The organism is Streptomyces sp. NPDC004539, assembly GCF_040610055.1.
Taxonomy (GTDB): Bacteria; Actinomycetota; Actinomycetes; order Streptomycetales; family Streptomycetaceae; genus Streptomyces.
Map to the genome: position 1 here is coordinate 1 of NZ_JBEXLS010000008.1, position 113,350 is coordinate 113,350.

Here is a 113,350-nt window from a genome sequence, read left to right on the forward strand (position 1 = left end):
GCCGGACGAACTCCCACTCCGCATCGGACAGCTCATGACGACGAATCACCCCACCATGATCCACCAAGCAAGATCAATTGAAGACACGCCCTAGGCCGTGTCTTTCGGATCAGTCCTGGGCGCGGGGCGTGGCACGCACATCTGCGGCGTTGTCGTCGGTCGCCGACGCGCCGCGTCGACTCCCTCCTCCGCCTTGCAGCTGCACGCACCACGCCCCGCTCACCGGCGTCGCGAAGTCGCCGCCTCTTGAGGCGGACTGATCCGAAAGACACGGCCTAGGGGTACTACGGGTACTACGGGGCCGCCGCTGCCCTGAACTGCGGGGGAGTACCTTTGGGGAAGCTGTCGTACGAAAGGTGGAGGCATGGACGTCGGGCTCAAGCGCGAGCTGGAGGAGAAGGTCCGCTCCGGCGAGCGGCTGACCCGCGAGGACGGCATCGCGCTGTACGACTCGGACGACCTGGCCTGGCTCGGCGGCCTGGCGCACGAGGTGCGCACCCGTAAGAACGGCGACGTCGTCCACTTCAACGTCAACCGCCACCTCAACATGACCAACGTGTGCACGGCGTCGTGCGCGTACTGCTCGTTCCAGCGCAAGCCGGGCGAGAAGGACGCGTACACGATGCGCATCGAGGAGGCCGTCCGGCTGGCGACGGAGATGGAGTCGGAGAACCTCACCGAGCTCCACATCGTCAACGGCCTGCACCCCAACCTCCCCTGGAGGTACTACCCCCGCTCCCTGCGCGAGCTGAAGGCGGCCCTGCCGAACGTCTCCCTGAAGGCGTTCACGGCGACGGAGATCCACCACTTCGAGACGATCTCCGGCCTGTCCGCCTCCGAGATCCTCGACGAACTCATCGACGCCGGACTGGAGTCGCTGACCGGCGGCGGCGCCGAGATCTTCGACTGGGAGGTCCGGCAGCACATCGTCGACCACCGCACCCACTGGGAGGACTGGTCGCGCATCCACCGGCTGGCGCACGAGAAGGGCCTCAAGACCCCGTGCACCATGCTGTACGGCCACATCGAGGAGCCCCGCCACCGCGTGGACCACGTGCTGCGGCTGCGTGAACTCCAGGACGAGACCGGCGGGTTCCAGGTCTTCATCCCGCTGCGCTACCAGCACGACTTCGTCGACCTGAAGGACGGCAAGGTCCGCAACCGCCTCCAGGAACGCACCCGGATGGCGACCGGCGCCGAGTCCCTGAAGACGTTCGCGGTCTCCCGCCTCCTCTTCGACAACGTCCCGCACGTCAAGGTCTTCTGGGTGATGCACGGCGTGCAGACCGCCCAACTCGCCCTCCAGCACGGCGCGGACGACATGGACGGTTCGGTCGTCGAGTACAAGATCACCCACGACGCCGACAACTACGGCACCCCGAACAAGCTGACCCGCGAGGACCTCCTCGACCTGATCCGCGACGCCGGCTTCCGCCCGGTCGAGCGCAACACCCGCTACGAGATCATCCGCGAGTACGACGGCAACGACCCGCTGCGCCGCGAGTCGCCCCAGCCGATGCGGGTCTGACCCCGACGGCCCGCACCCCGGCCGTACCCCTCGGGTCGTACGGGTCGTACGGGGTTCGTACGGGTACGACGCCCCGGCGTCCGGTGTGACCCAGTAGTCACCCGGACGCCGCCCAAGGGCCACGCGGTAAGGCTTACGATCGCGGAGTGTCCCTTACCTTCACGCTGGACCCCGCCGTCACCCCCGCCCTGCGTGACGGCGTCCTCGACCTCTGGACGGACGTCTCCAACGAGGGCGGCGCCGTCGGCTTCGTCGCCCCCGTTGACCGGGAGGCCGTCCGCCCCGCCCTGCTCAAGCACCTCGCGGAGATGGCGGCGGGCAGGGTCAGACTGCTGGTCGGGCACGACGAGGCGGGCGAGGTCGCCGCGACCGCCTTCCTGAGCCTCAACACCCACCACCTGATGACGCACTGGCTGTGGCTCTACACGGTGATGGTCCACCCCCGTCACCAGGGCAAGGGGTACGGCCACGACCTGCTCGCCGCCGCCGAGTCCGCCGCCCGCTCCCTCGACGGCATCGAGGCGATCCGCCTCACCTGCCGGGGCGGCCTCGGCCTGGAGCGGTTCTACGGGTCGTACGGGTACAAGGAGGTCGGCCGGGTGCCGTACGCGATCCGGGTCGCCCCGGGGGACGACCGCGACGACGTCATCATGCTGCTGCCCCTCCTCTGACCCCCGTCCAAGATCGCCCGCCCGGCGTGGTTGACTGGACGACGGACCTTTTCGAACCGGAAGAGTGGATTGCCATGCTCCGCTACACGCTGATGCGCCTCGGGATCTTCGTGGGCTGCCTCGGGGTCGTCTGGGCGCTCGTCTACTCCGGGATCGTCCCGCGCGGCCTCGGCGACTCCAACGGCATGTGGGTCGTGCTGCTCGCGCTGGTGCTCTCCGCGCCGATCAGCTTCGTGGCGCTCCGGAGGGAGCGGGACCGCGCCTCCGAGAACGTCGTCGCGCGCGTGGACCGGATGAAGGCGAACCTGGAGGCCAACCGCACCCAGGAGGACGGCCAGGCCGAGGAGGCCGCGCCGCGCGTCCAGGGGCAGACCTCCTGATCCTGTTTTCGGCCAAGGGTGCTCCTCGCCAGGGGAGTTGAACCCTGAACAGGCCCTAACCTTGGCTTCATGGGTGCCGTGAAGACCAAGCGGATGCCGCGCGCGGTCCGTGAGCAGCAGATGCTGGACGCCGCAGTGCGGACTTTCGGACGGCGCGGCTACATGGCCGCCTCGATGGACGAGATAGCCGAACTCGCCGGTGTCTCCAAGCCGTTGGTGTATCTGTACCTCAACTCGAAGGACGACCTCTTCACCGCGTGCATCCGGCGGGAGGCCGCCGCCCTCGTCGCCGCGATCCGCTCCTCGGTCGACCCCGAGCTGCCCGCCGACCGCCAACTCTGGGACGGGCTGCGGGCGTTCTTCGCGCACACCGCCGAGCACCAGGACGCCTGGTCCATCCTCCACCTCCAGGCCCGTACCCACGGCGAGCGCTTCGCCCACGAGGTCGCCGCGATGCGCGAGGAGATCGTGGCCTTCGTGACGGGCCTCATCGTCGCCGCCGCCCGCGCCGCCCACCGTGACCCCGACCTCCCCGAACGCGAGGTCGCCGGCCTCGCCGTGGCCCTCGTCGGCGCCGCCGAGTCCCTCGCGGACTGGGCCAACGCCACCCAGGGCGTCACCGCCCGCGAGGCCGCCACCACCCTCATGAACTTCACCTGGTCGGGCCTGTCCAACCTGATGGCGGGCAACCGCACCTGGTCGGCGCCGGAGTAACCCCCGCCTCACGGGCGCCCGGTCACGGCGCCCTCCCGTCTTACGGCCGTCCGGTCAGCGCGTCCACCCGCCCGCTCACATGCACCCGGCCCGCCTCCCCGTCCCGTCCCCGCGCCCGCAGCTCGAAGCGCGACCCGTCGGACGCGAACACGACGGCGGACGGCAGCAGCACCGGCGCCCGGAACTCCGCCCGCACCCGCACCGCCGGTGGAGTGCCCTGGGCGGCGAGGGAGCGGGCGGCGGTCCACATGCCGTGGGCGATGGCCCGGGGGAACCCGAACAGCCGCGCGGTGAGCGGGTGGAGATGGATCGGGTTGCGGTCCCCGGAGGCCGCCGCGTACCGCCGCCCGACGTCCCCGGCGAGCCGCCACTCGTCGAGCACCGGCAGTGGCACGGATTCTGACGTGACGTCAGCGGCCTTGCCAGGGGCGTCCGTTGTCCGGTGCCGCGCGAGATACGTGCTCCGCGACTCCCACACGAGGCCGCCGTCGCGCCGCAGCTCCGTGACGACCGACGCCTCGGTCCCCCTGCGATGCGCCGCCAACCCCTCGACGTGCACGCCGAGTTCGTACACGCCCGTCGCCGCCAGGGTCTCGTACCTGCTGATCTCGATGGACGTGTGGACCAGCCCGAGCAGCGGCAGCGGGAAGCTCCGCGCGCTCATCAGCCGCATGGCGAGCGGGAATCCGAGGACATGCGGGTAGGTCACCGGCAACGAGTCGTCCCCGGTGGCGAACCCGCAGACCCGTTCGTACGCGGACAGCCGCGCGAGATCGACCCGCAGCCCGGGAACGACGAGCCGCTCCCGCGCGAACTCGGCTTCGGGGCGCGGCCGTTTGGCGGGGGAGAGGAGCGCGCCCCGCACGAAGAGCGGCACGAGCGACGGTACGGCGCCCAGCGTCGTCGTCGCCATCAGGCCCCCAGCAGACTCTGGCCGCACACCCGCACGACCTGCCTGTTGACGGCCCCGGACGCCGGATGCGCGAGCCACGCGGTCGTCTCGGCGACGTCCGCCGGAACCCCGCCCTGGGCGAGGGAGTTCATCCGCCGCCCGGCCTCCCGGATGAACAGCGGCACGGCGGCGGTCATCTTCGTCTCGATGAATCCGGGCGCGACGGCGTTCACGGTCACCCCGTGCCCGGCGAGCGCGCGCGGCCCCAACGCCCTGACGAGACCGGCGATCCCGGCCTTGCTCGCCCCGTAGTTGGTCTGCCCCGCGTTCCCCGCGAGCCCGGCGATGGAGGCGGTCGCCACGATCCGCCCGCCCGGCCGCAGGGTCCCCTTCCCGAGGAGTGCGTCGGTGGTCCGCAGGACGCTCGCGAGGTTGACGTCCAGCACCGAACTCCACCGCTCGGCAGGCATGTTGACCAGCCGCCGGTCCCGGGTGATACCGGCGTTGTGGATCAACACGTCCAGTCCGTCCGGGAGTTCGGCGGCGATCCGCTCCCCGGCGTCGGCCGCCGTGATGTCCAGCGCGAGCGCGCGTCCCCCGAGCCGCTCGGCGAGCCGCCGCGCGTCCTCCTCGGCCTGCGGCACGTCGAGGAAGACGACCTCGGCGCCGTCCCTGGCCAGCGTCTCGGCGACGGCCGCGCCGATCCCCCGCGCGGCCCCGGTGACCAGGGCGGTCCGGCCCGCGAGGGGCCGCTCCCAGTCCCCGGTGTACGCCTCGCCCGCCCCCACCTCGATCACCTGTCCGCTGACGTACGCGGACTTCGGCGAGAGCAGGAACCGCAGCGTCGACTCGGCGGCCCCGGCGTCGGCGACCCGGACCAGGTTCACCGTCCGCCCCCGTCCGATCTCCTTGCCGAGCGAGCGGGTGAACCCCTCCAACGCCTGCTGGACGGCGGCCTGTTGATGGTCGGCCGGGTCAAGTGGCGCGCCCAGCACGACGATCCGTCCGCTCGCGGCGACGGACCGGACGACGGGGTGCAGGGCGGCGTGCACCTCGGCGAGCGTCTCGACGTCCCGCACCCCGCTCGCGTCGAGGACGACCGCCGCCGGATCGCCGGGGCCGGTGCCAAGTCCCGTACGGGCGAGGACGGGTGGCAGGTCCAGCGTGGAGGTACCGGCCGTAAGGTGAACCAAGGTGCCGGTGAGGGACGGGTGTTCGGGCGAGAAGCGCAGGAGCGCGGCGGGCTGCGGCAGACCGAGCCGACGGGTCAGGAAACGGCCGGGTGCGGTGGCGGTGAAGCTCAGATAGCGGTCGGCCATGTACGTCTCCCCAAGTCTTTCCAGTCTCTCCACCGGCCCGGCGGAATTACTTACTCCGGAGTAAGGTTACCTGGGGTAAGTCTAGGTCAAGGCTGAGGAGCAGGTCGAGATGAGTCCCCTGGAGCTGGTGCGCGACGGCGAGTCCAAGCCCCCGGTCGAGCCCCCGCGCGCCCGCCGGGTCGCGGTGATCGGCGGCGCCCGCACCCCCTTCGCCCGCTCCGACGGCCCCTACGCCACCGCCTCCAACCAGGAGATGCTGACGGCCGCCCTGAACGGCCTCGCCCTGCGCCACGGCCTCGATGTCCCGGGCGTGGTAGGTGAGTTCGTCGCCGGTGCGGTCCTCAAGCACAGCCGCGACTTCAACCTCGCCCGCGAGACGCTCCTCGGCTCGAAGCTGGACCCGCGCACCCCCGCGTACGACATCCAGCAGGCGTGCGGCACCGGGCTCCAGGCGATCATCGCCGCCGCGAACAAGATCGCCCTCGGCCAGACCGACTCGGCCGTCGCGGGCGGCGTCGACACCGCGAGCGACGCTCCGCTCGGCGTCAACGACGACCTGCGTCGCATCCTGCTGGAGGTCCGCCGCGCCAGGTCGGCGGGCGCCCGCCTCAAGGCCCTCGCGAAGATCCGCCCCGGCCACCTCGTCCCCGACATCCCGCGCAACGCCGAACCCCGCACCGGCCTCTCGATGGGCGAGCACGCGGCGGTGACGGCCCGCACCTGGGACATCTCCCGTGAGGCACAGGACGAGTTGGCGGCGGCGAGCCACCAACGCCTCGCGGAAGCCTACGAGAGCGGCTTCTTCGACGACCTCGTCGTCCCCTTCCGGGGCCTGAAGCGGGACCAGAACCTGCGCCCCGACTCCACTGCCGAGAAACTCGCCGCGCTGAAGCCGGTGTTCGGCACCGACGGCCCCAACCCCACGATGACGGCGGGCAATTCGACCCCGCTCACCGACGGCGCCGCCGTCGTGCTCCTCGCCTCCGAGGAGTGGGCGGAGACACGGGGGTTGGAGCCGCTGGCCCACCTCGTGGCGTACGAGACGGCGGCCGTCGACTTCGTACGCGGTGACGTCGCCGGAGGGGAGGACGGCCTGCTGATGGCGCCCGCCTACGCCGTCCCCCGCATGCTGGAGCGAACCGGCCTGGAGATGGGGGACTTCGACTTCGTCGAGATCCACGAGGCGTTCGCCTCGCAGGTGCTCGCGACGCTGGCCGCCTGGGAGAAGCAGGGGCTCGCGCCGGTCGACCGCGAGCGGCTCAACGTCACCGGCTCGTCCCTGGCGACCGGCCACCCCTTCGCGGCGACGGGCGCCCGGATCGTCGCGACCCTGGCCAAGCTGCTCGCCGAACGGGGCACCCCCGGGCGGGGGTTGATCTCGATCTGCGCGGCGGGTGGGCAGGGGGTGACCGCGATCCTGGAGCGAACATGACACTTCCTCATATAACCTCGATACTGCACAGCCCCACCCCCGGACCACCTCCCGACCCTCACAGGCCCCCCACGTCGGCACCGTACGATCGCCTTGCCTAACCGCTGGTAACCGCTTTCTCCGAGGCCCAGGACTGAACGCCTCGGTGCACGAGGCCCGTATGTCCTGCAAGCAAGCGTTTTTTCCGCTGCGCGCCCAGGGAGCCGCCTGTGTCCACCTCGTACCCCACGTCGGCCGACTACGCCGACGGCACTCCCCCGGCCCTCGTCGAGCCGGAGGTGCGGCGGCTCGACGGAGTCGTCCGCGAGGCGGCCGTACCGGCGCTCGCGCCGCCCGTCACCCACGGCTCCCTCGCGGAACTCCCGTACGACAACGCGGCGGTGGCACCCGACCAGGTGGTCCTCAGCAGGCGGGACGCCGAGGGCCGGTGGAGCGACGTGACGGCGGCGGAGTTCGCCGCCCAGGTGCACGCCGTCGCCAAGGGGTTCATCGCCGAGGGGCTGGTGCCGGGGGACCGGGTCGCGATCATGGCCCGTACGACGTACGAGTGGACGCTCCTCGACTTCGGCGCCTGGGCCGCCGGCCTCGTGACCGTCCCCGTCTACCCGACCTCCTCCGTCTTCCAGGTCCGCTGGATACTCCAGGACTCCGGCGCCGTCGCCCTCGTCACCGAGACCGTCGGCCAGGCCGCCGCGATCGGCCCCGAGCGCGACCGGCTGCCCGACCTGCGGCACATCTGGGTCATGGAGAAGGGCCACGTCGACCGGCTCGCGGAGGCCGGCGCGCACGTCCCGGACGCCGAGGTGGAGATCCGCAGGGGGATGCTCATCCCGGACACCCTGTGCACCCTGGTCTACACCTCGGGTACTACGGGGAGACCCAAGGGCTGCGCCATCACCCACGGCAATTTCTTCGCCGAGGTGGACAACGCGATCGAGCTTCTCCACCCCGTCTTCAAGGCGCAGGGCATCGAGGTCTCCGTCCTCCTCTTCCTGCCCATGTCCCACGTCTTCGGCCGGATGGTCGCCATCGCCGCCGTCCGCGCCCGGGTCCGCCTCGGCCACGCGCCGAGCATCAAGTCCGAACACCTCCTGCCCGACCTCGCCGCGTTCCGGCCGACCTGCCTGCTCGCGATCCCCTACATGCTGGAGAAGGTCTTCAACGTGGCGCGGGCCCGCGCCGAGGCGGGCGGCCGGGTCACCTCCTTCGACCGGGCCGTGTCGGTCGCCCGCCGCTACGGCGAGGCCGTCGAGGCGCAGAAGACCGGCACCGGCTCCGGCCCCGGGGCGGCCCTGCGCACCGCCCGCACCTTCTACGACCCGCTCGTCTACCGCCGTATCCGCAACGCCATGGGCGGCAGGGTCCGGCACGCCATCTGCGGCGGCTCCCCGCTCGGCCGCCGGCTGTCCTCCTTCTACCTCGGCGCGGGCATCGAGATCTACGAGGGCTACGGCCTCACCGAGACGACGGGCGCGACGACCGTGACGCCACCCCTCAAACCCCGGCTGGGGACGGTCGGTTGGCCCATGCCGGGCACCCGTATCCGGATCGCGGCGGACGGCGAGATCCTCATCGCCGGCGACCACGTCCTGCGCGGCTACTGGGACCCGTCCGCCGGAGGCGTCGTCCCGGCCGCGCCCGACGGCTGGCTCGCGACCGGCGACATAGGGGAGCTGGACGACGAGGGCTACCTCACGATCACCGGCCGCAAGAAGGAGATGATCATCACGGCGGGCGGAAAGAGCGTCGCCCCGGCGCCACTTGAGGACTGGCTGCGCTCCCACCCGCTGATCTCCCAGTGCATGGTCCTCGGCGACGGCCGCCCCTACGTCTGCGCCCTCATCACCCTCGACCCGGAAGGCGTCACCCACTGGCGCCGGATGAACGGCAAACACCCCGTCCCCGCCGAACTCCTCATGGGCGACGAGGAGTTGGAGTCCGTCATGCAGCGTGCCGTCGACGAGGCCAACAAGCTCGTCTCCCGCCCGGAATCCATCCGCAAGTTCGCCGTCCTGCCGGTCGACTTCACCGAGACGGCAGGGCACCTGACGCCGTCGATGAAACTCCGCCGGGCGGCGATCCTGCGGGACTTCGCCGAGGTCGTCGAGGGGCTGTACGAGCCGCGCTGAGCCGTCCTACGACGCGAACCCGCCGTTGCTCAGGATGAGTTGGCCGTTGATCCACTGGCCCTGGGGCGAGCAGAGGAAGTCGACCAGGTGCGCGGTGTCCCGCGGAGTCCCCATGCGGTTCAGGGGAGTTCGGGCCAGGGCCATGGCGCGTACCTCGTCGTCCATCCAACCCGTGTCCACCGGGCCCGGGTTGACGACGTTCGCGGTGATCCCGAGATGCGCCAGCTCGTGCGCGGCGGCCTGCGTGATGCGGTCCAGGGCGCCCTTGCTCGCCCCGTAGGGCAGGTTGTGCACGGTGTGGTCGCTGGTCAGGGCGACGATCCGGCCCGTGCCGTACGGGGCGTCGAACCGGCGCCCGAACTCACGGATCAGCAGCCAACTCGCCCGCGTGTTCACGGCGAAGTGCCGGTCGAAGCTCTCGACGCTCGTGTCGAGGATGCCCGAGTCGACGCTCTCGCAGTGGCACATCACCAGCGCCGTGACCGTACCGAGCCGCTCCACGGCCTCGTCGAAGATCCGCGCCGGGGACTCGGGGTCGGAGAGGTCCGCCTCGACCGCGTGCACGGCCGCGCCGCGCTCCACGAGCCCGGCGGCGATCGCCTCGGTGGCGCCGGACTCCCGGCCCCAGGACATGCGGTCGTCGTACGGCGTCCAGTGCGTGAACGCGATGTCCCAGCCGGAGGAGGCGAGCCGGGCGGCGATCCCGGCGCCGATGCCGACGGTCCGGCCGACTCCGGTGAGCAGGGCGAGGGGGCGGGCGGGTGTGGTCGTCACAGCGGTCGATGGTCGGGCAGTTCCCGCCCCGCCGCAAACGCTTTTCCGTCGGTCAGCAGCTCCGCCAACTCCTCGGCGAACACGGTGATCCGGTCCAGCTCCGGCCCGCCCCGCGCCACCCGGAACCCGTGCCGCCGCGCCCAGAACGCGGCCTGTACGGCGTGCAGTTGGGCCCAGCGCCGCAGCCTCTCCCGCTCGATCCCGGCGGCCTCCCCGAAGACGTCCACCACCCGCAGCGCCGCCGCCCGCAGATCCGGCGCCGCCAGCAGCGAGAACGCCCGCGTCTTCAGGAAGTTCGCGCCGTCGTACCCCGGGTCCCCCACGTACCCCTTCGGGTCCACCGCGAGCCACGGCTCCCGCCCGGCCCGCAGGATGTTCCTGGCGTGCAGATCTCCGTGTACGAGGGTGTCGGGCTGCCGGCGACCGAGGTCCCGGATCGTCTCGCGGGCGGCGTCGAGAACACGGGCGGCCATGCCGTGCGCCAACTCCTCCGCATCCACGTCGAGTTGGCCCGCCCACTCGTCGGCCCGGTCGCTGAGCCGAGGCAACCGGACGGGCGCCGGTACGGCGAGCCGCCGACTGAGGTCCCCGGCGACCGACGCGATGACGTCCTCGTCGCCCTCCGTCTCGCCCAGCGTCGCCGCCTCCACCCGCTCCAGCAGCATCCCGAACCGCGCGTCGTCCCGCTCGTACAGCAACACGGCCCCCCGCCCCGCCCAGACGGCGAAGGCGTCGGGCTCATGGACGTTGCCCGGATGCGGAAAAGACACCTTGAGAACCGCCGACATCCGGCCCTCCCGTACTACGGGTACGACAACCCCCACCCCGCCGAACATCACCCCACCGTCCTGAACACATCCCCACCGCCCGAGCAACTCGGCGACGATCCCGGGCAGTTCAGCGAGCCAGCGGCCACCGGCAACGCCCTCCCGCTCGACGGTGGTCCGGGCGAAGACTTCGGGCACCTCGATCATCCGGGCACTCTAGTCCGACACCCCTCGCCCGAACGCCGTACCTGTCCACGCCCGCGTGTCCACGGCTACCGTCACCACAGCCCCGTACTCGACCCGCTTCCAGCCCCACCAGTTGGCCCCGGCAAGGAAGGTCCCCGATGAGCAGAGCCGAACTGACCGCCGCGCTGACCGAGTTGGGCGCGGCCACCACCCCGCACCCCGGAGGCACTCTCCTCACCCACCTCCACCGCGTCCACGACCTCCTCGCCTCCTGGAACGCCCGCGAGACTCTCCAACTCGCCGGTCTGGCCCACGCGTTCTACGGCACCGACGGTTTCCCCCACCCGCTCCTCCCGCCGGACCGCCGTACCGAACTCGTCGACCTGGCCGGCGCCGAGGCGGAAGCCGTCGTCCACCTGTACGCGAGCTGCGACCGTAGGGCCACCTATCCGCACCTCACCGGACCAGGGGCCCCGTTCCGTGACCGTTTCACCGGCCGGACCCTGCACCCCGACCGCCAACGCCTCTGTGACTTCGCGGAGTTGACGGTCGCCAACGAACTCGACCTGGCGATGCACGACCCGGCGTTCCGGGAGAAGTGGGGGCCGGAGCTGCTGGTGCTCTTCACCCGCTTCAAGGCGCTGCTCAGCGAGGAGTGCTGGGGCGCGGTGCGCTCGGTGCTGTGATCACTCGGCGGACTCCGTGTCTTCCGCGTCCTCCGAGGCTTCCGCGCGTTCCGCGATCAGGAAAGCGTGCGGTGTCTTCTCCTCGCCCGTCGCCTCGCGGACCGTGCGGGACAGCATCGTGAAGCCGGATCGTTTCAGGAGGTCCTCCATGAACTCCGGGCGGCGGCGCAGGAAGTCGATGGCGACGGGGTGTCCCCAGGGCTGGTCGTAGTGGCGGGGTTCGTCGCCGACCTGGAAGGCGAGGAGGAGGTGGCCGCCGGGGGCGAGGGCGTCGCGGAAGCCGGTGAAGAGGCGGGGGAGTTCGGCGGCGGGCGTGTGGATCGAGGAGTACCAGCACAGGACGCCGTCCAGGGAGCCGTCCGCGAAGGGGAGGTCGAACATCGAGCCCTGGTGGAAGGGGACGGCGGGGTTCTCGCGGCGGGCCACCGCGAGCATCGACTCCGAAAGGTCGAGCCCGGCGATGTCCAGCCCGAGCCGGGAGAGATGCCCTGTGGACCGGCCCGGCCCGCACCCGAGATCGGCCACCTTCCCACCGGCGCCGACGAGTTCGGCGTACAGCCCGAGCACGGCCCGCTCCAGCGGCCGGTCGGCGAGTTCGTTCCGGAACCGCTCCGAGTAGTCCTCGGCGATCGCGTCGTAGAAGGTACGGGTGGTGGAGAGGAAGTCAGTCATGGTCGGGGACCCTAACGGGGGCCACTGACAGCCCCCTCGGTACGAGGGGACGGTGACTTCGGGCGAGGGGTCTCAGCCGACCCCTGCTCCCCGTAGTACCGCGGTGGTACCCGCCGCCCCCAGCACCACCACGACGAACGGCGCCCGCCGCCACGCCAGCCCGACCCCGACCAGTACCCCCGCGGGACGGGCCCAGCCGGGGAACCCGCCGGTCTCGGTCAGCGCCCCCGTGGCCAGCATCGCCACCAGCAGGACGATCGCCCCGGCGGACAGCATCCCCCGCACCCGCTCGGGAAGCGTCACCCGGCCGTGCAGCAGCGGCCCCGTCAGCCGGAAGGCGTACGTCCCGAGAGCCAGGACGAGAATGGCGGTGACGGTCGGACTCATGGGGTCACCTCAGGGTCGTACGGGGTGGACGCGGTGGGGGTGGTGGGAGGAGTGGTGGCGGCGGGGTCGTAGAGGAAGAGCCCCAGGAGGGCTACCAGGACGGGTACGCCCGTGGGCAGGAGCGGGGTCGCGGCGAGCGCGAGTGCCGCGCCGAGCGCGGCCGGCCCGCGGACCCGGCGGTCCTCGCGGAGGGCGGGCAGCACGAGGGCGGCCAGGATCGCGGGGAACGCGGCGTCGAGGCCGAACCGGGAGGTGTCCCCGAGGGCCTGCCCCGCGAGCGCGCCGACGAGGACGGCGGTGTTCCACACGGCGAACAGGGCGAGACCGGACGTCCAGAACGCGGCGCGGCGCCGGGCCGGACCGGACTGCGCGAGGGTGAAGGCGACCGTCTCGTCCGTGACCAGATGCGCACCGAGCAGCCGGGTGAACGGACGCCGTCCGATGTCCTCGGCGACGGCCAGACTGTAGGCGGCGATACGGGTGTTGAGGACCAGCCCGGTCGCGGCGGCGGCCAGCGGCCCACCCCCGGCGATCAGCACGCCGACCGCGCTGAACTGCGCCGATCCCGCGTAGACGAGCAGCGACATGACCACCGGCACCCACACCGGCAGCCCGCCCGACACCGCGATCGCCCCGAAGGAGACCCCGACGACCCCGCTGGCCAGGCAGACGAGGAGGACGTCACGGAGGACGTCGCCGAGGAGGCCGGACCCCCTAGGGGTCGTTCGGCGTGGCAAACGCATGTTCTCTAAAATGAACGCGAGGAGTGCTGTTCGTCAAGCCGAACGATCGTACTGGTGCAGCGAACGCGGCGAGCACATCGAACACGGCGAGCACAGTGAACGGAGCGAAAGTGGACGAACCTGGAGTAGGCGGCCCCCTGGAATGGCTCGCGATCTCGCTGAAGCGCGAGCGCGCCCGGACCGGCCTGTCCCTGTCCGAGCTGGCCAAACGCGCCGGCATCGCGAAATCCACGCTGTCCCAGCTGGAGTCGGCCGCCGGAAACCCGGGGATGGAGACGATCTGGGCGCTCGCGGTCGCGCTCGGCGTACCGTTCAGCGCGCTGGTCGAACCGCCGACGCCGCCCGTCCAGGTCATCCGCGCGGGGGACGGCCCCAAGGTGCACTCGGAACAGTCCAGTTATCTCGCGACGCTGTTGTCCGCGAGTCCGCCCGGAGCGCGCCGGGACATTTACTACGTATGGCTGGAACCCGGCACCGTTCGAGAATCCGAACCGCATATTCCGGGAACCGTGGAACACCTCGTGGTGACCGAGGGGAGAGTGAAAGCGGGACCTCGTGGAGAGACCGTGGAGGTCGGTCCGGGGGATTACCTGTCGTATCGCGGAGATGTCCCGCACACGTACGAGGCGACGGCCGCCGGAACGAAGTTCGTGCTCGTCATGCAGCACATGTGAACGGGAAATGAATTCGGCTCGGCGGTCGCCGAACGGAGGAAAAGGCAGGAGCCCCGTCGCCGGAAGGCTCGGGGCTCCTTGGGTGGTGCTCTCAGACTGCGATCACGCTGCCGGTTCCGGCAGTCGCCCGGCGATCAGACCGGGGTGACGTTCTCCGCCTGCGGACCCTTCGGGCCCTGGGTCACGTCGAAGGAGACCTGCTGGTTCTCCTCCAGGGAACGGAAACCCGAGGCGTTGATCGCGGAGTAGTGGACGAAGACGTCGGGGCCGCCGCCTTCCTGGGCGATGAAACCAAAGCCCTTTTCGGCGTTGAACCACTTCACGGTTCCGGTAGCCATAAGCCCTCCTTGGGCCCAAAGGGTCGCCCTGCTCCAGAACCTGCAAGTGTGAAAACAGTGCTGCACAACTGCAAACTTCCGAAAACGTCGAGAGCCCGCGGTCACATGCTCCGCAGGCTCTGTACTGCAAGGGAAACCAAACTGCAACTTGCGGCGAGCCTAGCACGCAGGCAGCCGAAAGCGATAGAGGTCAAGATCACGTCACTCGGATGTTTGAAACGCCCGAGTAAGGGTTGACGCCGGGGTCGGGCGTGGACGGATCTGAGAGCCCCCTGATACCCGTAAGACCCTGGGGGGATGATGGGGGGTGACTCCGCAGCCTACCCGACTGGGGTCTAGCCTCGCGATGTGGACAATTCTCGCACCCGGCCGCGCGTCGGCCACATCCAGTTCCTGAACTGCCTGCCCCTCTACTGGGGGCTCGCGAGAACGGGCACGCTGCTCGATCTTGAACTGACCAAGGACACCCCGGAGAAGCTCAGCGAGCGGCTCGTGCAGGGAGACCTCGACATCGGTCCGGTCACCCTCGTCGAGTTCCTGCGCAACGCCGACGACCTGGTCGCCTTCCCGGACATCGCGGTCGGCTGCGACGGGCCCGTCATGTCCTGCGTGATCGTCTCGCAGGTCCCCCTCGACCGGCTGGACGGCGCCCGCGTCGCCCTCGGCTCGACCTCCCGCACCTCGGTCCGGCTCGCCCAGCTCCTGCTCGCCGACCGGTTCGGCGTCACTCCCGAGTACTACACCTGCCCCCCCGACCTGAGTCTGATGATGCAGGAGGCCGACGCCGCCGTCCTCATCGGTGACGCCGCCCTGCGGGCGAACCTCCTGGACGGGCCGCGCTACGGACTCCAGGTCCACGACCTCGGCGCCCTCTGGAAGGAGTGGACGGGGCTCCCCTTCGTCTTCGCCGTCTGGGCCGCCCGCCGCGACTACCTCGACCGCGAGCCCGAGCTGACCCGCGAGGTCCACCGCGCCTTCCTCGCCTCCCGCAACCTCTCCCTCGACGAGGTCGGCAAGGTCGCCGAACAGGCCGCCCGCTGGGAGGAGTTCGACGAGCGGACCCTGGAGCAGTACTTCACGACCCTCGACTTCAGCCTCGGCGCTCCCCAGTTGACGGCGGTCGCGGAGTTCGCACGGCGCGTGGGGCCGACGACCGGCTTCCCGGCGGACGTGAAGGTGGAACTGCTGAAGCCTTGAGGTGAGGGGCCTGGGCCAACGAGCTTGAGGACCCGGGCCGGTGAGCTTGAGGACCTGTGTCGTGAGGCTTGGGGGGCCGGGCCGATGAACCCTGAGGGGGCGGGCCGGTTCGCCGTGAGGGACTCGGGCATCGGACAAGGCGGGCCGGCGAGGGCCGTGGGAGACGCGGGCCGGTGAGCCGTGGGGGCCCGGGTCTAACGCCGCCCGAGCCACTGCTCCTCGTCCAGCAACTTTCGCAGCCGCGGCGAGAGTTCGGGTACGACGGCACCCGCCGCCTGCGCCCTCGCGACCGCCTCGACATAGGCCAGCGCCTCCTTCCGGAGCCGCTCCTTCTCCTTGCCCTGCCTGCTCCCGGCCAGCCAGATCCAGACCGCGAGGGGGACGAGGGCCAGCCCCAGGTAGCCGAGGGTCACCCCCTGCCACCAGCCGTAGCCCGCGCCGATCAGCCCGGCGACGACGAGGAGACACCCGGCCTCGTCGTGCCAGCCGCCCTGGTCGGCGATCTCCTCGTACGCGGCGACGGAGGCCGGCACAGGAGGGACGGCGCCGGCATAGGGGTTCGGGACGCCGGGCGCTCCGGGCGGCCGATGACCGTAAGGACCGGCGGCACCCGGGGACTGGTACCCGTAGGGGCCCGCCGCGGCACCACCCGGAGTACCAGGCGCACCCGGAGTACTAGGGGTATCACCGGCCGTCGTCCGGTACACCGGCACCGGGACCGCCGGCTTCGTACCCCCGTACCCCGAGCGCCCCTCCAGCCAGGCCGGGACATGCGTCACCGGCAGTCCGCGTGAGCGGGCCACCCCGAGGACATGCCGGTAGCCGATCAGCACCGGGTGCTCCAGCTCCCGCTTCCAGCGGGCGTGGACGGATATCAGGAGACCGATCCCGACGGCCAGGACGGGGACGGCGGGCCCGTAGGCGAGTACGGGCTTCCCGGCGAACGCCGGAACCTCGGGACCGATGAACGGCCACACCGCGCCGACCAGCAGCGCGAGCCCGCCGAGCCAGACGAGCGGGCCCCGCTGGCTCCAGTGCAGCGCCTCCCGCCGCTCGTCGAACATCGCGGCCACGGTCCGGTCGTCCAGGTAGTCCACGCCGTACTGCGCGCTGATCGTCCGCACGGACGCGAGCACCGTCGGCTCGGAGGCCAGCGTCGCCCCGCTGATCGGAAGAAGGTCCATTTCGGGATCATGACACGGGAGTTGGCGCACTCTCATGGGGGAACCGTGGGGGAGTCACGACCGGGCGGTGGGGCAGTATCGCTCCGTGACGACCGAGCTGTGGGCGAGCGCCGCCGGGGCCGCGGCCTGGGGCGCCCTGACGGGTGCGCTGCTGCCCCGGGCCGTGTACCGGTTCTCCGTACCTCTGGAGGACGATGCGGGGGACGACCCTGAGGGCTGGCGTCGGGAGTGCCCCGAGGGGCATCCCCTGGGCGGCTGGCTCGGCCCGGCCCGCTGCGAGCCCTGCGGAACCGGGAACATCCCCTACGGTCACCCCCGTACCCCCTACGCGGTACTCACCGCCCTCCTCGCCACCGCCCTCGCCCTGACCACCGGCCCCCACCCCGAACTCGTCGTCTGGCTGCTGCTCCTGCCCGCATGGGTGGTACTCGCGGCGGTGGACGTACAGGTACGACGGCTCCCGGACCCGCTGACGCTCGGACTCGGGGCGACCGCCCCCCTCCTGCTGGGAGCAGCCGCGCTGATCCCGGGACACACGGGCGACTGGACGACCGCGCTCCTCGGCGCCGCGGCCCTCGGCGCCGCCCTGCTGGCGCTCCACCTCCTCAACCCCGAGGGCATGGGCTACGGCGACGCGAAACTCGCCGTCGGACTCGGGGCCGTCCTCGGCTGGTACGGCTGGGACACCCTCCTGTTCGGCGCCTTCGCCGGATTCGCGCTCGGCGCGGTGTACGGCGGCGTGCTGGCCGTCGTCCGCAGATCCCGGTCGACGACGATCGCGTTCGGCCCGTTCCTGATCGCCGGGGCGGTACTAGGGGTACTGGCAGGGGCGTGGACGGCCTGAGAGGAGTCCCGTAATACCTCTGGCGTAGGCTGGAGCGGTCCGTCCACAACCCTTACGAAAGGGACGCCGGTGACCGAGAAGGCCGACCTCCAGCCCGTCCTCGACCGTGCCGCAGCCGGTGGGCGGATCACCCCGGAGGAGGCGCTCGACCTCTACCGGGACGCCCCGCTGCACGCGCTCGGCGCCGCCGCCGACGCCGTACGCCGCAAGAGGTACGCGGGGACCGAGCACATCGCGACGTACATCATCGAGCGGAACATCAACTACACGAACGTGTGCGTCACGGCGTGCAAGTTCTGTGCGTTCTACGCCCCGCCGAAGGCCAAGGACAAGGGGTGGACCCGCGATCTGGACGACATCCTGCGCCGGTGCGCGGAGACCGTCGAACTCGGCGGGACGCAGATCATGTTCCAGGGCGGGCACCACCCGGACTACGGGGTGGAGTACTACGAGGAGCACTTCGCCGCGATCAAGAAGGAGTTCCCGCAGCTGGTCATCCACTCCCTCGGGGCCTCCGAGGTCGAGCACATGGCCAGGATCTCGAAGGTGAGCGTCGAGGAGGCGATCCGGCGGATCAACGCGGCCGGACTCGACTCCTTCGCGGGCGCCGGCGCCGAACTGCTCCCCGAGCGGCCCCGCAAGGCGATCGCACCGCTCAAGGAGTCCGGCGAGCGCTGGCTGGAGATCATGGAGACGGCGCACAACCTGGGCGTCGAGTCCACCTCCACGATGCTCATGGGCACCGGCGAGACCAACGCCGAGCGCATCGAGCACCTGCGGATGATCCGCGACGTCCAGGACCGCACGGGCGGCTTCCGCGCGTTCATCCCGTACCTCTACCAGCCGCAGAACAACCACCTGAAGGGCCGTACGCAGGCCACGATCTTCGAGTACCTGCGGATGATCGCGATCTCGCGCCTCTTCATGGACAACATCGCCCACATCCAGGGCTCCTGGCTCACCACCGGCCAGGACGCGGGCCAACTCACCCTGCACTACGGGGCGGACGACCTCGGCTCGGTCATGCTGGAGGAGAACGTCGTCTCGGCGGCCGGTGCCAAGCACCGCTCCAACCTCCAGGAAATGATCGACATGATCCGCACGGCGGGCCGTGTCCCGGCCCAACGCGCCACCACGTACGAGCACTTGGTCGTCCACGACGACCCGGCGAACGACCCCGTCGACGCCCGGGTCATGTCCCACATCTCCTCCACGGCGATCGAAGGCGGCACGGCCCACCCGGAGTTGACGATCCTGGCGACCAACTAGGCGTCTCATGCTGACGATCCACACCGCGCCCCTGCTGCTTCCGGCCGGGGCGCCCCCGGTCGAGAACGGCGCGGTCGCGGTGCACGGCGACCGCGTCACGGCCTTCGGCACCTACGACGACGTCGTGGCCGCCGCTCCGGCCGCGCGGGTGCGCCGCTGGCCCGGCACCATCACCCCCGGCCTGCGCCAGTGGCACCCCCTGTGGCTGCTGCGCCGCTGCTACCACCCCGACCCGCGCGAGTCCGGCGAACTGGGTGAACTACCCCTCTGGGGCGAGGAGTTGGCCGCCCTGGAGCTCTCGGAGTCCCGTTGGTCCGGCAGTGTGCGGCGCGGCATCCAGCGGATGCTGGCGCACGGCACGACGGCCGTCGCGGCACCCGGCGCCCGCTTCACCGACCCCCTCGTCGCCCCGGCGATCGCCCGCTCGGGCCTGGCGGTCGTCACCGTCGAGGGGGCGCCCGGCACGCTGCTCGGCGACCGTCCCGACCTGGACCCGTTCGCCGAGGGCTACGACCTGCCCGGCACCGTCCACGCCCCGCTGACCGTCGGCGGGCGGGCCGACCTCGCGGTCTTCGACGTCCCCGACGAGGCCGCCCTCGTCGCGAAGGGCGCCGCCACCTGCGTGGCCACCGTTCTCAACGGCCGTCTCGTGTACCGGAGTCGGTGAACGGCCCACCGCACGGCCCGTGTCGACGGCTCAGCCCGCGAGCGCCTTCCCGAACGCGCCCGAACTCTGCGTCACCCCGCTGCAATTGGTCGCCGCGTCGTCCTGGTCGGAGACGTCCGACTCGCACTGCTGGTCGCGGAACGTCGACCACATCGACACCCAGGCGACCCCCTTCTGCTCGGCGAACGAGCGGAGTTGGGCCGCGTCGGAGAGGGAGAACGTCTCGTTCGCGATGTCGTTGACGCCGATCATCGAGGTGAGGGCCATGGCGTGCCAGGCGGTCTCGTCGCTGGTGCCGAAGACGGACTTCAGCTGGGTGTGCGTGGCCGTCGCGGAGGTGATCGCGTAGTCGCCCATGTCCCCGGTGTAGGTCTCGCCGTAGTTCATGGTCATGATGTTGACCGTGGCGACCTGGACGTCGTACTTGTTCGCGGAGGCCAGCAGGGCGAGGCCGTCGGCGTCGAGGCCGGAGGGCATCACCGGGAGGGTGAAGGAGACCTCCAACTCGGGGCGTGACTTCTGGAGTTCGGCGATCGCCTGGGAGCGCAGGGCGACCGAGGCGCTGTCCGTGAGCGTGGTGCCCTCGATGTCGAAGTCGGCCTTCGTGGACCCGGCCGCGTCCAGCGCGGCCCCGTAGGCGGCGGCCAGCTCCGAGGCGCTGGAGCAGACCGTCGCCAGCTCCTTGCCGGAGGCCCCGCCGAAGGAGACCCGCACGCTCGACCCGGAGGCCGTCAGCTTCGATATCCGGGATTTCACGGCCGCGTTCCCGATCGCCGTCGTCCCGTTCCACTTCGCCGTGCAGGTGCTGCCGTCGGAGATCACGAACGCCAGGTTGTACGTGGCCGGGGAGCCTGCTGAGTCGTTGGCCGACGCCTCCGTGGCGCTCACGTAGGGGGCGTACCCGGTCGTGACGGTGGTGGTCGTAGGGGACGGTGATACCGAAGTACCAGGGGAGGGGGACACCGGTTCCGCCGGTCCGGCCGCCGCGTCCGACGTCGTACCGGAATCGGCGGAACAGCCCGCCGCGGCCAGTGCGAACAGACAGGTCAGCCCGGTCAGCGGCACCAGGAAACTCCGCATTGCGTAAGCACCCACTTTCGTGATTCCTGTCTCAGCGAGGAGATCGGCGCCGAAACAAATGGTGTTTCCGAAGGGAAATGTCTCACACGGGGGACGAGCCCGCGGGAACAGTCACCACACAGGAAAACCACGGTCAGAGCCGAGCAGAAACGGACAACTTCCCGTCCTGGGTGGGCAATCGAGCCTGCCGGGCCGGACGGGCGCCGCGCAGGCGTTTCCCCGTTCTCTCAGGCTAAGGACAGGTTCAGACGTTTCTCATGGGTCTCTCACATGGAAGACAGAGTTTACGCCACATAAACGCTCCCTAATATCCGGGGAATGCAATCCGAGCCTGCCATCGAAAGCCGCGCAGCCACTCGCGGCCGGCGACGCAAACGCGGCGCCGGCTCCGGCGAGGGGCCCGTGTTCGTTGACAACTCCGGACGCAGATCCAAGGCGCTGCGCCGGATCGGCCTCCTCGTCGGCGTCGGCTGCCTCGCCTACGCCGTCGTCCTGGGCGCCGCCTTCATGGGCTGGGGCTCCTCGCTGACCCCGTCCTCCCTGCTGCCCTTCGGCCGCGGCGGCCAGGGCCAGGGCCCCGGCGGCGTCGGCCCCGAGGGCGGCCGGGGGAACCAGATCGGCGGCGCCCCCACCGGCGTGCCCACCGGCATCCCCACCGCCGCCCCGACCGGCTCCCCGCCCGCCCTCCCCGCGGGCACCACCCCGACGTCGATCCCGTCCCCGTCCGCCTCCGCGTCGGCCGGCTGACCGGACCCGGTCGCCCCCAACTCCGCTCGGGCGACCAGAAGTTGGCGAACTGGCCGAAGAACCCCGGAAGTTCGGGCCGCAGCGCCGGAACGGACCGGAACCGAACGGAACGCAGAGGCACCACCATGGCTACGACGACGTCCCCACGAGGCCGCCGCCGCGCCCCCTCCCGGATCGGCCGGGCGGCGGGCAAGGCGTCGGCACTCCAGAAACCGAGGGTCATCCTCGCGCTCCTGCTCCTGCTCGCGCTGACCAGCGTGATGCTCCTCGACGGCTATCTGCGCGCCGAGGTCGGCGGCGACGAGCGGGTGCGGACCGGCGCCAGCTCCGACAAGGTGCCCGACAAGGTCCTCGACGGCGGGCCGATCCTCACCTTCCGCGGCGGCCAGGCCACCACGGTCTCCGTCCCCGCCAAGACGATCGCGCTGACCTTCGACGACGGCCCGAACCCGACCTGGACCCCGCAGGTCCTGGAGATCCTCCAGAAGTACGACATACCCGCGACGTTCTTCCTCGTAGGCTCGATGGTGTCGCGTTATCCCGGCATCGTGAAGGACATGGTGGACGACGGGAACGAGGTCGGAATCCACACCTTCACCCACGTCGACCTCTCGTACCAGTCCGACGCCCGCGTCAACCGCGAGATGCAGCAGACCCAGTTGGCGCTGGCCGGTGCCGCGGGGATCACCACCACCCTTTTCCGGGCGCCCTATTCCTCCGAGACCGACGCCATCGACAACTACAGCTGGCCCGTCTACCAGAAACTCGGAGAAGACGGTTACACCAGCGTTTTCGTCGACACCGACTCCGACGACTGGAAGAGGCCGGGCGTCTCGAAGATCATCCAGTGGGCCACCCCGGAGGACGGGAAGGGCGCCTCGGTCCTTTTCCACGACGCGGGCGGCGAACGCTCCCAGACCATCGCCGCACTGCCCAAGTACATCGAGCAGATGCAGGCCAAGGGGTACACGTTCACCACGATCAGCGGGGTGCTGGAGAAGGAGAACGGGGGTGGGGGAGGGGCCGCGAGCGCTACGGGTACTACGGGGACCACGGCGCCCTCGGGTACCGCCCCCGCCGGTGAGCAGCAGCCCGGCAGCGCCCCCGACGGCACCGGCGCAGGCGCGGGCACCGGAAACGCCCCCGGCACCGCCACCACCGCCAACCCCCTCCAGGCCGCCCACCGCGAGGCGACCGGCGTCACCCTCTACGAGGGCAAGGCGCTCATCGCCGCCGTCACGCTCGCCGAATGGACGGTGCCCACGCTCTCCATCGGCCTCATGGTCGTAGGCATCGCGGTGATGGGCCGGTTCGGGATGATGCTCGTGCTCGCGCGGCGGCACTACCGCAAGCGCAACAAGCGCCGGTTCAGCTGGGGGCCCGAGGTCACCCGGCGGGTCAGTGTGATCGTCCCCGCGTACAACGAGAAGGAGTGCATCGCCAACACCCTGGAGTCGCTGGCGCGCAGCACGCATCCGATCGAGATCATCGTCGTCGACGACGGCTCCACCGACGGCACCTCCGAGATCTCCCGCGAGGCGGCGGCGCGGCTCGGCATGCACAACGTCCGTGTCATCCGGCAGGAGAACGCCGGCAAGCCCGCCGCCCTCAACAACGGGGTGCGCAGCGCGAGTTGCGACATCGTCATCATGATGGACGGCGACACCGTCTTCGAACCGGACGCCGTGCACCAGCTCGTCCAGCCGTTCGCCGACCCCGGCGTCGGCGCGGTCGCGGGCAACGCCAAGGTCGGCAACCGCAACACGGTCATCGGGGCCTGGCAGCACATCGAGTACGTGATGGGCTTCAACCTCGACCGGCGCATGTACGACCTGCTGCGCTGCATGCCGACGATCCCCGGCGCGATCGGCGCGTTCCGGCGGGACGCGGTGCTCCAGGTCGGCGGGATGAGCGAGGACACCCTCGCCGAGGACACCGACATCACCATCGCCATGCACCGGGCCGGCTGGCAGGTCGTCTACCAGGAGCACGCAAGGGCCTGGACCGAGGCGCCCGGCTCGCTCAAGCAGCTCTGGTCGCAGCGCTACCGGTGGTCGTACGGGACCATGCAGGCGCTCTGGAAGCACCGCAAGTCCCTGACGGACAAGGGGCCTTCGGGTCGCTTCGGGCGGGTCGGAATGCCGCTGGTGGTGCTCTTCCAGATCGTCACGCCGGTCTTCGCGCCGCTCATCGACGTCTTCACCGTCTACTCGATGATCTTCGTCGACTTCCAGGCCGCGCTGCTCGCCTGGTTCGCCGTCCTCGGGGTCCAACTCCTGTGCGCGGCCTACGCGTTCCGGCTCGACCGGGAGCAGTACCGGTACCTGTGGATGATGCCGCTCCAGCAACTCGCCTACCGGCAGATGATGTACCTCGTCCTCATCCACTCCTGCATCACCGCGCTGACCGGCGGCCGGCTGCGCTGGCAGAAGCTGAAGCGGACCGGCGAGGTCGGCACCCCGGCGGGGGCGAGCTGATGGGGTCGCACCGCAAGGGCGGTTCCGCCGCCGCGGAGAGGCCGACGGCCGTCGGCGTCGCGTCGCCGAGTCCGCGCGCCGGTACGGCGGATGGGGCGGACAGTGCGGACGCGGCGGCACCGGACGACGGGGCGAGACCCCAACGCCCGCCCAGGGACCGGTACTTCGACACCCTGAGGGCCGTCGCGCTCGTCCGGGTCGTCGCGTACCACACCTTCGGCTGGGCCTGGGCCGGGATGGTGTTCCCCTCGATGGGGATCATGTTCGGGCTGGCCGGGACGCTCATGGCGAAGTCTCTGGAGCGGCCCGCGCTGAAGGTCGTGAAGAGCCGGATGCGGCGACTGCTGCCGCCGTTCTGGTTCTGGGGCGTCTTCGTGGTCCTCGCGATGCTGGTCCACGACTGGATGCCGGGCTGGCAGATCGTCTTCTGGGTGGTCCCCCTGGGGGACCCGCCGGGCAACGCCTGGGGCCAGCAGGCGTGGGAGATCCTCTGGTACCTGCGGACCTACCTGTGGTTCGTCCTGCTCTCGCCGGTCCTCCTCAGGGTGTTCCGGCTGGCCCCCGTCGCCGTCCTGCTCTCCACCCTCGCGCCGATCCTGGTCTTCCACTTCCTGTGGGAGCCGCCGGACAACCGCTTCGGCAACGCGCTGACCGACCTCGCGACGTTCCTGTTCTGCTGGGTGCTCGGGTTCGCGCACCGGGACGGGGTGCTGCAACGGCTGAAACCGTTTGCCGTGATCCTGCTGTCGCTGGCCGCGATCGGGTTCGGCGGCTGGTACGCCCTCACCCATCAGGGGGAGACCGGGTCGTACGACCTCGACGACATCCCCCTCGCGCAGGCGTTCTGGTCCGCCGGGTACGTCACTCTCCTGATGTACGCCAAGTCGTACTTCGGGGTGGACTTCGCGGGGCTCGCGAAGCACCGGCGGCTGGACCGGATCGTCACCGTCTTCAACGCCCGCGCGGTCACGATCTACCTGTGGCACGAGATTGCGCTCATCCTCGCGGTGCCGCTGATCGACCGGTTCTGGGACATCCCGGCGTTCGAGAAGTGGCTCCCGCTGGACAGCCAGTGGTTCATGTTCGGCGTCGGGTGGCTGCTGATCGTCGTGTTCGTGCTGCTGTGCGGGTGGATGGAGGACGTGGCGGGGAGGAAGAGACCCCGGCTGCTGCCCTGAGGCCGGCCCTGTCGTACCCGTAGCCCTCAGGTCCCTCCCGGAGATCCCGTAGGGGTGCCTGCAAGAATGGCCGGGTGACCCGCGCATCCCTGGACAAGCAGCCGCACGAAGTCGCCTCGATGTTCGACAACGTGGCGGAACGGTACGACCTGACCAACGACGTGCTGTCCCTCGGGCAGGACCGGCGCTGGCGCAAGGAGGTCGCGCGGGCCGTGGACGCCCGCCCGGCGCAGAAGATCCTGGATCTCGCGGCCGGAACGGCGACCTCCTCGCTGCCGTTCGCGCAGGCCGGGGCGTATGTCGTGCCGTGCGACTTCTCGCTCGGGATGCTTCAGGTGGGCAAGCGGCGGAACGCGTGGCTGCCGTTCACCGCGGGGGACGCGACGCGGCTGCCGTTCAAGGACGACACGTTCGACGCGGTGACGATCTCGTTCGGGCTGCGGAACGTGCAGGACTTCGACGCGGGGCTGCGGGAGATGTACCGGGTGACGCGGCCCGGGGGGCGGGTCGTGATCTGCGAGTTCTCGCATCCGACGTGGGCGCCGTTCCGGACGGTCTACACGGAGTACCTGATGCGGGCGCTGCCGCCGGTGGCCCGTGCGGTGTCGTCCAACCCGGACGCGTACGTCTATCTCGCCGAGTCCATCAGGGCGTGGCCCGATCAGCCCGCGCTGGCCTCCCGGCTCCGGGAGGCGGGCTGGGCGAAGGTGGCCTGGCGGAACCTGACCGGTGGGGTTGTGACGTTGCACCGGGGGTTCAAGGACTGACGCTCCGGTGAGAGGGGCCCGCGGTCCCTCATGGCTCGCTCGCTAGCCCAGAGTCATGGGTGCTCCTCGCCCCCCGTACCCCACCGCCGCGTACGGCTCCCCCGGCTCGTCCAGCTCGCGCTGCATCCCGCCGCCTCCCGGGCGCGGTATCCGGGGCTCGTGGACCCCCGCTCCGCCCCCGCCCTCTCCCTCGCCGAAGTCGAACCAGACCGAGACGACGGCCCCGCGGGGGACCTCGGCGCCGGGTGGGGGGTACTGGCGTACTACGTAGTCGACGACCGTGCGGAGGAAGTCGGGGCGGTCGGGGGCGGCCAGGAGTACGCCGTGGGCCTGGGCCGTCTCGCGGGCGTCCATGGCCATCAGGCCGACCAGACGCGGTACGTGCACTTCGGGTGTTTTGGGTGGTATGAGCACAGATGTCACCCCCAGCGGTACTGGAAGGGTAACCGCCGGAGGGGGCCGTCCGGAAGCGCTGTGCGACAATTTCGCGGCGCTTGGCTACTGAGAGTTACCACTTTCGAGGGTGAGGCGGTAGCAGTGACCCTCGTGACGGGAGTCGGGCGTGGTGAAGACCTCCGCGAGCCGCATCCCCAGCCGCTTGGTCACGGCGATCGAGCGGGCGTTCCGCGCGTCGACCATCGCGACGACCCCCGGCGTACCCGCCGATCTCACCCGTTCCAGCGTCATCTGGGCCGCCGCCGTGACGTACCCCTTGCCCCAGTGCTCCCGCCCGAGCCGCCAGCCGATCTCGATCTCGCCCCGCGGCCCCCACTCACGGGGCCACGGCTGCGCCCCCGTGAAGCCGATCACCCGGCCCTCCCGGTCGAGCATGGTCCACAGGCAGAAGCCGTACTCCGCGTCGTGCCGCCGCTGGCGGGCCGTCAGCTCCTCGTAGACCGAGATCTCCGCCGTTTCGCCGCCCTGGAACTCCATGACCTCCGGGTCGTCGAAGAGCCGGTGCCAGGCGAGCGCGTCCTCGTCGGTGGGCACACGCAGCCGTACTACGGGAAGAGCCAGGTTCACGGGGGCAACCCTTCAGCCGGGTGATCAATTCTGCTGAATAGACTGCCCATGTCCAGTGCCGGTCGGCACGCATATTCCGAACCTGGGGAGATCCCGCCGTGACCGTCGTGACTGATCCTCACTCCGAAAACACCGCGTCTCTCTCCGGGAACACCGCCGATGTGATCGTCGTCGGCGCGGGGCCGGCCGGTTCGACGACCGCGTACTACCTCGCCAAGGCCGGACTCGACGTCCTCCTGCTGGAGAAGACCGAGTTCCCGCGCGAGAAGGTGTGCGGCGACGGCCTCACGCCGCGCGCCACGAAACAGCTCGTCGCCATGGGCATCGACATCTCCGAGGAGGCCGGCTGGCTGCGCAACAAGGGACTCAGGATCATCGGCGGCGGCGTCCGGCTCCAGCTCGACTGGCCCGAGCTGGCCTCGTACCCGGACTACGGACTCGTCCGCAAGCGCGACGACTTCGACGAGCAGCTCGCCCGGCAGGCGCAGAAGGCGGGGGCACGGCTGTACGAGCGGTGCAACGTGGGGGCGCCGATCCGGGACGACCGGACCGGCCGGATCACCGGTGTGCACGCGAAGTTGGGCGAGGAGAAGCGCGAAGTCACCTTCCACGCGCCCCTCGTGGTCGCCGCCGACGGCAACTCCACGCGGCTGTCGCTCGCGATGGGGCTGCACCGGCGCGAGGACCGGCCGATGGGCGTCGCCGTCCGGACGTACTTCGAGAGCCCCCGGCACGAGGACGACTACCTGGAGTCCTGGCTGGAGCTGTGGGACCGGCGCGGCGCCGAGGACCGGCTGCTGCCCGGGTACGGATGGATCTTCGGGATGGGCGACGGGACGTCCAACGTCGGGCTCGGAGTCCTCAACACCTCCGACTCCTTCAAGGAGTTGGACTGGCGCGAGGTGCTGAAGGCGTGGTGCGCGTCGATGCCGGAGGAGTGGGGGTACACGCCGGAGAACATGACCGGGCCCATCCGCGGGGCCGCGCTGCCCATGGCCTTCAACCGTCAACCCCACTACACCAAGGGGCTGTTGCTCGTCGGTGACGCGGGCGGGCTGGTCAACCCCTTCAACGGCGAGGGCATCGCGTACGCCATGGAGTCCGGGCAGATCGCCGCGGACGTCATCGTCCAGGCGCACGCGCGCGCGACGCCGGCGCAGCGGGAGATCGCGCTCCAGCGGTACCCGCAGGTGCTCAAGGACACGTACGGGGGGTACTACACGCTGGGCCGCGCCTTCGTGAAGCTCATCGGGAACCCGAAGGTCATGAAGATCGCGGCCCAACGCGGGCTGACTCACCCGGTGTTGATGAAGTTCACGCTGAAGATGCTGGCGAACCTGACGGACCCCACCGGGGGGGACGCGATGGACCGGATCATCAACGGGCTGAGCAAGGTGGCGCCGAAGGCGTAGTCGGTCGGGTGCGGTTGGGCGGGGGGCTGCTCGCGCCCACGCGGCGGTAGCCGCACATCGGATACAGCCCCGCGCCCCTTCACCGGCGCTTCTTCAACGCCTCTTCGTTCGCTGCCCTTTGTGCGAACACCGCTTCCCTCCCGTCCGTCATCTGCCGCATGGCTTCCTTCCGCTCCCGCTTCGACAGCCGGTCCAGATACACGTGCCCGTTCACATGGTCCGTCTCATGTGCCAGGCACCGCGCGAAGTACCCGGTGCCCTCGATCGTGACGGGGGCGCCGGTCTTGTCCAGGCCCTGGATCGTCGCCACGTCCGGGCGCGGTACGTCCATGACGGCACCCGGCACGGAGAGGCAGCCCTCGGAGTCGTCGAGGAGGTGGCGGGCGGGGGCGGGCAGCGGTGCGAGGACCGGGTTGACGATGTGGCCGACGTGGCGGACGCCGTCGTCGTCCGGGCAGTCGTACACGAACAGGCGCAGGTCCACGCCGACTTGGTTCGCCGCGAGGCCCGCGCCGTGCGCGAGGTACATCGTCAGGAACATGTCGTCGATGAGGGCGGCGAGGTCGGGGCCGAACTCGGTGACGTCGCGGCAGGGCTTGTGCAGGATCTCCTCGCCGACCTCGGTGATCCGCCGGACGCGGCCCTGCCGGGCCTCGGGGGCGTGACGCGGATACGTGTCCACGGGGCGGCCCTGGACGAAAACGCTGGGCATGTCGGTGTCTCCCTCTGAGCATCGATCGCCGGTCGATCGGTACGAGGGAGGAAACGGACCGGCCGTGGCCGGAGTTCCGCACGAGGAAGGGCCGCTGCCCCCGAGCGGCTGCGGCCCTACACCTCAAGTACTACACGCCTCAGGTACTACACGCCTGAAGTACTACGGGTCAGAGCACCCGCACCGCACCGCTCGCCGGATACCCCGACAGCTCCTGGATGACGACACCCTTCGACGGGTTCGCCGCGTCGAGGTACTTGCCCCCGCCGATGTAGACCCCGACGTGGTACGCCGACCCCTTGGCACCCCAGTACAGGATGTCCCCGACCTGGAGGTTGGAGAGGGAGACGTCGGTGCCGTAGTTCGACTGGTCCTCGGAGACGCGCGGCAGGTCGACGCCGACCTGCTTGAACGCGGCCTGGACGAGCCCGGAGCAGTCCCAGGAGTTGGGGCCGGTGCCGCCGAGGACGTACGAGTCGCCGACCTGGGCCTTGAGGAAGGCGATAACGGTCGCGACGCTGCCGCTGGCGGGCGCGGAGACGCTGTCCGAGTCCGAACCGCCGCTCAGGCTCGCGCGGGTCTCGGAGCGGGACACAGCGGCCTCGGCGGCGGCCTTGCGGGCCTCCTCGTCGGCCTTCTTCTTCGCCTCGGCCTTCTTGGCCGCGTCGAGGTCCTTGGCGGCCTCCTTCGCGGCGGCAGCGGCGGCCGAGTCGCGCTCGGCCTGCAACTGGTAGTTGGCCGCGGCCTGCTGGGTGAACTGTGCCGCCTGCTCGACCTGCGCGGACAGGTCCGCGGTGAGCGTGGGCAGTTCCAGCGTCTGCGTCACGGTCGCGTCGGCTGCGTTGGCCGAACCCGCCGCGGCGGCGACGGCCAGCGTGCCGATGACACCACTGGCGACTCCGGCACGCACGGCGATCGAAGGCGCGGTGCGGCGGGGTTTCCGGTGGCTGCGTATGTGAGCGGTGTGGGACATGGGTACTAGCGGTACCAGTAGCTCCTCCATACCTACAAGGAACGTGTCCTGCGCCACACTTGTTCAATCGGCGCCCCAACTTTGTTGGCCGGGTTTCCTTATTGACGCCGTAACGGACATTGCGGACCTGTGCGATCAAGGCCGTGATCACTGCCTTTCGCTGTTACGCCCGAATTGCCCGCTGCCTACCATTCGTTGAGGTCGTTGGCCAAGCCTGGCTTCGGAGGGGTTCGTTCCGATGTGGCGCAGGTCACGGAACGGTTACCGGAACGACGGCGTCCGGCGCTCGTGAATGTGTGCACGCGTCCACACCCCGCCGCGGTGTCCCCCTGACGTGTGAACGGGGTCCTCTATCAACCCCCTTCGTCCAGGGCCAATTTGGATGCAAGGGAACTCTCTTGATATAGAGACGCCTCCTCCGGACCGTCACTGACGAGCGAAAATGTCACTTCGTGTGATCACTTCGCAGCCTCGCGTGCCAAGATCGGCACCGATATGACTTCATGATCCTTCGTCAGGTGGTGGAGATCACAAAGCTTGTGCAATACCCCGTGTCGCAAGTCACAGAGCGACGGGCATAGGATGCGGGGCAGTTGGGCTTGTGACCTGCTTCACATGTTCGCGATCTTGGCGATAGACCCAACGTTTTTCCTAGCAACCCGCCAACAGTCAGTGCCGACTGAGAGGAGCGAGGAGCGGTGAACGCCTATGCGCCCATCCTCGTACTGGGAGCCCTCGGGGCAGGCTTTGCGATCTTCTCCGTGGTGATGGCCGCGCTCATCGGGCCTAAGCGCTACAACCGCGCGAAGCTCGAAGCCTACGAGTGCGGAATCGAGCCGACCCCCACGCCGGCCGGCGGCGGGCGTTTCCCCATCAAGTACTACCTGACGGCGATGCTCTTCATCGTCTTCGACATCGAGATCGTCTTCCTCTACCCCTGGGCCGTCACCTTCGACGCCCTGGGTGTCTTCGGGCTCGTGGAGATGCTGCTCTTCGTGCTCACCGTCTTCGTCGCCTACGCGTACGTCTGGCGGCGCGGCGGCCTGGAATGGGACTGAGGGGCCTTTAGACCATGGGACTCGAAGAAAAGCTGCCGAGCGGCTTCCTGCTGACCACCGTCGAACAGGCCGCGGGCTGGGTGCGCAAGGCGTCCGTCTTCCCCGCCACCTTCGGCCTCGCGTGCTGCGCCATCGAGATGATGACCACCGGGGCGGGGCGCTACGACCTCGCCCGCTTCGGCATGGAGGTCTTCCGGGGCTCGCCCCGCCAGGCCGACCTGATGATCGTCGCCGGCCGGGTGAGCCAGAAGATGGCGCCCGTCCTGCGGCAGGTCTACGACCAGATGCCGAACCCCAAGTGGGTCATCTCCATGGGCGTGTGCGCGTCCTCGGGCGGCATGTTCAACAACTACGCGATCGTCCAGGGCGTCGACCACATCGTCCCCGTGGACATCTACCTCCCCGGCTGCCCGCCGCGCCCCGAGATGCTGATGGACGCGATCCTCAAGCTCCACCACAAGATCCAGCACTCCAAGCTCGGCGTGAACGCCGAGGAAGCGGCCCGCGAGGCGGAGGAGGCGGCCCTCAAGGCGCTCCCCACCATCGAGATGAAGGGGCTGCTGCGATGAGCGACACCACCCCCGACGGCGCCACCCCGGAAGGTGCCTCCGGCCTTCCCGCCCAGCGCGGCGACCAGGGCGAGGAGATCCGCGTCCAGCGCGGCATGTTCGGCGCGAACAACGGCGGCGACACCTCCGGTTACGGCGGCCTCGTCCGCTCCGTCCGCCTCCCGGGCGCCTCCACGCGCCCGTACGGCGGCTGGTTCGACGAGGTCGCCGACGAACTCGAAGGCGCCCTGGAGGAACAGGGCCTCCTCCCGGACAACGCGATCGAGAAGACGGTCGTCGACCGGGACGAACTCACCTTCCACGTCGAGCGGGAGCACCTCGTCCGCGTCGCCCGCACCCTGCGCGACGACCCGGCGCTGCGCTTCGAGCTGTGCACCGGCGTCAGCGGCGTGCACTACCCGCACGACAAGGGCCGCGAGCTGCACGCCGTCTACCACCTGCGCTCGATCACCCACAACCGGCTGATCCGCCTCGAAGTCAGCGCCCCCGACGCCGACCCGCACATCCCGTCCCTGGTCCCCGTCTACCCGACGAACGACTGGCACGAGCGCGAGACGTACGACTTCTTCGGGATCGTCTTCGACGGCCACCCGGCCCTGACGCGGATCATGATGCCGGACGACTGGCAGGGCCACCCGCAGCGCAAGGACTACCCCCTCGGCGGCATCGCCGTCGAGTACAAGGGCGCCCAGATCCCGGCTCCGGACCAGCGGAGGTCGTACTCGTGAGCACGTCGCACGCAAGTCCCCGTGAGACCACGGAAGGCTCCGTCTACACGGTCACCGGAGGCGACTGGGACGAGATCGTCCAGTCCGCGGCCCGCGCCGACGACGAGCGCATCGTCGTCAACATGGGCCCCCAGCACCCGTCCACCCACGGCGTGCTCCGGCTGATTCTGGAGATCGACGGCGAGACGGTGACCGAGGCCCGCTGCGGCATCGGCTACCTGCACACCGGCATCGAGAAGAACCTCGAATTCCGTACGTGGACGCAGGGGACGACCTTCGTCACGCGCATGGACTACCTGACGTCCTTCTTCAACGAGACCGCCTACTGTCTCGCCGTCGAGAAGCTCCTCGGCATCGAGGACCAGATCCCCGAGCGCGCCGAGATCATCCGGGTCCTCCTGATGGAGCTGAACCGGCTCTCCTCGCACCTGGTGTGCATCGCCACCGGCGGCATGGAGCTCGGCGCCACCACGATCATGATCTACGGATTCCGCGATCGTGAAATGATTCTCGACATCTACGAGCTGGTCACCGGCCTGCGCATGAACCACGCGTACATCCGGCCCGGCGGACTCGCCCAGGACCTGCCGCCCGGCGCGGTGGACCAGATCCGCGAGTTCGTGAAGAAGATGAAGAAGAACCTCCCGGAGTACGACAAGCTCGCCACCGGGAACCCCATCTTCAAGGCCCGGATGCAGGACGTCGGCCACCTCGACCTGGCCGGCTGCATGGCCCTCGGCGCCACCGGCCCGATCCTGCGCTCCACCGGCCTCCCGCACGACCTGCGCAAGGCCCAGCCCTACTGCGGCTACGAGACGTACGACTTCGACATCCCGACCGCCGACACCTGCGACTCCTACGGGCGCTTCCTGATCCGCCTGGAGGAGATGCGCCAGTCGCTGCGCATCGTCGAGCAGTGCCTGGACCGGCTCCAGCCGGGCCCGGTCATGGTCGCCGACAAGAAGATCGCCTGGCCCGCCCAACTGGCCCTCGGGCCCGACGGGCTGGGCAACTCCCTCGACCACATCAAGAAGATCATGGGCACCTCCATGGAGGCCCTGATCCACCACTTCAAGCTGGTCACCGAGGGCTTCCGGGTCCCGCCCGGCCAGGCGTACGCGGCCGTCGAGTCCCCCAAGGGCGAACTCGGCGTCCACGCCGTCTCCGACGGCGGCACCCGCCCCTTCCGGGTCCACTTCCGCGACCCGTCCTTCACCAACCTGCAAGCCATGGCGGCGATGTGCGAGGGCGGCCAGGTCGCCGACGTGATCGTCGCCGTCGCGTCCATCGACCCCGTGATGGGAGGCGTCGACCGGTGACCACCTCTTCCCCCCGACGGGGTGTCGGGCTGGGCATGCCCGAACTGCCCGCGCCCGCTTACCCGGACGACGTACGGGCCCGCCTGGAGGCGGACGCGCGCGAGGTGATCGCCCGCTACCCCGACTCCCGCTCGGCACTCCTGCCGCTGCTGCACCTCGTGCAGTCCGAGGAGGGCCATGTCACGCGCACCGGGATGCGGTTCTGCGCGGAGGTGCTGGGCCTGACCACCGCCGAGGTCACCGCCGTCGCGACCTTCTACACGATGTACCGGCGCGGCCCGAGCGGCGACTACCAGGTCGGCGTCTGCACCAACACGCTCTGCGCGGTGATGGGCGGCGACGCGATCTTCGACTCGCTCCAGGAGTACCTGGGGGTCGGGAACGGAGAGACCACCGACGACGGCAAGGTCACGCTGGAGCACATCGAGTGCAACGCGGCCTGCGACTTCGCGCCGGTCGTGATGGTCAACTGGGAGTTCTTCGACAACCAGACCGTCGAGAGCGCCAAACGCCTCGTCGACGACCTGCGCGCCGGCCGCGACGTGTCGCCCACGCGCGGGGCGCCGCTGTGCACCTTCAAGGACACCGCCCGCATCCTGGCGGGCTTCCCCGACGAGCGTGAGGGGGCCGTCGAGGCGAGCGGCGGCGCCGGACCCGCCTCGCTGGTGGGCCTGCGCCTGGCCAGGGGAGAGACCGCACCCGCGCGCGTGGTCCATCCGCGTGAGGAACCCGACGACCGGCCCGCCGCCGAGGAGGGGGAGGGATGACATTGGCACCCGAACTGAAGGGCAGCAGTCCCGAGAAGCTGCTCGCACCCGTGCTGTCGGCCTTCTGGGACGAGGAGCGGTCCTGGTCGCTCGACGTCTACCGGAGGCACGAGGGGTACGAGGGACTCCGCAAGGCCCTCGCCATGTCGCCGGACGACCTGATCGCCTACGTCAAGGACTCCGGGCTGAGGGGGCGCGGCGGTGCCGGGTTCCCGACGGGGATGAAATGGCAGTTCATTCCCCAGGGAGACGGAAAACCGCACTATCTAGTTGTCAACGCCGACGAATCGGAGCCGGGGACCTGCAAGGACATCCCGCTCCTCTTCGCGAACCCGCACAGCCTCATCGAGGGCATCGTCATCGCGTGTTACGCCATCCGGTCGTCGCATGCCTTCATCTATCTGCGGGGTGAAGTCGTCCCCGTCCTGCGGCGGTTGCACGAGGCCGTACGCGAGGCGTACGCGGCGGGCTATCTCGGCGAGAACATCCTGGGCAGCGGGCTCGATCTCCAGCTCACCGTCCACGCCGGGGCCGGCGCGTACATCTGCGGTGAGGAGACCGCGCTGCTCGACTCGCTCGAAGGCCGCCGGGGCCAACCGCGGCTGCGTCCCCCTTTCCCTGCCGTCGCGGGCCTCTACGCGTGCCCGACTGTAGTGAACAACGTCGAGTCCATCGCGTCGGTTCCCGCGATCCTGAATCGCGGAAAAGAATGGTTCCGCTCGATGGGCAGCGAGAAGTCCCCGGGCTTCACGCTGTACTCCCTCTCCGGGCACGTCACGAGCCCCGGCCAGTACGAGGCGCCCCTCGGCATCACCCTGCGCCAACTCCTGGAGATGAGCGGCGGGATGCGCCCCGGGCACCGGCTGAAGTTCTGGACGCCGGGCGGCTCCTCCACGCCGATGTTCACCGACGAGCACCTCGACGTCCCCCTCGACTACGAGGGCGTCGGCGCGGCCGGCTCGATGCTCGGCACGAAGGCCCTCCAGTGCTTCGACGAGACGACCTGCGTGGTGCGGGCGGTGACCCGGTGGACCGAGTTCTACGCCCACGAGTCCTGCGGGAAGTGCACGCCCTGCCGTGAAGGCACCTACTGGCTCGTGCAGTTGCTGCGCGACATCGAGGCCGGCAAGGGCGTCATGAGCGACCTCGACAAGCTGAACGACATCGCCGACAACATCAACGGCAAGTCGTTCTGCGCCCTCGGCGACGGCGCCGCCTCGCCGATCTTCTCCTCGCTCCAGTACTTCCGCGAGGAGTACGAGCAGCACATCACCGGCCGGGGCTGCCCCTTCGACCCGGCCAAGTCGACGGCCTGGGCGGACCGCCCGGAGGTGAACGCATGACGGTGACCACAAGTGCCCCCTCCGGAGGCGGGGAGGCGGCGGTGCCGCGGGAAGATCTCGTGACGCTGACGATCGACGGCGCCGAGATCAGCGTGCCCAAGGGCACCCTCGTGATCCGCGCCGCCGAGCAGCTCGGCATCGAGATCCCCCGGTTCTGCGACCACCCCCTCCTCGACCCGGCCGGCGCCTGCCGGCAGTGCATCGTCGAGGTCGAGGGCCAGCGCAAGCCGATGGCGTCCTGCACGATCAGCTGCACCGACGGCATGGTCGTCAAGACCCACCTCACCTCCCCGGCCGCCGAGAAGGCCCAGCACGGCGTGATGGAGCTGCTGCTCATCAACCACCCGCTGGACTGCCCGGTGTGCGACAAGGGCGGTGAGTGCCCCCTCCAGAACCAGGCCATGTCGCACGGCCAGTCGGAGTCCCGCTTCGAGGGCCGCAAGCGGACCTACGAGAAGCCGGTGCCGATCTCGGCGCAGGTCCTCCTGGACCGCGAGCGGTGCGTGCTGTGTGCGCGCTGCACCCGCTTCTCCAACCAGGTCGCGGGCGACCCGATGATCGAGCTGATCGAAAGAGGCGCCCTCCAGCAGGTCGGAACGGGCGAAGGCGATCCGTTCGAGTCGTACTTCTCCGGGAACACGATCCAGATCTGTCCCGTCGGCGCGCTCACCTCGGCCGCCTACCGGTTCCGCTCCCGCCCCTTCGACCTGGTGTCGTCGCCGTCCGTCTGCGAGCACTGCGCGGGCGGCTGCGCGACGCGTACGGACCACCGGCGCGGCAAGGTCATGCGGCGGCTCGCCCAGAACGACCCCGAGGTCAACGAGGAGTGGATCTGCGACAAGGGGCGCTTCGGGTTCCGGTACGCGCAGCAGCGCGACCGCCTGGAGACGCCTCTCGTCCGCAACGCCGAGGGCGACCTGGTGCCCGCCTCCTGGCCGGAGGCCCTCCAGATCGCGGCTCAGGGGCTGCTCGCCTCGCGCGGGCGCACGGGCGTGCTGACCGGCGGCCGGCTCACCGTCGAGGACGCGTACGCGTACAGCAAGTTCGCGCGCGTGGCCCTCGACACGCACGACATCGACTTCCGCGCGCGCGTGCACAGCGGCGAGGAGGCCGACTTCCTGGCCTCCCGGGTCGCCGGACGCGGCCGGGACCTCGACGGCACGGGCGTCACGTACGCCGCCCTGGAGGCGGCCCCGGCCGTCCTCCTGGTGGGCTTCGAGTCCGAGGAGGAGGCCCCCGGCGTCTTCCTGCGGCTGCGCAAGGCGTGGCGCAAGAGCGGGCTGAAGGTGTTCTCGCTGGCCACGCACGCCACCCGGGGCCTGGAGAAGGCGGGCGGCACGCTGCTGCCGGCCGCTCCCGGCACCGAGACCGAGTGGCTGGACGCCCTCGCGGCCGGCAGCGGCCTGGAGACGCCCGGCGAGGTGGCCGCCGAGGCGCTGCGGGCCGACGGCGCCGTCATCGTCGTAGGCGAGCGGCTGGCGGGTGTCGCGGGGGGTCTCACGGCCGCCGTGCGGGTCGCCTCGGCGACCGGGGCGCGGCTCGTGTGGATTCCGCGCCGGGCCGGCGAGCGGGGCGCGCTGGAGGCGGGGGCGCTGCCCGCGCTGCTGCCCGGCGGCCGTCCTGCGACCGACCCGCGCGCGCGGGAGGAGGTCGCCGCCGTCTGGGGGCTCGCCGAACTCCCGCACGGGTACGGCCGTGACACCGGCCAGATCGTCGAGGCCGCCGTCGCCGGGGAGCTCCAGGCGCTGCTGGTGGCCGGGGTCGAGGTCGCCGACCTGCCCGACCCCGCACGCGCGCGTACGGCGCTCGAAGAGGTGGGCTTCCTGGTCTCGCTGGAGCTGCGGCCCAGCGAGGTCACCGAGCGCGCCGACGTCGTCCTCCCGGTGGCCGCGGTCGCCGAGAAGCCGGGCGCGTTCCTCAACTGGGAGGGCAGGGTGCGGTTCTTCGAGGCCGCCCTCAAGCCGGACCAGATGACGCGCCGGCTGCCCCCGGGCGACCTGCGTGTCCTCCAGATGCTCGCGGACGCGATGGACGTCCACCTCGGACTGCCCGATCTGCGCACCACGCGCGCGGAGATCGACCGGCTCGGCGCCTGGGACGGGCAGCGGGCCGCGGAACCGAACGAGACCGGGGGAGCGCTGCCGAGGCCCGCCGCCGGGGAGGCCGTCCTCGCGGGGCACCGGCTCCTGCTCGACCAGGGCCGCCTCCAGGAGGGCGACTCGGCGCTCGCGGCGACGCGGCACGCGTCCCACGCGCGCGTGTCGGCCGCGACGGCCGCCGAGGCGGGCGTGAAGGACGGCGACGTCCTCGCGGTCACCGGCGCCGACGGGACGGTCGAACTGCCGCTGGCGGTCACCGAGATGCCCGACCGGGTGGTGTGGCTCCCGCTGAACTCGACGGGCGGGGGCGTCGCCTCGGACACCGGGGCCCGGCCCGGAACCCTCGTCCGCATCGGCCCGGCGACGCCCGCCGACGCCCCCAAGGAGGTGGAGGCATGAGCCCGTACCTCGCGGCGGAAGACCTCTCGATGTTCGGCCGTGACCCCTGGTGGCTGGTCGTCGTCAAGGCGGTGTTCTGTTTCGCGTTCCTGATGGTGACCGTGCTGTTCTCCATCGTCTGGGAGCGCAAGGTCGTCGCCTGGATGCAGCTGCGCGTCGGACCCAACCGGCACGGCCCCTGGGGCATGCTCCAGTCGCTCGCCGACGGCATCAAGCTGATGCTGAAGGAGGACGTCGTCGTCAAGCGCGCGGACAAGGTCGTCTACGTCCTCGCGCCGATCGTCGCCGCCATCCCCGCGTTCATGGCGATCGCGGTGATCCCCTTCGGCCCGGCCGGCAACGAGGTGTCGATCTTCGGGCACCGGACGACGATGCAGCTCACCGACCTGCCGATCGCGATGCTGTACATCCTCGCGGTCGCCTCGGTCGGCATCTACGGCATCGTCCTCGCGGGCTGGAGCTCCGGGTCGACGTACCCGCTGCTCGGCGGGCTGCGGTCGGCGGCGCAGATGATCTCGTACGAGATCGCGATGGGCGCCGCGTTCGCCTCGGTGTTCCTGTACTCGGGGTCGATGTCGACGTCGACGATCGTCGAACAGCAGAGCGACCGCTGGTACATCCTGCTGCTGCCGGTCTCGTTCATCCTGTACGTCGTCACGATGGTCGGCGAGACCAACCGCGCCCCCTTCGACATGCCGGAGTCCGAGGGCGACCTCGTGGGCGGCTTCAACACCGAGTACTCGTCGATCAAGTTCGCGCTGTTCATGCTCGCCGAGTACGTCAACATGGTGACCGTCTCGGCCGTCGCGACCACGCTGTTCCTGGGCGGCTGGCGGGCTCCCTGGCCGATCAGCGGCTTCTGGGAGGGCGCGAACCACGGCTGGTGGCCGATGCTCTGGTTCGTCGTCAAGGTGCAGCTCCTGCTGTTCTTCTTCATCTGGCTGCGCGGCACGCTGCCGCGCGTGCGCTACGACCAGCTGATGAAGCTCGGCTGGAAGGTGCTGCTGCCGGTCTCGATGGTCTGGCTGATGCTCGTCGCGACCATGCGGACCCTGCGCAACGAGAACTACGGCTTCACCGACATCGCCCTGTACGTCGCCGGCGGGCTGATCGCGGTCCTGCTGATCTCCTTCGTCGTGGACGTCTTCCGCGACAAGGCGAAGAAGGGTGCCGAACTCCCCGCCGAGCCGGTCGGGTTCGACCCGATGGCGGGCGGGTTCCCGGTGCCGCCGCTGCCCGGACAGGAGCTGCCGCCGGTGCCCCGGCGCCGGTCCCGCCAGGAGCGGGAGCTGATTGTCAGTGGTGGGGTCGATACTCAGAGTGACGGACCTCGTGACGGAAAGGAGGCGTCCGATGGCTGAGGAGCCCAAGGAGACCGCACCCGGTTTCCAGAACCCCGTCGCCGGCTTCGGCGTGACCTTCAAGGCCATGTTCAAGAAGCGGCTCACCGAGCAGTACCCGGAGCAGCAGAAGACCACCGCACCCCGGTTCCACGGACGGCATCAGCTCAACCGCCATCCGGACGGCCTGGAGAAGTGCGTCGGCTGCGAACTGTGCGCTTGGGCCTGCCCCGCCGACGCGATCTACGTCGAGGGCGCGGACAACACCGACGAGGAGCGCTACTCCCCGGGCGAGCGCTACGGCCGCGTCTACCAGATCAACTACGCCCGCTGCATCCTGTGCGGCCTGTGCATCGAGGCGTGTCCCACGCGCGCGCTGACGATGACCAACGAGTTCGAACTGGCCGACTCCAGCCGCGCGAACCTCATCTACACCAAGGAACAGCTCCTCGCGGGCCTCGACGACAACATGGTCGACACGCCGCACGCGATCTACCCCGGGACCGACGAACAGGACTACTACCGGGGTCTCGTGACCGAGGCCGCTCCCGGTACGGAACGCCAGGTCGCCGTCTCCAAGGGAGAGAAGCCCGAGGAAGAGGGGGTGGAGGCGTGAGCGCGCTAGCCGCCTACTCCACGTCCACCGGTGAGGCGTTCCAGTTCTGGACGCTCGGTACGGTCGCGGTGATCGGCGCCCTGTGCACCGTCTTCATGAAGCGGGCCGTCCACAGCGCGCTGTGCCTCGCCGGGACCATGATCATCCTCGCGGTGTTCTACCTCGCCAACGGCGCCTACTTCCTCGGCATCGTCCAGATCGTCGTCTACACCGGCGCGATCATGATGCTGTTCCTGTTCGTCGTCATGCTCGTCGGCGTCACCGCCGCCGACTCGCTGAAGGAGACCATCAAGGGGCAGCGCTGGCTCGCCCTGCTCAGCGGCCTCGGCTTCGGCATCCTGCTCGTCGGCGGCATCGGCAACGCCTCCCTGAGCGAGTTCAACGGCCTCGGCCAGGCGAACGCGAACGGCAACGTGGAGGGCCTCGCGACCCTCATCTTCACCAAGTACGTCTTCGCCTTCGAGATCACCGGCGCCCTGCTCATCACGGCCGCCGTCGGCGCCATGGTCCTCACCCACCGCGAGCGCACCGAACGCGCCATGACCCAGCGCGAGCTGGCCGAGAAGCGCGTCCGCGACGGCAAGCACCTCCCGCCGCTGCCCGCCCCCGGCGTGTACGCGCGGCACAACGCCGTCGACATCGCGGGCCTGCTCCCCGACGGCACGCCGTCCGAGCTGACCGTCAGCAAGACCCTGCGCGACCGCGGCCAGATCCGGGACGTGTCGACGGAGGCGATCGCCGACCTCAAGGCCCTCCAGCAGCGCTCCGAGGAACGCCTGGAGCGCGACGAGATCGAGCCGCCGCACTTCACGCGCAAGACCGAGCGCGAGGCAGAGGAGGCGTCGCAGTGAACCCGGTCAACTACCTGTACCTCGCCGCCCTGTTGTTCACGATCGGCGCGACGGGCGTCCTGATCCGGCGCAACGCCATCGTGGTCTTCATGTGCATCGAGCTGATGCTGAACGCCTGCAACCTCGCGTTCGTCGCCTTCTCCCGGATGCACGGCAACCTCGACGGCCAGATCATCGCCTTCTTCACGATGGTCGTCGCCGCGGCGGAGGTCGTGGTCGGACTCGCGATCATCGTGTCGCTGTTCCGCTCCCGCCACTCGGCCTCGGTCGACGACGCCAGCCTGATGAAGCTGTAAGGGGTCGGAAGAAACGTGGAGAACCTCATCGCGCTGCTGATCGCGGCGCCCCTGCTCGGAGCGGCCGTGCTGCTCACCGGAGGCCGCCGGCTCGACGCCGTCGGCCACTGGATCGGCACGCTCCTGTCGGCCGTCTCCTTCGTGTTCGGCCTGATCCTCTTCGCGGACCTGCTCGGCAAGGACGCCGAGCACCGCACGCTCCACCAGCACCTGTTCAGCTGGATTCCCGTCGAGGGCTTCCAGGCGGACGTCGCGTTCCGCCTCGACCAGCTGTCCATGACGTTCGTCCTGCTGATCACGGGCGTCGGCTCGCTGATCCACCTGTACTCGATCGGGTACATGGAGCACGACGACCGGCGCCGCCGCTTCTTCGGCTACCTGAACCTGTTCCTCGCGGCGATGCTGATCCTGGTCCTCGCCGACAACTACCTCCTGCTGTACGTCGGCTGGGAGGGCGTGGGCCTCGCCTCGTTCCTGCTCATCGGGTTCTGGCAGCACAAGCCCAGCGCCGCGACCGCAGCGAAGAAGGCGTTCCTGGTCAACCGGGTCGGCGACATGGGCCTGTCGATCGCGATCATGCTGATGTTCACGACGTTCGGCACGTTCGCCTTCGGCCCGCTCCTCGGCACGCACACCGAACCGGGTGTCGCGGCCGACGCGAGCGAGGGCAAGCTCACCGCGATCGCCCTGATGCTGCTGCTCGCGGCCTGCGGCAAGTCCGCGCAGGTCCCGCTCCAGTCCTGGCTCGGGGACGCCATGGAGGGCCCGACGCCCGTGTCGGCGCTCATCCACGCGGCGACGATGGTCACCGCCGGCGTGTACCTGATCGTCCGCTCGGCGGCGGTCTTCGACGCCGCTCCGAACGCGCAGCTCGTCGTCACCATCGTCGGCGCGGTCACGCTGCTGTTCGGTGCGATCGTCGGTTGCGCGAAGGACGACATCAAGAAGGCCCTCGCCGGGTCGACGATGTCGCAGATCGGGTACATGATCCTGGCGGCCGGCCTCGGCCCCATCGGGTACGTCTACGCGATCATGCACCTCGTGACGCACGGCTTCTTCAAGGCCGGGCTCTTCCTCGGCGCCGGTTCGGTCATGCACGGCATGAACGACGAGGTCGACATGAGGAAGTACGGCGGCCTCAGGAAGTACATGCCGGTCACGTTCATCACGTTCGGCCTCGGCTACCTCGCGATCATCGGCTTCCCCGGCCTGTCCGGCTTCTTCTCCAAGGACAAGATCATCGAGGCGGCGTTCGCCAAGGGCGGCACCGAGGGCTGGATTCTCGGCGGCGCGGCCCTGCTGGGCGCCGCGATCACCGCGTACTACATGACGCGCGTGATGCTGATGACGTTCTTCGGCGAGAAGCGCTGGCAGCCCGACGCCGACGGCAACGAGCCGCACCCGCACGAGTCCCCGAGGTCCATGACGATCCCCATGATCGTGCTGGCCTTCGGCTCGGTCTTCGCGGGCGGCCTGTTCAGCGTCGGCGACCGCTTCCTGCACTGGCTGGAGCCGATCACCGGACACGACCACGGCGACGCCCCGATCAGCGCCGCGACGGTCACCTCGGCGACGGTCGCCGTCATGGTCGTCGGCGTCGCGGTCGCCTGGCTCCAGTACGGCCGCCGCCCGGTCCCGGCTGTCGCCCCGCGCGGGTCGCTGCTCACCCGGGCCGCCCGCCGCGACCTCCTCCAGGACGACTTCAACCACGTCGTCCTGGTCCGCGGCGGCGAGCACCTCACGCGCTCGCTGGTGTACGTCGACCACACCCTGGTGGACGGCGTCGTCAACGGCACCGCGGCCGGCTTCGGGGGGCTGTCCGGACGGCTGCGCCGCCTCCAGAACGGCTTCGCGCGCTCCTACGCGGTCTCGATGTTCGGCGGCGCGGCGGTCATCGTCGCCGCGACGCTGCTGATGAGGGCGGTCTGATACCGATGTCCTTTCCCCTGCTGACAGCGACGGCGGTGCTCCCCGCCGTCGGCGCGATCGCCACGGCGGCCGTACCGGCGGCGCGGCGCAACGCGGCGAAAGCGCTCGCGCTGCTGGTCTCGCTCGGCACGCTCGCCCTCGCGATCGCGATCCTGGTCCGCTTCGACCCCGACGGCGACCGCTACCAGCTCACCGAGTCCCACTCCTGGATCAAGGAGTTCGGCGTCCGGTACGAACTGGGCGTCGACGGCATCGCGGTGGCCCTCATCGCGCTCACCGCGCTCCTCATCCCGTTCATCATCCTGGCCGGCTGGAACGACGCCGACCCGCTGGAGACCGGCAGCAAGCGCTGGCGGCCCACCCAGGGCTTCTTCGCGCTGATCCTGGCCGTCGAGGCGATGGTGATCATCTCCTTCGAGGCCACCGACGTCTTCCTCTTCTACATCTTCTTCGAAGCGATGCTCATCCCGATGTACTTCCTCATCGGGGGCTTCGGGGACCGGGCGCACGAGCACGGCGAAGAGGCGGCGTCCACGCAACGGTCGTACGCGGCCGTCAAGTTCCTCCTCTACAACCTGGTCGGCGGCCTGATCATGCTGGCCGCCGTGATCGGCCTGTACGTCGTCGCCGGGAACTTCAGCCTCCAGGAGATCGCCGCCGCGCGGGCCAGCGGCTCGCTCGACATGGCGACCAACACGGAGCGCTGGCTGTTCCTCGGCTTCTTCTTCGCGTTCGCGGTCAAGGCCCCGCTGTGGCCGCTGCACACCTGGCTGCCGAACGCGATGGGCGAGGCCACGGCCCCGGTCGCGGTCCTCATCACGGCCGTCGTCGACAAGGTCGGCACGTTCGCGATGCTCCGCTTCTGTCTGCAACTCTTCCCGGAGGCGTCGAAATGGGCGACTCCGGTCATTCTCGTACTCGCCCTGATCAGCATCATCTACGGCGCCCTGCTCGCCGTCGGCCAGCGTGACATCAAGCGGCTGGTCGCGTACGCGTCGATCTCGCACTTCGGGTTCATCGTGCTCGGCATCTTCGCGATGACCAGCCAGGGCCAGTCCGGGGCGACGCTTTACATGGTCAACCACGGCATCTCGACGGCCGCCCTGATGCTCGTCGCCGGCTTCCTGATCTCCCGGCGCGGCTCGCGGCTCATCGCCGACTACGGCGGCGTCCAGAAGGTCGCCCCGGTGCTCGCCGGGACGTTCCTGATCGGCGGTCTCGCCACCCTGTCGCTGCCGGGCCTCGCGCCCTTCGTGAGCGAGTTCCTCGTGCTGGTCGGCGCGTTCGCGCGCTACCCGGTCGTCGGGATCATCGCCACCTTCGGGATCGTGCTCGCCGCGCTGTACACCCTCGTCCTCTACCAGCGGACGATGACCGGCCCGGTGAAGCCCGAGGTCGCGTCGATGCCCGACCTGAAGATGCGGGAGATCGCGGTCGTCACGCCGCTGATCGTCCTGCTGGTCGTGCTCGGCGTCTATCCCAAGCCGATCGCGGACGTCGTCAACCCGGCGGTCAAGCAGACCTTGTCCGACGTGCACAAGAAGGACCCCCAGCCCGAGGTGGAGGCGGCCAGGTGAGCGCAACTGTCGTCCACAGCCTGTGGACAACGGCGGCCGATCCGATCTCGAAGATCGACGCGCCGAAGATCGAATACGGGCAATTGTCGCCCACCCTGATCGTCGTGGGCGCGGCGGTCGTCGGGATTCTCGTCGAGGCGTTCGTGCCTCGGAAATCCCGCTACTACGCCCAGGTGTTCGTCTCCGTCGTCGCCCTGTGCGCCGCCTTCGCGGCGGTCGTCGCGCTCGCGGCGAAGGGGTACGGCACCACCCGCGCGGGGATCGTCGCCATGGGCGCCGTCGCCGTCGACGGACCGGCCCTCTTCCTCCAGGGCACGATCCTGCTGGCCGCCCTGGTCGGCCTGTTCACCTTCGCGGAGCGCCGCCTCGACCCCGAGGCGCACGGCAGCCCCGTCGACTCCTTCGCCGCGCAGGGCGCCTCCGTGCCCGGCAGCGACGGCGAGAAGGCCGCGGTCAAGGCCGGGTTCACGACCACCGAGGTCTTCCCGCTGCTGCTGTTCGCGGTCGCCGGGATGCTGGTCTTCCCGGCCGCCAACGACCTGCTGACGCTCTTCATCGCGCTGGAGGTCTTCTCCCTCCCGCTGTACCTGCTGTGCGCGCTCGCCCGGCGCAACCGGCTCATGTCGCAGGAAGCGGCCGTCAAGTACTTCCTGCTCGGCGCGTTCGCCTCCGCGTTCACCCTGTTCGGCATCGCCCTGCTCTACGGGTACGCCGGTTCGGTCTCCTACGGGACGATCGCGCAGGTCGTCGACGGCACCGTCAAGTCCGTCGACCCCGCGCTCGCCGACACCATGGGCAACGACGCGCTGCTCCTCATCGGCGCCGCGCTGCTGATCATGGGCCTGCTGTTCAAGGTCGGCGCCGTGCCGTTCCACATGTGGACGCCGGACGTCTACCAGGGCGCCCCGACGCCGGTCACCGGGTTCATGGCCGCCGCCACCAAGGTCGCCGCGTTCGGCGCGCTGCTGCGCATCCTGTACGTCGTCCTGCCGGGGCTGCGCTGGGACTGGCGGCCGGTCATGTGGGGGGTCGCGATCGTGACGATGCTGGGGGGCGCGATCGTCGCGATCACCCAGACCGACATCAAGCGGCTCCTCGCGTACTCGTCCATCGCGCACGCGGGGTTCATCCTCGCGGGTGTCATCGCGACCACGCCCGACGGGGTCTCGTCGGTGCTGTTCTACCTGGCCGCGTACTCCTTCGTGACGATCGGCGCGTTCGCGGTGGTGACGCTGGTGCGGGACGCCGGCGGCGAGGCCACGCACCTCTCCAAGTGGGCCGGGCTGGGGCGCCGTTCACCGCTGGTGGCGGCCGTCTTCGCCGTCTTCCTCCTCGCCTTCGCGGGCATCCCGCTGACCTCCGGGTTCGCCGGGAAGTTCGCGGTCTTCAAGGCGGCGGCCGAGGGGGGCGCCGCGCCGCTCGTCGTGGTCGGTGTGATCTCGTCGGCCATCGCCGCGTTCTTCTACATCCGGGTCATCGTCCTGATGTTCTTCAGCGAGCCGCGTCCGGACGGGCCGACGGTGGCCGTGCCGTCGCCGCTGACCATGGCCGCGATCGGGGTGGGGGTGGCGGTGACGCTCGTTCTGGGTGTCGCACCGCAGTACTTCCTGGACCTCGCCGGTCAGGCGGGGGTGTTCGTGCGCTGAGAGGCGTTCCGTACGGACGACGGCCCGGGGCCCCTTCCGAGGGGGTGCCGGGCCGTCGGTGTTCGCCGGGGGCGCGGGGGGTGTTCGCCGTGGGGGTTCGTGAAGCGGCCTGTGGATAACTCCGTGGCTGTCGGTGCGGGGCCCTATCGTGGAGGGCACGTGGAGGCAGTGGTTCAAGGGACGACGGGCGGGATCGGCGCGATGGCGGAGGCGGCAGAGGTGGCGGAAGCGGTGGCAGGGGCAGAGGCAGGGGAGAACGAGGCGCTCGCGACGCTGCACCGGGTGTTCGGGTACGACAGCTTCCGGGGCGAGCAGGCGGCGATCGTCGACCAGGTGATCGGCGGCGGTGACGCGGTCGTGCTGATGCCGACCGGCGGCGGGAAGTCGCTGTGCTACCAGATCCCCGCGCTGGTCAGACCGGGCACCGGGATCGTCGTCTCACCGCTCATCGCGCTCATGCAGGACCAGGTGGACGCGCTGCGCGCGGTCGGCGTGCGGGCCGGGTTCGTCAACTCCACCCAGGACTTCGACGAACGCCGCCTGGTCGAGGCGGAGTACGCCGCCGGCGAGCTGGACCTGCTCTACCTCGCCCCCGAGCGGCTGCGCCTGGAGAGCACGCTGGAGCTGCTCTCGCGCGGCAAGATCGCCCTCTTCGCGATCGACGAGGCGCACTGCGTCTCCCAGTGGGGCCACGACTTCCGCCCCGACTACCTGGCCCTCTCCCTCCTCGGCGAACGCTGGCCGGACGTCCCGCGCATCGCCCTGACGGCGACGGCCACGGACGCGACGCACCGGGAGATCGTCGAGCGCCTCGGCATGCCGGCCGCCCGGCACTTCGTCGCCAGCTTCGACCGCCCCAACATCCAGTACCGGATCGTCCCCAAGGCCGACCCCAAGAAGCAGCTCCTGTCCTTCCTGCGCGAGGAGCACGCGGGAGACGCCGGCATCGTCTACTGCCTCTCGCGCAACTCGGTCGAGAAGACCGCCGAGTTCCTCACGGCCAACGGCATCGCGGCCGTCCCGTACCACGCGGGCCTCGACGCGGGCACCCGCGCCAGGCACCAGTCCCGCTTCCTGCGCGAGGAGGGGCTGACGGTCGTCGCGACGATCGCCTTCGGCATGGGCATCGACAAGCCGGACGTCCGCTTCGTCGCCCACCTCGACCTGCCGAAGTCCGTCGAGGGGTACTACCAGGAGACGGGCCGCGCGGGGCGCGACGGCCAGCCGTCCACGGCCTGGATGGCGTACGGCCTGAACGACGTCATCCAGCAGCGCAAGCTGATCCAGTCCGGCGAGGGGGACGAGGCGTTCCGGCGCCGCGCGCAGTCCCATCTCGACGCGATGCTCGCGCTCTGCGAGACCGCCCAGTGCCGGCGCGGCCAGCTCCTCACCTACTTCGGGCAGACGCCCGACGCGGCGGGCTGCGGCAACTGCGACACGTGCCTGACCCCGCCGGAGACGTGGGACGGCACGGTCGCCGCGCAGAAGGCCCTCTCCACCGTCGTCCGCCTCCAGCGCGAGCGGGGGCAGAAGTTCGGGGCCGTCCAGATCATCGACATCCTCCTCGGCAAGCGCAGCGCCAAGGTCATCCAGTTCGACCACGACCAGCTCTCCGTCTTCGGCATCGGCCAGGACCTCTCCGACGGCGAATGGCGAGGCGTCATCCGCCAGTTGCTCGCGCAGGGGCTGCTCGCGGTCGAGGGGGAGTACGGGACGCTGGTGCTGACCGAGGCCAGCGGGACCGTGCTGCGGCGCGAGCGGGACGTGCCGCTGCGCAAGGAGCCGAAGCGGGCGCCCACGGCGAAGACCTCGTCCCCGTCCGGCAGGAGCGGCAAGTCCAAGGCGCCCGTCGTGGAACTTTCCGCCCAGCTCCAGCCCGCGTTCGAGGCGCTGCGCGCGTGGCGGGCCGAGCAGGCGCGGGAGCAGGGCGTTCCGGCGTACGTCATCTTCCACGACGCGACGCTGCGGGAGATCGTCTCCGTGTGGCCGTCGTCCGTGCGGGATCTGGCGGGGATCAGCGGGGTGGGGGAGAAGAAGCTCGCGACCTATGGGGAAGGGGTGGTGGCGGCTCTGGCGGAGCTGGGGGAGGCGCCGGAGGGTGCGGGGGGAGCGGGGGCTTCGGCGGGCGGTGCCGGGGGTGGTGGCCTGAGTGGTGCCGGGGGTGGTTCCGGCACCGGTGGCGGGTTCGGCGGCGGGTCCACTTCGGGCGGCGGCTCGGGGAGGAGCGCGGCTTCGAGGGGCGGTTCGGGGTCGCGAGGCGGTTCGGGGTCGGCGGCGGGAGCTGGGAGCGCGGGCGCGGGGAGTGCCGGGGCCACTGGGGGCGACGACCTCTGGGGCGAGGTGGAGGAGGAGCCGGACTGGACGTAGGGCGGGGGGAGTTCGGGGGCCGCGCCATACCGGTGCCCTCGGCTCTCGGCCCCGCCGACGTCCTGGGCTCCCGGTCACATCAACGTCCGCGACTTCCAGCTCACGCCGATGCCCTCGGCTCCCGGCCCACGTGAACGCTCGCGACCCCGCTCCACGCCGACGCCCTCGGCTCCCAGCTACGCCGATGCCCTCGCCCCGTGCTCAGGCCGATGCCCTCGCCCCGTGCTCACGTCAACGCCCGCGACCCCGTTCCAGGCCAACGCCCGCGACCCCGCTCCCCGCCAACGCCCGTGCCCCCGGCTCAGGCCAACGCCCTCAACCCCGGTGCGAACAGGATCAGCAGCGGCAGCAACGGCACCAGCGCCGCCACCGTCGTCGTCAGGGCCCGGTGCCGGCGCAGGAGGCGTGGGGGCGGCTGGAGGAGGCGGTCGACGCGTTCGCCGAGGAGGCGGTTGCTGGAGGCGCAGGACAGGACGCCCCGGTGCTGGTTCAGTTCGATCAGGGCCAGCGCGGTGGTGAGGTGGCCGCAGCGGCGGGACGCGGCGTCGTCGGCGGCGAGTTCGACCAGGCGGTGGGTCTGGTCGCAGAAGTGGGAGAAGAGGGGGACGCGCGGGAAGCCGGTCGCGAGCGCCGTCGAGAGGTGCAGCAGCCAGTCGTGGCGCGCGCGGGCGTGCCCCTTCTCGTGGGCGAGGACGGCGTCGAGCTGATGCGCGGTGAGCCGGTTCAGCGCGCCGGTCGTGACGATCAGCTGAGGCGGGCTGCCGGGCAGCCACCAGGCGTCCGGGTACTCGTCCTCAAGGACCAGCAGGGGCCCGCGCGCCGACGGCAGCCCCGCCGGCAGATCCGGCGCCCGCTCCCGCAGCAGCGCCCGCTCCCGCACCCGGCGCCGCCGCGCCTCGACCACCTCGCGCCCCAGCATCGCCGTCGTCCAGGCGGCCCCGCACGCCAGCAGCAGCGTCAGGACGACCGTCCACACCGGCGCGGCCGACAGGTCGTACGCCTCCGTCACCTCCCGGGGCGCGGGCGCGAAGAGCTGCGTACGGACCGTGTGGAAGACGGCCGCGACGCCCAGCGTCAGCGCCGTCACGCAGCACAGCAGCACCGTCGCCACCAGGCACTGCCACACCCACAGCCCCACCACCGGCTCCCGCTCCGGCCACCGCGCCCGCGTCAGCGCGCGCGGCACCGGCAGGGCGGCCGTCAGTCCGACGGCACTCAGGAGCAGCAGACAGAAGGTCATCCCACGGTTTCCGGATTCTGCTCGGGCGACGAAGCGGCGGGGCGTGCACGACGGGCCGACGGGAGCCGTCCCGGCCTGCGGTGCGTGGAGCCTGTGGTGCGTGCGGCTGTGGTGCGTGAGGCTGTGTGGTGCGTGGAGCGCGCGGGCGGTGTCGGCGGCCGGCGTCCCCCACCGGCCCGGCCGGTCCCCGGCCGTACCACCCCTCCGCCGCAAGTATGACCGCGCACCCCCGGCACCGTCAGCCCTTCGGCCGGCCATCCCGGCCCTGAGGACGGCCGCCACCGCGCGCGGGCGCCCCACCCCGGACGGCGGGGCCCGCGCCCACATGGTCCACAACCGCCCAGTCGGCGCACCAGGGTAGTTTCGGTGGGATACGGGAAGTTATCCACAGGCTGGGACGCAATCTTGACGGAGCGGTGCGAACGGGGAGACTCTGGGCGGGTGCTGGAGGGCCTCGGGGAGGGGGCTCTCGCCGGGCGCATCTGGGGGGCGGATGGCCGAAGGGGAGGCCGGCCTGGGGTCGGCGCGTCGTGGCGTACGGCCGAGCGGGACCGGGGAGACGGACCGGCTCGCGCGGCTGGAAGCCACGATGCGCGGCAGACTCGGCCGGGAATGCGTGTACGTCCCGTCGTGCCGGTTCGGGCTGTACGTGGCGCTGCGCCACTGGTGCCCGCCCGGCGGACGGGTCCTGATGTCGCCGGTCAACGACGACGTGATCTTCTTCGTGGTGCTCGCGGCGGGCCTGAGACCCGTCCAGGCCCCGTTACGGCCGCTGGACGCCGCGATCGACGTCGACGCCGTCCCGGACACCACCTGGGGCACCCTGTCCGCCGTCCTCACGACGAACCTGTACGGCAACCCGGACGACAGCCCGCGCCTGCGCGCGAAGTGCGACGCCCTGGGCATCCCGCTCTTCGAGGACGGGGCGCACGCGATCGGCAGCGAGACCGGCGGCAGGCCGGTCGGCGCGTGGGGCGACGCCTCGGTGTTCAGCCTGTCCAAGCACGTCGGCGCGAAGGCGGGCGGCTTCCTCGCCTGCGCGGATTCCGGTCTGCGCGACGCCCTGGAGAAGGCCCGCGAGGACCTGCTGCTCCCCGCGCGGACCACGGCCGAACTGGCGTACACCGTACGGCCGTACGCCGAGGCCGCCGTCCGCGGGCTGGGCCTGCGGAAGGCTGCCTGGGCGACCCTCAGGCTCCTCGGGAGGATGGAGCGCGAGGAGATCCGGATGCCGCTGCGCGCGGCGGAACTCGCCCGTGCCGTCCAGGGCCTCGACGCGTACGACCCCTGGGTCCGCGTCGACATGCACGACTACCGCCTGCGCGCCGGCACCCGCCGCCTCGCGCGCGTGGGCCGCAAGCTGGACCGGCTGGACGGCGTCCTGACGGCCTGCCGGGAAGGCACCGAACGCCTTCTCGCGACGCCCTGGGCCCGCGCGCACGGCGACGGGCCGCCGCAACCCCTGTTCCGCGTCCCCCTGTTCGTCGAGGACCGGGACGCCGCACGGGAGGCGCTCGCGCGCCGGGGGATCGTCGTCGGCTACCTGTACGACCCGCCGCTGGACGACTACGCGGGCGCCGACTTCACCGACGTCTCCCCGGACCCCACCGGCGCCCGCTGGTTCGCCCGGCACGCCCTGCCGGTCGACCCGCTCCGCGCGCGCGAGGTGATCGAGGCGCTGGGGGCGGCGGGGGTACGGCCGGCGGACGGGCCGGGCGCGGGGCCGGCGGGCGGAGAGGGTCCACGGCCAGAGGGTCCACGGCCGGTGGACGGGCCGGGGCCGTGGCCGGCGGGCGGGCTTCCCGGAGGCGGCCGGCCGTGACGGACACGCAGGAACGCGAGGCGGTCGCCGCGCGGCGGGAGCCGGACGGCGAACCCGCGCGCGGGGGCCCCGACTCGCTCTTCAGGAACGCCTACTTCCTGATGCTCAGCACCGGCGTCTCCGCCGTCCTCGGGCTCGGGTTCTGGCTGGTCGCCGCCCGCTACTACTCCGAGGAGGCCGTCGGACAGGGCTCCGCCGCCATCGCCGCGATGCGGCTGCTCGCCAGCATCACCGCGACGACGATGATCGGCGCCGTCGTCCGGTTCGTCCCGCGTGCCGGACGCGCGACCGGCTCGCTCGTGTGGCGCGCGTACGCGGCGAGTTCGGTGGTCGTCGCGATCGCCGCCGTCGTCTTCCTGCTGACGCTCGACCTGTGGGGCGACTCGTACGCGCCGCTCGGGACGCCCGCCGCGGGCGCCGCGTTCGTCGTCGCGTGCGTGGCGTGGGCGCTGCTGACGCTCCAGGACGGGGTGCTGACGGGGCTGCGCAAGGCGCTGTGGGTGCCGGTCGGTAACGCCGTGTTCTCCGTCGGCAAGCTCATCCTGCTCGCCGCGTTCGCGACCGCGCTGCCCGCGCTCGGCATCTTCGTCTCCTGGGCCGCCGCCATCGCCTTCTCCACGCTGCCGCTCGGCTGGCTGATCTTCCGCCGACTGATCCCGCGCCAGCAGGCCGCCGACCGGCACGTCGAGCCGCCCCGGCTGCGGGAGATGGGCCGCTTCCTCGCGGGCGACTCGCTGGGCGCGCTGTTCAGCCTCGCGATGATCAACCTGCTGCCGGTGATGGTCGCGGTGCGGTTCAGCGCCGCGGAGAACGGTTACTTCTACGTCGCCTACACCGTCGGCGGGACGATGGAGTTCATGGCCATCAACATGGCCTCCTCCCTCACCGCCCACGCCTCCCACGACCCCCGCCATCTCGCCGACGGGGTCCGGGGCGCGCTGCGCCGGATGACGCTGCTTCTCGTACCCGTAGTACTCGTGCTGGTCGCGTTCGCCCCGCAGATCCTCACGCCGTTCGACGAGGACTACGCCGAGCACGGGACCACGGTGCTCCGGCTGCTGGCCCTCGGTGCGCTGCCGCGGGTCGTCGTCGAGCTGTACATCGGGGTACTACGGGTACAGGGGCGCACGGGGATGCTGGCCGCGCTCCAGGGGGCGATGTGCACGCTGGTGCTGGGGAGCGCGGCCGTGCTCTTCGGGAGTGCGGGGATCGCGGGGGCCGGGTGGGCGGTGCTGCTCGGGATGACGCTGATCGCGGTGTTCTCGGTGGTGGGGCTGCGGTCCGCGTTGCGGCCGGGGGCGGCGGGGGGTGAGCGGGCCGGGGCCTCGGAGGGGGGCGGGCTCGCGGGCCCGGGTGCGCGCGCCGGCCGGGGCGGGCTCGCCGGCCGGGGTGGGCTCGCGGGGGGCGGTTCCTCGGATGCGGGGCGGTCCTCGGGGGCCGGCGGTGCCCCGGTTCCGGTTCCGGGGGGTTCCGCGGTGGCCGACGGGCCCGCGCATCGGCTGGGTGCCGCGGCCGGGTACGGGGCGAGCGCCGGGTACGGGCCGAGCTGGGCGCGGCGGGCCGCCGTCGCGGACGAGGACACCGTGCCGTTGTTCATCGGGCGGCCGGGGTTCGAGCGGGAGGCGCTGGAGGCGGACACGCTGGCCGTGATCGTCCGGCCTCGGGGGGCACGGGCGGGCGAGGGGGCCGGGGCCGGTGACGGGGGGTACGGGGTCTCCGGGGGGTCTCCGGGTTCGTTCTCCGAGCTGTCGTCGGGGGCGTCCTCCGAGTCCTCCTCGGGGCCGGTGGGGGGTGTGCCTCTCAAGGGGGACGGCGAAGGGGACGGCCAAGGGGGTGGCGTAGGGGGCGCCGTGAGGGGCGGGGCCGAACCGGCGTACGCGGCGCGGGGGTTGTGGTCGGAGGCCGGGCAGCGGTGGTTGCGGGGCGGGGTGTGGGCGGGGCTGGTGGCCGCCGTCGTGGGGTTCGTGGTGGGGGTGTGGGAGCTGCCGTGGCTGCGGTACTTGAGTACTACGGGTATGACGGGGTCTACGGGTATGACGGGGACGATTCCGTCGTCCGGGTCCGTCACCGGGCGGGCGATGCTCGACGCGCTGCCGGTGACGGCCCTCGTCGCGGGGCTCGTACTCCTTCTGCTGTACGTCGTCTCGGTGACGCTCTGTCTGCGGCGTGACCCGTGGCTGCCGGGGACGGTGCTCGGCGCGGTGGTGCTCGCGCTGTACGCCGTACCGGTCTCGCTGGGACGGGAACCGGAGGCGGTCGGCGGGACGTTCTATACGGAAACGGCGCGATTCCTCGCGGAGGCGATGGGGCTCGCCGGCCCCGAGCCGCTGCTCAGATGGGCGCCGCCGGTCTGCCAACTCCTGTGTCTCGTCGCGCTGTCGCAGGTCCTCGCCCGGCTGGGGGAGCGGCTGCGACTGCCGTGGACGGCGCGCTGGGGGCTCCTGTATCTCGCCGCCCTGGGGGGCTGGGCGTGGCGAGAGCCGCTCGCGCCCGTGGCGCCGCCGTCCCTCGCCGCCGTCTTCCTCCTCGCCCTGCTCCTCTCGCTCCACCGGGCACCACCGTCCACCGACACCGACCACACCTGACCAACGCCGAACGCCAGGGGGGAACCGTCGTGCGTCCGCCGATCCACAGAACCGAACCAGAACCCGACCGGGGCTCCCAGAGCGCCGAGTCGTCATCACCGAGGACCGACTCGTCCCCGGCGCCGGGATCGGGCCCCGAGGAGCGGGGGGCCGGCGTGCCCGAGGGGACGCGGAGGCTCTGGGGTGCCGGGAGCGGGCGGGGCGGCGGGGTGCCGGGGGGCGCCGGGGAGCCGGTCGCGCAGGCGGCCGTGGAGGGCGGGCGGGCGCGGGTCGTCCGGTGGCCCGAGGCCGCGGGGCAGTCGGGGGCGGGGGAGCGGTCCGGGACGGGGGAACGGTCCGGGGTGGAGGGGCAGTTGGCGGCGGGGGCCGTGGGGCGGTGGGTCGCGGGGGGTTCCGGGGGCGTGGACGGCGGGGGCGTGGGACTTGCGGGGGAGCCGGTGTCGTCCGAGGGGGGACCCGTAGGTCCCTCGGGGGATACGGCGTCGTACCCCGTAAGTCCCTCAGGGGGTACGACACCCCCCGCGCCGAACCCCGGAGGTCCCCTAGGGGTGGCCGCCCCCGGCACCGCCCTCGCCGACCCTCCCGCCCCCCTCGCCGAGGACCCGGTGACCGATCTCGCCGACCTCCCGCCCGCGCGCCCCTGGTACCACTCGGCGCTGTGGCCGGCGGCGGGGCTGGTGGGGGCGCTGGGGCTGTGGGCGTACGCCGTGCGGCACACGGACGTCAGCGGGCTGGACGACTTCGGGCTGGTCACGGCGCTGCATCCGACGTTCTGGGCCGGACTCGTCGTGCTGACCGCGGGGTTCTGGTCCACGCTGGTCAACTCCGGCCGCAGGCACCCGGCCTGGGCGCCCGCCTATGTCGTCGGCCTCCTCGTGATGGAGCGGGCGACGCAGGCGGTGCTGTACCCGACCCCCCTGTACGCGTGGGCGTGGAAACACGACGCGGTGATCGACCACCTCCTCACCGCCGGCCGCCTCCAGGGCTCGGACGCCCTCGGGGACATGGCCGTCTACGACCAGTGGCCCGGCTTCTTCGCCGCGCAGGCCACCCTCGTACGCCTCCTCGGCGTCGACTCGGCCGCCCAGTTCATGGCGTGGTGGCCCCTCGTCTCCAGCCTGCTCCTCCTGCTCCCCCTGCTGCTGATCTTCCGCACGTTCACCGAGGACAGGCGGCTGGTCTGGACGGCGGTATGGCTCTTCTGCATAGCCAACTGGGTGGGCCAGGACTACTTCTCCCCCCAGTCCGTCGCCTTCGCGCTCCACCTGGGGGTCCTCGCCGTAGTACTCCGGAGGTACGCCACCCCCCGTACCCCCGACGACCACCCCCGCGCCGCCGTGTGGACCGTCGTCCTCACCCTCCTCGTCGTCGCGATCGTCATCTCCCACCAGCTCACCCCGGGCATGCTGGTGATCTCCCTGGCGGTCCTCTTCTTCGCCCGCCGCTACCGCGACAAGATGCCGCTCGTCACCACGGTCGTCATCTTCCTCGCCTGGTGCCTCACCGCCGCCCTGCCCTTCCTCTCCGCGACGATGCCCGACATGCTCCGCTCGGTCGGCGACATCGGCGGCAACGTCGAGACGGGCTACGGCGCCACCCCCACCGGCACCGGCGCGATCGCGACCTCCTGGGCCGCCCGCCTCCTGTCGGCGTCGGTCATCCTGCTCGCCGCGTTCGGCGCCTGGCGCCAACCGGTCCTGCGCCACCGGGCGTTCCCGCTCCTCCTGCTCGCCGTCGCCCCGCTCCCGATGTTCGCGGCGAGCAGCTACGGCAGCGAGATGATCTTCCGCGTCCTGATGTTCATGCTCCCCGGCGCCGCGTTCTTCGCGGCGGCGGCCCTCATGCCCCAGGTCCGCACCCTCACCGCCACGGAACTCAACCCCCGTGCGACACAACGCCGTTACACCTGGCTCCCGCTCGCGGCCCTGCTCGCCGGCACCCTCGCGTTCGTCCCGAGCTACTCCGGCAAGGACCGCATCAGCTACTTCCCGCCCGCCGAGGTCCACCTCCTCCAGCAGGTCTTCGACCGCGCCCCGGACGGCTCCCTCGTCGTCGCCGCCGACCGCAACTACCCGCTGGCGTACGAGGATTACTGGCGCGTCGACCACTACTGGTTCCTCGACGACTCCCGCGCCCACGTCCAGAAGATCCTCGCGGACCCCGCCGCGACGCTCGCGAGCGACATGTCCGCCGTGGACTCCCCGGCCCGCGCCTATCTGGTCCTCACCCAGGGCCAGTACGCCGACTCGGAGATGAACGGCCTCCTCACGAAAGCCCAGTTGGACCGCATCCGCACCTCCGTCGCCGCGTCACCTCTCTTCGAACGGGTGGCCGCCAACGACGCGGGGGTCGCGTACGTGCTGAAGGAGACGGCCCGATGACCCCGCAGGAACTCGCCGTCCGCTCGGCGGCCCCGCTCGCCGGCTGGCTCGCCGTCAGCTCCCTCGCGCTGCCCGGCGGTTCGCCCCTCAGAGGCGCCGCCGTCGTGCTGTTCCTGGCGGCGGGGCCGGGCGCGGCCCTGGTCAGAATCTGCGGGCCCGCGCTCGCGGCGCGGCCCGCCGAGGGCCCCGTCGAACGCCGGGACCCGGCCTTCGAACGCCACTCCGACCTGCTGGAGCGGCTGATGCTGACCGTCTTCGTGAGCGTGTCCGCCGCCCTGATCGTCGGGACGGTGTTCATCGCCACACACGCCTTCAGCGCGCAGCGCGTCCTGCTCACGCTCACGCTGCTGACCACCGTCGCGGCGTTCTGCCCGCGTCTGCGCGCCTCCCCGCCGAGGACTGCGAAAGGTACTGCCCTGTGAGGTGGCTCCACCGTTTACGACATCCCCTCCGACGCCACGAGTACCGCCCGGGTATCACGGGACAGCGCACCCCCGGCTCCCGTACGCCCGCACCCCGCGACACCCGTAGTACCCGTAGTACCTCGGCCCCTCACGGACGCCACCGGGGACGGCGCAACCCCCGCCCCCGGCGCCTCGCGCTCACCGCCGCCCTCACCGCCTGCGTCAGCCTCACCGCCGTACTCCTCCTGCGGGACCACTCCTCCGACGACAAGGACTGGGGCGGCTCCCGCCCCTCCACGCAGGGCGGCCGGTGCGCTCCGACGGCCCTGCTGGAACCGCCCTGCGGCGCCTGGTTCGGGGCGTTCGTGCCGCACGCGAAGGACGACCTGCCCGAGAAGGTGAAGGCGTACGAGAGGCAGATCGGCCGCCCCCTCGACATCGTCTACACCTACCACGACATGTCCCTGCCCCAAGGGGAGCGCAGGGAAGGGCAGTTGCTCACCGACGAGGAACGCCGGGTCGGCAAGGACCGCCTCCTGCTGCTCTCCTGGGAGAGCAAGGTGTGGGGCGGTACGGCGGCCCAGCAGCCCACGTGGAAACAGATCGCGGCGGGCGACCTCGACGAGTCCGTCATCGACGTCCAGGCCGAACGCCTCAAGTCGTACGGGAAGAAGGTCTTCCTCTCCTTCGACCTGGAGATGGACACCCGTACCCCGGCCAGCGGAACTCCCGAGGACTACGTACGGGCCTACCGGCACATCCACGACCGGTTCCGGGAACTCGGCGTCACCAACGTCGTGTGGACCTGGATCACCACCGGGTACCTCGGCCACGCCGACCTCATCAAGCGGATGTACCCGGGCGACGACTACGTCGACTGGGTCGCCTACAACCAGTACAACTACTACCAGTGCCACAAGGCCGGCTGGCTCTCCTTCGCCCAGACCCAGCAGGCCACGCACGACTGGGTGCGCGCGAACATCTCCGACGAGAAACCGCTGATGCTCTCCGAGTTCGGCACCGCGAACGACCCGACCCGCCCCGGCCGCCAGGCCGACTGGTACGCCCAGGTCCCCTCGGTCCTCAAGAAGCTGACCGGCGTCAAGGCGGCCCTCCAGTGGAACTACCGTGACCCCGGCCCGCACTGCGACCTCGCCGTGGCCAACTCCCGGGCATGGTCGAGCCTGCGCAAGGCCGTCTCGGACCCGTACCTGAACCAGCCCCTGAAGTGAGCCGAGGCAAGCGGTACGGGGGGGAGCGGCACGGGGGGAGCGGTACGGGAGGGGTACGGGACATCCCCTGGTACCTGAGAGGTACGGGAGGTCCCTTGATACCTGAGGGGTACGGGATCTCCCGTACCCCTCCTCACCACCCCCGCGCACTCACCCCGCGAACACAGGCCCCCGCACCGCCGCCCGCCCCCTCCGGTACCACCGCCACGCCACCGTCCGGGGCGCGTCCCGGTACGGAGCGACTCGCGCCCCCCTGCCCGAGAGCCAGTCCCGGACGTCCCCGACGGTATGGGTCCGCCGCACGATCAGCCGCGCGATGCGGTGCGTCTCGTCCCGCTCCGAACTGAGCGCGTGCCGTACGGCGGTCGCGGTCTCGTACCCCGCCGCCGCGGCCATCCGCCGCACCCGGCGGTCGTTGTAGCCGTGGGGGTACGCCAGATGGCGGACGTGATGCCCGAGGGTGTCCTCCAACACCGCCCGGGAGTGCCGCAGTTCGTGCGCGAGGTCCCGGGGCGCGAGCGTGTCGAGCTGCGCGTGCGTGACGGTGTGGCTGCCGATCTCCATGCCGGCCCGCTCCAGCTCCACGACCCCGCCCAGCGGCATCATCGGCGCGGGCGGCAACAGGCTGCGCTCTCCCGGGGTGATGGCCCCGGTCGTGAGGTACGCGGTCGCGGTGAGCCCTCGCGAGAACACCGCCTCGGCGGTCGGCCCCGGCAGGTCCGCGAACCCGTCGTCGAACGTCAGCAGCACCGGTCTCGGCGGCAACTCCGCCCGCCCGGCCAGGAATTCGGCGAGGGCACTGATCGTGACCGGGGTCCGGCCGCTGTCGACGACCGCGTCGAGATGCGCCCCGAACAGCTTCGGCGACACCGTGAACTCCGCGATCCAGTCCGGGGGTTCGTCCATCACGGCGTGATACAGGAACACGGGTATGACACCCTCGCCGCCGCTCACCGCGCCCCTCCCCGAGCCCCGCGCAGCGCCCACCGCGCCCGCAGATAACCGACCGGACCGTAGAGCATCCCGCGCCGCTGGAGCCGCGAGAGCCGACGCGGCCACGGATGGTCCCGAACCCCGTGCTTCCCGGGCCCGACAGGAACCGGCCGCGCCCCCGAGAGCGCCCCTGAGGGCACCCCCGACAACGCTCCCGGCGCCCCTGCCAACGCCTCCGGCACCGCCCCTGACGACACCCCCGAGGACCCCCCGGAGCGCACCCCCGAGCCATCCCCGGGAGACGCCCCCGCCCCGCCGCCCTCGACCGGCACCCCCCGCCCCGACGCCCGCTCCACCGCGGCCACTTCCCCCGCCCCTTCCGGCTCCCGCCGAGCCGTCAACTCCCGTGCGTAGGCGACTCCTTTGGGCAGCCGTGCGAGGAACGCCGGCAGCAGACCGGGGCTGTTGACCAGGACCGCCGTCAGATACGCGCCCAGCCCCGCCCCGTACCCGTACGCCTGTGTCTCCAGGTCCCGCCAGGTCTCCCGGTGGTGGTGCCAGACGACGGCGTACGGCGTGTAGTGCAGCCGGTACCCGAGAGCCAGGACCCTGACGAAGCCGTACAGGTCGTCGCCCCCGCGCGCCAGGGTCCCGGCCCCGGTCGCCGGGTCGAACCCGCCTGCCTCCCGTAGTACTCCGGTACGGAACGCCATGCTGGCCCCCGACCCGAACCGCCCGGCGGTGAAGGGGAACAGGGGCTGGTCGGCGGGCGGTTCGGCGGGGTCGTACGTCCTCGGCGCGAACCCCTTCGAGAAGCCGCCGTGGCTCTCCAGGAGGACCTGGGCCGGGGTGCCCAGCCGGGCCGGGAGGATCAGCCCCGTCGCGCAGCCGAGCCCCGGGTCCGAGGCGAACGGCGAGGTCAGCTCGGTGAGCCAGCGAGGATCGGCGACGACGTCGTCGTCCGTGAACGCGACGACCTCCCCGCGTGCCACGGCCACCCCCCGGTTGTGCGCGACCGCGAGCCCCGGCACCGGCTCGCACACGTACCTCACCCGCTCGGCGTACTTCTCCCGTATCAGCTCCCGCGTCGCCTCCGTCACCGGCGCGTTGTCCACCACCACGATCTCGAACCGCGGATGATCCTGCGCCAGCATCGAATCGAGCGCGTGCACCAGCTTCCCGGCCCGCTCACGGGTGGCGATGACGACGGTGGTGTACGGCGGCGGGGCGGGCGGGGAGCCGTACGGCGGTGAACCGGCGTACGGAGAGGGGGAGTCGGCGACGAGCCGCTCCGCCAGTTCCGTGAGCACCGCCTTCGGGTCCGCCCCCTCCGGGATCTCCCCGAGGACCGTGCCCACCGGGCGCCCCTCCCGGCGGACCAGGGCGAACACCGGCCCCGAGGCCACGGGCGGACTGCCCGGCCCCGGTCTCAGGGTCACCCCTGAACCGGCCCCTGAAGCGGCTCCTGAGGCGACCCCCGGTCCGGCCCCCGCCCCGGCCTCCGTGCCGGTCAGGTCCACCTCGGCGATCTGGACGGGCCGCACGGCGAGGAACCGCCGTATCTCGGCCCGTACCTGAGACGTACGGGTCGTACGGGACATGAACCCCCCTGATGTTCGGAGACACCTGCCAGGCGTCCCTGTCAGGCACCCTTCTTGTCGAACCCCCCGGCTGATCCCTCGGCCGATCCCCCGGTCGCCCCTCCGGCAGACCCCCCGGCCGACCCTCCACCGGCCCCGCCCCGCAGCCGCCCGGCACCCTTCAGCACCCGCGCGGCGGTGCTCGCGAGCCGTGGGCGCCCGCGCACGAAGTGGTGTGCCCGGCGCGAGGGTTCCCGGCTCAGCCAGTACAGCGCCGACCCCATCCCCGGCCGCGTCCACGCCCCCTCGTACACGGGGATCTCCCCGGTCCTCAGCGCGTCCTTGTACTCGGCGGCGCCCCGCCCGAGGTCGAGCGTGCCGATCCCCTCGGCCGCCGCCGCCTCGGCCATCCGCAGATGCAGCACGAGCCCCGGCGAGAACTTCGCGAACTCCGTGTCGTACGACGGGAACCAGCAGGCCAGCACGGTCGACGAGCGCAGCCCGAAATGCGCGGCGACGGGGCGCTCACCGGCGTACAGGACCGAGAGCGTGCCGGCGCACTCCGGGGCGCGCGTCTGCGCGAGCAGCCCGACCAGGCGGGTGATCCACTCCTGCGCGAACCGGTCGCGGCGGCCGGTGCGGCGGTACTGCGCGGACTTCCAGGCCATGAGCGCGCGCAGCGCGGCCGGGTCCCGCTCGTCGAACACGAACCTCAACTCGCCCGCCTGGCGGCCCAGTTTGCGTTCCTTCGCCAGTGTCGTCCGCAGGAACTTCGGCGACTGGCCGTGCAGCACCGACTCGTAGGTCTCGTAGCCCTTCTCGACGTCGATGACATAGGCCGGGTACTCGGCGGCGGCGTGCGGGACGAACAGGGCCTGTTCCGCCTCCAGGTTGTCGAAGGCGAAGCTCGACAGGGCGCAGGCCCGCATCAACTCGGCGGTGTCCAGGCCGAGTCCGGGCGCCAGGATCGCGCCCTGGGCGTCCGAGACGCCGTGCGCGAGGGCCTGGCCCATACCGAGCGGACCGCGCTCGTGGGGGAGGAACCCGACGGGTTCACGCCCCTCGTACACCACCGCGACCCGCGCACGCGCCCGTACGCGCCCCACGGCCTCGACGAACTCCGGTTCCATGAACGGATTGCGCGGGGCCGGCGACACGGCGCGCAGCGCACGCCAGCGCTCCCGCTCCCCCTCGCCCAACTCCTGCGCGCGCAGCACACGAATGCGCCCACTGTTCAACCTGACCCCCCGATCAAGTCCCCCCTGGACACCTGGACCGTACCCCTCCAGACAGGGCCCGCGGTAGATAGCGGCTCATGTTGTTGCCAACCGGTGCAGTCTTCGCAGAAGCGTTGGGAATTCGATGGCAGTTCGATGACGAACGTCACCCCGGAGGGCCACCGGGCCGCCGGAAGGACGCCGCCGTCGCCCCGCGCGGGAGGGCGGTTTCGCGAACCGGCCCTCCTGCGCGTGCGCGCGCCAGGTGAACCGGTCTCTCCGCGCGGGTGCCCGTTCCCCTGCCGGGCGACCGGTTTCCGGCCCTCCCGCGCGGGGCGACGTGTGGCCGATTCGCGGGTGCTCCCGGAGGTCGTGGGCCTGTGGCGGGCGCGGGCCGGGGCGAGCCGGTCGGTCGGGCCTCCCGGGGCCGGTGCGGTCCGTATTCTCTGATCATGGCCGCACCCACCACCCCCGCTTCCGGCACGCGCGCGTACGCCCTCGTCGCCACCGACCTGGACGGCACGCTGCTCCGCGCCGACGACACCTTCTCCGACCGCTCGCTGAACGCCCTCCAGCGGGTCGTGGAGGCCGGCGCGCGGCACCTGGTGGTGACCGGCCGCCCGGCCCCCCGGGTGCGCCCCCTGCTGGAGATCCTGCGCGGCAGAGGGCTCGCGGTGTGCGGCCAGGGAGCGCAGGTGTACGACGCCGGCGCGGACCGCCTGCTGTGGTCCGTCACGCTCGACCGCGAACTCGCGGAGACCGCGCTCGGCAAGATCGAGGCGGAGGTCGGCCAGGTGTACGCCGCCGTCGACCAGGACGGCGTGGACGGGCTGACGCTGATCGAACCGGGCTACCTGATGCCGCACCCGACGCTCCCGGCGCTGCGCGTGGGCCGTCGCGAGGATCTCTGGTGCGAGCCGATCAGCAAGGTGCTCCTGCGCCACCCGGCGCTCACGGACGACGAACTGGCGGCCACCGCGCGCGCGGCGGTCGGTTCGCTCGCCACCGTCACGATGTCGGGGCCCGGCACGGTCGAGCTCCAGCCGAGCGGTGTCACGAAGGCGACGGGTCTCGCGCTGGCCGCCGAGCGCCTCGGGGTCGCCCCGGAGGACACGGTCGCCTTCGGGGACATGCCGAACGACATCCCGATGTTCGAGTGGTCGGCCTACGGGGTCGCGATGGCGAACGCGCACCCGGAGCTCAAGGCGGTGGCCGACGAGGTCACCGGTTCGAACGAGGAGGACGGTGTGGCGACCGTTCTTGAACGGATGTTTCCGTAACGCGAGCCCTTGGAGGGCCGGTACGGACGCCGAGGGAGCCCCGATCCGAAACCGGGGCTCCCACAGGGACGGTCAGTACGCGCCGAACACGTTGTCGATCGACCCGTACACCGCCGCCGCGTAGTTGCACGCGGCGGTGATGTTCGCGACCGGGTCGTACGGGTCGTACGCGGTCCCGGAGACGTGGTACGCCTGGAAGGTCGGGTCGATGACCTGGAGGAGGCCCTTGGAGGGCGTCCCGGCGGCGGCGTTGGAGTCCCAGTTGTTGATGGCCCAGGGATTGCCGGAGGACTCGCGGATGATGTTGCGGTAGATGCCGTCGTAGCTGCCCGGGATGCCCTTCTGGGCCATGATCGCGAGGGACTCGCGAATCCAGCCGTCCAGGGTGTTCGGGTACCCGGCGACCGTGGTCGACGAGGTGCCGCCGGCGGCGGACGCGCTGGTCGCGCCGACGATCGGGAGGGCGAGCAGGGCCGTGCCGGTGGCGGCGACGGCGAGGGCTCGGGCGAGACGCTTCTTGCGGATTGCAGGCATGGCGGTGTTCCTCTCCGGCGCCTGCGAGGTGAGCTGTCGGGTTCGGGCGGGGAGGTGCCCGGCCGGTCCACCGGGGAGGTGGCACGGCTTCACCCCTAGCCGTCCCGGAGCGTGTCCGGTGCGGCGTACTACCTGGGTCCCCCGCTCCTGCCGTACGCGAGTGGTTCGTCGATGGGGTGGTGAAGGGCGGCGGCAGGATTAGGCGTCCGCCCGACCCGGCGGAACGTATGCGAGAGCACATGTCCGGAACAAGTGCCGGATTCACATCTCGTCCCTATTGACCTCTGCCTGAGGCGTATGGGGTGCTTGATCCTTTGCGATCGCCAAGCGTCAACTGGCCAACGGGGGAACGGCGGAGGAGGGGTGCGGGGGAGGGTGGGTGAAGAAAGTGCCCGTGACTCAACTCACGAAATAGCAATAACGGCAAAATGGACACAAGGTATTTATGTCTGAATATGACGTGTCTTATTGGTCGATCGGATGCATAACGGGCGTGATCCGATAGCGCCCGTGCTGTAACCGTGGGGGCTATCGGTGATCGAAACGTGACCGGATACGCTGACTTGAGTGAGGGCAGCGACCTATCGACAAACCGTGTAATCGCCAACATTCGCCCGTGGGCAACAGCAGACAGGAGATCCCTCGTGACCGTCGTCGGGCCGTTCGGGCTGAGCGTGCGGGACCAGGCACTGGAAGCCGATGTCCAGGCCGGATTGGCGGCCGTCGAGGAGGGCCTGCTCGAAGCCACCAAGAGCGAGGTCCCCTTCATCACGGAGGCCGCGCAGCACCTCGTGCGCGCCGGGGGCAAACGATTCCGGCCACTGCTGGTGATGCTCTCCGCGCAGTTCGGCGACCCGTACGCGCCCGGTGTCGTGCCGTCGGCGGTCGGCGTCGAACTCACCCACCTCGCCACGCTGTACCACGACGACGTCATGGACGAGGCCGAGGTCCGGCGCGGGGTGGCCAGCCCCAACGCCCGCTGGGGAAACTCCGTCGCCGTCCTCACCGGTGACTTCCTCTTCGCGCGCGCGTCCCAGATCCTCGCCGACCTCGGGCCCGAGGTCGTCCGCATCCAGGCCGAGGCGTTCGAACGGCTCGTCACCGGCCAGATCCTGGAGACCGCGGGGCCCACCGACGGCCGCGACCCGGTCGACCACTACCTCGACGTCCTCGCCGGCAAGACCGGCTCCCTGGTCGCCGTCTCCTGCCGCTTCGGCGCGATGACCTCCGGCGCGGACGAGACCGTCGTCGACGTCCTCACGCAGTACGGCGAACGCCTCGGCGTCGCCTTCCAGCTCGCGGACGACGTCCTCGACATCGCCTCCGACTCCCACGAGTCCGGCAAGACCCCCGGCACGGACCTGCGCGAGGGCATCCCCACGCTCCCGGTCCTGCGCCTGCGCGAGCGCGCCGCCCGGCTCGGCCTCGCCGAGGACGTCGCCCTGTGCGAACTCCTCGACTCCGACCTCACCGACGACACCCGTCACGCCGAGGCCCTCGCCGCCCTGCGCGCCCACCCCGCCCTCGAACAGGCCCGCCGCGACACGGTCCGCTACGCCGAGGAAGCCCGTTCCGCCCTGTCCCCCCTCCCCGACTGCGACGCGAAACTCGCCCTCGTGGAGATGTGCGACGCGGTGGTCCACCGGGCCGGCTAGGGCTCCGTATATCCGCAGGTCAAACCCCTGATCCGGCTTGCGTTCCGCCCGCCCTCACCACCAGGTACGACGACGCGACCCCCTAGGGGACTACGGGACGCCGGAGTGCCGTGTCATACCCCAGGAGTACGCGGAGTTGACTCTGCGGGGTGACGCCGGGGACTGGTCCGGTTTGGTGTGATGGATGCGGAACACAGGACCACGACTCACCGATTCGGGTGAGAATGGCGGTCAGGGGTGGGGCGCGCGGAGGTGCCCACCGGCCGCCGAACTCGACGGAGGTAAGGCAGACATGGCACCGAACGCAACCGACGACCACGAGACCCCGACCCCCGTCACCGACGCCGACGAGGCGAGGTCCCGCCGCCGCAGGACGGCCGCGCGGTACGTCGTTCCGGTGACGGTCGTGGGCGTGGCCGCCGCCACCATCGGCCTCGTCCCCGCCCTCGCCGACTCCGGCGACCCCGACCTGCCGCGGATAACGGCCCAGCAGCTCCTGGACAAGGTCGCCGCGTCGGACGTCCAGCAGCTCTCCGGCACCGTCAAGATCACCACCGACCTGGGCCTGCCCGACCTCGGCGGCCTGGAGAGCGGCCTCCTCGCCGGCGCGACCCAGTCCTCGGACGGCTCCTCCGCCGACCCCTCCACCAAGCTCATGGAGCTGGCCTCCGGCACGCACACGCTGCGCGTGGCCACCGACGGCCCCGAGAAGCAGAAGCTCTCCCTCCTGGAGAACGCCGCGGAGTACAGCCTCGTCCACAACGGCAAGGACGTCTGGGGCTACGACAGCAAGTCGAACGAGGTCTACCACTCCACGCTCTCCGAGGCGGCCCGCAAGCAGTCGCAGGCCCCGGCGACCCCCAAGGACCTCACGGAAGAGACCCTGAAGTCCCTCGACCCCACGACCTCGGTGAAGGTCGACGGCACGGTCCACGTCGCGGGCCGCGACGCCTACAAACTGCTGGTGACGCCCAAGCAGTCCGGTACGACGGTCGGCGCGATCAGCATCGCCGTCGACGCCGAGACGGGCCTGCCCCTGAAGTTCACGCTCACCCCGAGGAGCGGCGGCGCGGCCGTCGTCGACGCCGGCTTCACCCAGGTCAGCTTCGCCAAGCCGGCCGCCTCCACCTTCGACTTCACCCCGCCCAAGGGCGCCAAGGTCACCCAGGGCGAGGAGCTGCGCGGCGACGAGGGCAAGGACGCCCCCGACACGGAGAACGGCAAGCAGGGCCTCGGCGAGGACCTCACGGGCCTGAACGTCCTGGGCAAGGGCTGGACGTCGATCGCCACGTACGACACGGGCACGGAAGGCGTCCCCGCCGCCGACCACCCGGACGCCGGCGCCTTCGGCGGTTTCATCGACTCCTTCGGCGACAAGGTCTCCGGCGACTTCGGCAAGGGCACCGTCTTCTCCACCCGCCTGGTCAACGCCCTGATCACCGACAACGGCAAGGTCTACGTCGGCGCGGTCACGAAGGACGCCCTGGTGAAGGCCGCCGAGGGCAACTGAGTACGGTTACGGGGAGACGGCCACCGCGTCGTCACCGGATCGGGGGAGCCATGCCACACCCGCCGACAGCGCGGACACCGGCCGCGGAGCCGGGACCGGAGAAGGGCCCGGGCCTCGAAGAGGGCCCGGACCGACTCCCGGCGGCCCACTCCGGCCCCGCCCCGCAGTCGGCGGACCCCGGCGGCCCCGTCCCGCAGCCGGCGGACCGCCTCGGTCCCGGCCCCCTCCCCGCCCCCGACGCCTCGGTGATCCACACCCACGGCCTCACGAAGCGCTTCCGGGGAGGTCAGCTCGCCGTCGACTCCCTCGACCTGACGGTCCCCGGGGGCAGCGTCTTCGGCTTCCTCGGCCCGAACGGCTCGGGGAAGACGACGACCATCAGGATGCTGATGGGCCTGATCGCCCCGACCTCGGGGACCGCGAGGGTGCTCGGCAGGCCGATGCCGGGCGCGGCCCGCGAGGTCCTCCCGGAGGTGGGCGCGCTGATCGAGGGGCCCGCGCTGTACGGCTTCCTGTCCGGCCGGGACAACCTCCTCCGGTACGACGCGGCGGACCCGACGGCCGATCCCCGCACCCGGGCCGCGCGCGTCGGGGCGGCGCTGGAGCGGGTCGGGCTGACGGCCGCCGCCGGCAAGAAGGCGAAGGCGTACTCCCTCGGCATGAAACAGCGCCTCGGCCTCGCGTCGGCGCTGCTGAAACCCAGACGCCTCCTGGTGCTCGACGAGCCGACGAACGGCCTGGACCCGCAGGGCATGCGGGAGATCCGCGCCCTGATCAGAGAACTCGCGGCGGACGGGACGACGGTGTTCCTCTCCTCCCACCTCCTGGACGAGATCGAGCAGGTCTGCACGCACGCGGCGGTGATGGCGCGCGGCCGGCTGATCGTGCAGGGCGAGGTGCGGGAGCTGGCGGCGCGGACGCGCGGCCGGCTGGTGGTGACGACACCGGACCCGGCGGAGGCCGCGCGCGTGCTGAAGGAGGAGGGCCTCGCCGAGGTCACCGCGGAGGGCGAGCGGGTCACGGCCGAGCCCCCGGAGCGGGACCTCGCGGAGGTGAACGCCGCGCTGGTGGCCGCCGGCGTCCGGGTGCGCGGCTTCACCCTGCGGCGGGCCTCCCTGGAGGACGCGTTCGTGGAGCTGACCGGAGAGGGATTCGATGTCGCGGGCTGAGACGGCTCCGGTGCTGCGGGCACCGAACCCGCTGTGGACGCTGGGCCTGCTGCGCGGCGAGCTGGTGACCACGCTGCGCCGCTGGCGCACCCTGGCCCTGCTGGGCGTGCTCGCGGCGGTCCCGGTGCTGGTCGGCATCGCGGTGCGGATCGAGACGGGCGACGGCTCGACGGGGCCCGGCCCCGGCGGTGGGGGCGGGGGAGAGGGCCCGGCGTTCATCTCGCAGGTCACGAACAACGGCCTGTTCCTGGTGTTCACGGCCCTCGCGGCGACCCTGCCGTTCTTCCTGCCGATGGCGGTGGGCGTGATAGCCGGGGACGCGATCGCGGGCGAGGCGAACGCGGGGACGCTGCGCTACCTCCTGGTCGCCCCGGCCGGCCGTACCCGCCTGCTGCTCACCAAATACCTGACGACGATGACGTTCTGCCTGATCGCGACCCTGGTCGTGGCGCTCTCCGCGCTGGCGGTCGGCGCGCTGCTCTTCCCGCTGGGCGATCTGACGACGATCTCGGGCACCCGCATCACCTTCTCCGAGGGCCTGTGGCGGGCGTTCCTGATAGCGCTCGTGGTGGCCGCGTCCCTGATGGGCGTGGCGGCGCTCGGCCTGTTCGTGTCGACCCTGACCAACAGCGGCATCGCGGCGATGGCGACCACGGTCGGCCTGCTGATCACGGTCCAGATCGTCGACCAGATCCCCCAGCTCCACGCCGTCCACCCGTACCTGTTCTCCCACTACTGGCTGTCCTTCGCCGACCTCATGCGCGAGCCGGTCTACTGGGACGACCTCCAGAAGAACCTGGGCCTCCAGGCCCTGTACGCGGCGGTGTTCGGCTCGGCGGCCTGGGCCCGCTTCACGACGAAGGACATCACGGCCTGACGCCGCGTCCCCGGCACTCCGTCCCCGTCACCCCGCCTCGTGCGGGAAGCGGGCGAGCGGTGCCTCCTCCGCGAAGAAGCCCTTGGCCCGCCCCAGCGCCTCGGTGTCCTTGAGGACGTCCTCGCGGTCGGTCCCGTTGCCGAGCAGCACCCCGCCGAACCGCATCCGCATGAACGCCGCGGTGTGGTGGAGGGTCCCGGTGAGCGGTTCGGCGCGCGAGGCGTCACCGGCGTAGGCGGAGACGCCCCAGAGGGTGCGCCCGGCCATCACCTCCCGGAAGTCGATCCCGGGCACCCGCAGCCATCCCGACCAGTGGTCGAGGTACCGCTTGGTGAGCGCGGAGACGGAGTACCAGTACAGCGGCGAGGCGATGACGAGGTCGGTGGCCCGGAGGGTGGCGTCCAGCAGGAGGCGGGAGTTCGGGTCGGTGGGGGCGGTGTAGCCCTCGTCGTGACGCAGGTCGGGGAAGTCGGGCAGCGGATGGTCGGCGAGCCGGACCCACTCCTGCCCGACCCTCTCGGGCAACTGCTCGGCGGCCCGGCGCGCGAGGAGTTCGGTGTTGCCGCCCAGCCGGCCGCTGCCGAGCAGGAACAGGAAACGACGGTCCGTCATGAGTCCCCCAGAAATAGGCGAGGAGTGATTATATGCGCGCGCAAGCATTGCCGGGAGGGGGATCATTTCGGGCGGGGCGGGGAGGTGGCCAGGGCGCGGCGGGTGGGGGGATCACCAGGGTGTGACAGGGGGATCGCCGAGCGCGGCAGAAGGGTTGCCCTGCACGGCAGGAGGATCGCCCGGCGTGGCAGGAGGATCACCCAGGCTCCAGGGCAGCGCCGAGGCCACGGCCAGCAGCAACCCCTCGCCACCGGGAGGCGCGACGATCTGGAGCCCCACGGGACACCCGTCCGCCCCCACCCCCGCCGGCACGCTGACCGCCGGATGCCCACTCAGGTTGAACGCCCACGTCAGAGCCGTGGAGTACCGCTCCCCGGGCCCCTCGTGCCCATGCGCCGCGTTCGGCGTGACGGGCGTCAGCAGCAGATCCGCCGCCCGGAACACCTCCGCCAGCCGCCGGTCATTGACCTCACGCACCCCGGCCTCGCGAGCCCCGGCTTCACGCACCCCGGCCTCGCGAGCCCTGGCCTCACGCACCCCCGCCCCACGCGCGCCGCCTCCCCGAACCCCGCCTCCCCGAACCCGCCCCTCCCGAGCCTCACCCTCCCGCACCCCGGCCCCCGGAACCCCACCTTCCCGAACCCCGCCCACCCCCACCCCACCCGGCGACCGCAGCGCGAGCCACGCCTCCGCCGGGTCCTCCAGCACCACCGCCCGCCCGGTGAGCCGTACGACACCGCTCTCGGCGAGCCGCAGTGCCGCCGCGCGCGCGAGCGCCACCGGCTCGGGATCGCAGTCGGCATACCCGAGGTCGGCGGACCAGACGGCGTCCAACGGCCGGGACGGCAGCGGGAGGGGCTCCCCGGACAGCGCCCGCCAGCACGCCGCCGCGTCCGCCGGGTGCCGTGCGAAGAAGCCGGGTGCCGCCAGTCCCGTACGGTCGGGGCTCGGCAGCCGCCCGTTCCCGAGCTTCAGCCCGAACACCCCGCACCACGCGGCGGGAATCCGCACCGACCCGGCCCCGTCGCTCCCGGTCGCGAGCGGCACCACCCCCGCGGCCACGGCGACCGCGGACCCGGCCGACGACCCGCCGGGCGTCCGGTCGTGGCGCCAGGGGTTGACCGTACGGCCGTGCCGCCCGAGCCCCCACGTCTGCCAGGCGGTCCCCGCGCCCGGCACGGCGGTGCCCCCGACGGGCACGCACCCGGCGCCGATCAGCGCCGCCACCTCCGGACGCCACCCCCGGGCGCCCCGCCGCCCCTTGACCCCGATCGGCACCCCCGCCAGCGGCAGCGCCTCCCCGGCCGCGACCCGCGCATCCACCTCGCGGGCGTACACGCCCGCCTCAGCCGCCCAGACCTCACGGAACGCACCGAGTATCGGATCAACCCGTTCCAGGCGCTCCAGGGCCCCTTCCAGGACTTCCGCGGCGGTCGTGGCGCCCGAGCGGACGGCCGCGGCGACGGAGACGGCGGACACGGGCGCTCAGCCGCCGACGCCGGGAAGGGCGCCGGGATCGCCAGGGGCACCGGGGTCGCCAGGGTCACCGAGATCGCCGGGACCGCCGAGATCGAGGAGCAGCGCCATGACCCCCACCAGCGTGGCCCCGCTGACGATCTCCCGACGGGCGATCAACGCGCGCAGGCGCGCGAGGGGAATCCACTCCACCCGGTCGGACTCGTTGCGCTCGGTCGGCGGACCGATCCGGCGCGCGTCGTCCGTACGGAACACGTGATGACGGCTGTCGGTGATCCCGGCGGCCGGCTCGGAGCGGACGAGTTCGCGTACGGAGCCGGGACGCCACCCGGTCTCCTCCTCCAGCTCCCGCGCCGCCGCCCGCGCGGGAGACTCGCCGTCCTCGACGAGACCCATCGGCAGCTCCCAGGCCCACGTGTCCGTGAGGAACCGGTGCCGCCACATCATCAGGACACGCCGCTCCCGGTCGACGGCCGCGAGCACCGCGAGGTCCCGCAGCCGCACCGCGTGGTACTCCGTACGGGTGCCGTCCGGTTGTTCCACATCGAGCGCGCGCAGGCGGACCCACGGCGTGTCGTACAGCGTCCGTTCGCCGTGGACGGTCCAGCGCATCAGGCCCCCCGGAGTGCGTCGTACCGCCTCATCCTCGGGCAACCCGCCTTGTGGATCAACGAAGTTGTGTACGGCGCCGGATTCCGGCCAGGTATCTGGAACGAGGCTGTGACGTCCCGGTGACGCGAGCGGCGGGGCGGAGCGGCCATACTCGCCGGTAAGCGTGTTTATCGGATCGTGACGCGCGGAACGCCGGTTCCCCGGCAGAACCGAGTGAGGAACACCATGTCTCGACCCAGCCGAGAGCCCCTCCCGGGGCCCGCCGTGATGGCACCGGCGCCGATCGACGTCCGGGTCGTCGGGGACACCGCGTCCGTCGGCGGGGTGCCCGTCACCGCTCCCGAGGGCGAGGAGATCCAGCACGTGGTCCTCGCGCACCTCCGCCGCATCGCCGTCGCCACCGGCCACGCCGTCCTGGCCACCGTCCACGACGAACGCAGCGGCTACGTCGTCCCGATCCAGGTCGAACCCGACGGTTCGAGCACCCTCACCGCCGAACCGGTCCCGATCACCCCCACCACCGATCCGTACGACGACGAGCCCCTCACAGCCCCACCCGGCACCGTCACCCAGCCGACCGGCGTCTTCGGCCCCCCACCGGCGATGGACGAGACCCTCACCCCCGGCCCCACCCCGGAGCACCCGTACGACGCTCCCGGCCCGACCGCCTCACCGGCACCCCCGGTCACCGCACCGCGGCCCCTCCCGGTCGAACCGGCATCCCCGGTCACCACGTCGCAGACCTTCCCGGCCGAACCGGCGTACCCGGAGCCCGCCCTCGCGCCGCGCCCCGTTCCCCCGCCGCCCTCCCTGGAAACCCCGCCCCGCCCGGCTCCCGTCCCTCTCGTCGACCCCGAGACCGTGATCCCGGAGCCCTCCCCGAAGCACACACCCGCGCGCGGGTTCGACGCGGTGGCGGAAGCGGTGCTCGGCGACGACCCCCGGGACACCGGTGCCGTCCCGCCCGGCCCGCTCGCCGGGCCGACCGCGCGGATCAACGAGGCCGTCCGCGCCGGCCGCATCGACATGGCGGCCGAACTGGCGGAGCGGACCGTCGAGGAGGCGTCCGGCGCGCTCGGCGCGGACCACCCCGAGGTGCTGCGGCTGCGGGAACTCGCCGCGTACATCGCGTACCTCGCGGGCGACCCGGTGCGCGCCTTCCACGTCTCCCTCGACGTCGCGTGGGCCCACCGGCGCACCGGGGACTCCGAGGCCGCCTACGGCAACGTCCAGAGCGCCGCGACGGCCTGGCGGGCCGTCCGGGAGCCCGTCCAGGGCCTGAACCTCGGCAACGAACTCCTCGGCCTGTGGACCGCCCTCTCCGCCGACGGCGGCCCCGCCGCGGAGGACCCCTCCGCCCTGGACTCCGCCCGCTCCCGGATGCTGCGGCTGGCGGAGCGGGCGGCGGCGGTACGGTGACGTGACGACGGGACGGTCTCGTCGCGGCGAAACGCAGACGTAGCGATGTAACGCAGACGTAGCAACGAAACGGGTGCGTTACGACGAAACGTTGTCGTCGCAACGCACCCGGCGTCATGGCGCCGTCACGACGCCGTCACGACGGTACGTGCCCGTCCCGACGCATCACGACGACAGCGTCCACACCGCGTACGCCGCCGCGTCCGAGTTCCGGTCCAGTGCCGTGTCGCTGATGTTGGCCGTCGTGTCGCACGACGAGTGGTAGCACCGGTCGAACGCCTGGCCCGACGTGCCGCCCCACTTGGTGACCTGGGCGGCGGTCTTGGTGCGGCTGGCGCCGGTGAAGAGGCCGCCGACCGGGACGCCCGCGCTCTTGAAGGGGGCGTGGTCGGAGCGGCCGTCGCCCTCCGTCTCGATCTCGGTCGGGACACCGATACCGGCGAAGTAGTCCTTGAAGGTCTTCTCGATGGTGGGGTCGTCGTCGTAGACGAAGTAGCCGGGGTTGGGGGAGCCGATCATGTCGAAGTTGAGGTAGCCGCTGATCTTGGCGCGGTTCGTGGCGGAGAGGTTGTTCACGTAGTACCGGGAGCCGACGAGGCCGAGCTCCTCGGCGCCCCACCAGGCGAATCTCAGGTGCTTGGTGGGCTGGTAGTTCGCGCGGGACACGGCGAGGGCGATCTCCAGGACGGCGGAGGAGCCGGAGCCGTTGTCGTTGATGCCGGCGCCCGAGGTCACGCTGTCGAGATGTGACCCTGACATGACAATCTGATTCGGGTCTCCGCCGGGCCAGTCGGCTATGAGGTTGTAGCCGGTGCTGCCGGAGGAGGTGAACTGCTGGACGGTGGTGGTGAATCCGGCCGCGTCCAGCTTGCCCTTCACGTAGTTGATCGAGGCGAGGTAGCCGGCCCGGCCGTGCGCGCGGTTGCCGCCGTTGGCCGTCGCGATCGACTGCAACTGCGTGAGGTGGGCCTTCACGTTGGCCACCGGGATGTCGGGCGCGGCGGCCAGCGTCCCGGTGTTCGCCGCACCCGCGGCCGACCCGGTGACGGCGGTCGCGAACAGGGTGACACCCGCGACGACGGCAGCGGCCGACGCCCGCGCGGAGACAGAGAGCTTCATGGTGGGGGGCTCCGGAATCCAGTCCTGGCGGTGCTCCCGTGCGGGGGTTTCCGCAGGGAACCCGCAGTTGATGGGGTGACTGGATGGTGAAGCCGAGGTCAACGGTCAGTCAAGAGGGCTATATGAGCGGGGAGTTGGAGAAAGCGAGAGGAGAGGGGGATATCGCCCCGGCCCTTTGACACCCCTGACACATTCGCGCCTTCCCTTGGGCCCGACCTGCCCGAGTCTTCCGCCCGGCACACCCGGACGCGCTGTCCTGCCGCCCCGGCATGCCCGCGCCCCACCTCCACCCACCGGCGCTCACGCCGCGCCCGCCGCCCCCCTCCTCGCCGGCGCCGCGCGACTGATCCCGCCGGCACCCCGTACACCCCGTAGTACTCAGGGGCGCTTCGACCTCCCCGGCGCCCTCCTGGCCACCGCGACGATGCTGACGGCCGCCTACACGGTCGTACGCCTCGAACACGGCACCCGGGACTGGCTGCCGACGGCGGTCTCGGGGCTGGCGGCGCCGGCGCTGGCGTGGGGGTTCGTCCGGGTGGAACGCCGGGCCCCGTACCCCCTGGTCCGGCTGTCGATCCTGCGGGAGGCGAACATCCTGCGCGCGGACCTCGGCGCGCTGCTGTTCCTCGGCGCGTTCTTCGGTTTCCAGTTCGTCCTGACCCTGTACCTACAGGAGCTGCGCGGCTGGTCCCCGCTGGAGACCGCCCTGGCGCTGCTGGTCATGGGCTGCGACGCGATCCTCGCCCCGACCCTCACCCCCTGGCTGGTCGCCCGCTTCGGGAACGCCCGGGTGATCGTCGGCGGCTTCGTCTGCGCGACCGCGGCGTACGGCACGTTCCTCCCTCTCGGGAGGGACTGGTCGTACGGGGTGATGCTCCCGGCCCTGTTCGTCGCCGGCCTCTCCTTCGCGCTGGCCTACGGCCCCCTGACGATCGCGGCGACCGACGGGGTACGCCCCGAGGAACAGGGCCTCGCCGGCGGCCTCCTGCACACGTCGACCCAGTTCGGCTCCGCGCTCGGCATCTCCGCGGTCACGGCGGTCTACGGCTTGGCGACGGGCGGCGTCGGCTCGGCCTCCGGTACTACCCCGGAAGGGGTAGGGGTCACCCCGGCAGGGGCTGCCTCAGCTAGGGCCGCTCCCGGTTCCGCCCCCGTCCCCGTACCCGTAGGTATCACCCCTGAGGAGACGCTCTCCGCCTTCCGCACCGCGCTGACGGTCCCCGTCGCGATGGCCGCGCTCGGCACGCTGATCTCGCTCCTCGCCCTGCGCGCCGTCCGCCACGCGTCCCCCGTCAGGAGCAGCAGCGCGAGCCACACCAGCCCGAAGCCGGCCCAGCGCTCGGGCGGCATGTCCTCGCCGAAGTAGACGACCCCGAGGAGGAACTGGAACACCGGCGCGAGGTACTGGAGCAGCCCCAGCGTGGACAGCGGCACTCGGATCGCCGCCGCACCGAAACAGACGAGCGGTACGGCCGTGACGACACCGGTCGAGGCGAGCAGCGCGGCGTGCCCGGGGCCCTCGCCCGTGAACGTCGACTCGCCCGCGGAGCTCAGCCACAGCAGATAGCCGAGCGCGGGCAGGAACTGCACGGCCGTCTCGGCGGCCAGCGACTCCACCCCGCCGAGGTTGACCTTCTTCTTGACCAGCCCGTACGTCGCGAAGGAGAAGGCGAGGACCAGGGAGATCCAGGGCAGCCGCCCGTAGCCTGCGGTCAGGACGACGACGGCGAGGAACCCGACCCCCACCGCCACCCACTGCACGGGCCGCATCCGCTCCTTCAGCAGCAGGACGCCCATGGCGATGGTGACCAGCGGGTTGATGAAGTACCCGAGGGACGCCTCGACGACGTGCCCGGTGTTGACGGCCCAGATGTACACGCCCCAGTTGACGGTGATGACCGTCGCCGCGACCACCACCAGCGCGAGCCGCCGGGGCTGGCGGACCAGCTCCTTCGCCCACGCCCAGCGCCGTACGAAGAGCAGCGCGCCGGCGACGAGGGCGAGCGACCACACCATCCGGTGGGCCAGGATCTCCACCGACCCGGCGGGCTTGAGCAGCGGCCAGTACAGGGGGACGAGGCCCCACATCCCGTAGGCGGCGATCCCGTTCGCCATGCCTATTCGCTGCTCGCCCTTCGGCATCCCGGCCACGACACCTCCCGCTCGCCACACCTGCCCACGCCTTCGCGGCGCCGGGACGAAGGTAGCGGGGGAGGGGCGGGGATGTCATGCGTGTATCGCGATACGGTCATGACGGCGCCGTGCGGGTGGCTCTCAGGTACCCCTGGGCGGCCCGAACCACCCAAGTACTACGGGGTGTACGACCGACGCCCATCCGCGCCACCCGTACACCCCGTAATACCCCTAGGGGCTCAAGCCCCCGGCACTCAGCCCTTCAGCGCCACTGAGATCGCCTCAGAGATCGGCGAAGCCGCCCGCCCGGTCAGCCGCGACAGATCCCCGGACGTGATCTCCAGCTCACCCTTCTCGATGGACGCGTCGACCCCGGCGAAGATCTGCGCGACCGGCTCCGGCAGCCCGGCGCCGACGAGGATGCCGGTGAGCACCTCGGTCGTGACGTTGTTGTAGGCGATCTCCCGCCCGAGCTGCGCGCTCAGCTCGGCCGCGTACTCGCCGAGGCTCCAGGAGACGTCGCTGCCGAGCTCGTACGTCTGGTTCTCGTGCCCCTCGCCGGTCAGCACGGCGACGGCCGCGGCGGCGTAGTCCGCGCGGGAGGCGGAGGAGACGCGGCCCTCGCCGGCCGCCGCGACGACGGCGTTGTGCTCCAGGACCGGGCCCAGGTTCTCGGTGTAGTTCTCGTGGTACCAGCCGTTGCGCAGCAGCGTGTACGGCAGGCCGGAGGCGAGCAGCGCCTTCTCGGTGGCCCGGTGGTCGTCCGCGAGCGCGGCCTTCAGGGAGCCGGGGGCGCTGGTGTACGCGAGGAGGGCGACGCCCGCGGCCTTGGCGGCGTCGATGACGACCTGGTGCTGGGCGGGGCGGTCGTTGCCGACCTCGCTGCCCGAGATCAGCAGGACCTTGTCGCCGGCGGCGAGGACGCCGTCGAAGGACTCGGGGGTGTTGTAGTCCGCGACGGCGAGCTTCACGCCGCGCTCCGCGAGGTCCGCGGCCTTGGCCTCGTCGCGTACGACGGCCGTGATCTGCTCCGCGGGAACCTTCTCCAGCAACTGCTCCACGACGTGGCGGCCGAGGTGTCCGGTGGCTCCGGTGACGACGATGCTCATAGCTCATGACTCCTTGTGGGGTGCTCTGCGCACTAACCATAGGAGTTGCGCTAACCAAAGGAAAGTACCCACTTTGAAGTAAGGTACTGGCATGTCGGTAACCACAGAGGGCTCGGAGAACTTCACGGAACTGGCGCGGGCGCACCAGACGGCGGACGGCGGGATGTGCCCCCACCGCCTGGTCCTGGAGCACGTCACCAGCCGCTGGGGCGTCCTCGTCCTCATCGAACTCCTCGACGGCGCCCGCCGGTTCAGCGAACTGCGCCGGGCGATAGGCCGCGTGAGCGAAAAAATGCTCGCCCAGACCCTCCAGACCCTCGAACGCGACGGCTTCGTCCACCGCGCCGCCCAGCCCGTCATCCCCCCACGCGTCGACTACTCCCTCACCCCCCTCGGCCACGAGGCCGCCGAACGAGTCCGCTCCCTCGCCGCCTGGACCCAGACCCGCCTCCCCGAGATCTTCGAGGCCCGCGAGCAGTACGACTCCCGCAGGGAATCCACCCCGACCTGACCCGTACGGGAGCGTCGGCCCGAGCCTCGCAATCACAACCAGGCCCGCCCGAACACAGAGCCGGCCCCGTCCGCAAACACGGACAGCCCCCCGACGCCCCGGCCCGGGGAGCGCAGCCCGCCTCACCCAGCGGGGCCGATCCCACCCACCCGGCGGAGCCCGCCCCGGAACAACAACCGGCCCTGCCCGCCAGAAACCGGCCTCGCCCGCCTGGCGGAGGCCCTCCCCAGGACCACAACCGGACCCGCCCGGAAGTACAACCGGGCCCGCCCCGCCCACGGCGGACCGGACCCGTGTTCCGTACGACGCCGAGCCGCCGGCCACCCCAAGCCCCCGGCCCCCGGCCCCCGGCCCCCGGCTCTCGGCACTGCACCTGGGGCCCCGCCCCGGCCTCGTCCCGAAGCCCAGCAACGGGCCTCCTCGGCGAAGCCTCCCGGCGAGGCCCCTCAGAGCGAGGTGCCTCGGAGCGGGGCCCTTCAGTGAAGCCCCCGCACCCCCTGAACCCCCCTCACCCCACCACCGTCCACGTATCCCCACCCGCCAGCAGCGCCGCCAGATCCCCCTTCCCCCGCTGCTCGACGGCGGAGTCCAGCTGGTCGGCCATCTGGCTGTCGTACACGGGGCGTTCGACCGAGCGGAGGACGCCGATGGGGGTGTGGTGGAGGGTCTGGGGGTCGGCGAGCCGGGAGAGGGCGAAGGCGGTCGTGGGGGACGCGGCGTGCGCGTCGTGCACGAGGAGGTCCGCCTCGTTCTCCGGGGTGACGTCCACGACCCGTAGCTCTCCGGTAGCCCTGTCCCGTACGACCCCCCGGGTGCCGTCCGCGCCGAAGCGCACCTGCTGCCCGTGTTCGAGCCGGATGACCGCCTCCTGGGCCGCCTCCCGGTCCTTGAACGACTCGAACGCCCCGTCGTTGAAGATGTTGCAGTTCTGGTAGATCTCGATCAGCGCGGTCCCGGGATGCGCCGCCGCCTGCCGCAGCACCTCCGTCAGATGCTTGCGGTCGGAGTCGATGGTCCGCGCGACGAACGACGCCTCCGCGCCCAGCGCCAGCGACACCGGGTTGAAGGGCGCGTCCAGCGACCCCATCGGCGTCGACTTCGTGATCTTCCCTACCTCCGAGGTAGGGGAGTACTGCCCCTTCGTCAGCCCGTAGATCCGGTTGTTGAACAGCAGGATCTTCAGGTTGACGTTCCGCCGCAGGGCGTGGATGAGGTGGTTGCCGCCGATCGACAGCGCGTCCCCGTCCCCCGTCACCACCCACACGCTCAGATCCCGCCGCGACGACGCGAGCCCCGTCGCGATCGCGGGCGCGCGGCCGTGGATGGAGTGCATCCCGTAGGTGTTCATGTAGTACGGGAACCGCGACGAGCAGCCGATCCCCGACACGAAGACGATGTTCTCCTTCGCGAGCCCCAGCTCGGGCATGAAGCCCTGCACGGCCGCCAGGATCGCGTAGTCCCCGCAGCCGGGGCACCAGCGCACCTCCTGGTCCGACTTGAAGTCCTTCATGGCCTGTTTGGCCTCGGCCTTCGGGACCAGCTGAAGGAGCGGATTCGCCTCGGACACCTCTGTCAGCTCAGCCATCGATGGCCTCCTTGAGCGCCGTGGCGAGCTGCTCCGCCTTGAACGGCATGCCGTTGACCTGGTTGTAGGAGTGGGCGTCCACCAGGTACTTCGCCCGTACGAGCGTGGCGAGCTGGCCGAGGTTCATCTCGGGGATCACCACCTTGTCGTAACTCTTCAGTACGACACCGAGGTTCTTCGGGAAGGGGTTCAGATGCCGCAGGTGCGCCTGCGCGATCGCCTCCCCGGCCGACCTGAGCCGGCGTACGGCGGCTGTGATCGGGCCGTACGTCGACCCCCAGCCCAGCACCAGCGTGCGCGCGCCGTCCGGGTCGTCGACCTCGATGTCCGGGACGTCGACGCCGTCGACCTTGGCCTGCCGGGTGCGGACCATGAAGTCGTGGTTGGCGGGGTCGTAGGAGATGTTGCCCGTGCCGTCCTGCTTCTCGATGCCGCCGATGCGGTGTTCGAGACCGGGCGTGCCGGGGACCGCCCAGGGGCGCGCGAGGGTGTGCGGGTCGCGCTTGTACGGCCAGAACACCTCCGTGCCGTCCGCCTCGGTGTGGTTCGGGCCCTGCGCGAACTGCACGCGCAGATCCGGCAGTTCGTCGACCTCCGGGACGCGCCACGGCTCGCTGCCGTTGGCCAGGTAGCCGTCCGACAGGAGCATCACCGGCGTGCGGTACGTGAGCGCGATCCGGGCCGCCTCCAGCGCCGCGTCGAAACAGTCGGCGGGCGTGCGCGGGGCGACGATCGGGACCGGCGCCTCGCCGTTGCGGCCGTACATCGCCTGGAGCAGGTCGGCCTGCTCGGTCTTGGTCGGCAGGCCGGTGGAGGGCCCGCCGCGCTGGATGTCGACGATCAGCAGCGGCAGTTCGAGCGAGACCGCGAGGCCGACCGTCTCCGACTTGAGAGCCACGCCCGGCCCGGACGTCGTCGTCACCGCGAGGGAGCCGCCGAAGGCCGCGCCGAGCGCCGCGCCGATCCCGGCGATCTCGTCCTCCGCCTGGAAGGAGCGGACGCCGAAGTTCTTGTGCCGGGACAGCTCGTGCAGGATGTCCGAGGCCGGGGTGATCGGGTAGGAGCCGAGGAACAGCGGCAGGTCCGCCTGGCGGGAGGCCGCGATCAGGCCGTACGCCAGGGCGAGGTTGCCGGAGATGTTGCGGTAGACGCCCGGCGGGAACGCGGTGGTCGCCGGGGCGATCTCGTAGGAGACCGCGAAGTCCTCGGTCGTCTCACCGAAGTTCCAGCCCGCGCGGAAGGCCGTCAGGTTCGCCTCGGCGATCTGCGGCTTCTTCGCGAACTTCGCCCTCAGGAACCGCTCCGTGCCCTCCGTGGGCCGGTGGTACATCCATGACAAGAGGCCGAGCGCGAACATGTTCTTGCTGCGCTCGGCCTCTTTGCGGGTGAGGTCGAAATCCTTGAGGGCCTCGACGGTCAGTGTCGTCAGCGGCACCGGATGGAGGTGGTACCCGTCGAGCGAGCCGTCCTCCAGCGGGTTCCCGCCGTAGCCCACCTTCTGCATCGCCCGTTTGGTGAACTCGTCCGTGTTGACGATGATCTCCGCGCCGCGCGGCAGGTCCCCCACGTTCGCCTTCAGCGCCGCCGGGTTCATCGCCACCAGCACATTGGGCGCATCACCCGGCGTCAGGATGTCGTGGTCCGCGAAGTGCAGCTGGAAGCTCGACACCCCGGGCAGCGTCCCCGCGGGGGCCCTGATCTCGGCCGGGAAGTTCGGCAGCGTGGACAGATCGTTCCCGAACGACGCGGTCTCCGAGGTGAACCGGTCACCCGTGAGCTGCATCCCGTCGCCCGAGTCCCCCGCGAACCTGATGATCACCCGGTCGACACGGCGTACGTCCTTCGCCCTGTCGCCCGGTTTGCGCTGCTCTCCCACGACGGCTTCGTCGGCCTGCTCCGCCGGGCTGCTGACCTGACTGGTCACTGAACTGGACCTCCTTCGAGGCGGCTGTCCGGGAGCTGCCTTCCCGCAGGCCCTCCCAGATCAAGCCTACGTCTGTGAGGGTCGCCCGACCTCGGCCATTCGGCCGATCATCGCCCGCGGAATCACCCGCCGTGCGACAGCCGGACGCCCCGGCTTGTCCTGATCTACCGCTCGCTCCGTTCCCCGTCCGTCACACGTGGTCGTTGACAATGTCAAGCAAGGACAGTCGTACCCCGCTACGAGTTCAGGTAGGTCAGAACCGCGAGAACCCGGCGGTGATCCCCGTCACTGGGCGACAGCCCGAGCTTCAGGAAGATGTTGCTGACGTGCTTCTCGACGGCCCCGTCGCTGACCACGAGCTGTCTGGCGATCGCCGAGTTCGTCCGCCCCTCGGCCATAAGTCCTAGTACTTCACGCTCCCGGGGGGTCAGCCCGGCCAGCACGTCCTGCTTGCGGCTGCGCCCGAGCAGCTGCGCGACGACCTCGGGGTCCAGCGCCGTACCCCCCTGCGCGACCCGCACCACCGCGTCCACGAACTCGCGGACCTCGGCCACCCGGTCCTTCAGCAGATACCCCACACCACGGCTGGAACCGGCCAGCAGTTCGGTGGCGTAACGCTCCTCCACGTACTGTGACAGCACCAGCACCCCGAGCCCCGGATGGGCCTTGCGGAGCTGTACGGCGGCCCGCACCCCTTCGTCGGTGTGCGTCGGCGGCATCCGGACGTCCGCCACGACCACGTCCGGCAGCGCGTCCTCGGCGGCCAGCTCCGTGATCGTCTTGACGAGCGCGTCCCCGTCCCCCACCCCGGCGACCACGTCGTGCCCCCGGTCGGTGAGCAGCCTGGTCAGCCCCTCCCGCAACAAAACCGAGTCCTCCGCGATGACGACTCGCACCCTGTCCTCCACGTGTCCGGCCCCCCGGTAGCTGTACGGCTGCGTGCGCACCCAGCATCCCAGGCCCGGAAGCCGAATGGATCGCCCCTAAGACCGATCGAACCCCCCTACAAAGGCGCTGTGAGCCACTACCCAGACTTCCACCCACCCCTAGAGGACCGATCGACGACCGAGAACGGCCCGATCACACCCCCCGGAACGCCGTTTCGTGCAAGAACGGTCACGTACGACCGCTCTTGCATGAAACGGCACCCCCAGGAGCACTCAGATGCGCTCCGCCCGCCACGGCAGCTCCGCAGTCACCCGCGTCGGCCCCCCGGCCGGCGAGTCCACCACCAGGATTCCGTCCACCGCGTCCAGCCGCCCCGCGAGCCCCGCGAGACCGGACCCCCCGGAGGTGTCCGCGCCGCCCACGCCGTTGTCGACGACCTGGAGCATCAGCCGGTCGTCCACCCGCCACACGTCCACCGACGCCATCGTCGCCCGGGAGTGCTTGCTGATGTTCTGGAGCAGCTCGGAGACCGTGAAGTAGGCGATGCCCTCGATGGCCGGCGCGGGCCGCTCCACCAGGTCCACGTCCACCGACACCGGGACCGTGCAGCGGGAGGCCACGGACGACAGGGCGGCGTCCAGGCCCCGGTCGGTGAGGACCGCCGGGTGGATGCCCCGGGCCAGGTCACGCAGCTCCTGGAGCGCCGTCTTCACCTCGCCGTGCGCCTCCGACACCATCCGCGCCGCCTCCTGCGGGTCCTCGCGGAGCTTCTCCTTGGCCAGCCCGAGCCCCATCGCGAGATTGACGAGGCGGGCCTGGGCGCCGTCGTGCAGATCCCGCTCGATGCGCCGCAGGTCGGCCGCCGCCGTGTCGACCACGACCCCCCGGTCCGACTCCAGCTCCACCACCCGGGAGGCCAGCCGCGACGGGCTCAGCAGGCCGTGCACCAGCCCCCGGTCGACCATCGTCAGCGCCCGCACGATCCACGGCGTGGCCATCGTGAACAGCAGCCCGACCAGCGCCGTGACGGTGATCTCGAAGGGGTTGTCCAGGTAGATCCCGTGCGTGCCGTCGCCGTAGAGCTGGAGGCCGTCCTGGCCGGCGTACATCGGGAACACCCAGAACCACAGCGGGTACGTCAGCATCGACCAGCCGGTCGCCCACACGGTCAGCGAGACGCAGAACGAGAACGTCGCCCACGGCAGGTGCAGCAGCCCGTACAGGGCGTGCCGCCACGACGCGCCGTCCTTCAGGACCGCGCCCACCCAGCCCATCAGGGTCCGCTTGCGGGGGCGCAGCGGCGCCGGGTCGCCGATCTCCATGCCGAGCAGCCCCCGCGCGCGGGCCCGCTCCAGCGCCCCGAGGCCCCGGCAGCCGGCCAGCGCGGCGGCCAGCAGGGGGACCCCGAGGAACGTCACGAGCAGGCCGACGCCGACCGACAGCATCATCACCGTGTACGAGAAGAACACGATGCTGATCGGCAGGCTCAGCAGGACGTACCCGAACTCCCGCCAGCTGCGTCCCTCGAAGGGGGCCCGCAGCGCCGCGGGGACCCGATGCCGCCGCTCGGTCTCCCCGTACTCCCCGTAACCCCCGTACCCCACGCCCTGCATGGCCATGGCTCCGTCCCGTTCCGCTCGTCGTGCACCGCGTCTGCCGTACCACCAGACTCCCGTGCGGGGCCCTCGGGAACCATGGAGTCCGTCGGCGTCTCGGGTGGGGGGTTATCCCTACCTCTCCGGTCGTACGGGGTGGCTCCCTGGTCGTAGGGGCGATTCCTTGGGGGAGACCCCGTAATACCCGTAATACCCGCAGCCCCCACAGTCGTCCGACCGTGAGGGCTGCCTGCTTGAGAGCCACGTACCTGAGAGCCACATACCTGAGGGCTACGTACCCGAGAGCTACGCCCGGTCCCGCCAAGGCAGTTCCGCCGTCACCGTCGTCCCCCCGCCCGGCGGCGAGTCCACGACGAACAGGCCGTCCACCGCGTCGAGCCGGTCCGCGAGCCCCCGCATCCCCGTCCCCTTCTCCAGGCTCGCGCCCCCGCTCCCGTCGTCCGAGACCTGGATGAGCAGCCGCTCGTCGGACCGCCACACATCGACGGACGCGGCCCGCGCCCCGCTGTGCTTGCTGATGTTCTGGAGCAGCTCGGAGACCGTGAAGTAGGCGATCCCCTCGATCGCCGGAGCCGGTCTCGCGGGCAGGTCGGCGGTCACCTTCACCGGGACCGTGCAGCGGGAGGCGACGGAGGACAGGGCGGCGTCGAGGCCCCGGTCGGTGAGGACCGCCGGGTGGATGCCCCGGGCCAGATCGCGCAGCTCCTGCAACGCGAGCTTCACCTCGCCGTGCGCCTCCGCGACCATCTCCGCCGCCGAGTCCGGGTCCTCCAGCAGCTTCTCCTTGGCCAGCCCGAGCCCCATCGCGAGATTGACGAGCCGGGCCTGCGCGCCGTCGTGCAGATCCCGCTCGATCCGCCGCAGGTCCGCCGCCGCCGTGTCCACCACGGTCCCCCGGTCCGACTCCAACTCCGCGATCCTGCGCTCCAGTTCGTCCGACGGCGACAGCAGCGCGCGCACCATCGCCCGGTCCACGTTCGCGAACCCCCGTGCCACGTAAGGCAGTAGGGGCCACGCCACGAACAGCGAGACGAGGACGACCGTGAACGTGAGGATGCCCCACAGCAGCCGGATCACGTCGTACAGCACCGCCCGCCAGCCCACCGGGTCCTTCAGCGCCGTCCACAACACCGGGAAGAAACCGCGCCCTTTGCGCCACGGCACCTTCGACGGCTCCTCCACCCGCACCCCGAGCAGCACCCGCGCCCGCGCCCGCTCGAAGCGGCCCATCGCCCGCGAGCCCATCAGCCCGAGGGTCATCAGCGGCAGCCCGACGACGGTCACCGCCAGCCCCGCGCCGATCGCCAGCGTCGTCACGGCGTAGGTGAAACCGATCAGCCCGACCGGCAGGTTGAGCAGGAGATGGGCGATCTCCTTCCACGTCACCGCGTCGTAGGCGGGGCGTGGGGGCGGAAGGGGCTCGTCGGGAGCCGTGGGCTTCGCGGTCATACCGCCCAGCCTGCCGTGTGCCGGGCCGCCGCGCCATGACGTTCCCCGCCCTCGGAACCTGGGGAAAACCCCACCCTCACCGGAAGTGGCGTGACGAGCCGCTTACCGTCCCTTTATCAGGGCCTAGACTCCCGGGAGTACGGAACGTCGGACAGATGCCGGACAGCCGCCGGACGGACGTCGGGCAGACAAACGGGCAGTTCAGCAGTGAAGGGACGGACGTGCGGGAATCGACCGGCGCCCCTCCGACCGCGCTCGCGGCGGACTACTTCCAGTCGTACTCCGCCGTGGGGCTGCTCGCCGTCGTCGGCGTGCTGTTCGTGGCGGTGGCGTTCGGCGCGGGGCGGCTGCTGCGGCCCGTCGTCCCGACGCCCGAGAAGCTCATGACGTACGAGTGCGGGGTCGACCCCGTCGGCGAGGGCTGGGCCCACACCCAGGTCCGGTACTACGTGTACGCCTTCCTCTACGTCATCTTCGCCGTCGACTCCGTCTTCCTCTTCCCCTGGGCGACGGTCTTCGCCGCCGACGGGTACGGCGCGACCACCCTCGTCGAGATGTTCGTCTTCCTGGGGTTCCTGACCGTGGGTCTGCTCTACGCATACAAGAAGGGCGTCCTGGAATGGACGTGACACCGGAGACGGGCGGCGACGCCGACGCCGTAGTACCCGTAGTACCTGTGTATCTCCCCGAGCCCAAGCGGCTCGGCGCGCTGGCCCGGCTCGCGCCCGAACCCATGAAGGTCGTCCTCAACTGGGGCCGCCGGTACTCCCTGTGGGTCTTCAACTTCGGTCTCGCCTGCTGCGCGATCGAGTTCATCGCCGCGTCCATGGCCCGGCACGACTTCATCCGGCTCGGCGTGATCCCGTTCGCCCCGGGGCCCCGCCAGGCCGACCTGATGGTCGTCTCGGGCACGGTCACCGACAAGATGGCGCCCGCGGTGAAGCGGCTGTACGAGCAGATGCCCGAGCCGAAGTACGTCATCTCCTTCGGCGCCTGCTCCAACTGCGGCGGTCCGTACTGGGACTCCTACTCGGTGACCAAGGGCGTCGACCAGATCATCCCCGTCGACGTGTACGTCCCCGGCTGCCCGCCCCGCCCCGAGGCGCTCCTCCAGGGCATCCTGAAGCTCCAGGAGAAGATCGCCCGCGAGTCGCTCGCCGACCGCTACGGCACCCGCCCCTCCCCGGCCGCCCTCCAGAGCGGCCTGGTCCCGGCCCCCGAGCCGAAGGGCACCCCCCGATGACGACCGGCTGGCTCCCCGCCCCCGTCCAGGACCTCTTCGGCACCGACGCCACGGCGGACGAGTCGTACGACGTCCTCACGGTCGACGTCCCGCCATCCACCTGGCTCACCGCCCTGAACACGGCCCGTACGACCCTGGCCTGCACCTACTTCGACTGGCTCAGCGCCGTCGACGAACCCGGCACCGGCTTCCGAGTCTGCGCCCACGTCGTCGCCCTCACCCCGGTCCGCCGCCTCCTGCTCCGTACGACGGTCCCGCACGCGTCCCCCGAGCTGCCGACGGCGGTCGACGTGTACGCGGGCGCGGCGTGGCACGAACGCGAGACGCACGAGATGTTCGGCGTGACCTTCACGGACCACCCCGCCCTGACCCACCTCCTCCTCCCCGACACCTTCGAAGGTCACCCCCTGCGCAAGGACTTCGTCCTGGTGGCCCGCGCCGCCAAGCCCTGGCCCGGCGCCAAGGAACCCGGTGAGTCCGACCACGGCGCCCCCAAGCGCCGCCAGACTCTCCCCCCGGGGGTCCCCGACCCCAACGAGTGGGGTCCGCTGAAGGGCCAACTCCCCACGCCGCCCCCGCGCCCGGCCGCCCGCCCGGCCCGCGCGTCCGCCGCCGGAGCGGGAGCCCTCGCCGACCGCCCCGTCCGACGCACCCGCTCGGCCTCCGAGGGTTCCGCGAGCCAGACCGGCCCCGCGGCTCCTCTCGCCCAGCCGAGCACCCCCGCCGACCGCCCGCCCCGCCGCAACCGCTCGGCCTCCCAGGGCTCGGCCAGCCAGACACCCCCCGCCGCCGAACCCACGGCCGCACCGGACGCGCCGCCCACCCCGGGGACCTCGGCCGCACCGGCCACCCCGTCCGACCGCCCGGCCCGCCGCAACCGCAGCGCCTCCCAGGGCTCGGCGAGCCAGCAGCCCGACGCCCCCTGGCACCACGCCCGCCCGGCCTTCGACGAACCGGAACCCGCCGCCGAGCCGCCGAACCCGCCGCCACCGCCGGCAGCCCCCGGCGCGGCCGACAGCTCGGGAGCGGCCGACAGCTCGGGAGCGGCCGACAGCTCGGGAGCGGACGACAGCGCGGACGGGGACGACGCCCCCACCGACACCCCCTCAGGAGGCCCGCGGTGAACGACGCGCTCGACCTCGCCCTGCGACTCCTGATCGTCTTCGTCGTCTTCCTCACCTTCCCCCTGCTGGTCGGCCAGACGGAGCACAAGGTCATGGCCCACATGCAGGGCCGCCTCGGCCCGATGTACGCCGGCGGCTTCCACGGCTGGGCCCAACTCGTCGCGGACGGGGTCAAGTTCGCGCAGAAGGAGGACATCGTCCCGGCGGGCGCCGACCGCCGTGTCTTCCAGCTCGCCCCGGCCGTGGCCCTCCTGCCGTACCTCCTCGTCCTGCTCGCGATCCCGATCGGCCCCGGCGAGGGCGCCGTCGGCCAGGTCCTGGACGCGGGCGTCTTCTTCGTCCTGGCCGTGATGGGCGTCGGGGTCCTCGGCTCCCTCATGGCCGGCTGGGCCAGCGCCAACAAGTTCTCCCTCCTCGGCGGTCTGCGCACCGCCGCCCAGCTCCTCGCCTACGAACTCCCGATGCTCCTCGCCGCCGCGTCCGTCGCGATGGCCGCCGGCACGGTCTCCCTCCCCGGCATCCTCGACGCCTTCGAGTGGTGGTGGCTGCCCTGGCAACTCGTCGGCGCGATCGTCTTCTTCGTCGCCGGCCTCGCCGAACTCCAGCGCCCGCCCTTCGACATGCCCGTCGCCGACTCGGAGATCATCTTCGGCGCGTACACCGAGTACACCGGCCTGCGCTTCGCTCTCTTCCTGCTCGCCGAGTACGCCGGGATCGTCGTCCTGTGCGGCCTGACCACTGTCCTCTTCCTGGGCGGCTGGCACGGCCCCTGGGGCGCCGACGGCCTCGGCTGGGTCTGGACCCTGCTGAAGGCGGCCCTCCTCGCGTTCGTCGTGATCTGGCTCCGCGTCACCTATCCCCGCCTGCGCGAGGACCAGCTCCAGAAGCTCTCCTGGACCCTCCTCGTCCCCCTCTCCCTCGCCCAGATCGCCCTCACCGGCGTCGTCAAGGTGGTGATCTCCTAGTGCCTCCGCTTCCCGGCTCCGGCCTGGCCAAGGGCCTGGCCGTCACCCTCCGCACGATGACCCGCAGGTCCGTCACCGAGCAGTACCCCGACACCCAGCCCGAACTCCCGCCCCGCACCCGCGGCGTCATCGGCCTGTTCGAGGAGAACTGCACGGTCTGCATGCTCTGCGCCCGCGAGTGCCCCGACTGGTGCATCTACATCGACTCCCACAAGGAGACGGTCCCCGCCGCCGCTCCCGGTGGCCGCGAGCGCAGCCGCAACGTCCTCGACCGGTTCGCCATCGACTTCTCCCTCTGCATGTACTGCGGCATCTGCATCGAGGTCTGCCCCTTCGACGCCCTCTTCTGGTCCCCCGAATTCGAGTACGCCGAGACCGACATCCGCGACCTCACCCACGAACGCGACCGGCTCCGCGAGTGGATGTGGACCGTCCCGCCCCCACCCCCTCTCGATCCCTCCGCCGAAGAACCCAAGGAACTGGTGGCGGCCCGCAAGACAGCGGAGAAACTGGCCGCCTCCCAGCCGCCCGCCGCCGGCCACCCCGAACCCCCCTCCACCGAACCCCCCTCCACCGGCCCCGCCCCCACCGACCCCCCGGGAGGCCGGTCGTGAGCCTTGCTCAAGCGACCCACGGCTTCCTCTCCCCGACCGGTGTCGAGATCGCGTTCCTCCTCGTCGGCCTGCTGACCCTCGGCGCGGCGGTCGTGACCGTCACGACCCGTCAGCTGGTGCACGCGGCCCTCTGGCTGGTCGTGTCCCTCGGGGGCCTCGCCGTCGAGTACCTGCTGCTGACGGCGGAGTTCATCGCCTGGGTGCAGGTCCTCATCTATGTCGGTTCCGTCGTCGTCCTCCTTCTCTTCGGTCTGATGCTCACCCGGGCCCCCATCGGCCGCTCCCCGGACGCGGACTCCGGGAACCGGTGGGCCGCCCTCGCGGTCGCCGTCGTCGCCGCGGCGGCCCTCGTCTGGGTGGTCGTCGACGCCTTCCGCACCACCTGGATCGACCTCGACGGCCCGGCCGCCGGCTCCACGAAGGTCACCGGCGAGAGCCTCTTCCGGCACTGGGTCCTGCCCTTCGAGGCCCTCTCCGTCCTCCTCCTCGCGGCACTGGTCGGCGCGATCGTCCTGTCCCGCAAAGCGAAAGCGGATACGAGCTCTCCCCCGGAGAACGCCCGGCCGGTCACGCAGAGTTCCCACCCCGTCACAGATTCCGAAAAAACTTCGCGGCCCTCCGAAAACCCCAACCCCCCGACCGAGCAGGAAGGCGCCCGCTGATGCACCTCGCCTACCCCGCCGTCCTCTCGGCCCTCCTCTTCTGCACCGGCCTCTACGGCGTCCTGGCCCGCCGCAACGCGATCCTCGTCCTGATGTCGGTCGAGCTGATGCTCAACGCGGTCAACCTCAACCTCGTCGCCTTCGACGTCTGGCTCAGCAAGGCCGCCGCGGACACCCTCCACTCCGGCCAGGCCCTGACCCTGTTCACCATCGCGATCGCCGCCGCCGAGATCGGCATCGGCCTGGCGATCGTCCTCGCCGTGTACCGCAACCGCGGCACCTCGGACATCGACCGGCTCCGCGACACGGCGGAGACCCCCGAGACCACCCCGCACCCGCCGGAGAACCCCCCGCACCCGAGGGACGAGAAGGCCGAGGCCGCCGCGTGACCACGACCACCCTCGCCGCCCTCGTCCCCCTCCTGCCGTTCCTCGGCGCCCTCGCCGGCCTCCTCCTGGGCCGCACGGCCCCCGGCTACGTCCGCCCCCTGGCCGTCCTGCCCCCGCTCGCCGCCCTCGCGCTGGCGGTCCTGGTCGCCGTACGCCAGGGCGGCGACGCCCCGGTCGACGCCGCGACGGAACTCACCCCCACCGGCTCGATCCCCGTCGAACTCGCCCTGCACATCGACGGCTTCGCGGCCCTCGTCGCCGTCCTGGTCGCCCTGGTCGCGACCTGCGTACAGATCTACTCGACCGGCTACCTCCGCGACGACCCCCGCTACCCCTCGTACGCGGCCCTTGTCTCCCTCTTCACCGCCGCGATGCTCCTGGTCGTCTACTCGGGCGACCTGATCGTGCTGCTCGTCGGCTGGGAGGTCATGGGCATCTGCTCGTATTTCCTGGTCGGCCACTACTGGGAGACCCCGGAGGCGCGCGCCGCGTCGATCAAGGCGTTCCTGGTCACCAAGCTCGGTGACGTCCCGTTCCTGATCGGCCTGTTCGCGCTGGCCACGGACGCCGGGTCGTTCCGGATCACGAAGATCCTCGACGCCGTCACGCACGGCGGCCTCGGCCACCCGACCCTGATCGCCCTGCTGCTCCTCGCGGGCGTCGCCGGAAAGTCGGCGCAGTTCCCGCTGCACACCTGGCTCCCCGACGCGATGGCGGGCCCAACCCCGGTCTCCGCGCTGATCCACGCCGCCACGATGGTCGCCGCCGGCGTCTACTTCGTCGCCCGGCTCCTGCCGGTCTTCGAGGCGTCGCGCGCCGCCATGGCCGTCCTCGCGGTGCTGGCCGCCGTGACGATGCTCGGCTCCGCACTCGCCGCCCTCGCCCAGGACGACATCAAACGCGTCCTCGCCTACTCGACGATCGGCCAGCTCGGCTACATGACCGGCGCCCTCGCCGTCGGGGACCGCAGTGCCGCCGTCTTCCACCTCCTCACGCACGGCGCCTTCAAGGCGCTCCTGTTCCTCGCGGCCGGCGCGGTCATCCACGCGGCGGGCACGAACTCCCTCGCCGCCATGTCCCGGACGACCGGCCTGCGCGCCCGAGTGCCGGACGCGTACCGGACGATGACCGTGGGGCTCCTCGCGCTCGCCGCGATCCCGCCGTTCAGCGGCTTCTTCTCCAAGGAGTCCGTCCTCGGCGCCGCCGAACACGTCGTCACCGGCCACACCGGGCACGCCCCCGCCGCCGCGGGTTGGACCGTCATCGTCGCCGCCCTGCTCACCGCCCTCCTGACCGCCGCCTACGCGGCCCGCCTGTGGCTGCTCGCCTTCCACGGCCGGGGCACCGAAGCCCCCGATCACGGCCGGGAGCCCCTGTCCACGACCGTCGTCCTCTGGGTCCTCGCCCTCCCTTCCCTGGCCTTCGGCGGCCTCGCCTACGCGACGCTCCCCGACTGGTTCGACGGCACCTCCCTCGCCTCGACCCTCACCACCTCCGTCCTCGGCACGGGCTTCGCCCTCGTCGGCGTCCTGGTCACCTACGGCGCCTGGCGCCACCTCACGGCCGTCACCGTCCCCCTGCAACCGGGCACCCCCCACCCGAACGGCGACACGGCCCCCACCGAGCCCGCGCCCGCCCCGAGCCACCCGCCGGCCCGCAACGGCGACGGCCGTACGACGACCGACCCCGGACGCCTCCTGCTCGGCCCCCTGCACCGCCACGCCGCCACGGGCTTCCACCTGGACGCCCTCTACGGCGCCCTGTTCGTCCGCCCCGTCCAGGCCGCCGCCTCCCTCGTACGGTTCCTCGACCGCGAGGTCGTCGACGCCTACGTCAGCGGCGCCGCCGCCCTGCCCCGCTGGCTCGGCACCGCCGTACGGCGGGCCCAGACCGGCAACGTCCAGACCTATGTGAGCGCGCTGCTCGCCGGCACCGTCGTCCTCGCGGTGACCGTCCTTCTCGTCGCCTCGGGAGCGTGAGCGCGCGTGATCGGTATCAACGAGTCCGTGATGCAGTTCCTTCTGGCGTTCACCGTCGCCGCCCCGCTCCTCGGCGCCGTCGCCGCCCTGCTGCCCGCCCCGCCGGGGCTGAAGGGGAAGTCGCCCGAGCAGGCGGTGCTGCGCCACGGCGTCACCGTCACGGCCGCCGTCCTGGCCGCCGCGATCGCCCTCGCGCTGGGCTTCGACCACGACCACCCGTCGAAGATGCAGGCCAGTACGGACATCAGCTGGATTCCCGCACTCGACGTACGCATCCACCTCGGCATCGACGGCATCTCCCTCCCGCTGCTCGTCCTGACCGCGCTGCTGACCTTCCTCTGCGCGCTGTACTCCTACTTCAAGCCGCCCGCGGGCCCGTCCCCGAAGGCGTTCGTCGCCCTGCTGCTCCTCCTGGAGGGCGGCACCCTCGCCACCTTCGCCGTCCTCGACCTCCTCCTGTTCTTCCTGGCCTTCGAGACCGTCCTCATCCCGATGTACTTCCTCATCGCCCGCTGGGGCGGCGAGGACCGTGCCCGCGCGGCCTGGAAATTCATCCTCTACACGCTGCTCGGCTCTGTCGTCATGCTCCTCGGCCTGCTCCTGATCGGGGTGAAAGCGGGCACATTCGACATGGTCGCACTCGCCACTGACAACGGCCGGTCCCTGACCACGTCCGTGCAGGTCACCGCCGCTTTGGCGATCGGGATCGGGCTCGCCGTGAAGACCCCGATGTGGCCGCTGCACAGCTGGCTGCCCGACGCCCACACCGCCGCCCCGACCACCGGCTCGGTCCTCCTCGCCGGCGTCCTGCTGAAGATGGGCACCTACGGGTTCGTCCGCATCCTTCTGCCGGTCGCCCCGGACGGCCTGCGCGTCTTCGCGCCCTACCTCGCCGCGTTCGCCGTGGTCGGGATCATCTACGGGTCCCTCGCCTGCCTGGCCCTGGTCCGCCCCGGTGCGAACGGCGACCTGAAGCGGCTCATCGCCTACTCCTCCGTCGGCCACATGGGCTTCGTCCTGCTGGGCATCGCGTCCATGACACCGACCGGCGTGAACGGCGCCCTGTTCGCCAACATCGCCCACGGCCTCATCACCGGCCTGCTGTTCTTCCTCGTCGGCGCCCTGAAGGACCGTACCGGCAGCACCAGCCTCGACACCCTCGCGCAGCACACGGGAGCGGCCCTGTACGGCCGTGCGCCCCGCTTCGGCGGCCTCCTGGCGTTCGCCGCCGTCGCCTCCCTCGGGCTGCCCGGACTCGCCGGGTTCTGGGGCGAGATGCTGGCCCTGTTCGGTGCGTTCGACCCCGCCGCCGACCTCAGCCGGCCCGCGTTCCTGACGTTCACCGCGATCGCCGCCCTCGGCACGCTCCTGACGGCCGCCTACCTCCTGCTCGTCGTCCGGCGCGTGTGCATGGGCGTCGTCCCCGAGGACGCCCCGGAACTCGCCGACGTACGCCCGTACGAGTTCGCGGCCTGGACCCCGCTCGTCGTCCTCACCGTCGTCGGCGGCCTGTGGCCCAAGGCCCTCCTCGGCCTCACCGACCCGGCCGTGCAGCAGCTCCTCGCAGGAGGCCCCCGATGAGCGCCCTCGCGCAGTCCGTCGTCCAGTCGGTCGACTGGCTCACGATCGCCCCGCCGACCGTCGCGGCCGTCGTCGGCCTCGCCGTACTTATTGCCGACCTGTTCGTCCCGGAGGCGAGGAAACCCCTCCTGGGCTGGTTCGCGGTCGCCGGGCTCGCCGCCTCCGCGGCCCTCCTGCTGCCCCTCCTGGACGGCGACCGGGCCACGTTCTGCCTGGTCGGCGACCCCGGAGTGTGCAGCTACACGGCCGACCGCTTCACCCTGGTCGTCCAGTTCCTGGTGCTCGGCGGAGCCCTCCTGACGGCCCTCCTGTCGGTCACCGCCCTCAAGGACGCGCGCGGCACACTCCCCGAAGGGGAGTACTGGTTCCTCCTGCTGTCCTCCGCCGCCGGTGCCGCCCTGCTGCCCGCCTCCCGGGACCTCGCCACCCTGATCGTCGCCCTGGAGGTCGCCTCCCTGCCGGCCTTCGCGCTGGTCGGCATCCGGCACGGCGACAAGCGCTCCTCCGAGGCCGCCCTCAAGTTCTTCCTGTCGTCCGTCACGGCCACCGCCGTCAGCCTCCTGGGCATCAGCTTCGTGTACGCCACGACGGGCACCCTGTACCTCACCCAGGTGGCCGAACGCGTCCAGGACGTCGACGGGCAGCTCCACACCCTCGCCCAGACGGGTGTCGTCCTCACCCTCGTCGGCTTCGCCTTCAAGACGGCCGCCGTCCCGTTCCACTTCTGGGTCCCCGACACGTACACCGGCGCCCCCCTGCCGATCGCCGCCTACCTGTCGGTCGTCGGCAAGGCCGTCGGCTTCTCCGGCCTGATCCTCGTCACGGTCGTCGCCTTCCCGTCGTACGACGACGTCTGGGGCCCGGCGCTCGCGGGGCTCGCCGCGCTCACCATGACCGTCGGGAACGTCGGCGCCCTGCGCCAGCACGCCACGCGCGCGTACAGCGCGGTCCGCCTCCTCGCCTGGTCCTCCGTGGGCCAGGCCGGCTACCTCCTCGTCCCGATCGCCGCCGCTGCCCACACGGACGACACGGAGCGCGCCGTGGGCGCCACGCTCGCGTACGCCCTCATGTACGCCGCCGTGAACCTCGGCGCGTTCGCCGTGACCGCCCTCGTGGGCCGTGGAAGCCCCCACAACCGCCTCACGGACCACCGGGGCCTGTACGCCCGCAACCCCCTCTCAGCGCTCCTCCTGGCCTTCTTCCTGCTCTGCCTCGCCGGACTCCCGCCCGGCGTCATCGGCCTCTTCGCGAAGGTCACCGTCTTCTCGGCGGCCGTCGACGCGGGCCTCGGCTGGCTCGCGGTCGTCATGGCCGTCAACGTCGTGATCGCCCTCTTCTACTACCTCCAATGGACGACCCTGCTGTTCCGGACACCCGAGAAGGCGCCCTCCGCGGAGACGGCGGCCGAAGGAGCGACGGCCGAGGGGGAGACGTCCGCGCACCGGGTACCCGCCCCGCTGACGGCAGCGCTCGCCCTCACCGCCGTCATCGGCGTCGTCCTCTCCGGAGCCCCCCAGCTGATCCTGCGGTTCGCCGACACCACCCTGTTCTGAGCCGGGCACACGCCCTCACCCGGACGGCCGACAGGCGCGCCCGCGCGCGCCAGGGAACTCGTGGCGCTCGCCTGGCGTTGTCACAGACAGGAAGGTCCACTGGACGTGACACAGAAGGACCGCAGATCAGCGAGCAAAGGGTTCCCCTGCCGCACGACTTGGAGGGCGTACCGTGCACCGCCGGCACAACGGGCTCAGGACCGCAGTACTCCTCGGGGGACTGTCCGCACTCATCGTCGTCATCGGCGGCTTCTTCGGCCGGACCGGACTGGTCATCGCCGTTCTGATCGCCCTCGGCACCAACGCGTACGCGTACTGGAACAGCGACAAGCTCGCTCTACGCGCGATGCGCGCGCGCCCGGTGAGCGAGTTCGAGGCCCCCGCCCTGTACCGGATGGTCCGCGAACTCTCCACCCAGGCCCGCCAGCCCATGCCCCGCCTGTACATCTCCCCGACGGAGGCGCCCAACGCCTTCGCGACCGGCCGCAACCCGCGCAACGCGGCCGTGTGCTGCACGGACGGCATCATGCGGCTCCTCGACGAACGCGAACTGCGCGGCGTCATCGGACACGAACTGAGCCACGTCTACAACCGCGACATCCTCATCTCCTCGGTCGCCGGAGCCCTCGCCTCGGTGATCGTCTTCCTCGCGAACTTCGCCTGGCTGATCCCCATCGGCCGCTCCGACGACGATGACGGCCCCGGCATCATCGGGGTGCTCCTGCTGTCGCTCCTCGGCCCGCTCGCCGCCAGCCTCATCCAGCTCGCCATCAGCCGCTCCCGCGAGTACGAGGCGGACGCCTCCGGGGCGCAGCTCACCGGCGACCCCCTCGCCCTCGCGAGCGCCCTGCGCAAGCTCGAACTCGGCACGCAGCAGCTCCCGCTGCCCCCCGAGCCCCGGATCGAGACCGCGAGCCACATGATGATCGCGAACCCCTTCCGTCCGGGGCAGGGATTCTCCAAAATGTTCTCGACGCACCCACCGATGGCGGAGCGGATCGCCCGCCTGGAGAAGATGGCAGGTCGCCAGTCGTGAAGACCATCCTCAACGTCATCTGGCTCGTCCTCAGCGGATTCTGGCTCTTCCTCGCCTACCTCGGCGCGGGCCTGCTCCTCTGCATCACGATCATCGGCATCCCCTTCGGGATCGCCGCCTTCCGCATCGGCGTCTACGCCCTGTGGCCCTTCGGGCGCACGACCGTCGAGCGCCGGGACGCGGGAGCGCCGTCCTGTGTCGGCAACGTCCTGTGGCTCGTCCTGGCCGGCTGGTGGCTGGCCATCGGCCACATCGTCACCGGCTTCCTGCTGTGCCTCACGGTCATCGGCATTCCGTTCGGCATCGCCAACTTCAAGATGATCCCCGTCTCCCTCATGCCGCTGGGCCGCGAGATCGTGCCCACGGACCAGCCGTTCGGGGCTCGCTGACCTCTGTCGGGTGGCCCGCCGGCCCTCCGGCGGGTGACCGAGTTGTCCACAGCCGGGAAGTTGTCCACAGGCTGGGCGGATTGTCGGTGGCGTGCCGCACGATGGATGCATGACGGGGGCTCAGCCGGCGCTCCCACCGAAACCGCCGTCCCCGCCGAAGCCACGGCTCCTGTCACCGGCGACGGCCCGCCGCACCCCGTACGCCACCGCACCCACCCCCAGCACCCCCGCCCCCGCGACCACCGACACCCACGGAAGGGAGAACGCCAGCAGGACGCACCCCAGCAGACCGACGACCGGTACCAGCCGCGCGAGCGGTGCCGGGGACAGGGTCCACGCCGAGGCGTTGGCCACCGCGTAGTACAGGAGGACACCGAAGGAGGAGAACCCGATCGCACCCCGGACGTCGACCGTGGCGGCCAGGACGGCGACGACCGCGCCCACGGCGAGCTCGGCGCGGTGCGGCACCCGATAGCGGGGGTGCACGGCGGACAGCGCGCCGGGGAGATGCCGGTCCCGGGCCATCGCGAGGACCGTCCGCGAGACCCCGAGGATCAGCGCCAGCAGCGACCCCAGCGCGGCGACGGCGGCACCGGCCCGCACCACGGGCACCAGCCAGGAGGCGCCAGCGGCGCGCACCGCGTCCACCAGCGGCGCACCGGCCCCGCTCAACCCCCCGACACCCAGCACGGAAAGGACGGCGACCGCCACACACCCGTACACCACCAGCGTCACGCCCAGGGCGAGCGGGACCGCCCGGGGGATCGTGCGCGACGGCTCCCGCACCTCCTCGCCCAGGGTCGCGATCCGCGCGTACCCCGCGAAGGCGAAGAACAGCAGACCGGCGGCCTGGAGCAGCCCGCCCACCCCACCGGAGAACCCGATGTCCGCCGGACCGGCGCCGGACCTCTCGGCCCCCTCCGCCCCCAGGCACACGGCCACCACCCCCACCAGGACCGCCAGCACCACGGCCACGACGGCCCGCGTCACCCAGGCCGACTTCTGGACGCCGCCGTAGTTCACCGCCGTCAGCGCCACGACCGACGCGACCGCCACCGCGTGCGCGTGGGCCGGCCAGACGTACAGCCCCACGGTCAGTGCCATCGCCGCGCACGACGCGGTCTTCCCGACGACGAAGGCCCACCCGGCGAGATACCCCCAGAAGGCGCCGAGCCGCTCCCGGCCGTAGACGTAGGTGCCGCCGGACGCCGGGTAGCGGGCGGCCAGCCGGGCGGAGGAGGTGGCGTTGCAGTAGGCGATCAGGGCGGCCAGCGCGAGAGCGGGCAGCAGAGCGGTCCCGGCGGCCCGCGCGGCCGGCCCCAGGGCGACGAAGACCCCCGCCCCGATCATCGCCCCGAGCCCGATCACGACGGCGTCGCCGAGACCGAGGGTGCGTCGCAGTTCGGCGGGGGAGCCGGAGGGGACAGTCATGGGCGGCACCCTAATGACCGGGGGAACCGGCACGTACCGGCACGACGTCGTCCACACCAACACGGAACGAACACACATGCGGTGGCGGGCGGGGAACACGCGGGAACCGCCGGCCACCCGTCCCGCTTCCTTCACCGGACCCACACGGTAGGAACAGCGGGCGCACAGCGCGGAAGGGCAGGTTCGGGGCATGGGCATCGTCAGTTGGATCATCCTGGGACTGTTGGCCGGAGTCGTCGCCAAGGTTCTGCTGCCGGGGCGCGACCCCGGCGGCCTCATCGGCACGACCCTCATCGGCGTCGCCGGCGCGTTCGTCGGCGGCTGGATCTCGGCCCGCTGGCTGGACCACCCCGTGACGAAGGACTTCTACGACGGCGCCACCTGGGCGGCGGCGATCGGCGGCTCGCTGGTGCTGCTGATCGTCTACCGGATTCTGTTCGGCAACTCCCGGAACTGAACGGGCCCGCAGCACTGAACCCCGGAGATGCCAGAAGGGCGGGCGCCGCACCGGCACCCGCCCTTCTGGCCCACCGGCCCGTGGACTACCGGTAGTTCACGAACTGGAGCGCGAAGTCGAAGTCCTGCCCCTTGAGCAGGGTGATGACGGCTTGGAGGTCGTCACGGCTCTTGGAGCTGACGCGCAGTTCGTCGCCCTGGACCTGGGCCTTGATGCCCTTCGGGCCCTCGTCCCGGATGATCTTGGCGACCTTCTTCGCGTTCTCCTGCGAGATGCCTTCCTTGACCTCGGCGAAGAGCTTGTACTCCTTGCCGGAGAGCTGGGGCTCGCCCGCCTCCAGCGCCTTCAGCGAGATCCCGCGCTTGATCAGCTTGGACTGGAAGACGTCGAGGACGGCCTTGACCCGGTCCTCGGAGTTCGCCTCCATCAGGATCTTCTCGCCGGACCACGAGATCGAGGCGCCCACACCCTTGAAGTCGTAGCGCTGCGAGATCTCCTTGCCGGCCTGGTTGAGGGCGTTGTCGACCTCCTGCCGCTCGACCTTCGAGACGATGTCGAAACTGGAGTCGGCCATGTCCTGTGGCTCCTTGTATCGGGGTGCGTGACGAGTGCGTGGCGGCGTCCTCGCGGGCCCGTGCCCGTACCGGCGTGGGCCCGGCCACGTCCGCCCAAGCCTAGCCACCCGATCACCTCCGGGCGCAGCTCAATCGGGTGGCGAAGCACCCCTCCCCATCGGGTATTGTTTACGTCGTTGCCAGGGAACACCGCCGAAAAGCGGTTCGAACAGGCGACAAAACCCCGGCGGTGTGCCCGAGCGGCCAAAGGGAGCAGACTGTAAATCTGCCGGCTCAGCCTTCCCAGGTTCGAATCCTGGCGCCGCCACACGGGAACGCAAGGGCCCGTGATCCACTCAAACAGTGGGTCACGGGCCCTTCGTCATGTGTGCGTGCGGTGGCGGCTCATGAAGAAGATCACAGCCCCGGCAACCCTGACAGCCCCGGCCCCCGGCCCCGGCCCCCGGGCCCCGGCCCTCAGCCCTGACCTCCAGCCCCGGCCTCCCCGGAATTCCGCGCCGGATTCAGGCGTCCTCCGGCGGAGCGGCCGGTTCGCGGGCGGCGCGTTTCACCTCCGCCTCGACCTCGCTGCGGGGCCGCTCCTCGGCGCGGGCGTGTTCCGTCACCGCCGACTGCGCGTCGCGGGCGAGGTCGCGCCAGGCCCGCCAGGCGGTCTCGTAGGTGTCCGTCTGGGTCTCCGACCACGGGGTGGTCGTGGGGGAGCCGTAGCTGTCGCGCAGCTCCTGCACGCGGGTGTGCGCCTCGTCCGCGGCGCGCTGACGGTGCACCAGTTCCTCGAAGGTGTGTGACACGGGATCGGATGCTAGGGAGTTGATCGCACGTTTCCGCGCTGCCCCGCAGCGTGCCGCGAGGCCGTACCCGCGTGGCCCACTGAGGCACACTGACCTCATGTCCAGCCGCCGCAGAACCTGCCCCGAGTGCCGCCGCGAGATCGCCGTCGTCGCCGGACGGTTCGCCCGGCACGACCCGCCCGGCGCCCGCGGCACCGGCGAGCTCACGTCCTGCCCCGGCTCCCGCCGCCCCGCCCAGCTCGGCGCGGCCCAGCCGTCCCTAGACGGCTTCACCGTCCCCGAGTTCCCCGGCCAGCTCCCCCTCTTCTGACCAGCCCCTCAGCCGTACAACGCCCCTGAGCCGCCGTCAGTTCCCGGCCCCGGCCGCGAAGTCCCGGCCGCGAAGTCCCGACACTCCCCGGACCCCGCGCCCCGCGCCCCACCCCACCCGGCCCCGCCTCCCCCTCAGTTCCCCGCGACCGACTTCACCGCCACCGACACCGGCGTGGAACCCCCCACCAGCTCCAGCGTCAGCCCCGCCGTCGCCGGCGTCTCCAGCAACTCCGCGAGGACCGCGGCCACATCGTCCCGGGTGACCATCCCGCGCCCCGTACGCGCCTCCAGCCGCACCAGCCCGGTCCCGGCGTCGTCGGTGAGCCCGCCGGGCCGCAGGACCGTCCAGTCGAGCGCGTCCAGACCCTGGACGTACCCGTCGGCCTCACCCTTCGCGCGCAGGTAGGCGTCGAAGACCTCGCCCCCGGTGTGACCGGCGTCCGCACCCATCGAGGACACCACCAGGAACCGCCGCACCCCCGCGCGGACGGCCGCGTCGGCGAACAGGACCGCCGCGCCCTTGTCGACGGTGTCCTTGCGGGTCACCCCGCTGCCCGGCCCCGCGCCCGCCGCGAACACGGCCGCGTCGGCGCCCCGGAGCACCTCCGCGACCTCCTCGACGGACGCCGACTCCAGATCCAGCACGACCGGTTCGGCACCGGCCGCCCGCAGGGCGTCCCCCTGCCCGGCCTTGCGGATGACCCCCGCGACCTCGTCCCCGCGCGCGGCGAGCAACCGCTCCAGCCGCAACGCGATCTGACCATGACCTCCGGCGATGACAATGCGCATGCCTTCGACCGTACGCCCCGGCAGTCCCGTCCGCCGCACGGCTCCGAGTAAGTCGGCTCGTCAGAAAATATGCCAACCACCCCAACCACCCCAACCACCCCAACCACCCCGCCCCCAGCTCCAACCCCGGTCCCACCCCACCCCCCTACGACACCTCCCCCCGCCCCTGCCGAGGCAACCCCGACTCCGCCGCCACAGCCGAATTGCAGTACTCCCGCACCGCACTCGTCCGAGCCACCACCCGCCCCCGATGAACCACGATCCGGCTGTAGGCGAGCGACAACGCCCCCGCCAGCCGCTCCCCCCGTACCGCCAGCAACTCCGCCGGAAACCCCGCCTCCACCCGCACCTCCGGCAACCCCAGCACCGCCCGCGCGGACGCGCTGACCGCGTCGTACGCGTCCTCGGGCCGCAGCCCCTCCCGGGAGGCCAGCAGATAGGCGGCCTCCAGCGGGTCCCCCCGGCCGACCGGGTTGGAGACGTCCCGCAGCGCCCCGCTCCCCGCGGCGACGCGCACGCCGGCCGCCCGCAGGAGCCGTACAGGGGCCGTTCCGCGGCCTGTGACGGCCCCGCAGGAGCCCTGGGGGAGGCAGACGACGGTGACGCCCGCGGCGGCGAGCTGATCGGCCGTCCGGGAGGCGTGCTCGGCGGGCAGCGCGCCGCAGGGCCCGAGCGTCACCCCGGGGCGCAGCCCGCCGCACTGCGCGGCGAGCCGGGCGAGCCGGCCCGGGTCGGCGGCGTCCGTGTGCAGGTCCACCGGGCAGCCGTGTTCGGCGGCGAGCTCCAGGACGGCCTCCACGTACCCCGTCGGATCGGGGTCGAGGTCGGGACAGCCGCCCACCACCGCGGCGCCCATCTTCAGCGCGTCCCGGAGCATCGCGAGCCCGTCCGCGCCGGCCACCCCGGTCAGCAGCCGCGGCACCGCGACGGTCGTCAGCTCCGCGAGCCCCCGCAGCGAACGGCGTGCCTGGAGGACAGCGCCCAGCGCGCCGAGCCCCTGGACGTCGCCCACGCGTACGTGCGCGCGCAAGGCGGTCGCGCCGTGCCCGAGTTGCAGGAGGGCCGCTTCGGTGGCCCGCCGCTGGACGTCCTCCGGGGCGTACGACACCGGACCGTCCGTGTCGGCAGACTGGGCGGTGTCCGCGTGGGCGTGCGGTTCGGCGGGGGCGGGCAGCAGGAGGTAGCCGGAGAGGTCGACGCGGCTCCCGCGCGTGGGTGCCGAGGCCAGGCTGCCCGCCGTGCCGACCGCCTCGATCCGCCCGCCCCCGAGCCGTACGTCCACGGTCCGGCCGTCGGTGAGCCTGGCTCCGCACAGCAGGAGGGCCGACGGGTCCTGCCGGCCGCCGGAGGACGACGACGGGGACGGCTGGGGCTGACTGTCGGGCATCGCGCTCCAGAAGCTAGGGCCAGAGGCTGGGGACGACGAAGGAACCCCGGTCCAGGGGGGCTGGAAGATCACACAGAGTGAGTCGAGCCTAGGGCGGCCGTACGACGCTGTCAGGGAGGGACGGAATAGTCGTACCGGTGTGGTCCGCCGGGTCGCGGAGGCTCCCGGGGCCCCTGTGACAGGCCGGAATCCGGGCCCGCACAGGGCTGGACAACGGATTTGGGTGAACGCCCGAGGAGCGTGTAATGTCTTCCTCGCTCGCCCCAATAGCTCAGTCGGTAGAGCGTCTCCATGGTAAGGAGAAGGTCTACGGTTCGATTCCGTATTGGGGCTCTGGTGAGAGAGGTTCCCGCCACAAGGCTTCCGGCCGCGAGGCGGGAACGGATCTCATCACAGCGGTGTAGCTCAGTCGGTAGAGCAAGCGGCTCATAATCGCTGTGTCACCGGTTCAAGTCCGGTCACCGCTACGAGCAGTAGCCGATTGTGGGGTCGGTCCTCCAGTCGGCTACTCTTTTATGCGTTAAACCATTCAACCCGTCCGTCAAGGAGCACTCACGTGGCTGCCACCGACGTCCGCCCGAAGATCACGCTGGCCTGCGTGGAGTGCAAGGAGCGGAACTACATCACCAAGAAGAACCGGCGTAACAACCCGGACCGCATGGAGATGAAGAAGCACTGCCCGCGTTGCAACGCGCACACCGCGCACCGCGAAACGCGATAAATCAGGCTCGTACGTGAGGCCGTCCCCGAGAGATCGGGGGCGGCCTCACGTCGTTGAACAGGTAGTACCGGTCAGTAGAGCAACCAGAGAGGTGCCGGGCCCATGGCGCTCGACCAGTCCTTCGTGGGGCGGAGCTACCCGCCCACCGCGCCCTACGAGGTGGGCCGGGAGAAGATTCGCGAGTTCGCCGTGGCGGTCGGTGACGACCACCCCGCGTACACGGACCCCGAGGCCGCGAAGGCGCTCGGGCACCCCGACGTGATCGCCCCGCCGACGTTCGTGTTCTCCATCACCTTCAAGGCGGCCGGACAGGTCGTCGAGGACCCGCAGCTGGGCCTCGACTACAGCCGCGTCGTACACGGCGACCAGAAGTTCGCGTACGTCCGTCCCGTGCGCGCGGGCGACCGGCTGAGCGTCACCACCACCATCGAGGCCATCAAGTCGATGGCCGGCAACGACATCGTGGACATCCGCGGCGAGGTCTTCGACGAGGCCGGCGAGCACGTCGTGACCGCCTGGACCAAGCTCGTGGCCCGCGCGGTCACCGAGGAGGCGTGAGGAATCCCATGACGGCGAAGATTTCTTACGACGACGTCGAGGTCGGCACCGAACTGCCCGCCCGCACCTTCCCCGTGACCCGCGCCACGCTCGTGCGCTACGCGGGCGCCTCCGGCGACTTCAACCCCATCCACTGGAACGAGAGGTTCGCCAAGGAGGTCGGCCTCCCGGACGTCATCGCGCACGGCATGTTCACCATGGCCGAGGCCGTCCGCGTCGTCACCGACTGGACCGGCGACCCCGGCGCGATCGTCGACTACGGCGTCCGCTTCACCAAGCCCGTCGTCGTCCCGAACGACGACGAGGGCGCCCTCATCGAGGTCACCGCCAAGGTCGGCGCCAAGCTCGACGACAACACCGTCCGCGTCGACCTCACCGTCACCAGCGCGGGCCAGAAGGTCCTCGGCATGTCCCGGGCTGTCGTCCGCCTGGCCTGAGCCGTTGCTGTAAGGGGCGTTCTCCATGGCGAGGCGCCCCTTACGCATGCCCGGCGGCAGACCGGCGTTGTCAGTGCCGTCTCGTAGGCTTGGCCGCGTGCTCGAACTTCAGGACGCCCCGCTCGCCCCGCTGACCACGTTCCGGCTCGGCGGCCCCGCCTCCCGCCTGGTGACCGCGACCACCGACGCCGAGGTGATCGAGGCCGTGCGCGAGGCGGACGCCTCCGGGGTGCCGCTGCTGATCGTCGGCGGCGGCTCCAACCTCGTCGTCGGCGACAAGGGCTTCGAGGGCACGGCACTGCGCATCGCGACGCGCGGCGTGCAGCTGAGCGGTACGACGCTGGAGCTGGCCGCGGGCGAGGTGTGGACGGACGCCGTCGCGCGCGCGGTGGAGGCCGGGCTCGCCGGGATCGAGTGCCTCGCCGGCATTCCGGGCTCGGCGGGCGCGACGCCGATCCAGAACGTCGGGGCGTACGGCCAGGAGGTCTCCTCGACGATCACCGAGGTCGTCGCCTACGACCGGCGCGCGGGCGGGACGGTCACGCTGTCGAACGCCGAGTGCGCCTTCTCGTACCGCCACAGCCGCTTCAAGGACGACCCCGAGCGGTACGTCGTCCTGCGCGTCCGCTTCGCCCTGGAGGACGCGGGCGGGATGTCGGCGCCCGTGAAGTACGCGGAGACCGCGCGGGCGCTCGGCGTCGAGGTGGGGGAGCGGGTCGCGCTCGGCGCCGCGCGGGAGACGGTGCTGAGGCTGCGCGCGGGCAAGGGCATGGTCCTGGACCCCGAGGACCACGACACCTGGTCCGCCGGCTCCTTCTTCACCAACCCGATCCTCACGGACGCCGAGTTCGCGGCGTTCCACGCGCGCGTGGGGGAGCGGCTCGGGGAGGGCGCCGAACCGCCCGCCTACCCGGCGGGAGAGGGCCGTACGAAGACGTCCGCGGCCTGGCTCATCGACAAGGCCGGCTTCACCAAGGGGTACGGCACCGGCCCCGCCCGCCTCTCCACCAAGCACACCCTCGCCCTCACCAACCGGGGCACCGCCACCACCGAGGACCTCCTCGCCCTGGCCCGCGAGGTCGTCGCCGGGGTGGAGACGGCGTTCGGGGTGACGCTGGTGAACGAGCCGGTGATGGTGGGGGTCAGCCTTTGAGGAAGCGGGGGCGCGTGCTCTCCGGCAGGGTCCGGCCGAGGTGCGCGGGCCGAGGCCGTACGCCGTCGAGCCCGCTCGCCCCTCAGTACGCCACCCCCACCCCCTGCTTCACCGTCCCCACCTCCCCGATCATCCCCAGCATCGCGTGGGCCACGTCCGCCCGTCCGATGAAGCGCCCCGCGCGCGGGAAGCCGCCGACCACCGTGCGGTAGACGCCGGTGACGGGCTTGTCCTGGAGGCGGGGCGGGCGGACGAACGTCCAGTCGGTCGTGGAGCGGGCGACGTCGGCCTCCATCGCCCGCAGGTCGTCGTAGACGGGGCGCAGGACCGCGGAGACCGCGCCGCGCATGAACCGGTCCAGCGGGCCGTCGTCCGCCGGGGCGGGGCCCACGGGTGAGGCGCTGACCAGCAGGAACCGTCGTACGTCCGTCGTCTCCAGGGCCGCGAGGGCGGTGCGGGTGAGGCGGGTGGCGACGCCGGCGTCCTTGCGGCCGCGCGGGCCGAGGCCGGAGAGGACGGCGTCGCCGCCGGCCAGCGCGGGGCGCAGGGCCTCGGGGTCGGTGAGGTCGGCGCGGAAGACCTCCAGGCGGGCGCCGGTGACGGTCAGGCGGGCGGGGTCGCGGACGACGGCGGTGACGTCGTGGCCCGCGTCGAGGGCCTGGCGGACGAGTTCCCCGCCGATGCCTCCGGTGGCTCCCAGGACGGTGAGTTTCATGACGGACCCCCAGTGGAAGAAGGGTGAGTGAGTGCTCACTCACCTTGTCTTCTCCTAGAGTGGGTAAGTAATCACTCACCCGTCAAGTGCCCACACCGAACGGATGTCCCCATGGAACCCAGGCCCACCCGAGCACGCATCCTCGACGCCGCCCACGAACTGATGCGCACGGTCGGGCTGGCGCGGGCCACCACCAAGGAGATCGCGAAGGCGGCGGGGTGCTCGGAGGCGGCCCTCTACAAGCACTTCGACAGCAAGGAGGAGCTCTTCGTCCAGGTCCTCATGCAACGTCTCCCGCGGCTGACCCCCCTCCTCGGCAGCCTCGCCGCGGAGCCCGGGCGGGGCACGCTGGAGGAGAACCTCACCGAGATCGCCCGGCAGGCCGTCCTCTTCTACGACGAGAGCTTCCCGATCGCCGCGTCCCTGTACGCCGAGACCGCCCTCAAGCGGCGGCACGACGAGGTGATGCGCGAGAAGGGGGCCGGGCCGCACGTCCCCATCGACCTCCTCGCCGCGTACCTCCGGGCGGAGCAGTCCCTCGGCCGTGTCGCCCCCGCCGCCGACACCTTCGCCGCCGCCTCCCTCCTCCTCGGCGCCTGCGCGCAGCGGGCGTTCGCCTACGAGGCCGCCGACGGCCGTCCCGACACGGACACGTTCGCCGCGCGCCTCGCCCGCACCCTCCTCGCGGGCCTCACGCAACCCACCCCGCCTCCCACCGAGACCGCCCCGGCCCCCGTAATTCCCGTTGCACACCTCCCGGTCGAGCCGTGACGCTGCCTCCATGAGGCATCACCCATGCGCCTGAGGCTCACCGAGTTCACGCCCGGCGCCCACCGAGTCGTCCAGCCGAGAACCTCCCTGCGCCACACCTCGCTCAGAGCCCCCGAGCCGATCGGCTTCCTGCACGGCGATCGTGACGGCCTGAACAGGCTCGCGGGCCTGTTCTCCTTCGCCGCGTACTCCCGGCACACGATCGTCCACGTCCCCCTGCGCGACGGTCCGCCACCGGCCGACAACCTCGGTGAGCGGGTCGACCTGCTGCTCGTCCACCACACGTACGGGCTGCGCGCGAGCCAGTGGCCGGGACTGCGGCGAAGCCTCGGCGCCGGTGCCCCGCTGACCGTCCGTACCGACGAGGCCCGTACCGCACGGGACGCGGCGGTCTGGCGCCGGCACAGCCGGCACGCCGACTTCCGCGACACCTTCCGGCACGCCACCCATGCCCGGACGTTCCTTCTCTTCGGCAGCCGGGACCTCTTCGCGGAGACGGCGATGACGCTGGCGTACGCGGCAGGCTGGGGACCGCGTCAGAAGGGCGTCGCCCAGGGGCACTCGGCCCTCATGACCAACCTCCCGGCGCTCGTCCAGCCTCCAGGTGGCGGACACCCCCTCGAGGTCCTGGTCTGCTTCCAGGAACCCCCGACACCGCCGGACCGGAAAACACCACCAGACCGGAAAACGCCGCCGGCCCTCAAGACACCGGCGTCCCGATCCAGTCGTCCACCCCGGACAGCAGCTTCCCCCTGATGTCCTCCGGTGCCGCCGAGCCCCGGATCGACTGGCGGGCCAGTTCCGCCAGTTCCTCGTCCGTGAAGCCGTGGTGGTGGCGGGCGATCTCGTACTGGGCGGCGAGGCGGGAGCCGAAGAGGAGGGGGTCGTCGGCGCCGAGGGCCATGGGGACGCCGGCGTCGTACAGGACGCGGAGAGGGACGTCCTCCGGCTTCTCGTAGACGCCCAGGGCCACGTTCGACGCGGGGCAGACCTCGCACGTGATGCCCCGCTCCGCGAGGCGCCTCAGCAGGCGCGGGTCCTCCGCCGCGCGGACCCCGTGGCCGATCCGGGTCGCGTGCAGGTCGTCCAGGCAGTCACGGACGGACGAGGGACCGGTCAGCTCACCGCCGTGCGGCGCCGACAGCAGCCCGCCCTCCCGCGCGATCGCGAACGCCCGGTCGAAGTCCCGCGCCATCCCCCGCCGTTCGTCGTTGGAGAGCCCGAAGCCGACCACGCCGTGCCCGGCGTACCGGACGGCCAGCCGGGCCAGCGTCCGCGCGTCCAGCGGATGCTTCATCCGGTTCGCCGCGACCAGCACCCGCATCCCGAGCCCGGTCTCCCGCGAGGTCGTCTCCACCGCGTCCAGGATGATCTCCAGCGCCGGGATCAGCCCGCCCAGCCGGGGCGCGTACGACGTCGGGTCGACCTGGATCTCCAGCCACCCGGAACCGTCCCTGACGTCCTCCTCGGCGGCCTCCCGCACCAGCCGCCGGATGTCGTCGGGCTCTCTGAGGCACGAGCGCGCCGCGTCGTACAGCCGCTGGAAGCGGAACCAGCCCCGTTCGTCCGTGGCCCTCAGCTGCGGAGGCTCCCCGCTGGTCAGCGCCTCGGTCAGCGCCTCCGGCAGCCGCACACCGTACTTGTCGGCCAGCTCCAGCACGGTCGCGGGCCGCATCGAACCGGTGAAGTGCAGATGCAGATGGGCCTTGGGGAGTTGAGAGAGATCACGTACACGCTCCATCCGCCGATACTGCCGTACTCGGGTGAGAGGCCGGTAGCCGGTTCCCTGAACGTGGTCTTGCTCGCACAAAAAAACGGGCCGGCCCACTCAAATCGAGTGGGCCGACCCGTACAGGCAAGGCCCTACTTCGCCTCGCCCAGCAGCTTCTGCAACCGCGAGACACCCTCGACCAGGTCCTCGTCCCCCAGCGCGTACGACAGCCGCAGGTACCCCGGCGTACCGAACGCCTCACCGGGGACGACCGCGACCTCGGCCTCCTCCAGGATCAGCTCGGCCAGCTCCACCGAGGTGGCCGGACGCTTCCCGCGGATCTCCTTGCCGAGCAGCTCCTTCACGGACGGGTACGCGTAGAACGCGCCCTCCGGCTCCGGGCAGAACACGCCGTCGATCTCGTTCAGCATCCGCACGATCGTCCGGCGCCGCCGGTCGAACGCGACCTTCATCTCGTCCACGGCCGACAGGTCCCCGGAGACCGCGGCGAGCGCGGCGACCTGGGCGACGTTGGAGACGTTGGACGTGGCGTGCGACTGGAGGTTGGTCGCGGCCTTGACGACGTCCTTCGGGCCGATGACCCAGCCCACGCGCCAGCCGGTCATCGCGTACGTCTTGGCGACGCCGTTCACGACGATCGTGCGGTCGGCCAGCTCGGGGACGACGACCGGCAGCGAGTGGAACTCGGCGTCGCCGTACACGAGGTGCTCGTAGATCTCGTCCGTCAGGACCCACAGGCCGTGCTCGGCGGCCCAGCGGCCGATCTCCTCGACCTGCTCGCGGCTGTAGACCGCGCCCGTCGGGTTGGACGGCGAGACGAAGAGCAGGACCTTCGTCTGCGCGGTGCGGGCCGCCTCCAGCTGCTCGACGGAGACGCGGTAGCCGGTCGTCTCGTCCGCGACGACCTCCACCGGGACACCGCCGGCCAGCCGGATCGACTCCGGGTAGGTCGTCCAGTACGGGGCCGGGACGATGACCTCGTCACCCGGGTCGAGGATCGCGGCGAACGCCTCGTAGATGGCCTGCTTGCCGCCGTTGGTGACGAGGATCTGGGACGCGTCGACCTCGTAACCCGAGTCGCGCAGGGTCTTCGCGGCGATCGCGGCCTTCAGCTCGGGCAGGCCGCCCGCCGGGGTGTAGCGGTGGTACTTCGGGTTCTTGCAGGCTTCGACGGCCGCTTCGACGATGTAGTCCGGGGTCGGGAAGTCGGGCTCACCCGCGCCGAAACCGATCACCGGACGCCCGGCGGCCTTCAGGGCCTTCGCCTTGGCGTCCACGGCGAGGGTCGCGGACTCGGAGATCGCGCCGATGCGGGCCGAGACCCGGCGTTCGGTGGGAGAGGTTGCAGCGCTCATGGGGCCCATGTTTTCAGACCCGGAACACCACCGGCACGCCGGTTTCACGGACTGGGCAACCCGGGGTGACACCTGCGTGAACCGACGGAACATCAGACTGAATCCGATCAAGAGCGCTTCGCGTTCGACGCACGGCCCCTGAGCACGTACACTCATCCGTCGTTGGCCCACAACAGCCGTGCCACAAGCGGTGCACACCAAGCACCCGGGTGGATACGGTAGGTTGAGGGGCAGACAAAGGGTCGTAGCTCAATTGGTAGAGCACTGGTCTCCAAAACCAGCGGTTGGGGGTTCAAGTCCCTCCGGCCCTGCTTCACACTCCTGAAACCTTCGGGAAGTGTGCGCAGGTACATACAGCACTGCACCGTCGTGCGGCTCAGACCGGGCGCGGCACGGCCACGACCCGGGAACAGGTGAGGACGAATGGCGGATGCCGTGGGCTCCATCGACACGCCTGATGCCCAGGACGAAGCGCCTGAGAGCAAGAAGAAGGCGCGCAAGGGCGGCAAGCGCGCCAAGAGAGGCCCGCTGAAGCGTCTGGCCCTCTTCTACCGTCAGATCGTCGCCGAGCTGCGCAAGGTAGTCTGGCCTACGCGCAACCAGCTCACGACCTACACCACCGTGGTGATCGTCTTCGTGGTCATCATGATCGGTCTGGTCACGGTGATCGACTACGGCCTCAGTCACGCGGCCAAGTACGTCTTCGGCTGAGCCGACCAGCGAAGGGCGCCGAGGAAACCGGCGCCCCTTTCGCATGTTCCACCCCTATGCATCCCAGGAAGAAGCAGCCACGTGTCTGACCAGAACCTGAACGACGACCGCGAAGCTGCCGAGACCGTCGAGTCCGTCGACGACGAGCTCGACATCGTCGAGGGCGCGGACGAGGACCTGGACGAGGTCGAGGCTGCCGACGCGGAGGCCGGAGAGGCCGCTGAAGAGGACGCCGTCCACCTCGAAGAGGAAGAGGACGCCGACCTCGAAGAGGGCGACGAGGACGACGACGAGGAAGAGGAGTCCGGCGGCGACGTCGAGACCGCTCCCGTCGACCCCGTCGAGGCTCTCCGTGAAGAGCTCCGCACCCTCCCCGGCGAGTGGTACGTCATCCACACCTACGCCGGTTACGAGAACCGCGTGAAGACCAACCTGGAGCAGCGCGCCGTCTCGCTCAACGTCGAGGACTTCATCTTCCAGGCCGAGGTGCCGCAGGAAGAGGTCGCCCAGATCAAGAACGGCGAGCGCAAGACGGTCCGGCAGAACAAGCTCCCCGGGTACGTCCTCGTCCGGATGGACCTCACCAACGAGTCCTGGGGCGTCGTCCGCAACACCCCCGGTGTCACCGGCTTCGTGGGCAACGCCTACGACCCCTACCCGCTGACGCTGGACGAGATCGTCAAGATGCTCGCGCCCGAGGCGGAGGAGAAGGCGGCCCGTGAGGCGGCCGAGGCCGAGGGCAAGCCGGCGCCGTCGCGCAAGGTCGAGGTCCAGGTGCTGGACTTCGAGGTGGGCGACTCGGTGACGGTGACCGACGGTCCGTTCGCGACCCTCCAGGCCACGATCAACGAGATCAACGCCGACTCCAAGAAGGTCAAGGGCCTCGTGGAGATCTTCGGCCGCGAGACCCCGGTCGAGCTGTCCTTCGACCAGATCCAGAAGAACTAGCTCTTCCTGGAAGACACACTTCCGGCCAGGTCAGACAGGCTGTCACAGCTTGTCTGACCTGCTCGGTTTTTGGCCGCGCATCTATACCCGCTATCGTTGTGCGGTATGCCTGCGTCCGGGTGATTCCTGGAGGCGGGCAGGACCCGAATCGAAAGGACCCGGAGAGCTATGCCTCCCAAGAAGAAGAAGGTCACGGGGCTCATCAAGCTCCAGATCAACGCCGGTGCGGCGAACCCCGCCCCGCCGGTCGGCCCCGCGCTCGGTCAGCACGGCGTCAACATCATGGAGTTCTGCAAGGCGTACAACGCCGCGACCGAGTCGCAGCGTGGCTGGGTCATCCCGGTGGAGATCACGGTCTACGAGGACCGCTCCTTCACCTTCGTGACCAAGACGCCGCCGGCCGCCAAGATGATCCTCAAGGCCGCGGGCATCGAGAAGGGCTCCGGCGAGCCGCACAAGACCAAGGTCGCCAAGATCACCGAGGCGCAGGTCCGCGAGATCGCCACGACCAAGCTCCCCGACCTCAACGCCAACGACCTGGACGCCGCCGCGAAGATCATCGCCGGCACCGCGCGTTCCATGGGCGTCGTCGTCGAGGGCTGAGTCCCTCCCCCCTTCCCGAGCAGTTCAGTGGGAGGGCCTGCTCGGCCCTGACCACGACTCCAGAACCACACAGGAGCAGTAGATGAGCAAGCGCAGCAAGGCTCTCCGCGCTGCGGACGCCAAGGTCGACCGGGAGAAGCTGTACGCCCCGCTCGAGGCCGTCCGTCTCGCCAAGGAGACCTCCACCTCGAAGTTCGACGGAACCGTCGAGGTCGCCTTCCGCCTGGGTGTCGACCCGCGCAAGGCCGACCAGATGGTCCGTGGCACCGTGAACCTGCCGCACGGCACCGGTAAGACCGCCCGGGTCCTGGTCTTCGCGACCGGTGACCGTGCAGCTGCCGCGGAAGCCGCGGGCGCCGACATCGTCGGCTCCGACGAACTGATCGACGAGGTCGCCAAGGGCCGCCTGGACTTCGACGCCGTCGTCGCCACCCCGGACCTCATGGGCAAGGTCGGCCGCCTCGGCCGCGTGCTCGGTCCGCGTGGTCTGATGCCGAACCCGAAGACCGGCACCGTCACCCCGGACGTGGCCAAGGCCGTCACGGACATCAAGGGCGGCAAGATCGAGTTCCGCGTCGACAAGCACTCGAACCTGCACTTCATCATCGGCAAGACGTCGTTCGACGACGACAAGCTGGTGGAGAACTACGCCGCGGCGCTCGAAGAGATCACGCGTCTCAAGCCGTCCGCCGCGAAGGGTCGCTACATCAAGAAGGCCGCGATCAGCACCACGATCGGCCCCGGCATCCAGGTCGACCCCAACCGCACCCG

General features: G+C 71.3%; 105 protein-coding genes, 4 tRNA genes, 2 pseudogenes and 1 riboswitch (1 of these 112 cut by a window edge). Of the genes and pseudogenes, 73 read left to right on the plus strand and 38 right to left on the minus strand.

The window, feature by feature from the left end:
* Positions 1–364 precede the first annotated feature (364 nt).
* From mqnE to ABZX85_RS18085, 4 genes are all read left to right on the plus strand, one after another.
* Positions 365–1,528: an aminofutalosine synthase MqnE gene (gene mqnE / locus ABZX85_RS18070; protein ID WP_355868984.1), complete on the plus strand. Its 1,164-nt coding sequence runs from the start codon at positions 365–367 to the stop codon at positions 1,526–1,528.
* A 146-nt stretch (positions 1,529–1,674) separates the two neighbouring features.
* On the plus strand, positions 1,675–2,199 hold the full coding sequence (locus tag ABZX85_RS18075) for a GNAT family N-acetyltransferase (protein WP_355868987.1): 525 nt from the start codon (positions 1,675–1,677) through the stop codon (positions 2,197–2,199).
* A 74-nt stretch (positions 2,200–2,273) separates the two neighbouring features.
* Complete coding sequence (locus tag ABZX85_RS18080; protein ID WP_355868990.1) at positions 2,274–2,579, plus strand: DUF4229 domain-containing protein; 306 nt, start codon at positions 2,274–2,276, stop codon at positions 2,577–2,579.
* A gap of 69 nt (positions 2,580–2,648) precedes the next feature.
* Entirely contained in the window at positions 2,649–3,293 is a 645-nt protein-coding gene (locus tag ABZX85_RS18085) for a TetR/AcrR family transcriptional regulator (protein ID WP_355868993.1), read from the plus strand.
* A 40-nt stretch (positions 3,294–3,333) separates the two neighbouring features.
* Here the strand turns inward: ABZX85_RS18085 and ABZX85_RS18090 are convergent, their stop codons facing one another.
* Entirely contained in the window at positions 3,334–4,206 is an 873-nt protein-coding gene (locus tag ABZX85_RS18090) for a MaoC/PaaZ C-terminal domain-containing protein (protein ID WP_355868996.1), read from the minus strand.
* A complete protein-coding gene (locus tag ABZX85_RS18095) occupies positions 4,206–5,504 on the minus strand; it encodes a 3-oxoacyl-ACP reductase (protein ID WP_355868999.1) in 1,299 nt (432 codons plus the stop codon). The genes ABZX85_RS18090 and ABZX85_RS18095 overlap by 1 nt, the downstream gene beginning before the upstream one ends.
* Positions 5,505–5,613: 109 nt before the next feature.
* Between ABZX85_RS18095 and ABZX85_RS18100 the strand changes: the two genes are divergently transcribed.
* On the plus strand, positions 5,614–6,936 hold the full coding sequence (locus ABZX85_RS18100; RefSeq protein WP_355869002.1) for an acetyl-CoA C-acetyltransferase: 1,323 nt from the start codon (positions 5,614–5,616) through the stop codon (positions 6,934–6,936).
* Positions 6,937–7,145: 209 nt separating this feature from the next.
* Positions 7,146–9,065 (plus strand): AMP-dependent synthetase/ligase, encoded by a 1,920-nt coding sequence (locus ABZX85_RS18105; protein ID WP_355869005.1) that lies wholly within the window; start codon positions 7,146–7,148, stop codon positions 9,063–9,065.
* Positions 9,066–9,071: 6 nt separating this feature from the next.
* On the opposite strand, the gene ABZX85_RS18110 is transcribed toward ABZX85_RS18105, so the two are convergent.
* Both ABZX85_RS18110 and ABZX85_RS18115 read right to left on the minus strand, forming a co-directional pair.
* Entirely contained in the window at positions 9,072–9,839 is a 768-nt protein-coding gene (locus tag ABZX85_RS18110) for an SDR family oxidoreductase (protein WP_355869008.1), read from the minus strand.
* Positions 9,836–10,813 (minus strand): aminoglycoside phosphotransferase family protein, encoded by a 978-nt coding sequence (locus ABZX85_RS18115; protein WP_355869011.1) that lies wholly within the window; start codon positions 10,811–10,813, stop codon positions 9,836–9,838. Before ABZX85_RS18115 ends, ABZX85_RS18110 begins: the two co-directional genes overlap by 4 nt.
* 137 nt (positions 10,814–10,950) lie before the next feature.
* Between ABZX85_RS18115 and ABZX85_RS18120 the strand changes: the two genes are divergently transcribed.
* Positions 10,951–11,478, plus strand: a complete 528-nt coding sequence (locus ABZX85_RS18120; RefSeq protein WP_355869014.1) for a DUF6817 domain-containing protein — start codon at positions 10,951–10,953, stop codon at positions 11,476–11,478.
* Here the strand turns inward: ABZX85_RS18120 and ABZX85_RS18125 are convergent, their stop codons facing one another.
* The 3 genes from ABZX85_RS18125 to ABZX85_RS18135 all read right to left on the minus strand — a co-directional run bounded on the left by ABZX85_RS18125 (position 11,479) and on the right by ABZX85_RS18135 (position 13,280).
* On the minus strand, positions 11,479–12,150 hold the full coding sequence (locus ABZX85_RS18125) for a methyltransferase domain-containing protein (RefSeq protein ID WP_355869016.1): 672 nt from the start codon (positions 12,148–12,150) through the stop codon (positions 11,479–11,481).
* Between the two features lie 72 nt (positions 12,151–12,222).
* Positions 12,223–12,537, minus strand: a complete 315-nt coding sequence (locus tag ABZX85_RS18130; RefSeq protein ID WP_355869018.1) for an AzlD domain-containing protein — start codon at positions 12,535–12,537, stop codon at positions 12,223–12,225.
* The gene (locus ABZX85_RS18135) at positions 12,534–13,280 is read right to left on the minus strand and encodes an AzlC family ABC transporter permease (RefSeq protein ID WP_355869021.1); all 747 of its coding nucleotides are present in this window, start codon (positions 13,278–13,280) and stop codon (positions 12,534–12,536) included. Before ABZX85_RS18135 ends, ABZX85_RS18130 begins: the two co-directional genes overlap by 4 nt.
* Before the next feature lie 110 nt (positions 13,281–13,390).
* Here ABZX85_RS18135 and ABZX85_RS18140 point away from each other — a divergent pair, with 110 nt between their 5' ends.
* Positions 13,391–13,954, plus strand: a complete 564-nt coding sequence (locus ABZX85_RS18140) for an XRE family transcriptional regulator (protein WP_355869933.1) — start codon at positions 13,391–13,393, stop codon at positions 13,952–13,954.
* A gap of 134 nt (positions 13,955–14,088) precedes the next feature.
* On the opposite strand, the gene ABZX85_RS18145 is transcribed toward ABZX85_RS18140, so the two are convergent.
* Positions 14,089–14,292 (minus strand): cold-shock protein, encoded by a 204-nt coding sequence (locus tag ABZX85_RS18145; RefSeq protein ID WP_003992177.1) that lies wholly within the window; start codon positions 14,290–14,292, stop codon positions 14,089–14,091.
* 348 nt (positions 14,293–14,640) lie between these two features.
* Here ABZX85_RS18145 and ABZX85_RS18150 point away from each other — a divergent pair, with 348 nt between their 5' ends.
* Positions 14,641–15,489, plus strand: coding sequence for a menaquinone biosynthesis protein (locus ABZX85_RS18150; protein ID WP_355869024.1), 849 nt, complete (start codon positions 14,641–14,643; stop codon positions 15,487–15,489).
* A gap of 194 nt (positions 15,490–15,683) precedes the next feature.
* On the opposite strand, the gene ABZX85_RS18155 is transcribed toward ABZX85_RS18150, so the two are convergent.
* The gene (locus ABZX85_RS18155; protein WP_355869027.1) at positions 15,684–16,673 is read right to left on the minus strand and encodes a hypothetical protein; all 990 of its coding nucleotides are present in this window, start codon (positions 16,671–16,673) and stop codon (positions 15,684–15,686) included.
* Positions 16,674–16,758: 85 nt separating this feature from the next.
* Here ABZX85_RS18155 and ABZX85_RS18160 point away from each other — a divergent pair, with 85 nt between their 5' ends.
* From ABZX85_RS18160 to ABZX85_RS18170, 3 genes are all read left to right on the plus strand, one after another.
* Positions 16,759–17,517 carry a prepilin peptidase gene (locus tag ABZX85_RS18160; RefSeq protein WP_355869030.1) on the plus strand — a complete coding sequence of 253 codons (759 nt, stop codon included), beginning with the start codon at positions 16,759–16,761 and terminating at the stop codon, positions 17,515–17,517.
* A gap of 69 nt (positions 17,518–17,586) precedes the next feature.
* Positions 17,587–18,786: a cyclic dehypoxanthinyl futalosine synthase gene (gene mqnC / locus ABZX85_RS18165; protein ID WP_355869033.1), complete on the plus strand. Its 1,200-nt coding sequence runs from the start codon at positions 17,587–17,589 to the stop codon at positions 18,784–18,786.
* Between the two features lie 7 nt (positions 18,787–18,793).
* Positions 18,794–19,453: a hypothetical protein gene (locus ABZX85_RS18170; protein WP_355869036.1), complete on the plus strand. Its 660-nt coding sequence runs from the start codon at positions 18,794–18,796 to the stop codon at positions 19,451–19,453.
* A gap of 30 nt (positions 19,454–19,483) precedes the next feature.
* Here the strand turns inward: ABZX85_RS18170 and ABZX85_RS18175 are convergent, their stop codons facing one another.
* Positions 19,484–20,533 carry a chitinase gene (locus ABZX85_RS18175; RefSeq protein ID WP_355869936.1) on the minus strand — a complete coding sequence of 350 codons (1,050 nt, stop codon included), beginning with the start codon at positions 20,531–20,533 and terminating at the stop codon, positions 19,484–19,486.
* 402 nt (positions 20,534–20,935) lie between these two features.
* Between ABZX85_RS18175 and ABZX85_RS18180 the strand changes: the two genes are divergently transcribed.
* From ABZX85_RS18180 to ABZX85_RS18195, 4 genes and pseudogenes are all read left to right on the plus strand, one after another.
* A complete protein-coding gene (locus ABZX85_RS18180; RefSeq protein ID WP_355869039.1) occupies positions 20,936–21,280 on the plus strand; it encodes a hypothetical protein in 345 nt (114 codons plus the stop codon).
* 125 nt (positions 21,281–21,405) lie between these two features.
* Positions 21,406–23,754, plus strand: a pseudogene (locus tag ABZX85_RS18185) (bifunctional polysaccharide deacetylase/glycosyltransferase family 2 protein); the annotation flags it as partial.
* A gap of 2 nt (positions 23,755–23,756) precedes the next feature.
* Entirely contained in the window at positions 23,757–24,935 is a 1,179-nt protein-coding gene (locus ABZX85_RS18190) for an acyltransferase (RefSeq protein WP_355869041.1), read from the plus strand.
* A 74-nt stretch (positions 24,936–25,009) separates the two neighbouring features.
* The gene (locus tag ABZX85_RS18195; protein WP_355869044.1) at positions 25,010–25,702 is read left to right on the plus strand and encodes a demethylmenaquinone methyltransferase; all 693 of its coding nucleotides are present in this window, start codon (positions 25,010–25,012) and stop codon (positions 25,700–25,702) included.
* A gap of 42 nt (positions 25,703–25,744) precedes the next feature.
* Here ABZX85_RS18195 and ABZX85_RS18200 read toward each other — a convergent pair whose 3' ends face one another.
* Together ABZX85_RS18200 and ABZX85_RS18205 are read right to left on the minus strand one after the other, a co-directional pair.
* The gene (locus tag ABZX85_RS18200) at positions 25,745–26,089 is read right to left on the minus strand and encodes a PASTA domain-containing protein (RefSeq protein ID WP_355869047.1); all 345 of its coding nucleotides are present in this window, start codon (positions 26,087–26,089) and stop codon (positions 25,745–25,747) included.
* A 111-nt stretch (positions 26,090–26,200) separates the two neighbouring features.
* A complete protein-coding gene (locus tag ABZX85_RS18205; RefSeq protein WP_355869050.1) occupies positions 26,201–26,725 on the minus strand; it encodes a GNAT family N-acetyltransferase in 525 nt (174 codons plus the stop codon).
* 98 nt (positions 26,726–26,823) lie between these two features.
* Here ABZX85_RS18205 and ABZX85_RS18210 point away from each other — a divergent pair, with 98 nt between their 5' ends.
* Positions 26,824–28,137 carry a geranylgeranyl reductase family protein gene (locus ABZX85_RS18210; RefSeq protein ID WP_355869053.1) on the plus strand — a complete coding sequence of 438 codons (1,314 nt, stop codon included), beginning with the start codon at positions 26,824–26,826 and terminating at the stop codon, positions 28,135–28,137.
* Positions 28,138–28,216: 79 nt separating this feature from the next.
* Here ABZX85_RS18210 and def read toward each other — a convergent pair whose 3' ends face one another.
* Together def and ABZX85_RS18220 are read right to left on the minus strand one after the other, a co-directional pair.
* Complete coding sequence (def, locus tag ABZX85_RS18215; RefSeq protein ID WP_355869056.1) at positions 28,217–28,849, minus strand: peptide deformylase; 633 nt, start codon at positions 28,847–28,849, stop codon at positions 28,217–28,219.
* 169 nt (positions 28,850–29,018) lie between these two features.
* Positions 29,019–29,852, minus strand: a complete 834-nt coding sequence (locus ABZX85_RS18220; protein WP_355869059.1) for a C40 family peptidase — start codon at positions 29,850–29,852, stop codon at positions 29,019–29,021.
* Between the two features lie 668 nt (positions 29,853–30,520).
* Here ABZX85_RS18220 and ABZX85_RS18225 point away from each other — a divergent pair.
* The 15 genes from ABZX85_RS18225 to recQ all read left to right on the plus strand — a co-directional run bounded on the left by ABZX85_RS18225 (position 30,521) and on the right by recQ (position 48,726).
* Entirely contained in the window at positions 30,521–30,880 is a 360-nt protein-coding gene (locus ABZX85_RS18225) for an NADH-quinone oxidoreductase subunit A (protein ID WP_030813697.1), read from the plus strand.
* Positions 30,881–30,894: 14 nt separating this feature from the next.
* Positions 30,895–31,449, plus strand: coding sequence for an NADH-quinone oxidoreductase subunit B (locus ABZX85_RS18230; RefSeq protein WP_187747878.1), 555 nt, complete (start codon positions 30,895–30,897; stop codon positions 31,447–31,449).
* Entirely contained in the window at positions 31,446–32,177 is a 732-nt protein-coding gene (locus ABZX85_RS18235) for an NADH-quinone oxidoreductase subunit C (RefSeq protein WP_355869063.1), read from the plus strand. Before ABZX85_RS18230 ends, ABZX85_RS18235 begins: the two co-directional genes overlap by 4 nt.
* Entirely contained in the window at positions 32,174–33,496 is a 1,323-nt protein-coding gene (locus ABZX85_RS18240; RefSeq protein ID WP_355869066.1) for an NADH-quinone oxidoreductase subunit D, read from the plus strand. Before ABZX85_RS18235 ends, ABZX85_RS18240 begins: the two co-directional genes overlap by 4 nt.
* Positions 33,493–34,263, plus strand: a complete 771-nt coding sequence (gene nuoE / locus ABZX85_RS18245) for an NADH-quinone oxidoreductase subunit NuoE (RefSeq protein WP_355869069.1) — start codon at positions 33,493–33,495, stop codon at positions 34,261–34,263. The genes ABZX85_RS18240 and nuoE overlap by 4 nt, the downstream gene beginning before the upstream one ends.
* A complete protein-coding gene (nuoF, locus tag ABZX85_RS18250; RefSeq protein ID WP_355869072.1) occupies positions 34,260–35,606 on the plus strand; it encodes an NADH-quinone oxidoreductase subunit NuoF in 1,347 nt (448 codons plus the stop codon). Before nuoE ends, nuoF begins: the two co-directional genes overlap by 4 nt.
* Positions 35,603–38,104, plus strand: a complete 2,502-nt coding sequence (locus tag ABZX85_RS18255; RefSeq protein WP_355869075.1) for an NADH-quinone oxidoreductase subunit G — start codon at positions 35,603–35,605, stop codon at positions 38,102–38,104. Before nuoF ends, ABZX85_RS18255 begins: the two co-directional genes overlap by 4 nt.
* Entirely contained in the window at positions 38,101–39,465 is a 1,365-nt protein-coding gene (gene nuoH / locus ABZX85_RS18260; RefSeq protein WP_355869078.1) for an NADH-quinone oxidoreductase subunit NuoH, read from the plus strand. Before ABZX85_RS18255 ends, nuoH begins: the two co-directional genes overlap by 4 nt.
* On the plus strand, positions 39,458–40,060 hold the full coding sequence (gene nuoI, locus ABZX85_RS18265; protein WP_355869081.1) for an NADH-quinone oxidoreductase subunit NuoI: 603 nt from the start codon (positions 39,458–39,460) through the stop codon (positions 40,058–40,060). Before nuoH ends, nuoI begins: the two co-directional genes overlap by 8 nt.
* Positions 40,057–40,911 (plus strand): NADH-quinone oxidoreductase subunit J, encoded by an 855-nt coding sequence (locus tag ABZX85_RS18270; protein WP_355869084.1) that lies wholly within the window; start codon positions 40,057–40,059, stop codon positions 40,909–40,911. Before nuoI ends, ABZX85_RS18270 begins: the two co-directional genes overlap by 4 nt.
* Positions 40,908–41,207, plus strand: coding sequence for an NADH-quinone oxidoreductase subunit NuoK (gene nuoK, locus ABZX85_RS18275; RefSeq protein ID WP_003974374.1), 300 nt, complete (start codon positions 40,908–40,910; stop codon positions 41,205–41,207). The genes ABZX85_RS18270 and nuoK (ABZX85_RS18275) overlap by 4 nt, the downstream gene beginning before the upstream one ends.
* A gap of 15 nt (positions 41,208–41,222) precedes the next feature.
* The gene (nuoL, locus tag ABZX85_RS18280; RefSeq protein WP_355869087.1) at positions 41,223–43,136 is read left to right on the plus strand and encodes an NADH-quinone oxidoreductase subunit L; all 1,914 of its coding nucleotides are present in this window, start codon (positions 41,223–41,225) and stop codon (positions 43,134–43,136) included.
* A 5-nt stretch (positions 43,137–43,141) separates the two neighbouring features.
* Positions 43,142–44,713: an NADH-quinone oxidoreductase subunit M gene (locus ABZX85_RS18285; protein ID WP_355869090.1), complete on the plus strand. Its 1,572-nt coding sequence runs from the start codon at positions 43,142–43,144 to the stop codon at positions 44,711–44,713.
* Positions 44,710–46,359 (plus strand): NADH-quinone oxidoreductase subunit NuoN, encoded by a 1,650-nt coding sequence (gene nuoN, locus ABZX85_RS18290; protein ID WP_355869093.1) that lies wholly within the window; start codon positions 44,710–44,712, stop codon positions 46,357–46,359. Before ABZX85_RS18285 ends, nuoN begins: the two co-directional genes overlap by 4 nt.
* A gap of 201 nt (positions 46,360–46,560) precedes the next feature.
* Positions 46,561–48,726: a DNA helicase RecQ gene (recQ, locus tag ABZX85_RS18295; protein ID WP_355869939.1), complete on the plus strand. Its 2,166-nt coding sequence runs from the start codon at positions 46,561–46,563 to the stop codon at positions 48,724–48,726.
* Between the two features lie 301 nt (positions 48,727–49,027).
* On the opposite strand, the gene ABZX85_RS18300 is transcribed toward recQ, so the two are convergent.
* Positions 49,028–49,966 carry a M56 family metallopeptidase gene (locus tag ABZX85_RS18300; RefSeq protein ID WP_355869096.1) on the minus strand — a complete coding sequence of 313 codons (939 nt, stop codon included), beginning with the start codon at positions 49,964–49,966 and terminating at the stop codon, positions 49,028–49,030.
* Between the two features lie 589 nt (positions 49,967–50,555).
* Between ABZX85_RS18300 and ABZX85_RS18305 the strand changes: the two genes are divergently transcribed.
* The 5 genes from ABZX85_RS18305 to ABZX85_RS18325 all read left to right on the plus strand — a co-directional run bounded on the left by ABZX85_RS18305 (position 50,556) and on the right by ABZX85_RS18325 (position 58,390).
* Positions 50,556–51,788, plus strand: coding sequence for a DegT/DnrJ/EryC1/StrS family aminotransferase (locus ABZX85_RS18305; protein ID WP_355869941.1), 1,233 nt, complete (start codon positions 50,556–50,558; stop codon positions 51,786–51,788).
* On the plus strand, positions 51,785–54,373 hold the full coding sequence (locus ABZX85_RS18310) for a lipopolysaccharide biosynthesis protein (RefSeq protein WP_355869099.1): 2,589 nt from the start codon (positions 51,785–51,787) through the stop codon (positions 54,371–54,373). Before ABZX85_RS18305 ends, ABZX85_RS18310 begins: the two co-directional genes overlap by 4 nt.
* 155 nt (positions 54,374–54,528) lie before the next feature.
* Positions 54,529–56,754, plus strand: coding sequence for a glycosyltransferase (locus ABZX85_RS18315; protein WP_355869102.1), 2,226 nt, complete (start codon positions 54,529–54,531; stop codon positions 56,752–56,754).
* Positions 56,751–57,176 carry a hypothetical protein gene (locus ABZX85_RS18320; protein WP_355869105.1) on the plus strand — a complete coding sequence of 142 codons (426 nt, stop codon included), beginning with the start codon at positions 56,751–56,753 and terminating at the stop codon, positions 57,174–57,176. The genes ABZX85_RS18315 and ABZX85_RS18320 overlap by 4 nt, the downstream gene beginning before the upstream one ends.
* A complete protein-coding gene (locus ABZX85_RS18325; RefSeq protein WP_355869108.1) occupies positions 57,173–58,390 on the plus strand; it encodes a glycosyl hydrolase in 1,218 nt (405 codons plus the stop codon). Before ABZX85_RS18320 ends, ABZX85_RS18325 begins: the two co-directional genes overlap by 4 nt.
* Before the next feature lie 150 nt (positions 58,391–58,540).
* Here the strand turns inward: ABZX85_RS18325 and ABZX85_RS18330 are convergent, their stop codons facing one another.
* The 3 genes from ABZX85_RS18330 to ABZX85_RS18340 are packed head-to-tail and all read right to left on the minus strand — an operon-like array spanning position 58,541 to position 62,141.
* Positions 58,541–59,317 carry a polysaccharide deacetylase family protein gene (locus ABZX85_RS18330; RefSeq protein WP_355869111.1) on the minus strand — a complete coding sequence of 259 codons (777 nt, stop codon included), beginning with the start codon at positions 59,315–59,317 and terminating at the stop codon, positions 58,541–58,543.
* 23 nt (positions 59,318–59,340) lie between these two features.
* Entirely contained in the window at positions 59,341–60,924 is a 1,584-nt protein-coding gene (locus ABZX85_RS18335; RefSeq protein WP_355869114.1) for a glycosyltransferase, read from the minus strand.
* Positions 60,925–60,965: 41 nt separating this feature from the next.
* The gene (locus ABZX85_RS18340) at positions 60,966–62,141 is read right to left on the minus strand and encodes a GNAT family N-acetyltransferase (RefSeq protein WP_355869117.1); all 1,176 of its coding nucleotides are present in this window, start codon (positions 62,139–62,141) and stop codon (positions 60,966–60,968) included.
* 431 nt (positions 62,142–62,572) lie between these two features.
* Here ABZX85_RS18340 and ABZX85_RS18345 point away from each other — a divergent pair, with 431 nt between their 5' ends.
* The gene (locus ABZX85_RS18345) at positions 62,573–63,400 is read left to right on the plus strand and encodes an HAD family hydrolase (RefSeq protein ID WP_355869120.1); all 828 of its coding nucleotides are present in this window, start codon (positions 62,573–62,575) and stop codon (positions 63,398–63,400) included.
* 72 nt (positions 63,401–63,472) lie between these two features.
* Here the strand turns inward: ABZX85_RS18345 and ABZX85_RS18350 are convergent, their stop codons facing one another.
* Positions 63,473–63,934: a transglycosylase SLT domain-containing protein gene (locus tag ABZX85_RS18350; protein ID WP_355869123.1), complete on the minus strand. Its 462-nt coding sequence runs from the start codon at positions 63,932–63,934 to the stop codon at positions 63,473–63,475.
* Positions 63,935–63,939: 5 nt separating this feature from the next.
* Positions 63,940–64,115: riboswitch (cyclic di-AMP (ydaO/yuaA leader) on the minus strand.
* A gap of 463 nt (positions 64,116–64,578) precedes the next feature.
* Here ABZX85_RS18350 and ABZX85_RS18355 point away from each other — a divergent pair.
* The 4 genes from ABZX85_RS18355 to ABZX85_RS18370 all read left to right on the plus strand — a co-directional run bounded on the left by ABZX85_RS18355 (position 64,579) and on the right by ABZX85_RS18370 (position 69,145).
* A complete protein-coding gene (locus ABZX85_RS18355) occupies positions 64,579–65,589 on the plus strand; it encodes a polyprenyl synthetase family protein (protein WP_355869126.1) in 1,011 nt (336 codons plus the stop codon).
* A gap of 292 nt (positions 65,590–65,881) precedes the next feature.
* On the plus strand, positions 65,882–67,099 hold the full coding sequence (locus ABZX85_RS18360) for a DUF2092 domain-containing protein (protein WP_355869129.1): 1,218 nt from the start codon (positions 65,882–65,884) through the stop codon (positions 67,097–67,099).
* 50 nt (positions 67,100–67,149) lie between these two features.
* Positions 67,150–68,268 carry an ATP-binding cassette domain-containing protein gene (locus tag ABZX85_RS18365; RefSeq protein ID WP_355869132.1) on the plus strand — a complete coding sequence of 373 codons (1,119 nt, stop codon included), beginning with the start codon at positions 67,150–67,152 and terminating at the stop codon, positions 68,266–68,268.
* A complete protein-coding gene (locus ABZX85_RS18370) occupies positions 68,255–69,145 on the plus strand; it encodes an ABC transporter permease (protein WP_355869135.1) in 891 nt (296 codons plus the stop codon). The genes ABZX85_RS18365 and ABZX85_RS18370 overlap by 14 nt, the downstream gene beginning before the upstream one ends.
* A gap of 27 nt (positions 69,146–69,172) precedes the next feature.
* Here the strand turns inward: ABZX85_RS18370 and ABZX85_RS18375 are convergent, their stop codons facing one another.
* The 3 genes from ABZX85_RS18375 to ABZX85_RS18385 all read right to left on the minus strand — a co-directional run bounded on the left by ABZX85_RS18375 (position 69,173) and on the right by ABZX85_RS18385 (position 71,845).
* Positions 69,173–69,757 (minus strand): NAD(P)H-dependent oxidoreductase, encoded by a 585-nt coding sequence (locus ABZX85_RS18375; RefSeq protein ID WP_355869138.1) that lies wholly within the window; start codon positions 69,755–69,757, stop codon positions 69,173–69,175.
* A gap of 111 nt (positions 69,758–69,868) precedes the next feature.
* Positions 69,869–71,236, minus strand: coding sequence for an amidase (locus ABZX85_RS18380; RefSeq protein WP_355869141.1), 1,368 nt, complete (start codon positions 71,234–71,236; stop codon positions 69,869–69,871).
* A 6-nt stretch (positions 71,237–71,242) separates the two neighbouring features.
* A complete protein-coding gene (locus ABZX85_RS18385; RefSeq protein WP_355869144.1) occupies positions 71,243–71,845 on the minus strand; it encodes an NUDIX hydrolase in 603 nt (200 codons plus the stop codon).
* Positions 71,846–72,070: 225 nt separating this feature from the next.
* On the opposite strand from ABZX85_RS18385, the gene ABZX85_RS18390 reads away from it, so the two are divergent.
* Positions 72,071–73,264 (plus strand): tetratricopeptide repeat protein, encoded by a 1,194-nt coding sequence (locus tag ABZX85_RS18390; RefSeq protein ID WP_355869147.1) that lies wholly within the window; start codon positions 72,071–72,073, stop codon positions 73,262–73,264.
* A gap of 165 nt (positions 73,265–73,429) precedes the next feature.
* Here ABZX85_RS18390 and ABZX85_RS18395 read toward each other — a convergent pair whose 3' ends face one another.
* A complete protein-coding gene (locus ABZX85_RS18395; protein WP_355869150.1) occupies positions 73,430–74,383 on the minus strand; it encodes a M28 family metallopeptidase in 954 nt (317 codons plus the stop codon).
* Between the two features lie 424 nt (positions 74,384–74,807).
* On the opposite strand from ABZX85_RS18395, the pseudogene ABZX85_RS18400 reads away from it, so the two are divergent.
* Positions 74,808–75,392, plus strand: a pseudogene (locus ABZX85_RS18400) (MFS transporter); the annotation flags it as partial.
* Between the two features lie 32 nt (positions 75,393–75,424).
* Here the strand turns inward: ABZX85_RS18400 and rarD are convergent.
* Positions 75,425–76,525, minus strand: coding sequence for an EamA family transporter RarD (gene rarD, locus ABZX85_RS18405; RefSeq protein WP_355869944.1), 1,101 nt, complete (start codon positions 76,523–76,525; stop codon positions 75,425–75,427).
* A gap of 245 nt (positions 76,526–76,770) precedes the next feature.
* A complete protein-coding gene (locus ABZX85_RS18410) occupies positions 76,771–77,625 on the minus strand; it encodes an SDR family oxidoreductase (RefSeq protein WP_355869153.1) in 855 nt (284 codons plus the stop codon).
* 163 nt (positions 77,626–77,788) lie between these two features.
* On the opposite strand from ABZX85_RS18410, the gene ABZX85_RS18415 reads away from it, so the two are divergent.
* Positions 77,789–78,136: a helix-turn-helix domain-containing protein gene (locus ABZX85_RS18415; RefSeq protein WP_355869946.1), complete on the plus strand. Its 348-nt coding sequence runs from the start codon at positions 77,789–77,791 to the stop codon at positions 78,134–78,136.
* Positions 78,137–78,644: 508 nt separating this feature from the next.
* Here the strand turns inward: ABZX85_RS18415 and ABZX85_RS18420 are convergent.
* From ABZX85_RS18420 to ABZX85_RS18440, 5 genes are all read right to left on the minus strand, one after another.
* Positions 78,645–79,721, minus strand: coding sequence for a 2-oxoacid:ferredoxin oxidoreductase subunit beta (locus ABZX85_RS18420; protein WP_355869156.1), 1,077 nt, complete (start codon positions 79,719–79,721; stop codon positions 78,645–78,647).
* Positions 79,714–81,645, minus strand: coding sequence for a 2-oxoacid:acceptor oxidoreductase subunit alpha (locus tag ABZX85_RS18425; RefSeq protein ID WP_355869159.1), 1,932 nt, complete (start codon positions 81,643–81,645; stop codon positions 79,714–79,716). The genes ABZX85_RS18420 and ABZX85_RS18425 overlap by 8 nt, the downstream gene beginning before the upstream one ends.
* A gap of 236 nt (positions 81,646–81,881) precedes the next feature.
* A complete protein-coding gene (locus tag ABZX85_RS18430) occupies positions 81,882–82,541 on the minus strand; it encodes a response regulator transcription factor (RefSeq protein WP_355869948.1) in 660 nt (219 codons plus the stop codon).
* Positions 82,542–82,805: 264 nt separating this feature from the next.
* The gene (locus tag ABZX85_RS18435; protein WP_355869162.1) at positions 82,806–84,152 is read right to left on the minus strand and encodes a sensor domain-containing protein; all 1,347 of its coding nucleotides are present in this window, start codon (positions 84,150–84,152) and stop codon (positions 82,806–82,808) included.
* Between the two features lie 282 nt (positions 84,153–84,434).
* Positions 84,435–85,598, minus strand: coding sequence for a sensor domain-containing protein (locus ABZX85_RS18440; protein WP_355869165.1), 1,164 nt, complete (start codon positions 85,596–85,598; stop codon positions 84,435–84,437).
* Between the two features lie 221 nt (positions 85,599–85,819).
* Here ABZX85_RS18440 and ABZX85_RS18445 point away from each other — a divergent pair, with 221 nt between their 5' ends.
* The 12 genes from ABZX85_RS18445 to ABZX85_RS18500 all read left to right on the plus strand — a co-directional run bounded on the left by ABZX85_RS18445 (position 85,820) and on the right by ABZX85_RS18500 (position 97,133).
* On the plus strand, positions 85,820–86,227 hold the full coding sequence (locus ABZX85_RS18445) for an NADH-quinone oxidoreductase subunit A (RefSeq protein ID WP_355869951.1): 408 nt from the start codon (positions 85,820–85,822) through the stop codon (positions 86,225–86,227).
* A complete protein-coding gene (locus tag ABZX85_RS18450) occupies positions 86,218–86,841 on the plus strand; it encodes an NADH-quinone oxidoreductase subunit B family protein (protein WP_355869168.1) in 624 nt (207 codons plus the stop codon). The genes ABZX85_RS18445 and ABZX85_RS18450 overlap by 10 nt, the downstream gene beginning before the upstream one ends.
* On the plus strand, positions 86,838–87,965 hold the full coding sequence (locus ABZX85_RS18455; RefSeq protein WP_355869171.1) for an NADH-quinone oxidoreductase subunit C: 1,128 nt from the start codon (positions 86,838–86,840) through the stop codon (positions 87,963–87,965). The genes ABZX85_RS18450 and ABZX85_RS18455 overlap by 4 nt, the downstream gene beginning before the upstream one ends.
* Positions 87,962–88,930 carry a complex I subunit 1 family protein gene (locus tag ABZX85_RS18460; RefSeq protein ID WP_355869174.1) on the plus strand — a complete coding sequence of 323 codons (969 nt, stop codon included), beginning with the start codon at positions 87,962–87,964 and terminating at the stop codon, positions 88,928–88,930. Before ABZX85_RS18455 ends, ABZX85_RS18460 begins: the two co-directional genes overlap by 4 nt.
* Complete coding sequence (locus ABZX85_RS18465; protein ID WP_355869176.1) at positions 88,930–89,544, plus strand: NADH-quinone oxidoreductase subunit I; 615 nt, start codon at positions 88,930–88,932, stop codon at positions 89,542–89,544. The genes ABZX85_RS18460 and ABZX85_RS18465 overlap by 1 nt, the downstream gene beginning before the upstream one ends.
* On the plus strand, positions 89,541–90,206 hold the full coding sequence (locus tag ABZX85_RS18470) for an NADH-quinone oxidoreductase subunit J (protein ID WP_355869179.1): 666 nt from the start codon (positions 89,541–89,543) through the stop codon (positions 90,204–90,206). The genes ABZX85_RS18465 and ABZX85_RS18470 overlap by 4 nt, the downstream gene beginning before the upstream one ends.
* The gene (gene nuoK, locus ABZX85_RS18475; RefSeq protein ID WP_355869182.1) at positions 90,206–90,595 is read left to right on the plus strand and encodes an NADH-quinone oxidoreductase subunit NuoK; all 390 of its coding nucleotides are present in this window, start codon (positions 90,206–90,208) and stop codon (positions 90,593–90,595) included. Before ABZX85_RS18470 ends, nuoK (ABZX85_RS18475) begins: the two co-directional genes overlap by 1 nt.
* A complete protein-coding gene (locus ABZX85_RS18480; RefSeq protein WP_355869185.1) occupies positions 90,592–92,574 on the plus strand; it encodes an NADH-quinone oxidoreductase subunit L in 1,983 nt (660 codons plus the stop codon). Before nuoK (ABZX85_RS18475) ends, ABZX85_RS18480 begins: the two co-directional genes overlap by 4 nt.
* A 6-nt stretch (positions 92,575–92,580) precedes the next feature.
* Positions 92,581–94,155, plus strand: a complete 1,575-nt coding sequence (locus tag ABZX85_RS18485; protein WP_355869188.1) for an NADH-quinone oxidoreductase subunit M — start codon at positions 92,581–92,583, stop codon at positions 94,153–94,155.
* Complete coding sequence (locus ABZX85_RS18490) at positions 94,152–95,708, plus strand: NADH-quinone oxidoreductase subunit N (RefSeq protein WP_355869191.1); 1,557 nt, start codon at positions 94,152–94,154, stop codon at positions 95,706–95,708. Before ABZX85_RS18485 ends, ABZX85_RS18490 begins: the two co-directional genes overlap by 4 nt.
* Positions 95,709–95,880: 172 nt before the next feature.
* Positions 95,881–96,744: a zinc metalloprotease HtpX gene (gene htpX / locus ABZX85_RS18495; RefSeq protein WP_355869194.1), complete on the plus strand. Its 864-nt coding sequence runs from the start codon at positions 95,881–95,883 to the stop codon at positions 96,742–96,744.
* A complete protein-coding gene (locus ABZX85_RS18500; protein WP_355869197.1) occupies positions 96,741–97,133 on the plus strand; it encodes a YccF domain-containing protein in 393 nt (130 codons plus the stop codon). The genes htpX and ABZX85_RS18500 overlap by 4 nt, the downstream gene beginning before the upstream one ends.
* A gap of 120 nt (positions 97,134–97,253) precedes the next feature.
* On the opposite strand, the gene ABZX85_RS18505 is transcribed toward ABZX85_RS18500, so the two are convergent.
* The gene (locus ABZX85_RS18505) at positions 97,254–98,564 is read right to left on the minus strand and encodes an APC family permease (protein WP_355869200.1); all 1,311 of its coding nucleotides are present in this window, start codon (positions 98,562–98,564) and stop codon (positions 97,254–97,256) included.
* A 190-nt stretch (positions 98,565–98,754) separates the two neighbouring features.
* On the opposite strand from ABZX85_RS18505, the gene ABZX85_RS18510 reads away from it, so the two are divergent.
* Positions 98,755–99,021, plus strand: a complete 267-nt coding sequence (locus tag ABZX85_RS18510) for a GlsB/YeaQ/YmgE family stress response membrane protein (RefSeq protein WP_355869202.1) — start codon at positions 98,755–98,757, stop codon at positions 99,019–99,021.
* Between the two features lie 85 nt (positions 99,022–99,106).
* Here the strand turns inward: ABZX85_RS18510 and ABZX85_RS18515 are convergent, their stop codons facing one another.
* Positions 99,107–99,595 (minus strand): YajQ family cyclic di-GMP-binding protein, encoded by a 489-nt coding sequence (locus ABZX85_RS18515; protein WP_355869205.1) that lies wholly within the window; start codon positions 99,593–99,595, stop codon positions 99,107–99,109.
* Between the two features lie 226 nt (positions 99,596–99,821).
* On the opposite strand from ABZX85_RS18515, the gene ABZX85_RS18520 reads away from it, so the two are divergent.
* A tRNA-Tyr gene (locus ABZX85_RS18520) sits at positions 99,822–99,903 on the plus strand.
* 196 nt (positions 99,904–100,099) lie between these two features.
* On the opposite strand, the gene ABZX85_RS18525 is transcribed toward ABZX85_RS18520, so the two are convergent.
* Positions 100,100–100,387, minus strand: coding sequence for a hypothetical protein (locus ABZX85_RS18525; protein WP_355869207.1), 288 nt, complete (start codon positions 100,385–100,387; stop codon positions 100,100–100,102).
* A 97-nt stretch (positions 100,388–100,484) separates the two neighbouring features.
* On the opposite strand from ABZX85_RS18525, the gene ABZX85_RS18530 reads away from it, so the two are divergent.
* The gene (locus tag ABZX85_RS18530) at positions 100,485–100,697 is read left to right on the plus strand and encodes a hypothetical protein (protein ID WP_355869210.1); all 213 of its coding nucleotides are present in this window, start codon (positions 100,485–100,487) and stop codon (positions 100,695–100,697) included.
* 134 nt (positions 100,698–100,831) lie between these two features.
* On the opposite strand, the gene ABZX85_RS18535 is transcribed toward ABZX85_RS18530, so the two are convergent.
* Together ABZX85_RS18535 and ABZX85_RS18540 are read right to left on the minus strand one after the other, a co-directional pair.
* Positions 100,832–101,488, minus strand: coding sequence for an NAD(P)H-binding protein (locus ABZX85_RS18535; RefSeq protein ID WP_355869212.1), 657 nt, complete (start codon positions 101,486–101,488; stop codon positions 100,832–100,834).
* Between the two features lie 145 nt (positions 101,489–101,633).
* Positions 101,634–102,875, minus strand: coding sequence for an amidohydrolase family protein (locus ABZX85_RS18540; protein ID WP_355869215.1), 1,242 nt, complete (start codon positions 102,873–102,875; stop codon positions 101,634–101,636).
* A 260-nt stretch (positions 102,876–103,135) separates the two neighbouring features.
* Here ABZX85_RS18540 and ABZX85_RS18545 point away from each other — a divergent pair.
* The 6 genes from ABZX85_RS18545 (at position 103,136) to ABZX85_RS18570 (ending at position 105,744) form a co-directional block, all read left to right on the plus strand.
* A tRNA-Thr gene (locus ABZX85_RS18545) sits at positions 103,136–103,208 on the plus strand.
* Positions 103,209–103,269: 61 nt separating this feature from the next.
* Positions 103,270–103,342 (plus strand) — tRNA-Met (locus ABZX85_RS18550).
* Between the two features lie 89 nt (positions 103,343–103,431).
* On the plus strand, positions 103,432–103,596 hold the full coding sequence (gene rpmG, locus ABZX85_RS18555; protein ID WP_018834916.1) for a 50S ribosomal protein L33: 165 nt from the start codon (positions 103,432–103,434) through the stop codon (positions 103,594–103,596).
* Between the two features lie 102 nt (positions 103,597–103,698).
* On the plus strand, positions 103,699–104,154 hold the full coding sequence (locus ABZX85_RS18560; protein ID WP_355869218.1) for a MaoC family dehydratase N-terminal domain-containing protein: 456 nt from the start codon (positions 103,699–103,701) through the stop codon (positions 104,152–104,154).
* Positions 104,155–104,162: 8 nt separating this feature from the next.
* Complete coding sequence (locus ABZX85_RS18565; RefSeq protein WP_355869221.1) at positions 104,163–104,591, plus strand: MaoC family dehydratase; 429 nt, start codon at positions 104,163–104,165, stop codon at positions 104,589–104,591.
* A 97-nt stretch (positions 104,592–104,688) separates the two neighbouring features.
* Positions 104,689–105,744 carry a UDP-N-acetylmuramate dehydrogenase gene (locus ABZX85_RS18570; RefSeq protein ID WP_355869224.1) on the plus strand — a complete coding sequence of 352 codons (1,056 nt, stop codon included), beginning with the start codon at positions 104,689–104,691 and terminating at the stop codon, positions 105,742–105,744.
* A gap of 82 nt (positions 105,745–105,826) precedes the next feature.
* Here ABZX85_RS18570 and ABZX85_RS18575 read toward each other — a convergent pair whose 3' ends face one another.
* Positions 105,827–106,459 carry an NAD(P)H-binding protein gene (locus ABZX85_RS18575; protein ID WP_355869954.1) on the minus strand — a complete coding sequence of 211 codons (633 nt, stop codon included), beginning with the start codon at positions 106,457–106,459 and terminating at the stop codon, positions 105,827–105,829.
* Positions 106,460–106,570: 111 nt separating this feature from the next.
* On the opposite strand from ABZX85_RS18575, the gene ABZX85_RS18580 reads away from it, so the two are divergent.
* Positions 106,571–107,230 (plus strand): helix-turn-helix domain-containing protein, encoded by a 660-nt coding sequence (locus ABZX85_RS18580; RefSeq protein WP_355869227.1) that lies wholly within the window; start codon positions 106,571–106,573, stop codon positions 107,228–107,230.
* A 24-nt stretch (positions 107,231–107,254) separates the two neighbouring features.
* On the plus strand, positions 107,255–107,986 hold the full coding sequence (locus ABZX85_RS18585) for a hypothetical protein (protein ID WP_355869230.1): 732 nt from the start codon (positions 107,255–107,257) through the stop codon (positions 107,984–107,986).
* Here the strand turns inward: ABZX85_RS18585 and ABZX85_RS18590 are convergent.
* Both ABZX85_RS18590 and ABZX85_RS18595 read right to left on the minus strand, forming a co-directional pair.
* A complete protein-coding gene (locus ABZX85_RS18590; protein ID WP_355869232.1) occupies positions 107,931–108,971 on the minus strand; it encodes an adenosine deaminase in 1,041 nt (346 codons plus the stop codon). The genes ABZX85_RS18585 and ABZX85_RS18590 overlap by 56 nt on opposite strands.
* A 122-nt stretch (positions 108,972–109,093) precedes the next feature.
* The gene (locus ABZX85_RS18595) at positions 109,094–110,317 is read right to left on the minus strand and encodes a pyridoxal phosphate-dependent aminotransferase (protein ID WP_355869235.1); all 1,224 of its coding nucleotides are present in this window, start codon (positions 110,315–110,317) and stop codon (positions 109,094–109,096) included.
* A 238-nt stretch (positions 110,318–110,555) separates the two neighbouring features.
* Here ABZX85_RS18595 and ABZX85_RS18600 point away from each other — a divergent pair.
* The 5 genes from ABZX85_RS18600 to rplA form a co-directional block, all read left to right on the plus strand.
* Positions 110,556–110,628 (plus strand) — tRNA-Trp (locus ABZX85_RS18600).
* Positions 110,629–110,740: 112 nt separating this feature from the next.
* The gene (secE, locus tag ABZX85_RS18605; RefSeq protein ID WP_010354295.1) at positions 110,741–111,028 is read left to right on the plus strand and encodes a preprotein translocase subunit SecE; all 288 of its coding nucleotides are present in this window, start codon (positions 110,741–110,743) and stop codon (positions 111,026–111,028) included.
* Positions 111,029–111,109: 81 nt separating this feature from the next.
* On the plus strand, positions 111,110–111,976 hold the full coding sequence (gene nusG, locus ABZX85_RS18610; RefSeq protein ID WP_355869238.1) for a transcription termination/antitermination protein NusG: 867 nt from the start codon (positions 111,110–111,112) through the stop codon (positions 111,974–111,976).
* A 168-nt stretch (positions 111,977–112,144) separates the two neighbouring features.
* The gene (gene rplK, locus ABZX85_RS18615; RefSeq protein WP_355869241.1) at positions 112,145–112,579 is read left to right on the plus strand and encodes a 50S ribosomal protein L11; all 435 of its coding nucleotides are present in this window, start codon (positions 112,145–112,147) and stop codon (positions 112,577–112,579) included.
* An 82-nt stretch (positions 112,580–112,661) separates the two neighbouring features.
* Positions 112,662–113,350, plus strand: partial view of a 50S ribosomal protein L1 gene (gene rplA, locus ABZX85_RS18620; protein ID WP_355869244.1) — the 5' portion only. Its footprint extends 37 nt past the window's final position; 689 of the gene's 726 nt are visible here — the first part of the coding sequence; the start codon lies at positions 112,662–112,664; its stop codon lies beyond the right edge, outside the window.

Excerpts from the sequence above, each read along its gene's own strand:
- mqnE (WP_355868984.1), top strand. The coding sequence starts at position 365 with ATGGACGTCGGGCTCAAGCGCGAGCTGGAGGAGAAGGTCCGCTCCGGC.
- ABZX85_RS18080 (WP_355868990.1), top strand. The coding sequence starts at position 2,274 with ATGCTCCGCTACACGCTGATGCGCCTCGGGATCTTCGTGGGCTGCCTC.
- ABZX85_RS18085 (WP_355868993.1), top strand. The coding sequence starts at position 2,649 with ATGGGTGCCGTGAAGACCAAGCGGATGCCGCGCGCGGTCCGTGAGCAG.
- ABZX85_RS18090 (WP_355868996.1), bottom strand. The coding sequence starts at position 4,206 with ATGGCGACGACGACGCTGGGCGCCGTACCGTCGCTCGTGCCGCTCTTC.
- ABZX85_RS18095 (WP_355868999.1), bottom strand. The coding sequence starts at position 5,504 with ATGGCCGACCGCTATCTGAGCTTCACCGCCACCGCACCCGGCCGTTTC.
- ABZX85_RS18100 (WP_355869002.1), top strand. The coding sequence starts at position 5,614 with ATGAGTCCCCTGGAGCTGGTGCGCGACGGCGAGTCCAAGCCCCCGGTC.
- ABZX85_RS18115 (WP_355869011.1), bottom strand. The coding sequence starts at position 10,813 with ATGATCGAGGTGCCCGAAGTCTTCGCCCGGACCACCGTCGAGCGGGAG.
- ABZX85_RS18120 (WP_355869014.1), top strand. The coding sequence starts at position 10,951 with ATGAGCAGAGCCGAACTGACCGCCGCGCTGACCGAGTTGGGCGCGGCC.
- ABZX85_RS18125 (WP_355869016.1), bottom strand. The coding sequence starts at position 12,150 with ATGACTGACTTCCTCTCCACCACCCGTACCTTCTACGACGCGATCGCC.
- ABZX85_RS18130 (WP_355869018.1), bottom strand. The coding sequence starts at position 12,537 with ATGAGTCCGACCGTCACCGCCATTCTCGTCCTGGCTCTCGGGACGTAC.
- ABZX85_RS18135 (WP_355869021.1), bottom strand. The coding sequence starts at position 13,280 with ATGCGTTTGCCACGCCGAACGACCCCTAGGGGGTCCGGCCTCCTCGGC.
- ABZX85_RS18145 (WP_003992177.1), bottom strand. The coding sequence starts at position 14,292 with ATGGCTACCGGAACCGTGAAGTGGTTCAACGCCGAAAAGGGCTTTGGT.
- ABZX85_RS18155 (WP_355869027.1), bottom strand. The coding sequence starts at position 16,673 with ATGGACCTTCTTCCGATCAGCGGGGCGACGCTGGCCTCCGAGCCGACG.
- ABZX85_RS18170 (WP_355869036.1), top strand. The coding sequence starts at position 18,794 with ATGCTGACGATCCACACCGCGCCCCTGCTGCTTCCGGCCGGGGCGCCC.
- ABZX85_RS18175 (WP_355869936.1), bottom strand. The coding sequence starts at position 20,533 with ATGCGGAGTTTCCTGGTGCCGCTGACCGGGCTGACCTGTCTGTTCGCA.
- ABZX85_RS18190 (WP_355869041.1), top strand. The coding sequence starts at position 23,757 with ATGGGGTCGCACCGCAAGGGCGGTTCCGCCGCCGCGGAGAGGCCGACG.
- def (WP_355869056.1), bottom strand. The coding sequence starts at position 28,849 with ATGCCCAGCGTTTTCGTCCAGGGCCGCCCCGTGGACACGTATCCGCGT.
- ABZX85_RS18220 (WP_355869059.1), bottom strand. The coding sequence starts at position 29,852 with ATGGAGGAGCTACTGGTACCGCTAGTACCCATGTCCCACACCGCTCAC.
- ABZX85_RS18230 (WP_187747878.1), top strand. The coding sequence starts at position 30,895 with ATGGGACTCGAAGAAAAGCTGCCGAGCGGCTTCCTGCTGACCACCGTC.
- ABZX85_RS18235 (WP_355869063.1), top strand. The coding sequence starts at position 31,446 with ATGAGCGACACCACCCCCGACGGCGCCACCCCGGAAGGTGCCTCCGGC.
- nuoF (WP_355869072.1), top strand. The coding sequence starts at position 34,260 with ATGACATTGGCACCCGAACTGAAGGGCAGCAGTCCCGAGAAGCTGCTC.
- ABZX85_RS18255 (WP_355869075.1), top strand. The coding sequence starts at position 35,603 with ATGACGGTGACCACAAGTGCCCCCTCCGGAGGCGGGGAGGCGGCGGTG.
- nuoH (WP_355869078.1), top strand. The coding sequence starts at position 38,101 with ATGAGCCCGTACCTCGCGGCGGAAGACCTCTCGATGTTCGGCCGTGAC.
- nuoI (WP_355869081.1), top strand. The coding sequence starts at position 39,458 with ATGGCTGAGGAGCCCAAGGAGACCGCACCCGGTTTCCAGAACCCCGTC.
- ABZX85_RS18285 (WP_355869090.1), top strand. The coding sequence starts at position 43,142 with ATGTCCTTTCCCCTGCTGACAGCGACGGCGGTGCTCCCCGCCGTCGGC.
- recQ (WP_355869939.1), top strand. The coding sequence starts at position 46,561 with ATGGCGGAGGCGGCAGAGGTGGCGGAAGCGGTGGCAGGGGCAGAGGCA.
- ABZX85_RS18300 (WP_355869096.1), bottom strand. The coding sequence starts at position 49,966 with ATGACCTTCTGTCTGCTGCTCCTGAGTGCCGTCGGACTGACGGCCGCC.
- ABZX85_RS18305 (WP_355869941.1), top strand. The coding sequence starts at position 50,556 with ATGCGCGGCAGACTCGGCCGGGAATGCGTGTACGTCCCGTCGTGCCGG.
- ABZX85_RS18320 (WP_355869105.1), top strand. The coding sequence starts at position 56,751 with ATGACCCCGCAGGAACTCGCCGTCCGCTCGGCGGCCCCGCTCGCCGGC.
- ABZX85_RS18335 (WP_355869114.1), bottom strand. The coding sequence starts at position 60,924 with ATGTCCCGTACGACCCGTACGTCTCAGGTACGGGCCGAGATACGGCGG.
- ABZX85_RS18345 (WP_355869120.1), top strand. The coding sequence starts at position 62,573 with ATGGCCGCACCCACCACCCCCGCTTCCGGCACGCGCGCGTACGCCCTC.
- ABZX85_RS18350 (WP_355869123.1), bottom strand. The coding sequence starts at position 63,934 with ATGCCTGCAATCCGCAAGAAGCGTCTCGCCCGAGCCCTCGCCGTCGCC.
- ABZX85_RS18360 (WP_355869129.1), top strand. The coding sequence starts at position 65,882 with ATGGCACCGAACGCAACCGACGACCACGAGACCCCGACCCCCGTCACC.
- ABZX85_RS18365 (WP_355869132.1), top strand. The coding sequence starts at position 67,150 with ATGCCACACCCGCCGACAGCGCGGACACCGGCCGCGGAGCCGGGACCG.
- ABZX85_RS18370 (WP_355869135.1), top strand. The coding sequence starts at position 68,255 with ATGTCGCGGGCTGAGACGGCTCCGGTGCTGCGGGCACCGAACCCGCTG.
- ABZX85_RS18375 (WP_355869138.1), bottom strand. The coding sequence starts at position 69,757 with ATGACGGACCGTCGTTTCCTGTTCCTGCTCGGCAGCGGCCGGCTGGGC.
- ABZX85_RS18385 (WP_355869144.1), bottom strand. The coding sequence starts at position 71,845 with ATGCGCTGGACCGTCCACGGCGAACGGACGCTGTACGACACGCCGTGG.
- ABZX85_RS18390 (WP_355869147.1), top strand. The coding sequence starts at position 72,071 with ATGTCTCGACCCAGCCGAGAGCCCCTCCCGGGGCCCGCCGTGATGGCA.
- ABZX85_RS18395 (WP_355869150.1), bottom strand. The coding sequence starts at position 74,383 with ATGAAGCTCTCTGTCTCCGCGCGGGCGTCGGCCGCTGCCGTCGTCGCG.
- rarD (WP_355869944.1), bottom strand. The coding sequence starts at position 76,525 with ATGCCGAAGGGCGAGCAGCGAATAGGCATGGCGAACGGGATCGCCGCC.
- ABZX85_RS18410 (WP_355869153.1), bottom strand. The coding sequence starts at position 77,625 with ATGAGCATCGTCGTCACCGGAGCCACCGGACACCTCGGCCGCCACGTC.
- ABZX85_RS18415 (WP_355869946.1), top strand. The coding sequence starts at position 77,789 with ATGTGCCCCCACCGCCTGGTCCTGGAGCACGTCACCAGCCGCTGGGGC.
- ABZX85_RS18420 (WP_355869156.1), bottom strand. The coding sequence starts at position 79,721 with ATGGCTGAGCTGACAGAGGTGTCCGAGGCGAATCCGCTCCTTCAGCTG.
- ABZX85_RS18435 (WP_355869162.1), bottom strand. The coding sequence starts at position 84,152 with ATGGCCATGCAGGGCGTGGGGTACGGGGGTTACGGGGAGTACGGGGAG.
- ABZX85_RS18440 (WP_355869165.1), bottom strand. The coding sequence starts at position 85,598 with ATGACCGCGAAGCCCACGGCTCCCGACGAGCCCCTTCCGCCCCCACGC.
- ABZX85_RS18450 (WP_355869168.1), top strand. The coding sequence starts at position 86,218 with ATGGACGTGACACCGGAGACGGGCGGCGACGCCGACGCCGTAGTACCC.
- ABZX85_RS18455 (WP_355869171.1), top strand. The coding sequence starts at position 86,838 with ATGACGACCGGCTGGCTCCCCGCCCCCGTCCAGGACCTCTTCGGCACC.
- nuoK (WP_355869182.1), top strand. The coding sequence starts at position 90,206 with ATGCACCTCGCCTACCCCGCCGTCCTCTCGGCCCTCCTCTTCTGCACC.
- ABZX85_RS18490 (WP_355869191.1), top strand. The coding sequence starts at position 94,152 with ATGAGCGCCCTCGCGCAGTCCGTCGTCCAGTCGGTCGACTGGCTCACG.
- ABZX85_RS18505 (WP_355869200.1), bottom strand. The coding sequence starts at position 98,564 with ATGACTGTCCCCTCCGGCTCCCCCGCCGAACTGCGACGCACCCTCGGT.
- ABZX85_RS18510 (WP_355869202.1), top strand. The coding sequence starts at position 98,755 with ATGGGCATCGTCAGTTGGATCATCCTGGGACTGTTGGCCGGAGTCGTC.
- ABZX85_RS18515 (WP_355869205.1), bottom strand. The coding sequence starts at position 99,595 with ATGGCCGACTCCAGTTTCGACATCGTCTCGAAGGTCGAGCGGCAGGAG.
- ABZX85_RS18530 (WP_355869210.1), top strand. The coding sequence starts at position 100,485 with ATGTCCAGCCGCCGCAGAACCTGCCCCGAGTGCCGCCGCGAGATCGCC.
- ABZX85_RS18535 (WP_355869212.1), bottom strand. The coding sequence starts at position 101,488 with ATGCGCATTGTCATCGCCGGAGGTCATGGTCAGATCGCGTTGCGGCTG.
- ABZX85_RS18540 (WP_355869215.1), bottom strand. The coding sequence starts at position 102,875 with ATGCCCGACAGTCAGCCCCAGCCGTCCCCGTCGTCGTCCTCCGGCGGC.
- ABZX85_RS18560 (WP_355869218.1), top strand. The coding sequence starts at position 103,699 with ATGGCGCTCGACCAGTCCTTCGTGGGGCGGAGCTACCCGCCCACCGCG.
- ABZX85_RS18565 (WP_355869221.1), top strand. The coding sequence starts at position 104,163 with ATGACGGCGAAGATTTCTTACGACGACGTCGAGGTCGGCACCGAACTG.
- ABZX85_RS18575 (WP_355869954.1), bottom strand. The coding sequence starts at position 106,459 with ATGAAACTCACCGTCCTGGGAGCCACCGGAGGCATCGGCGGGGAACTC.
- ABZX85_RS18580 (WP_355869227.1), top strand. The coding sequence starts at position 106,571 with ATGGAACCCAGGCCCACCCGAGCACGCATCCTCGACGCCGCCCACGAA.
- ABZX85_RS18585 (WP_355869230.1), top strand. The coding sequence starts at position 107,255 with ATGCGCCTGAGGCTCACCGAGTTCACGCCCGGCGCCCACCGAGTCGTC.
- ABZX85_RS18590 (WP_355869232.1), bottom strand. The coding sequence starts at position 108,971 with ATGGAGCGTGTACGTGATCTCTCTCAACTCCCCAAGGCCCATCTGCAT.
- ABZX85_RS18595 (WP_355869235.1), bottom strand. The coding sequence starts at position 110,317 with ATGAGCGCTGCAACCTCTCCCACCGAACGCCGGGTCTCGGCCCGCATC.
- secE (WP_010354295.1), top strand. The coding sequence starts at position 110,741 with ATGGCGGATGCCGTGGGCTCCATCGACACGCCTGATGCCCAGGACGAA.
- rplK (WP_355869241.1), top strand. The coding sequence starts at position 112,145 with ATGCCTCCCAAGAAGAAGAAGGTCACGGGGCTCATCAAGCTCCAGATC.